Annotated in this window: 89 protein-coding genes, 1 pseudogene and 2 riboswitches; of the genes and pseudogenes, 25 read left to right on the forward strand and 65 right to left on the reverse strand. The window is 47.9% G+C overall.

Annotated elements, in window-relative coordinates:
• The 8 genes from LUCIF_RS05360 to LUCIF_RS05395 form a co-directional block, all read right to left on the reverse strand.
• On the reverse strand, positions 1–746 hold a 746-nt coding region (locus tag LUCIF_RS05360), incomplete at its 3' end, for a reverse transcriptase domain-containing protein (RefSeq protein WP_243638692.1).
• 548 nt (positions 747–1,294) lie between these two features.
• Positions 1,295–1,789 carry a hypothetical protein gene (locus LUCIF_RS05365; RefSeq protein WP_126720577.1) on the reverse strand — a complete coding sequence of 165 codons (495 nt, stop codon included), beginning with the start codon at positions 1,787–1,789 and terminating at the stop codon, positions 1,295–1,297.
• A 296-nt stretch (positions 1,790–2,085) separates the two neighbouring features.
• Positions 2,086–3,072, reverse strand: coding sequence for a Gfo/Idh/MocA family protein (locus LUCIF_RS05370; RefSeq protein ID WP_122626853.1), 987 nt, complete (start codon positions 3,070–3,072; stop codon positions 2,086–2,088).
• Positions 3,073–3,193: 121 nt separating this feature from the next.
• The gene (rsgA, locus tag LUCIF_RS05375) at positions 3,194–4,273 is read right to left on the reverse strand and encodes a ribosome small subunit-dependent GTPase A (RefSeq protein WP_122626854.1); all 1,080 of its coding nucleotides are present in this window, start codon (positions 4,271–4,273) and stop codon (positions 3,194–3,196) included.
• A 248-nt stretch (positions 4,274–4,521) separates the two neighbouring features.
• Positions 4,522–5,085 carry a flavin reductase family protein gene (locus tag LUCIF_RS05380; protein ID WP_122626855.1) on the reverse strand — a complete coding sequence of 188 codons (564 nt, stop codon included), beginning with the start codon at positions 5,083–5,085 and terminating at the stop codon, positions 4,522–4,524.
• A gap of 138 nt (positions 5,086–5,223) precedes the next feature.
• A complete protein-coding gene (locus LUCIF_RS05385; RefSeq protein WP_122626856.1) occupies positions 5,224–6,114 on the reverse strand; it encodes a DMT family transporter in 891 nt (296 codons plus the stop codon).
• A 70-nt stretch (positions 6,115–6,184) separates the two neighbouring features.
• On the reverse strand, positions 6,185–6,946 hold the full coding sequence (locus LUCIF_RS05390) for a helix-turn-helix transcriptional regulator (protein WP_207857043.1): 762 nt from the start codon (positions 6,944–6,946) through the stop codon (positions 6,185–6,187).
• Between the two features lie 290 nt (positions 6,947–7,236).
• Positions 7,237–7,614: a pyridoxamine 5'-phosphate oxidase family protein gene (locus LUCIF_RS05395; protein ID WP_122626857.1), complete on the reverse strand. Its 378-nt coding sequence runs from the start codon at positions 7,612–7,614 to the stop codon at positions 7,237–7,239.
• A 197-nt stretch (positions 7,615–7,811) separates the two neighbouring features.
• Between LUCIF_RS05395 and pdxR the strand changes: the two genes are divergently transcribed.
• Positions 7,812–9,206, forward strand: a complete 1,395-nt coding sequence (gene pdxR, locus LUCIF_RS05400; protein WP_122626858.1) for a MocR-like pyridoxine biosynthesis transcription factor PdxR — start codon at positions 7,812–7,814, stop codon at positions 9,204–9,206.
• 79 nt (positions 9,207–9,285) lie between these two features.
• Here pdxR and LUCIF_RS05405 read toward each other — a convergent pair whose 3' ends face one another.
• On the reverse strand, positions 9,286–10,215 hold the full coding sequence (locus LUCIF_RS05405; RefSeq protein ID WP_122626859.1) for an arginine deiminase family protein: 930 nt from the start codon (positions 10,213–10,215) through the stop codon (positions 9,286–9,288).
• 159 nt (positions 10,216–10,374) lie between these two features.
• On the opposite strand from LUCIF_RS05405, the gene LUCIF_RS05410 reads away from it, so the two are divergent.
• Together LUCIF_RS05410 and LUCIF_RS05415 are read left to right on the forward strand one after the other, a co-directional pair.
• The gene (locus LUCIF_RS05410; RefSeq protein WP_122626860.1) at positions 10,375–11,205 is read left to right on the forward strand and encodes an exosporium glycoprotein BclB-related protein; all 831 of its coding nucleotides are present in this window, start codon (positions 10,375–10,377) and stop codon (positions 11,203–11,205) included.
• Between the two features lie 407 nt (positions 11,206–11,612).
• Positions 11,613–12,233 carry a YukJ family protein gene (locus tag LUCIF_RS05415; protein WP_122626861.1) on the forward strand — a complete coding sequence of 207 codons (621 nt, stop codon included), beginning with the start codon at positions 11,613–11,615 and terminating at the stop codon, positions 12,231–12,233.
• Between the two features lie 247 nt (positions 12,234–12,480).
• Here the strand turns inward: LUCIF_RS05415 and LUCIF_RS05420 are convergent, their stop codons facing one another.
• Entirely contained in the window at positions 12,481–13,623 is a 1,143-nt protein-coding gene (locus LUCIF_RS05420) for an efflux RND transporter periplasmic adaptor subunit (RefSeq protein WP_122626862.1), read from the reverse strand.
• Positions 13,624–14,013: 390 nt separating this feature from the next.
• On the opposite strand from LUCIF_RS05420, the pseudogene LUCIF_RS26730 reads away from it, so the two are divergent.
• The 4 genes and pseudogenes from LUCIF_RS26730 to LUCIF_RS05440 form a co-directional block, all read left to right on the forward strand.
• Positions 14,014–14,391, forward strand: a pseudogene (locus LUCIF_RS26730) (M23 family metallopeptidase); the annotation flags it as partial.
• Between the two features lie 155 nt (positions 14,392–14,546).
• A complete protein-coding gene (locus LUCIF_RS05430; RefSeq protein ID WP_122626863.1) occupies positions 14,547–15,176 on the forward strand; it encodes a LysE family translocator in 630 nt (209 codons plus the stop codon).
• Between the two features lie 172 nt (positions 15,177–15,348).
• Positions 15,349–15,714, forward strand: a complete 366-nt coding sequence (locus LUCIF_RS05435) for a VOC family protein (protein WP_122626864.1) — start codon at positions 15,349–15,351, stop codon at positions 15,712–15,714.
• A gap of 348 nt (positions 15,715–16,062) precedes the next feature.
• A complete protein-coding gene (locus LUCIF_RS05440) occupies positions 16,063–16,977 on the forward strand; it encodes a branched-chain amino acid transaminase (protein ID WP_122626865.1) in 915 nt (304 codons plus the stop codon).
• Positions 16,978–17,085: 108 nt separating this feature from the next.
• On the opposite strand, the gene LUCIF_RS05445 is transcribed toward LUCIF_RS05440, so the two are convergent.
• Positions 17,086–17,676 (reverse strand): DNA-3-methyladenine glycosylase I, encoded by a 591-nt coding sequence (locus tag LUCIF_RS05445; protein ID WP_122626866.1) that lies wholly within the window; start codon positions 17,674–17,676, stop codon positions 17,086–17,088.
• Between the two features lie 274 nt (positions 17,677–17,950).
• Between LUCIF_RS05445 and LUCIF_RS05450 the strand changes: the two genes are divergently transcribed.
• The 3 genes from LUCIF_RS05450 to LUCIF_RS25980 all read left to right on the forward strand — a co-directional run bounded on the left by LUCIF_RS05450 (position 17,951) and on the right by LUCIF_RS25980 (position 21,937).
• Positions 17,951–18,778, forward strand: a complete 828-nt coding sequence (locus LUCIF_RS05450; RefSeq protein WP_122626867.1) for an alpha/beta fold hydrolase — start codon at positions 17,951–17,953, stop codon at positions 18,776–18,778.
• 83 nt (positions 18,779–18,861) lie between these two features.
• Complete coding sequence (locus LUCIF_RS05455; protein ID WP_122626868.1) at positions 18,862–21,519, forward strand: bifunctional YncE family protein/alkaline phosphatase family protein; 2,658 nt, start codon at positions 18,862–18,864, stop codon at positions 21,517–21,519.
• Positions 21,520–21,778: 259 nt separating this feature from the next.
• The gene (locus LUCIF_RS25980) at positions 21,779–21,937 is read left to right on the forward strand and encodes a hypothetical protein (RefSeq protein WP_165865898.1); all 159 of its coding nucleotides are present in this window, start codon (positions 21,779–21,781) and stop codon (positions 21,935–21,937) included.
• Positions 21,938–21,992: 55 nt separating this feature from the next.
• On the opposite strand, the gene LUCIF_RS05460 is transcribed toward LUCIF_RS25980, so the two are convergent.
• The 5 genes from LUCIF_RS05460 to LUCIF_RS05480 all read right to left on the reverse strand — a co-directional run bounded on the left by LUCIF_RS05460 (position 21,993) and on the right by LUCIF_RS05480 (position 29,258).
• Positions 21,993–23,786, reverse strand: a complete 1,794-nt coding sequence (locus LUCIF_RS05460) for a B12-binding domain-containing radical SAM protein (RefSeq protein ID WP_122626869.1) — start codon at positions 23,784–23,786, stop codon at positions 21,993–21,995.
• Complete coding sequence (locus LUCIF_RS05465) at positions 23,779–24,951, reverse strand: N-acyl amino acid synthase FeeM domain-containing protein (RefSeq protein WP_122626870.1); 1,173 nt, start codon at positions 24,949–24,951, stop codon at positions 23,779–23,781. Before LUCIF_RS05465 ends, LUCIF_RS05460 begins: the two co-directional genes overlap by 8 nt.
• Before the next feature lie 174 nt (positions 24,952–25,125).
• Positions 25,126–26,781, reverse strand: a complete 1,656-nt coding sequence (locus LUCIF_RS05470) for an ATP-binding protein (RefSeq protein WP_122626871.1) — start codon at positions 26,779–26,781, stop codon at positions 25,126–25,128.
• A gap of 210 nt (positions 26,782–26,991) precedes the next feature.
• Complete coding sequence (locus LUCIF_RS05475; protein WP_207857051.1) at positions 26,992–28,086, reverse strand: response regulator; 1,095 nt, start codon at positions 28,084–28,086, stop codon at positions 26,992–26,994.
• Between the two features lie 191 nt (positions 28,087–28,277).
• On the reverse strand, positions 28,278–29,258 hold the full coding sequence (locus LUCIF_RS05480) for a 3'-5' exoribonuclease YhaM family protein (RefSeq protein ID WP_122626872.1): 981 nt from the start codon (positions 29,256–29,258) through the stop codon (positions 28,278–28,280).
• Positions 29,259–29,493: 235 nt separating this feature from the next.
• On the opposite strand from LUCIF_RS05480, the gene LUCIF_RS05485 reads away from it, so the two are divergent.
• Complete coding sequence (locus tag LUCIF_RS05485) at positions 29,494–30,570, forward strand: M24 family metallopeptidase (protein WP_122626873.1); 1,077 nt, start codon at positions 29,494–29,496, stop codon at positions 30,568–30,570.
• Positions 30,571–30,583: 13 nt separating this feature from the next.
• Here LUCIF_RS05485 and thiC read toward each other — a convergent pair whose 3' ends face one another.
• The gene (gene thiC, locus LUCIF_RS05490; RefSeq protein WP_122626933.1) at positions 30,584–31,885 is read right to left on the reverse strand and encodes a phosphomethylpyrimidine synthase ThiC; all 1,302 of its coding nucleotides are present in this window, start codon (positions 31,883–31,885) and stop codon (positions 30,584–30,586) included.
• A 59-nt stretch (positions 31,886–31,944) separates the two neighbouring features.
• Positions 31,945–32,044, reverse strand: a riboswitch (TPP riboswitch).
• Positions 32,045–32,122: 78 nt separating this feature from the next.
• Entirely contained in the window at positions 32,123–33,478 is a 1,356-nt protein-coding gene (locus LUCIF_RS05495) for an aminotransferase-like domain-containing protein (protein ID WP_122626874.1), read from the reverse strand.
• Positions 33,479–33,591: 113 nt separating this feature from the next.
• Between LUCIF_RS05495 and LUCIF_RS05500 the strand changes: the two genes are divergently transcribed.
• The 3 genes from LUCIF_RS05500 to LUCIF_RS05505 all read left to right on the forward strand — a co-directional run bounded on the left by LUCIF_RS05500 (position 33,592) and on the right by LUCIF_RS05505 (position 36,398).
• Positions 33,592–34,929 carry a 6-phospho-beta-glucosidase gene (locus LUCIF_RS05500; RefSeq protein WP_122626875.1) on the forward strand — a complete coding sequence of 446 codons (1,338 nt, stop codon included), beginning with the start codon at positions 33,592–33,594 and terminating at the stop codon, positions 34,927–34,929.
• Between the two features lie 220 nt (positions 34,930–35,149).
• On the forward strand, positions 35,150–35,290 hold the full coding sequence (locus tag LUCIF_RS25985) for a hypothetical protein (protein ID WP_165865899.1): 141 nt from the start codon (positions 35,150–35,152) through the stop codon (positions 35,288–35,290).
• On the forward strand, positions 35,283–36,398 hold the full coding sequence (locus LUCIF_RS05505; protein ID WP_165865900.1) for a YeiH family protein: 1,116 nt from the start codon (positions 35,283–35,285) through the stop codon (positions 36,396–36,398). Before LUCIF_RS25985 ends, LUCIF_RS05505 begins: the two co-directional genes overlap by 8 nt.
• 201 nt (positions 36,399–36,599) lie before the next feature.
• Here LUCIF_RS05505 and LUCIF_RS05510 read toward each other — a convergent pair whose 3' ends face one another.
• From LUCIF_RS05510 to LUCIF_RS05550, 9 genes are all read right to left on the reverse strand, one after another.
• On the reverse strand, positions 36,600–38,201 hold the full coding sequence (locus LUCIF_RS05510) for a (Fe-S)-binding protein (protein ID WP_122626877.1): 1,602 nt from the start codon (positions 38,199–38,201) through the stop codon (positions 36,600–36,602).
• Positions 38,188–39,129, reverse strand: coding sequence for a hypothetical protein (locus LUCIF_RS05515; RefSeq protein WP_126720578.1), 942 nt, complete (start codon positions 39,127–39,129; stop codon positions 38,188–38,190). Before LUCIF_RS05515 ends, LUCIF_RS05510 begins: the two co-directional genes overlap by 14 nt.
• 123 nt (positions 39,130–39,252) lie before the next feature.
• Positions 39,253–39,570, reverse strand: a complete 318-nt coding sequence (locus LUCIF_RS05520) for a TusE/DsrC/DsvC family sulfur relay protein (protein WP_122626879.1) — start codon at positions 39,568–39,570, stop codon at positions 39,253–39,255.
• Between the two features lie 40 nt (positions 39,571–39,610).
• Positions 39,611–40,951 carry a sulfate reduction electron transfer complex DsrMKJOP subunit DsrK gene (gene dsrK / locus LUCIF_RS05525; RefSeq protein ID WP_207857053.1) on the reverse strand — a complete coding sequence of 447 codons (1,341 nt, stop codon included), beginning with the start codon at positions 40,949–40,951 and terminating at the stop codon, positions 39,611–39,613.
• Positions 40,917–41,717, reverse strand: coding sequence for a respiratory nitrate reductase subunit gamma (locus LUCIF_RS05530; RefSeq protein WP_165865901.1), 801 nt, complete (start codon positions 41,715–41,717; stop codon positions 40,917–40,919). Before LUCIF_RS05530 ends, dsrK begins: the two co-directional genes overlap by 35 nt.
• A 43-nt stretch (positions 41,718–41,760) precedes the next feature.
• On the reverse strand, positions 41,761–42,822 hold the full coding sequence (dsrB, locus tag LUCIF_RS05535; RefSeq protein ID WP_122626881.1) for a dissimilatory-type sulfite reductase subunit beta: 1,062 nt from the start codon (positions 42,820–42,822) through the stop codon (positions 41,761–41,763).
• Positions 42,815–44,008 (reverse strand): dissimilatory-type sulfite reductase subunit alpha, encoded by a 1,194-nt coding sequence (dsrA, locus tag LUCIF_RS05540; protein ID WP_122626882.1) that lies wholly within the window; start codon positions 44,006–44,008, stop codon positions 42,815–42,817. The genes dsrB and dsrA overlap by 8 nt, the downstream gene beginning before the upstream one ends.
• Before the next feature lie 85 nt (positions 44,009–44,093).
• On the reverse strand, positions 44,094–44,276 hold the full coding sequence (locus tag LUCIF_RS27275) for a ferredoxin family protein (protein WP_122626883.1): 183 nt from the start codon (positions 44,274–44,276) through the stop codon (positions 44,094–44,096).
• Between the two features lie 168 nt (positions 44,277–44,444).
• A complete protein-coding gene (locus LUCIF_RS05550) occupies positions 44,445–45,374 on the reverse strand; it encodes a LysR family transcriptional regulator (protein ID WP_207857055.1) in 930 nt (309 codons plus the stop codon).
• 246 nt (positions 45,375–45,620) lie between these two features.
• On the opposite strand from LUCIF_RS05550, the gene LUCIF_RS05555 reads away from it, so the two are divergent.
• Together LUCIF_RS05555 and LUCIF_RS05560 are read left to right on the forward strand one after the other, a co-directional pair.
• Positions 45,621–46,385 (forward strand): DUF2087 domain-containing protein, encoded by a 765-nt coding sequence (locus LUCIF_RS05555; protein ID WP_122626885.1) that lies wholly within the window; start codon positions 45,621–45,623, stop codon positions 46,383–46,385.
• 35 nt (positions 46,386–46,420) lie between these two features.
• Positions 46,421–46,786 carry a GIY-YIG nuclease family protein gene (locus LUCIF_RS05560; protein WP_122626886.1) on the forward strand — a complete coding sequence of 122 codons (366 nt, stop codon included), beginning with the start codon at positions 46,421–46,423 and terminating at the stop codon, positions 46,784–46,786.
• 184 nt (positions 46,787–46,970) lie between these two features.
• Here the strand turns inward: LUCIF_RS05560 and LUCIF_RS05565 are convergent, their stop codons facing one another.
• The 6 genes from LUCIF_RS05565 to thiS all read right to left on the reverse strand — a co-directional run bounded on the left by LUCIF_RS05565 (position 46,971) and on the right by thiS (position 51,557).
• Entirely contained in the window at positions 46,971–48,017 is a 1,047-nt protein-coding gene (locus LUCIF_RS05565) for a hypothetical protein (protein WP_122626887.1), read from the reverse strand.
• A gap of 138 nt (positions 48,018–48,155) precedes the next feature.
• Positions 48,156–48,809, reverse strand: coding sequence for a thiamine phosphate synthase (thiE, locus tag LUCIF_RS05570; protein ID WP_122626888.1), 654 nt, complete (start codon positions 48,807–48,809; stop codon positions 48,156–48,158).
• Entirely contained in the window at positions 48,806–49,456 is a 651-nt protein-coding gene (gene thiF / locus LUCIF_RS05575) for a sulfur carrier protein ThiS adenylyltransferase ThiF (RefSeq protein WP_207857057.1), read from the reverse strand. Before thiF ends, thiE begins: the two co-directional genes overlap by 4 nt.
• A 7-nt stretch (positions 49,457–49,463) precedes the next feature.
• Positions 49,464–50,570, reverse strand: coding sequence for a 2-iminoacetate synthase ThiH (gene thiH / locus LUCIF_RS05580; RefSeq protein WP_122626890.1), 1,107 nt, complete (start codon positions 50,568–50,570; stop codon positions 49,464–49,466).
• Positions 50,557–51,351: a thiazole synthase gene (locus tag LUCIF_RS05585; protein WP_122626891.1), complete on the reverse strand. Its 795-nt coding sequence runs from the start codon at positions 51,349–51,351 to the stop codon at positions 50,557–50,559. The genes thiH and LUCIF_RS05585 overlap by 14 nt, the downstream gene beginning before the upstream one ends.
• Before the next feature lie 5 nt (positions 51,352–51,356).
• Positions 51,357–51,557, reverse strand: coding sequence for a sulfur carrier protein ThiS (thiS, locus tag LUCIF_RS05590; protein ID WP_122626892.1), 201 nt, complete (start codon positions 51,555–51,557; stop codon positions 51,357–51,359).
• A 116-nt stretch (positions 51,558–51,673) separates the two neighbouring features.
• A riboswitch (TPP riboswitch) is annotated at positions 51,674–51,781 on the reverse strand.
• Positions 51,782–51,997: 216 nt separating this feature from the next.
• On the opposite strand from thiS, the gene LUCIF_RS05595 reads away from it, so the two are divergent.
• The gene (locus LUCIF_RS05595; protein ID WP_122626893.1) at positions 51,998–52,411 is read left to right on the forward strand and encodes an OsmC family protein; all 414 of its coding nucleotides are present in this window, start codon (positions 51,998–52,000) and stop codon (positions 52,409–52,411) included.
• Positions 52,412–52,429: 18 nt separating this feature from the next.
• On the opposite strand, the gene LUCIF_RS05600 is transcribed toward LUCIF_RS05595, so the two are convergent.
• From LUCIF_RS05600 to LUCIF_RS05720, 25 genes are all read right to left on the reverse strand, one after another.
• A complete protein-coding gene (locus LUCIF_RS05600) occupies positions 52,430–53,077 on the reverse strand; it encodes a trimeric intracellular cation channel family protein (RefSeq protein WP_122626894.1) in 648 nt (215 codons plus the stop codon).
• Positions 53,078–53,380: 303 nt separating this feature from the next.
• A complete protein-coding gene (locus LUCIF_RS05605; protein ID WP_122626935.1) occupies positions 53,381–54,424 on the reverse strand; it encodes a threonine aldolase family protein in 1,044 nt (347 codons plus the stop codon).
• A gap of 126 nt (positions 54,425–54,550) precedes the next feature.
• Positions 54,551–55,180: a phosphatase PAP2 family protein gene (locus tag LUCIF_RS05610; protein WP_122626895.1), complete on the reverse strand. Its 630-nt coding sequence runs from the start codon at positions 55,178–55,180 to the stop codon at positions 54,551–54,553.
• A gap of 15 nt (positions 55,181–55,195) precedes the next feature.
• Positions 55,196–56,722 carry an ArnT family glycosyltransferase gene (locus tag LUCIF_RS05615; RefSeq protein WP_122626896.1) on the reverse strand — a complete coding sequence of 509 codons (1,527 nt, stop codon included), beginning with the start codon at positions 56,720–56,722 and terminating at the stop codon, positions 55,196–55,198.
• 25 nt (positions 56,723–56,747) lie between these two features.
• Positions 56,748–57,503: a polyprenol monophosphomannose synthase gene (locus LUCIF_RS05620; protein WP_122626897.1), complete on the reverse strand. Its 756-nt coding sequence runs from the start codon at positions 57,501–57,503 to the stop codon at positions 56,748–56,750.
• On the reverse strand, positions 57,472–57,888 hold the full coding sequence (locus LUCIF_RS05625) for a GtrA family protein (protein ID WP_122626936.1): 417 nt from the start codon (positions 57,886–57,888) through the stop codon (positions 57,472–57,474). The genes LUCIF_RS05620 and LUCIF_RS05625 overlap by 32 nt, the downstream gene beginning before the upstream one ends.
• Positions 57,889–58,114: 226 nt before the next feature.
• Positions 58,115–58,702 carry an acyloxyacyl hydrolase gene (locus LUCIF_RS05630; protein ID WP_207857061.1) on the reverse strand — a complete coding sequence of 196 codons (588 nt, stop codon included), beginning with the start codon at positions 58,700–58,702 and terminating at the stop codon, positions 58,115–58,117.
• 222 nt (positions 58,703–58,924) lie between these two features.
• On the reverse strand, positions 58,925–60,418 hold the full coding sequence (locus tag LUCIF_RS05635; protein WP_122626898.1) for a methyltransferase: 1,494 nt from the start codon (positions 60,416–60,418) through the stop codon (positions 58,925–58,927).
• Between the two features lie 147 nt (positions 60,419–60,565).
• The gene (gene rlmH, locus LUCIF_RS05640; protein WP_122626899.1) at positions 60,566–61,045 is read right to left on the reverse strand and encodes a 23S rRNA (pseudouridine(1915)-N(3))-methyltransferase RlmH; all 480 of its coding nucleotides are present in this window, start codon (positions 61,043–61,045) and stop codon (positions 60,566–60,568) included.
• Positions 61,046–61,048: 3 nt separating this feature from the next.
• Positions 61,049–62,152: a S1C family serine protease gene (locus tag LUCIF_RS05645; protein ID WP_122626900.1), complete on the reverse strand. Its 1,104-nt coding sequence runs from the start codon at positions 62,150–62,152 to the stop codon at positions 61,049–61,051.
• Positions 62,139–62,942 (reverse strand): MBL fold metallo-hydrolase, encoded by an 804-nt coding sequence (locus LUCIF_RS05650; protein ID WP_122626901.1) that lies wholly within the window; start codon positions 62,940–62,942, stop codon positions 62,139–62,141. The genes LUCIF_RS05645 and LUCIF_RS05650 overlap by 14 nt, the downstream gene beginning before the upstream one ends.
• 23 nt (positions 62,943–62,965) lie before the next feature.
• Positions 62,966–64,312, reverse strand: a complete 1,347-nt coding sequence (locus tag LUCIF_RS05655; RefSeq protein WP_122626902.1) for a phosphomannomutase/phosphoglucomutase — start codon at positions 64,310–64,312, stop codon at positions 62,966–62,968.
• A 91-nt stretch (positions 64,313–64,403) separates the two neighbouring features.
• Positions 64,404–65,828, reverse strand: a complete 1,425-nt coding sequence (locus tag LUCIF_RS05660; protein WP_122626903.1) for a nickel-dependent hydrogenase large subunit — start codon at positions 65,826–65,828, stop codon at positions 64,404–64,406.
• A 4-nt stretch (positions 65,829–65,832) separates the two neighbouring features.
• A complete protein-coding gene (locus tag LUCIF_RS05665) occupies positions 65,833–67,068 on the reverse strand; it encodes a hydrogenase small subunit (RefSeq protein ID WP_122626904.1) in 1,236 nt (411 codons plus the stop codon).
• A 5-nt stretch (positions 67,069–67,073) separates the two neighbouring features.
• Complete coding sequence (locus tag LUCIF_RS05670) at positions 67,074–67,583, reverse strand: hypothetical protein (protein ID WP_122626905.1); 510 nt, start codon at positions 67,581–67,583, stop codon at positions 67,074–67,076.
• Between the two features lie 95 nt (positions 67,584–67,678).
• Positions 67,679–68,557 carry a peptidase MA family metallohydrolase gene (locus tag LUCIF_RS05675; RefSeq protein WP_122626906.1) on the reverse strand — a complete coding sequence of 293 codons (879 nt, stop codon included), beginning with the start codon at positions 68,555–68,557 and terminating at the stop codon, positions 67,679–67,681.
• Positions 68,558–68,698: 141 nt separating this feature from the next.
• Positions 68,699–69,340: a deoxyribose-phosphate aldolase gene (gene deoC / locus LUCIF_RS05680; protein ID WP_122626907.1), complete on the reverse strand. Its 642-nt coding sequence runs from the start codon at positions 69,338–69,340 to the stop codon at positions 68,699–68,701.
• 177 nt (positions 69,341–69,517) lie between these two features.
• Positions 69,518–69,940, reverse strand: coding sequence for a transcriptional regulator PerR (perR, locus tag LUCIF_RS05685; protein ID WP_122626908.1), 423 nt, complete (start codon positions 69,938–69,940; stop codon positions 69,518–69,520).
• A 295-nt stretch (positions 69,941–70,235) separates the two neighbouring features.
• Positions 70,236–70,556 carry a spore coat protein gene (locus LUCIF_RS05690; protein ID WP_122626909.1) on the reverse strand — a complete coding sequence of 107 codons (321 nt, stop codon included), beginning with the start codon at positions 70,554–70,556 and terminating at the stop codon, positions 70,236–70,238.
• A gap of 112 nt (positions 70,557–70,668) precedes the next feature.
• On the reverse strand, positions 70,669–70,866 hold the full coding sequence (locus tag LUCIF_RS05695; protein WP_122626910.1) for a ferritin-like domain-containing protein: 198 nt from the start codon (positions 70,864–70,866) through the stop codon (positions 70,669–70,671).
• A gap of 46 nt (positions 70,867–70,912) precedes the next feature.
• Positions 70,913–73,306: an MASE3 domain-containing protein gene (locus LUCIF_RS05700; protein WP_165865902.1), complete on the reverse strand. Its 2,394-nt coding sequence runs from the start codon at positions 73,304–73,306 to the stop codon at positions 70,913–70,915.
• Between the two features lie 179 nt (positions 73,307–73,485).
• On the reverse strand, positions 73,486–75,282 hold the full coding sequence (locus LUCIF_RS05705) for a carbon starvation CstA family protein (RefSeq protein WP_122626912.1): 1,797 nt from the start codon (positions 75,280–75,282) through the stop codon (positions 73,486–73,488).
• A gap of 295 nt (positions 75,283–75,577) precedes the next feature.
• Positions 75,578–76,336 (reverse strand): LytR/AlgR family response regulator transcription factor, encoded by a 759-nt coding sequence (locus LUCIF_RS05710; RefSeq protein WP_122626913.1) that lies wholly within the window; start codon positions 76,334–76,336, stop codon positions 75,578–75,580.
• Entirely contained in the window at positions 76,329–78,026 is a 1,698-nt protein-coding gene (locus tag LUCIF_RS05715) for a sensor histidine kinase (protein WP_122626914.1), read from the reverse strand. The genes LUCIF_RS05710 and LUCIF_RS05715 overlap by 8 nt, the downstream gene beginning before the upstream one ends.
• Before the next feature lie 195 nt (positions 78,027–78,221).
• Entirely contained in the window at positions 78,222–78,575 is a 354-nt protein-coding gene (locus LUCIF_RS05720; RefSeq protein WP_122626915.1) for a hypothetical protein, read from the reverse strand.
• Positions 78,576–78,723: 148 nt separating this feature from the next.
• Here LUCIF_RS05720 and LUCIF_RS05725 point away from each other — a divergent pair, with 148 nt between their 5' ends.
• The 5 genes from LUCIF_RS05725 to LUCIF_RS05745 all read left to right on the forward strand — a co-directional run bounded on the left by LUCIF_RS05725 (position 78,724) and on the right by LUCIF_RS05745 (position 87,529).
• The gene (locus LUCIF_RS05725) at positions 78,724–80,898 is read left to right on the forward strand and encodes a Tex family protein (protein ID WP_122626916.1); all 2,175 of its coding nucleotides are present in this window, start codon (positions 78,724–78,726) and stop codon (positions 80,896–80,898) included.
• Between the two features lie 194 nt (positions 80,899–81,092).
• Entirely contained in the window at positions 81,093–81,575 is a 483-nt protein-coding gene (locus LUCIF_RS05730; RefSeq protein WP_122626917.1) for a MarR family winged helix-turn-helix transcriptional regulator, read from the forward strand.
• Between the two features lie 6 nt (positions 81,576–81,581).
• Entirely contained in the window at positions 81,582–82,853 is a 1,272-nt protein-coding gene (locus tag LUCIF_RS05735) for an efflux RND transporter periplasmic adaptor subunit (protein ID WP_122626918.1), read from the forward strand.
• Positions 82,853–85,993: an efflux RND transporter permease subunit gene (locus LUCIF_RS05740; protein ID WP_122626919.1), complete on the forward strand. Its 3,141-nt coding sequence runs from the start codon at positions 82,853–82,855 to the stop codon at positions 85,991–85,993. Before LUCIF_RS05735 ends, LUCIF_RS05740 begins: the two co-directional genes overlap by 1 nt.
• Positions 85,994–86,101: 108 nt before the next feature.
• Positions 86,102–87,529, forward strand: a complete 1,428-nt coding sequence (locus LUCIF_RS05745) for a hemolysin family protein (protein ID WP_207857063.1) — start codon at positions 86,102–86,104, stop codon at positions 87,527–87,529.
• Here LUCIF_RS05745 and LUCIF_RS05750 read toward each other — a convergent pair.
• Positions 87,502–88,371 (reverse strand): DUF1848 family protein, encoded by an 870-nt coding sequence (locus LUCIF_RS05750; RefSeq protein ID WP_122626938.1) that lies wholly within the window; start codon positions 88,369–88,371, stop codon positions 87,502–87,504. The genes LUCIF_RS05745 and LUCIF_RS05750 overlap by 28 nt on opposite strands.
• Before the next feature lie 125 nt (positions 88,372–88,496).
• Here LUCIF_RS05750 and LUCIF_RS05755 point away from each other — a divergent pair, with 125 nt between their 5' ends.
• Positions 88,497–89,369, forward strand: a complete 873-nt coding sequence (locus tag LUCIF_RS05755; RefSeq protein ID WP_122626921.1) for an SDR family oxidoreductase — start codon at positions 88,497–88,499, stop codon at positions 89,367–89,369.
• Between the two features lie 52 nt (positions 89,370–89,421).
• Here the strand turns inward: LUCIF_RS05755 and LUCIF_RS05760 are convergent, their stop codons facing one another.
• From LUCIF_RS05760 to LUCIF_RS05775, 4 genes are read right to left on the reverse strand one after another with little or no spacing between them, the layout of a single operon-like run.
• The gene (locus LUCIF_RS05760; protein ID WP_122626922.1) at positions 89,422–90,018 is read right to left on the reverse strand and encodes a LysO family transporter; all 597 of its coding nucleotides are present in this window, start codon (positions 90,016–90,018) and stop codon (positions 89,422–89,424) included.
• Between the two features lie 6 nt (positions 90,019–90,024).
• Complete coding sequence (locus tag LUCIF_RS05765) at positions 90,025–90,351, reverse strand: LysO family transporter (RefSeq protein WP_122626923.1); 327 nt, start codon at positions 90,349–90,351, stop codon at positions 90,025–90,027.
• A 13-nt stretch (positions 90,352–90,364) separates the two neighbouring features.
• Positions 90,365–91,969, reverse strand: a complete 1,605-nt coding sequence (locus LUCIF_RS05770) for a DAK2 domain-containing protein (RefSeq protein ID WP_122626924.1) — start codon at positions 91,967–91,969, stop codon at positions 90,365–90,367.
• A 16-nt stretch (positions 91,970–91,985) separates the two neighbouring features.
• A complete protein-coding gene (locus LUCIF_RS05775; RefSeq protein WP_122626925.1) occupies positions 91,986–92,825 on the reverse strand; it encodes a DegV family protein in 840 nt (279 codons plus the stop codon).
• Positions 92,826–93,141: 316 nt separating this feature from the next.
• Here LUCIF_RS05775 and LUCIF_RS05780 point away from each other — a divergent pair, with 316 nt between their 5' ends.
• A complete protein-coding gene (locus LUCIF_RS05780; RefSeq protein WP_122626926.1) occupies positions 93,142–95,274 on the forward strand; it encodes a cell division FtsA domain-containing protein in 2,133 nt (710 codons plus the stop codon).
• 89 nt (positions 95,275–95,363) lie between these two features.
• On the opposite strand, the gene LUCIF_RS05785 is transcribed toward LUCIF_RS05780, so the two are convergent.
• Both LUCIF_RS05785 and LUCIF_RS05790 read right to left on the reverse strand, forming a co-directional pair.
• Positions 95,364–96,401 (reverse strand): GGDEF domain-containing protein, encoded by a 1,038-nt coding sequence (locus LUCIF_RS05785; protein WP_122626927.1) that lies wholly within the window; start codon positions 96,399–96,401, stop codon positions 95,364–95,366.
• Positions 96,402–96,582: 181 nt separating this feature from the next.
• Positions 96,583–97,662 carry a SpoIIE family protein phosphatase gene (locus LUCIF_RS05790; RefSeq protein WP_165865903.1) on the reverse strand — a complete coding sequence of 360 codons (1,080 nt, stop codon included), beginning with the start codon at positions 97,660–97,662 and terminating at the stop codon, positions 96,583–96,585.
• A gap of 163 nt (positions 97,663–97,825) precedes the next feature.
• Here LUCIF_RS05790 and LUCIF_RS05795 point away from each other — a divergent pair, with 163 nt between their 5' ends.
• Positions 97,826–99,277, forward strand: coding sequence for an IS1182 family transposase (locus tag LUCIF_RS05795; RefSeq protein ID WP_122626929.1), 1,452 nt, complete (start codon positions 97,826–97,828; stop codon positions 99,275–99,277).
• Positions 99,278–99,304 lie beyond the last annotated feature (27 nt).

Genomic DNA, 99,304 nt, shown 5'->3' on the forward strand with positions numbered 1-99,304 from the left:
GCGTACCGAATTAGGTAGGCTTCGCCTCTGCATTCCCGCTTTATCTTTACCGTAAACCACAAGTCCAGTACATAGTGTAGATATACATTCGCCAGCGTGGGGGAGATGACTCCTCCCTGCGGCGTTCCTGTGTCTGTCTCGTATTCTACTCCTGCCTCTATGACCCCGGCTTTTAAGAAACGTTGTATCAGTCGCAATAGATTTGGGTCTTGGATTCGCTCTTGCAGAAATTTCATCATCCACTCATGGTCAACATTATCAAAGAATCCTTTGATGTCCGCATCCACTACATAGCTGACTTTCTTGCTTTCCAGGATTTTGGCCACTTCCTTCAAGGCGTCATGACAGCTTCTCCCTGGCCTGAATCCATAGGAGCAGTCGAGGAATTCCGGTTCGTAGATGACTGTCAGGATTTCGTTCAGGATTTTCTGCACCAGCTTGTCCTCATAGGCGGGTATTCCTAGCGGTCGCTTCTTGCCATCAGCTTTGGGGATGTAGACTCTCTTTACGGGTTGCGGCTTGTACGCTTGCCGCTTCATTCTCGCTAGAAGGTCGGTAATATTTTCCTGTAGCTTTTCTCCATAGTCTTCTTTGGTTACATCGTCAGCGCCGTCTGCTTTGTCTGCTGACAGGGCATTATGAGCTGCTTTCAGGCTTTCCTCGTCAATGGCATGGATGAGGGTTTGCAGTTTGACTCTCGGTCTTCGTTTGGCTAACTCGGCTATCCTTTTCAGTTTTGTTTCCAATGGCTTCCTGCCTCCAGTGCAGCATTGTTTCCCTTGCCAAGGGCACTACTATCTTACGTCCTTCCCTCCGCAGGCATTACCCTGCTTCATTGGTACTACTACGTAATCCGACTCCCTGCCACCTATTTGGCTTCCTCGTCTTCAACTTGTCGGCCATACTCCTTCCGGAGAGCAACAGGGTCTCCCAAGTTCTCACGGAGTAACTGTGTGTAGCATGCCAAGACCTTCGATCCCGGGGCGCCAAACTTAACTTGCCTTTATCGCTAAGCCCAGTGTTGTCTTCTGCTCGTCCCATGCATCGACCATTCCCATTAGGAATTTCGGGATTCTACATCTTCAGCTTTCGCTTTCGGCCTACTACCTTTCCTACCTACGCTTAGACCTGGCGTTACCGCTTCAGTCCCAAGGCTGGATACCGGGTGGTTGGCTAGACCTTCCCAGACGGGATTCCCACCCGCTATACTCCGTGCGCTTCTTGGCGCACGGGACGGTTCCTCGACTCAGTTTTACTTCGGGGACATGGAAGTCCCCACTTATCCATAAAACCGTCAAACCCGAATTTCAAAGTTACTTTTGACCTTTGGTGCCGCACTCTGCTGCACTACATCGGCATCGGGTTCATCGTCTAAAATATTATTTTTGCCAAAATTATCAGTGGCGCGTGGTCGCTTTTGGCTATTCCGATATAGTCGGATCCCTAACATTACGGCGGCAACGGCCACCACAACAACCATGAACCAGAGATATCCCGAATAAGGCACTTTATTATCCGGAACTTGATGATTAACTGGGACAGCTGTTGTAGTTGATGTCCTCTCTTGCGTATTTGGAGACACTACAGGTGGCGTTTGGGTATTCGCCGGCATCTGATTTTGGGTTCTGGCAGTAGGAGACTGTTTATTACCGTAGGGAGGCTGTGTTGCCGTCCCTTGAAATGCTTTTGTTACCCCCTCAATTTCTTTGCCAACGGCTGATTTTTCGGGACTAACAGTATTTCCCGGTGTCGAAGCAGCATGGGCAGCCGAATTAGCCGATGTGTTCATAGTCACCGGCGCAACAGTAGGAGCTGTTGGAGGTATTGGGTTAGTAGGAGGAGTAGGGGCTGTTACCAATTAAGACGCTCCTTTACTTTAGTTTTCCGGTTCATTGTCCCACGGGGTTCTTGACATCCCATGCTTTCAGAAGGAACACGTACGGTCTCTATTAATCGCACTTTCCGTTCATCTCAAAATGTCTATAATAATCTTTATTTCCCATAAAAAATAAAAACTCCTGCCGAATTCTACATAATGATGGCCGAGTTTATTGACGATAGAAAATCAAGCACCGAACTCAGCCATCACTTCTTAGTGAAATCTGCCGGAAATGAAATTCCCGTCTGGTTTCGTACTTCATCCATAATGCTAAGCTGCATGAGAGAATATTGATTATGTTCCTGCGCATTTGACTTAGTCTGAATCAATCGAATAAATTCCTCTGCCTCATAGTACATATTGTTGTCATGCTTAGAGATTAAAATATCTTCTTTTTGTCCGTCATTATAAATAATAGTAATTTCTCTTGTGTCCGATATTTCTTTGATAATCATGCAGCCGTTTTCCCCTTGAATTTGACTTGGCAATCTGGAATTCGTAATTTTGGAATAAATTAACTCTCCTAGCATGTCCTCATAATTAACCATAATCGTTCCTGCACCGTCTATTCCATTCTCCAGAATAACGGCACTACTCCAAATCTTTTTAGGCATCCCAAAGAGCTTAAGTAACGGATGAATACAGTATACTCCAATATCCATCAACGCCCCATTTGAAAAAACCGGATTAAATGCATTTTCAATAATGCCTTGCTTAAAATTATCGTATCGGGAAGAGTATTGGCAATATTGAAAGGTAACCCTGCGAATCGTTCCAAGCTTACTCATATTTGCTGCTATTGTTTTAAATCCCGGATCAAATACAGAACGCATTGCTTCTAAAAGAATAACACCATTATCTTTAGCGGCTTTCAACATTGCTTCCAGTTCTTTTTTATTTGAAGCAATGGTCTTTTCACATAGTACATGCTTTTTACCCCTTAGCATTTTAATTGATTGCTCCGCATGTAAACTATTGGGACTGGCCACATAAACAGCATCCACTTCTTTACTTGCTGCTAATTCTTCAAGATCATCATATACCAATACAGCCTTATGTTTACTGGCAAATTGTACTGCCCTTTCTTTTGTTCTGGAATATACTGCTATAAGTTCAAACCCTTTACATAACTTAGCTGCTTCTATAAATTTATCTGTTATTTTATTGGTTCCTATCACTGCAAACCTTAGCATAACAGTATCCCCGCTTTCCGTAATTATCTTTAGAGCAAATTATAAAATAATCCGGCGACCGCAGTTACCGGATTATTTCTTCTCTAAGTGTCATCGGATTTTATTTCCGGCGGACAAAACCTCACCGTCTTTTGCTTTTCGCTTTGATAAACTCTCGCGCATTTTTCATTCCGCCCATTTTCGCAAACATAGCGGTAATCTTTTCATTCTCAATCTGCTTTGAATTTAAGCCCGCATACTTAGTTTCCTTTTTCAGCTTTAAATAATTAGCAAACCGGTCTGCAGACAGCAAGCCGTCGTTTATGGCTTTTTGTACTGCACAGTTTGGCTCACCAGCATGAGTGCAATCGTGAAATTTGCACTTTGTTGATAGTTCCTCAATATCGGCAAAGGCTTTGGTAAGGTCTGCGCTTTCGATCCCGAGTTCCCTCATTCCCGGTGTATCAATAACAACGCCGTCACTCGGAATAACAATTAGCTCTCGCCTGGTCGTAGTATGCCTGCCTTTATCATCGTTCCCTATATCTTGAGTTTGAAGAGCATTTTGGCCGATGAGTTTATTTATCAAGGTCGACTTACCAACACCAGATGATCCGATAAATGCGATGGTTTTGCCACTGCCAAGGTAGCTTTGGACAGATATGCATCCATCCGCAGTCAAACTCGAAGTAACAAGCACATCAACCCCACAGGCAACCGCATCAAGTTCTAACAGCTTTTGGGGAAGATTATCGCATAAGTCAGCTTTAGTAAGAACGATAACTGGGACTGCCCCACTATCCCAGGCAATTCCAAGATACCGTTCTACTCTGCGAAGATTATAATCATTATTAAGCGACATACAGATAAACACCGTGTCAATGTTTGAAGCTACAACCTGTTCATCATTCGATGTTCCCGCCGCCTTTCTAACAAAGGCGCTTTTCCTCGTCAGAACATGATGAATGATTGCATTCCCACCGGTATCCTCATTTCGGTCAAGCATAACAAAGTCGCCTACTGCCGGATAATCCGATAAAGTTTTTGCATCGAAACGAAACTTTCCGGAAATTTCCGCTGTTAACTCGCCATTCTCTGTTACTGCCTTGTATAGGTCTTTGTATTGGGAAATGACACGCCCGATATAAAAACCCGAATATAAAGTAGACTCCGTAATAAACCTTTGGCTGAGTCCTATATTTTCCATATCTATTTTACTCAATTTTATATCCTCCAAAAGTTTTTAAAGGTAACTTTTGGGAGGTATATACATTAATTTATTTTGTATGCACCTCCCGCTTTCTTACAATCTCCACTGTACTATTATTAAACATAAAACAACAACTCCTTCCAAAACCAGATTCTATATTACAGTTTGATGATATCACAAACGTATTGAATCTTAAAGCACTAAGGGATGCGGGGAGAGGTCTCCTTGTCCCGCTGGGTTGTCAAGAGAACGGGGAACGTTTATGTATTTAGAGACTTTTTATAATTCAAACCATCTTGATAAATGGTGCCTATCTTTTGACCTAATTCAAAGTAATAAGGATACATCATCATAACTGGGTTGACTTTTTCAGGATCAATTTGGCCATCTTTTAGACAATCTTCACTTACATATACTGCAACGATCTCCCCGAAAAACATTTCAAAACCAGACATCGGCATGCTTTGAATGACTTTGCAGAGTATGTTTATTGGGCACTCGCTTATCATCGGTGCCTTCCCCTGTTCGTCATAAAATGGGGTAAACAAACCTGACTTATCGACGGTTTTTCCTGACACTACTCCACAGAAATCGGTCTTTTGCACCAAATCCGCAGACGGGATATTAACGCTAAAATACCCGTTCTCCTTGACTCCTCCGGTTGAATGATGGGTGTCTTTGAGCGAGATATAAAGCACCGGTTCCATACTTACTACCCCACACGCGCCAACGGTAGTATAATCGGGCCTGCCGTTGACATCCGCTCCTACAAGTATAGTTGGAAAAGGACCGGATGGCCTGTTTTGCATTTTGATCTTTTTCATATAATCCCTCCTGTTGTAGCGGACTATATTATATTTCTTAGATAACCGTTGCGCAAGCTAGCTTTTCAATTTCGACACTCTATATTCCGCCCAAGCGGCTTTAAATATTTCTCCTGATAATAAGAAGGCCTAACATCTTCAATTAGCTTTAATTTGAGTCGAATTCTTTTCTATAGATAATTTTCTATCCTTAAGCATTTCCCCAATATAGTTTGAACCCAAAATCAAAATCCCGCCAATAATCTGAGCGAATGTTAATGTTTCTCCAATAAAGATCACACTGAATAAAATACCGAATAAAGGCTCTAAGAAACTATAGGACACTATTTCAACAGATTTCATATGTTCATAGAGGGAAAAGAATATGGTATAAGCCACACCTGTATGTAATATACCCAATAGAATGGCATATATAACTGCCATGGCATCCAAGTTTACCACCGTAAATATATTTCCATCAATCAATACAAATGGCAGCAATACAATCATCGCTGTGAGTATTTGCACAAAGGTGGCCGTTTGATTATCCACCCTGACTTTTATGCTGCGGTTAATAAGCACAATGGTTGCATAAAGCATCCCTGAAATAGCACTCAGTACCAGCCCCATGTATCCGTAACCTTCTGATAAATTATGGCCAACAATCAGAAAGAGACCAAGAAATGAGATGAAAATCACTGCAATTTGAATCTTTGAGATAGTCTCTTTCAATACCAGTGGTGCAAATATCATGACATATACCGGGCACATATTGTAGATAATAACAGCAGATGAGATACTCGTATGCTTGAACCCATAGAACAAAGTTAACCAGCCAAAACCCAGTAATACCCCTGAAATAAGATAGGGCATTAAAAGCTGCCATTTCACCTTATCTGCTTTTTTCATTTTCATTACAATAAAAAGAACCGGCAGTGCAATGAATGCCCTCAGAAAAGCCAGGCTTAAAGCGGACAATGGGATGGATCTTGTAAATACGCCCAAGCTCCCCCATATAATCATAACAAGCACTAATTTAATTCTATTCATAGAAAACTCCTTATCTTTGCTAAGTCCAGATTAGCTGAATAATAAGGAGTTGTATTGTATAAAATTGACACTACCTCTTTAATTGCTCTATATATGTCCCTGGCGTAATACCATACATTTTTTTAAATTCCCGAATTAAATGGGCTTGATCATAAAATCTCAATTCCTCACAAATATCAAATACGTCTGCGCCTTTACTTAATAGCCTTTTTGCTTCAGCAACCCGATATTGTAAATGGTATGCAGCAGGTGTGGTTATATATAGCTTCTTAAAATTCCTGATTATCGAAAATTTATTTAACCCGGATATTTGCTGAAGCTTATCTAATGTTATATCATCCTTCGCGTGATTTACTATATAATCATGGATCGTTTGGACGCTATCACTTGTATTTGCAGCAGCAGTTTCTATAGTGCCTTTTTCTCCAAACTCCAGCAATAACTCAATCAGTATATTTTCCAATGTGTCTGGAATCTTTTCTATTAGCAATTGTTCAATGAAGCCAATTAATTGCCGGGCTTGATTGCCTGTTAATTTTTTTGCTTGACTAAAACTTACTACATCGCTGTAGTAACCGGGATCAATAAATAACATAACATATACCCAGTGATTGATATCATTCGGCGCACATCTGTGAGTCATTAATGGTGGTATAATGACACCATCACCTGATTCATAATGGATCGTTCTGTCGTTCATTGTTAAGCCAGTGGATCCTTCTACGATATACCCTAATGAAAGTTCCTTATGGACATGAGGCTTATAAGCATGGGGGTTGTTTCTACATCGCTTGATTTCCACGCCTTCAATAATGCTTCTGCTAAATTCCATATATCTGTCTTGTTCAATACAGCTCATGTAATCTTTGCCTGATATATTCAAGATTCAAACACTTTCCTTTCATTTAGGAAGCACAGGTAAGAAGCAGTATGAATCGCACTTTCTATTTTCCGAAGAACTCTGACCCTTTCCGTTTATCTTAAAACGTCTACAACAACCTTTATTTCCCATAAAAAACAAAACTCCTGCCAAATGCTACATATCTTGGCAGAAGTTTATTATTCATTCTTAAAGACGCAGTGACGGTTCACCGGCCTTGAAACGTAATGACTACCCTGATGTTACAGCATTTGTTTTGCAGACGTTACTGTTACTTCCAGAACTGCACGAATCCATGGGAACTTTTTCTTCATGTGGTCAAACTCTTCACCCGCTTTAATAAAGCGCGTGGTCCCTTTTACTATAAAGCCTGTTCCAGTCCCTTTATACCCCTCGACTTCTCTGTTAGCTATAGATAGAATTGCCTCATTGTTGGCTGAAAGGTTTTTTTCCGTCTTGACAAAGCCAGCAGCTGGAATAAGCAGTTTGTCATCCGCAGTTACTTCAATATAGCTATTCCAGGTATTAACTAAATGAGGACCCTCGACACCGTTAGTAACAATGGATACGCACCCGTCTACAGGATGAGATAGAATGGCAAGCAATTTTTCGTTCAGCACAATAATACTTCCTTTCGTAAAAGTTAAATTTTAATACTGGATATGGCTATTATATATTCAATCTGCCCCTAGCAACAGAGACAGTTACTTAAAATTAAAGGGGGTCAGTTTTGGTGATAACCTTGACAGTATTTATTTTGCCTCGATATAATGACGACAGTTCAACTCTGAAATAATAAGAAGCGCTGGTGTATATAATGCTTATATTAAACAACAATGACCGTCGGCCATTGCATGTTAGACTCTATGATCAGATTAAAAATCAAATCTTATCCGGTAAGCTGCCTCCACATAGCAAACTTCCATCCATTAGACAATTATCCTCAGAGTTATCAATAAGCCGTAATACCGTGGAGTATACTTATGAGCAATTAAATACAGAAGGTTTTATTTATAGCAAGCCGCAAAGTGGATATTATATTTCATCACTAAACCAAGAATTCATCCCTTGTCCTTCTCAAGATCCGTTAACCAGCAAACAGCCTTTTGAAGATGAAAAACCATGTTCATTTGATTTTCACCCGGCAGCTCTCGCACCAGACAGCTTTCCCAGTAAAGTTTGGCGTAAACTATTGAACGAATGCTTACAAAAAAATACGGAACAACTTACTTTATACAGCAACCCTCAAGGAGAGATTGAACTACGCTGTATGATTCAGCAATATTTGGAACGCTTTCGGGGTGTTTCTTGTAATCCTGAGCAAATTGTCGTATGCTGCGGTCTCCAGGATAACTTATCCGTTATAGCTCAAATATTGCGAGGCACCCATTCCGTACTAGCCATCGAAGACCCTGGTCACTGGATTCCAAGATCCGTTTTTCTAAGCTATTCATTTTTCATTAATCCCATTCCGGTAACCTCAGACGGCATTAGCTTAAACAGTTTAACGAAAACCAATAGTATGGCTGTATATGTTACACCCTCCCATCAATTTCCACTAGGAAATGTCATGCCTGTAGAGAATAGGCTAAAGTTGATTCACTGGGCACAAACCGTTGAGGGAGTCATTATTGAAGACGATTATGATAGTGAACTTAGATATCATGGAAAACCAATTCCTGCTTTACAAGGTTTGCATCCCGGCGGAAATATAATATACATAGGCACTTTTTCCAAAGTTCTGTCTCCTGCTCTGCGAATAAGTTATATGGTTTTGCCTTATCGCTTTCTTAGTATATATCACAATCTTTTCCGTAATTACGCATCTACCGTTTCATTATTAGAACAAAAAGTTCTGTATGAATTTATGAAGCAGGGATATTGGGAGAAACATCTTCGTAAGATGCGAACAATGTATAAAAAGAAACACGATGCTCTCATTCGATCTATTGAAAGTCATTTTGGTGACCGGGCGAAGATTCTAGGTCAAGGGGCAGGACTCCATGTTGTTTTAGAGTTAACCAATAGCCGTTTTAACGAGAACGATCTCATTACTCGCGCCAGGGAGAAAGACGTCCGGGTATTGCCTATATCTGATACATATCAATCCAATAATCAGTATCCCCCACGGGTACTTCTGGGTTTTGGCAGCATGAGTCCAGATGAATTGGATAAGGGTATTGAGCTATTATCGCAAGCCTGGGAAATCTAAGAGACTATCCCAAAAACAAACCTCCAAAGGGGAAGCAAGAAGCAGTAAGGTTGGTGGATTATTCACAACTGTTCTAAAATTACCCCGCATTTCCCTCCCTAAATAGTTGCAAAGTCAGACAACGAAGACTTCCCCCGCCTGCCAGAAGGGCGTTAGGGTGAACCTCTATGATTTCAACTCCTTTTGAATGAAGAACTTTGCGGGTTTGCGCAGAAAGAGCAATATCGTAGTGTATGAGCAAATTGGGCTCCAGCGGTACGAAAGAGCATCCCCAGGTTTTTTGTTCCTGATCGGAAAGATTTATTATTTCTATATTTTTTTTAGACATATGTTTTATAAAATCAATAGCCCTAGTTTCTTTAGAAGTAATACTGTATACGTCTAAGAAGGCGGGAAGAAAGGCTAATGCCATAGAATCACTGACCTGCCCGTATACCATGTCCGCATGCATGAACCGTCGGGCTTTAGGACATTCAACGTAAATGACTTCCGTGAACAAAGACACTGCAACCGGCAGAAATTTTTCGATTGATGCACGGCGATGGCGCTCGGTACAGGCAATTAGCAGGATATTCCCCGGTAAAATAAGGCATCCTTCAAAATGGTCGATTGGGGAAAACTCATACGCGACAGGCACACCAAGATTAGTCAGAGCTTCCCGAACGACAACCTCCTCCCCATGCCGGCCCCCTCCCATCTGTGATATAATCGCCCCTCTATTTGATATTACGGAACTATCGTGTAGATAAGGCAAACTGGCTAAGGTATTCATGAGAGACCTGTTATTATGTACGTTATCGCTCAATTCCAAGGTTAAAACTTTTTGCGCCTGCAGCAGTTTACGGTAGTTGTCGTGTTCTTCCAGATAATGATCCGGATTGGGAATGGCATCGAAAAGATAGTACCCCATCGTAACGGAGTTGATCTCTTGTATCGAATGAGTGGGTCTGTGTAACATTACCGTTTTGAGCCTGCCAAAGTGTTCCGTTCCATAAGGCAATGTGTTCATGGGTTGTCTCCGCCTTTTCCTATACCTATATTTGAATTATTAATAGTATAGCCTTAAACCCAGTGACAAAATCGCAGGAGCACATACCGTTATTATCACATATAATATTATGTAATTTCTTCCTTAACAGCTAAACCAATTTAATCAGGGGGTGGTTCCATGAGCAACCTTGATGATGATTTAAAGTCACAAGAAAGCACTTTAGAGGAAGAAGAAGAGCGGCAACATCATCACCATCATCATTGTGACCCTGCCATTATTGTAGGAGTAGGACCGCCTGGGCCTCCCGGACCTGCTGGACCACAGGGACCTGTCGGACCGCAGGGACCTGCCGGAGCAGTTGGAGCTGCCGGGGCTGCTGGCGCTACCGGCGCTGCCGGCGTTGCCGGCGTAACCGGCGCTACTGGCGCTACCGGCGCTGTCGGCGTTGCCGGCGTAACCGGCGCTACTGGCGCTACTGGCGCTGCCGGTAACGGTTCAATTATCCCATTCGCCTCGGGCGATACCGTTGCACTGACTACCATTGCGGGTGGATTAGCTGGCACTGCCGGGTTTGTTGGTTTTGGATCCTCAGCTCCCTCACTTACTGGTCTTGGGTCAATAATAGACCTGACTGGTGCTACAGGAATAATACTTGACTTTGCATTTTCCATGCCCCGCGACGGGACTATCACGTCAATCGCAGCGTACTTTAGTACTACTGCGGCGTTGAGTCTTGTCGGAACAACAGTAACAATTACCGCGCAACTATACAGTTCAACTACACCGGATAATACTTTTTCGCCAATTGCCGGCACTGCTGTAACGTTAAGTCCAGCTCTTACGGGTATAGTAAATCTTGGTACTGTAAGCAATGGCGCGCTTACCGGATTGTCAATTCCCGTAACATCGCAAACCCGCCTTTTGCTTGTGGTTTTCGCTACAGCGGCAGGGCTCTCATTAGTCAATACTGTTGTGGGTTATATAAGCGCAGGTGTTACGATTATTTAAAGGCAAAAATCTACTTTCCGACATTCTTCTTCCTTCAGCATTCGTTATCCAGCCAGTTTTAAAAGACCAAGCCTGTAAGACATCTGCCGGACATCTTTGATGCCAGACAGGTGTCGTTTCTTATTCCCTCCCTATTAATCGTACTTCCTATTTTCTGAAGAACTATGACCATTTCCCGTTTATCTCAAAACGTCTACAACAAACTTTTATTTCCATAAAAAACAAAACACCTGCCAAATCTTACATATTGGTCAGGAACTTGTTATGTCTTCTCATGTTAAAACGATGGAATATTTCGATAAATATTTTACACATCGCCTTTAAATGTAAAATAGTGTAAAATGTAACAAATTCAAGAAAAGGTATTTCCCTTAAAAAATTACCTTATAATATGAGGAGATGATTTTATGCCGATAAAAGAATATGGGGTTCTCAAGTGCCAGCCGCTCAAAGGAATGCATGCAGCTGATACATCTCATTTTGAGGTTCATGTGGTGGATGATAATTATGACTACCGAATTGCAATCAATGTAAAATCACAACAATCTCCCCCAGAATTACTATACTATATAGATGAGAATTTTAAACATGACATTCTATCCAGCTTTTTAAATCTACCTTCAGGATATACAGCTTTAGAAAGCAAGCCAAATAGTTTAGCGCTTGACTATCTACGCGGCAATCTTTTTGATTATCACAAAATGAAGACGGCTCATCATATTATTGGACCGGATAATGAATTAGCTGGGCTGATCGAAAAATACATTGACTTAGCCATTCGGACAAGTGACGCCCTAATCTATGCATTTGGACAAAAGTGGGGCCCAGAACAACGCCGTGACCAATATTTTGGCTTTAAGCCAGGAAATGGAATACATGATATTCATATGAATCAGGGAAACAAAGGAAAATTTGAAAATGATAACGGTCCTTATCAAGATGGTGGACTTTTCATTCAGTTTCCTAGTAAAAATCAATGGATAGCCCTTTTTTTGGCCTTTCAAACCCAGTCATTTGATTTAATCTAACTTCAGAAACAAAGGGATGCATATGATAAATAAGGAACGTCCCTACTCGTCACTAGGAACGTCCCTACTCGTCACTCTAAAAAACATTCCAAGAAGAAAAAGAAACTCCTGAAAATGGCATATTCGCCCATTTTCAGGAGTTTCTTTTTAGAAAAGCATTCTTTATGACGGACGCATGGAGATATTTTTTAAGTAAGAAGATGTTTCATGTTTTCCAACTTGTCCCGTATGGTGCTTTCGGGGGATCCTATTGCATTACTGCGACCGCATCGCCATTTTTTATTTGATTAACATTGCTGGTTATAACCATAGTATTTTGAGGTATATTCGATGTAATTTCCGTAAAATCTCCAATCGTTTCACCAATACTAACCTCTTGCCGGACAGCTATACCATTCACGGCTTCGTATATAAAACTCCGTCCGTTCTTGTCCCGGACTACTGAGATGGTAGGAACTGCGGGAACTGTTGCCGACTGGCCGGTGTCGATACGAACATTTACAGGCATACCGGGTTGCAACATTTCATTTGGATTCTTTGTAAATTTAATATGAGCCAAAAAAGAAGCAATTTGAGTTCCTGCAACTTCCGGATAAATACTGGAGACCTGTCCCATTGTAGACTGGTTTGATATTTCCGCTGCAGCCGTAGTCCCCAAATGGACCAGATACAGATCATTTTGGTCAAGATGAACGACAATCTCTACCCTTTGACCACTTCCCAGCACCATCAACTGTTGCCCGGCCTGTACCGATTTTCCCGGACCGACTGACAGCCCCGTCACGATGCCATTTGCGGGGGCCTTAACCGTGACGGAACCATTAAACGCTGTTTTATTGGCATTGGGAGATATAGTGTTCTGACTCTTATTCAAGCTTTCTTGCGCTTGTTGTAAGCGGGTTTTAGCATTTTCTAATTCCCGTCGTGAAATAGCCCCCAACTTATACAATTGTTGATAACGGTCAAACTCTTTTAAAGCATCGTTATAATGATTCTGCAATTGTTGAACAACACCCGTTTTTTGATCTGCCGCCGCAGCTGGAGTTTCATTGTCCCCAGACGATACAGAAGCCCCCTGAAGCTTGAGCAGCGGCTGTCCCGCTTTGACTGCTTCCCCTTCTGTTGCGTAGACTTCACTGACAAGGCCGGAAAATTCGCTATGTATCGGCAGGGTGGCCGAAGCTTCTACCGAACCGGTCCGTTCAATCCGTATTGGCTTATTCAAGGTACCTACCGGTACGGCAGTGACGTTAACGGGAGCTCGTGAAACGTCCTGGGGCCAATAGGTAAAAGGAAACAGATTATAGCAGGCGGCCAACCCCAGCACAATAATGAGTAGGCGTGCAGTTAGCGTCGTATTCGGGCGATATGGCTGAACCGTTTTCTCCATACATGTCATCTCCGGCATCAAGACTAACAGTTACTATATTCCCACTTTTCACTTTTTACGTCAAGTGTTGACAATAGATAGAATTAGTTGGAAAATGAGAAGGTAAAAAACGCTGCAAAGCTGCAAATTTTGAGGAGAGGTGGCTAAATGCATATTTTATACGAAGCGCGTAATAACCAAAAAATAGAGAACAGCCGCCGGCGGCAAAAGACAATTATTTTTACGCGTTGGATTATCGGGCCGGTGTGTATGCTTATCCTATTGGGGATAGGAATTTTGCCAAACTGCCTCCGGGCTCAAAGTGCGAACGCGGTTACTGCAGTTGAGGTAAAACATAACCAGCCTTTGGAAAATAAACAAGTTGAAGGTCTTGCCAATACTCCTTCCATTTGGCCGGTTAGCGGAGCACTTACTTCCGGCTTTGGCTGGCGTAATTCGCCTTGGGAAGACGGCAGTGAATTCCATCCGGGGATCGATATCGCTGTCAATATGGGCACGCCCGTTGTTGCGACCGCTGATGGGAAGGTTATAAAGAGCGGATGGTCCGGCGGCTATGGCAATATCGTCGAAATTGATCATGGTAACGGTATTGAGACGATTTACGGGCACAATTCGCAAATAGCCGTAAGCGTTGGTCAAAATGTGAAAAAAGGTCAAATTATTTCTTACTCCGGCAGCACCGGGAATAGTACCGGCCCGCATGTCCATTACGAAGTCAGAATAAATGGCACCGCTGTGGATCCTTTTAAATTTTTGATTTTATACTAAGTTAACGCAGCCCAGCCAATCGGGCTGTTTATTATAAAAATAACCCCCAATAGGTAGGTCTTCCCCCTGCTTTAATGTAATATAAAGGATTGTTATTATTTGCTAAAGAATATAATTTTAATAATATATTTCATTAGAGTAAAGGAGTACTTGCTATGTTTGGTATCAACCACTATGAAATGTTTCTTATCGCTGGCATCATTCTTAATATTACTCCTGGATCAGATACCATTTACATTTTAAGCCGAAGCATTTCACAAGGCCGCAGGGCCGGTATTTATTCTGTTTTAGGCATTAGTTCCGGCGGCGCTGTCCATACCTTGCTTGCTGCACTCGGACTCTCTGTCGTTTTATCTCAATCCGCCCTGGCCTTTGGGATTGTCAAAACAGCCGGTGCTCTATACCTTGGCTATTTAGGCATCACAACGCTGTTCTCAAAAAATAATATTTTAGTTTCACAAAATGTGAAGGTAATGTCTAATAAAGATACCTACTTACAAGGATTAATAACAAATGTACTGAATCCTAAGGTGGCTCTTTTCTTTGTTTCCTTTTTGCCGCAGTTTATCGCCTCCCAAAACAGCTATGGAATTATACCCTTTATACTCTTAGGAATAACCTTCTTAACCACGGGTACTCTTTGGTGTCTTTTCCTAGTACTTTTTTCATCAAAAGTAACAGCATTTCTTCATCAGAGCGCCAAGGCAGCTAGTATGATGAACAAAATCTGCGGAAGCATTTATTTACTTTTGGGCGCAAAGCTTCTGACCGCTGAAAAAAGCTAAGATCTTATTTCTTGTCAACTGAAATAAGAAATCGCCTCCCTAATTCAATATTCAGCGATATGACTGTTTCTCGGGCACCGCCACCGTTAGCCTTGAATGCTTTTTTGAGAGACATGAAATGGAATATAACAATTAAATTAAAACTGACAAGAGAGTAAGGAGTGAATTTATTATGAAATTTTGCTGGTGCACAATTACGGTTCAGGATATGGAGGATTCATTAAAATTTTATCAAGAAATTGTAGGGCTTTCGATTAGTAGAAGATTTGCTGCGGGGCCTGGAGTAGAGATTTCTTTTTTAGGTGACGGAGAAACAAAAGTTGAACTTATTTGCAGCTCAAACCATAAAGTAAATAATAATAATATTGAGGGTATTTCTTTAGGATTCGAAGTTGAATCCGTTGATGAAAAAATTAAATTTATAAAAGAAAAAGGACTAGAAGTAGATAGTGGTCCTTATCAACCTAATCCCCATATTAAATTTTTCTATGTTAAAGACCCCAATGGTGTCAGTATACAATTCGTGGAAAATATGTAGCTTTAGATTAGTCTCCCCTACTTTAGACCAGCCTGGCCCTTGACGGTTGTCCCAATTCGTAGTATATTTAAGAGCAAACGTTCATTCACGCAAAACACAACATAGCAAAAGATGATGATGGGGACGAGTAATCACAACATGGTTTACAGAGAGCAAGGCCGGCTGGAAACTTGCAACCCGCTGTCGTGCCGAACGTCACCCCTGAGTTGCCCGCTGAAATCAAGTAAGCCGGGCCGGCCTAGCCGTTATACGAATAAAGAACAAAATGGATGGTACCGCGACAGATTCGCTCCATAAGCGAGTCTGTTTTTATTTTAATTTTAAATCATAGGGGGAGAATGGTTAGCAATGGAAACTATGTACATTTTTTATGACGGAAAAATTGTGCCGGAGAATGAGGTGCATATCAGCGTGCGCTGCAAGGGGTTTAATTACGGGCTGGGCTGCTTTGAAGGTATACGGGCCTATTGGGATGAACCCGGCAAACAGCTTTATGGCTTCCGTATGCAGGAACATTATGAGCGTCTTTTGCAATCCTGCAAAACCCTATATATTCCCATTCCTTATACCGCGGACGAATTATGCCGCGCTACCGCCGAACTGCTCAGGAAAAACCAATGCCGCAGCACGACTTATATCCGCCCGCTTGCCTTCAAAGGGTCCAATCAAATTGCTCCAACCCTTTTGGATGATGACAACCGGCTGGTGATCTATTGCCAGCCCATGGGAAATTTCGCCGGCAAGGATGAGCTCCGCGTTGCGGTCACTTCCTGGGAGCGTTTGAGCGATAATATGCTGCCGCCGCGTACCAAACCAACGGCCGCTTATCTGAACTCCGGTCTGGCTTCCCTGGAAGTAGTGCGCCGCGGCTATGATGAAGCCTTATTCTTAACCCGCAGCGGCCACGTCTGTGAGGGACCGGGGGAGAACGTCTTCATGGTCCGGAAAGGCAAACTGGTCACGCCGCCGCCCTCGGATAATATTCTGGAAGGCATTACCCGGGATACGGTTATGACCCTGGCCCGGGAAGAATTAGGAATGGAAGTTGTGGAACGCAGCATTACCCGGACCGAATTATACGCCGCCGAGGAAGTATTCTTCAGCGGTACGGCCATGGAAGTAGTTGCGGTTGTGGAAGTGGATGACCGGACAATCGGCAGCGGACATCAAGGTCCCGTGTGCCGTCAGCTTAAAGAACTCTTCTTCCAGGTAGCAACGGCCAAGCTAAAAAAATACGCCGGTTTTTGCTATCCTGTATATTAGGAAAGAGCGCTGACGCGGTCTTTTGGTAATTGGAAAACCATCCTTTCCGGTCCCAAAATAAAAACCGGCTCCTGGATTTATGAAACAAATCCGGGAGCCGGTTTGGTTTTAGCGTCGCCCGCTCTGATTCAGGCCGCTTTTTATTTCTTCATAACGGAAGCAATCCACAACATGGTCATTTACCATTCCTACAGCCTGCATAAAAGCATAGCAGATGGTTGAGCCGACAAATTTAAACCCGCGCTTTTTCAGTTCCCGGCTCATCCGGTCCGACTCCGCTGTCTTAGCCGGCACTTCCGGCAGGCTGCGCCAGGCATTCTGTCTCGGTTCGCCGTCGACAAACTGCCAGATAAAACGGCTGAAGCTGCCGTGAGTTTGCTGTATTTCCAAAAAACAGCCCGCATTTTGGATAGCCGCGCGTATTTTAAGCCGGTTACGGATGATCCCGGGATCATTCACTAATTCTTCGATTTTCTTTTCATCATATTGGCTGATTTTTAAGGCGTCAAAACCGTCAAACACCTTGCGGAAGTGGTCCCGTTTCCGTAAAACCGTGATCCAGCTCAGGCCGGCCTGCATGCCCTCCAATATTAACATTTCAAATAACCGGTTATCATCATAAACAGGAATGCCCCATTCCCGGTCATGATAACGGATATATAGCTCATCATCACCTGCCCAGGCACATCGAACCGGCATTAAAATCCCCCCGTTTTTCCTAAACTGTCTTTTATTCCTGCTTAAACATTTACCGCCAAAAGTAAAAAATCCTGCCGGCAAAAATTAATTGCCGCTCTCACCTGCCACAATTGAACCTGCTAAAACGCTACCCGTTCCGGACCATTACAATATCTCAGGCATTATTCAGAAAGTAACATTGATCTGTAAATTTTGTATTTGGTATAATAGAATCACGAACATATGTTCAATTCTATAAAAAAGCAATCCAAATAAAACGGAGGCGGCAAACAAAATGGAATGCAAATTAAAGAATATATCATTGTTCTACGAAATCGAAGGCTCGGGACAGCCGGTGTTGATGCTGCACGGCTTCTATCCGGACCATAGGTTGATGTCCGGCTGCATGGAACCTGTCTTTAAGCATAGAAACGGGTATAAGCGAATCTACCTTGACCTTCCCGGGATGGGAAAATCCAAAGGCGAAGATTGGATTACCACCTCCGATCAAATGCTTGCCGTCATTCTCGAATTTATTGAAACCGTCGTTCCGGCAGAAAATTTTTTACTTGCCGGTGAGTCATACGGTGGATATCTGGCGAGAGGCGTATTACATAAAATGCGAAACCGGATTGACGGCTTACTGTTGCTGTGCCCGGCAATCATCGCGAACTGGAAAAAACGGAATCTCCCCCGTCATGTTGTGTTGAAGCGGGATGAAACCGCATTAAAAATGTTCGGGACCAAAGATGCGGCTGATTTCACAGCGATGGCAGTTGTGCAAGATGAAAGAAACGCACAACGCTACAAGGAAGAAATCCTATTCGGACTCAAACTGGCAGATGACCGGTTTTTAACGAATTTACAAAATAACGGTTATGAATTTTCTTTTGATATCGAGGCCGTTGCTGAACAATTCACCCGGCCGGTTCTCATCTTGACGGGACGGCAGGATGCCACCGCCGGTTACAAGGATGCCTGGAATATTCTTGACAGCTACCCGAGAGCAACGTTTGCCGTTCTGGACCGGGCCGGGCATAATTTACAAATTGAGCAGGAAACCGTCTTTACCGTTTTAGTATCAGAATGGCTGGACCGGGTTGAGGATTTAACCATTTTTTAACAATTCATTGGTAGGTAAACTTTTCATTGCGGCGAAAATTGGATATATGAACAGAAATCCAATCACAAGTCAGGAGGGTTAGCGTGAATTTTTCTCAAAAATCAGTAACACGAACACTGGCCTTGGGCTTACTAATCGGCGGTATCATTGCCGGGCCGGTACAGGCAGCCCCGCACAGTGACTACGACCTCAACTCCCCGGCAACCGTCGGGCAGGTATTGCCCAACGACTGGCACATCAGCCCGGCAGGCACACAGGTGACGTTAGGCAATTTACCTACTAATGGCGTTATTTCCCCGAACGGCCGATTTCTGGCAGTGACCAATAACGGATGCAGTCCTAAAACACAGGAAATATCGATTGTGGATTTAAAAGTAAATAAAAAGATAGACAGCGTGCAGGTGCCATCCAGCTTTCTCGGCATTGCGTTTAGCCGGAACGGAGACAAACTCTATGTCAGTGGCGGAAATGATAATAAAGTATATGTTTTTTCGTTTAACGACGGCAAACTGACGCAGAATGGATCTATATCCGTTCCCAACTACCCGGCAGGCATGGCTCTATTAGCCGACGGGACTCTGGCGGTGGCGGAAAATCTGGGTGATCAGATTGCCTTGATCGACACGGCGACAGCTCAGATCACGAAAGAAATCCCGGTTGGACGGTATCCTTACTGGGTAACTCCCGCTCCGGACGGAACGACGCTTTATGTGAGCAATTGGGGTTCCGACAGTATATCACAGGTGGATCTCTTGTCGGGAACTGCAACCCGTCAAATTAATGTTGGCAAATTGCCGGAAATGATGGCTTTAGCCGCAAATGGCAATACACTCTATGTAGCCAACACCAACAGCGACAGCGTCTCCGTCATTGATACCGCTTCCGCCCAGGTGACCAAAACGTTTGACTTACATTTCAAGGGATTACCGTCCGGTGCGGCTCCTACCGGGTTGGCGCTTACTCCCGATAACAGCCGGCTTTTCGTTTCTTTGGCCGGCGCGAATGCCGACGCCGTAGTGGATACAAACAGCGGCACCGTACAAGGTTATATTCCCACAGGCTGGTATCCCACTCAAGTCTTATACAATGCTGCGCTTAAGCAGGTAGTTACCCTTAACGGCAAGGGCCTGGGGCTGGGCCCCAACCTGGATGGTCCCAAACCGGGCACCAACGCCCCGAATCAAAGTCAATATGATTACAGTATGATCACCGGCACAGCGTCTATCCTGGCCGATCCTGCTCCCGGTCAACTGGCGGCGTTAACCGGACAGGTACTGGGAAATGCTCTGGACAACGCCTCCAAAGATGCCGCCGGACAGTTCGGGGGCAATAACCCGGTTCCCCGTTATGCAGGCGGAGCCAGTCCGATTAAACATATCTTTTTCATTGTCCGGGAAAATCGTACCTACGACCAGATATTGGGCGATCTTTCCCAGGCCAACGGCGATCCCGATCTGGTCCTGTTCGGTCGGGATATTACCCCCAATGCTCATGCACTGGCCGAAAAATTTGTAACCATGGATAATTATTATGCCGATGCCGAAGTCTCCGTTCAAGGCCATGCCTGGACCGCCGGCGCCTATTCCAATGACTATGTGGAAAAAAACACCCCCCTTCTTTACTCCGACCGGTATCCGCATTATGACGGCGGTGTGGTACCCATTAGCTATCCGCCCAATGGTTATATATGGAAAAAGTTAGCAGATAACCATCTTTCTTTCAGGATTTACGGAGAAAACTATTATCTGCATAGTGGCTTATACTACGTATTGACAAACGTATTAGGTCTTAACGATCCTTTAACGGTTGATTATTATCAGTTTTTACGCCGGACTGACGGCCGCAACGGTACCGGAGTTATGGGTAAGTTTTTTGATCTCTTCAAACCGTATAGCGATTTGCAGAGTCCGGAGGCGCTGAAAAAACTGCTTGCCGGCGATGCGAATCTCCGCAATAACCTTTCAACGGTTCTGACCGGAAGCACGGCTTTGGCTGAACGGATGGTGCAAAATCAACAGTTGCTGGATGCGGTAGCCGAATATCTCAGTCATTATCAGTTTAATTACCGGGGATGGGATCTTAAATATTCCGATCTTGACCGGGCTAGCGCCTTTAATCATGAATTGGATAGAGAATTGGCGGCCGGTACGGTCCCTGTTTTCAATTACATTTGGCTGCCGAATGACCATACTGCCGGCTTAAAACCGGGATTTTTGACTCCCAAAGAGTTAGTGGCGCAAAATGACCAGGCTTTAGGTGAAATTGTACAAAAGATTTCTCAAAGTCCCATCTGGAAAGACTCCGCCATTTTTGTTACGGAGGATGATGCGCAAAACGGCAGCGACCATGTGGATGCCCACCGCACGGTAGGTCTGGTAATCAGCCCCTACGTAAAGCACGGCACTGTAAATCATACTCACTATGATCAGGCCAGTATGCTGCGAACGATGGAACTGATCCTCGGCCTCAAGCCCATGAGCATGTATGATGCGGCAGCTTTGCCCATGTATGACATTTTTACCGGAAAACCAGACCGGCAATTCTATGCGGCGGCCCAGGAAAATGCCGGGAACCCGGACCTGAAAAAATATCATAGCTTGCAAAAAATGACCGGCTTATCTGCGAATCTTGACTTTAGCCGGGCAGATGAGGAATCCCAGGATAATATATTGAACAAGATTCTCTGGGAAAGTATTAAAGGTACGCCTTACCAACAAACTACATCAGAGGACGATGATTAATCGGGATTGTAAAAAGAAGTGCTCCTACCCGAGCATTTCTTTTTTAATTAAATTCCTTTTTCACGGTTCATTCATCCAGCGGAATTGCTGGATGGATGCCCTACAATATCACTGGATAAAACCTCCACTTAACATTATGTCAACATACGTGATATAATAATTATAAATCAATATTGAAAACGCAATCCTTTTACTCTCGTTCGCTTGTTTATGCTATTATCTTATCTACTATTTTTAAACAGAGAAAGGACGTGCGTTTATGAGTAAAGCGTGGGGTATCTATGTTCGCTATGGCAGGATCACTATGACCAAAAGGATTGGCTGTCTCCTGAAAACGATGAAAAGATACAATCGACTTACCCGCCGTAAAGCAAAGTCTGATATCTGGATTGCATTGGTGCCGATATCCAATGAATAAAGATTACATAGTAGATTAACAGAAGAAGGCTGCCCTAAGGGCAGCCTTCTTCTGTTTAAGCTTTTACTTGCTGCGGCAAATCCCCCACTCCCGGTTTCGTTGCCGTTCTTTCCGGCCTGCCGGCTGCAGCCGGAAAATTGGCGGCGGCCAGCAGCCGGCTGCAATAATTCATTTTTCCTGTAATTTCTTGAATGAAATTACAGGTCCCGCTGATAATGTCAACAAAGGAAATTCGTTTAAACTCGAACAAATCTGCCTTGGAGCTATAACCGATTGCTTGACTCATCATTAGATAATCATCGGAGATGTTAACCGGAATTCCCAGGTCTGTCACCGCTTTATTCAGTCTGGCCATCTCCCGCATGAGGCCCCGCATATCCAGTTCATTTAACTCATAGTTCAAATGGCGCCAAAACTCAACCGGTTTGTAAATGGAATATTCGTAATTCATCAGTTCATCCAAAAAGTTTTCTCCCAGCTTAAAGCCCAGCTCTTCTTTTTTGTCGAACCAGGCCGTGCCGGGAAATACACCGGGAGGATTTACAATTACTGCATCCGGATTGGCCTCTTGAATCAAACTTATATTTTCCCGGAAGACATCTTCCAGGAATACCCCCGGCACAACCGGACAAGGATAAATCAGGGACAATACGGTCTGGCAGGACAACCCTTCCTTGGCTGCCGCCAATTTAATGCACTGAATGGTATCAATGATATTCTTTTTTGTCACTCCTTTATTCATAATTTTATCATTAATAAGGTCATGCCCGGTTTCTCCCCCCAGAAAAACTGCTCTCAGACCGGACCGGATCATCAGGCGGTAACTTTCGTAGATCTGCTCCGTTACGTTGGCCGGCCGGGCAAATAGGGAGTAATTTATTTTCAGGTTCGCTGCCAAAATCATCCGGGCAATAGCCCGTCCATGGCCGATGGGCGTTTCGGAACTGCTAAAGCGGAAAAAGGCAATCCCCCGGCTGACCATTGCCTCAATCTCGGCCTTTATCTCCTCCACCGGTCTGGCGGTGTAATGAATCTTCTGCCGCGTATGCGAGCAAAAACTGCACTGGTTCCAGGTGCACCCCAACCCGTCTACCAGAGTATGAAACCAGACTTTGTCCTGCATGTCCACCGCCCGGTAACGGGGAACTGTAAAGGAATGAAACAGGTAGTCGCCCTGTTCGCTGTAATGTCCGGTACGGATTAGCGGAGACGGTCCGAACTGCCGCCGCACTTGTTCCAGGAAAGCAGCTTTATTGGCTGCTGTTTGCCGCAGCTTTAGCAGAATCTCCAGCAGTTCTTCCCCGGGCCCCATCACTGCCAAATCAAATTCACCGTGGGCCAGAACATTTTCCCCGTATACTTTGACATGGGGGCCGCCGGCAATTACCGTGGTTTCCGGATTGATCTCCCTGACTTTTTGAGCCAGTTTGACACTCCAGGTATAGGGCGTTCCACCCCAGACTTTGATACCTACTAAGGAAATCCGATCAGTCTTAACCAGGGCCGTGAGATTGTCAATCATCTTGTCCATATGTTTTTTACGGTAATAAAGGGTCAGCGATTGCAACGGCCAGGCCAGCAGCATGGCAATAACGGCCAGCGCCTTAAACCGGCTGTTATAACATTTTAGCTGCCACTGGACCAATCGCCGGAGAAACTGCCGGCACCAGCCGGGAACACCGCTCTCCACGAGAGAAATCCGCTGTTCGTCGGCGACGTAGACGCTAAAACCGCGGTCTTCCAGATAGGTACGGATTACGGCCAGGCCGTTTTCCAGCGCCGCATCGGAAGCGATCCGATGCCGGGGCGCAAAACTGTTTACCAACAGTAAATCAAGCTTTTTATTCATGGTTATAGCCTCCCTGTTCGGTAATTGAATCAGTCCGGTCCAAATTTTGAGTTTCTTTTAGATTCCGCACAAAGACTGCCGCCGCCTCAGGATACAGATGCTGGTACCGTTCGAACGCCTGCCGGGGCAGCACAAATAACTCGACACCGGTTATGGCCGAAACCGCTTCCGTCTGCCTTGATCCGCCCGGCAGCATTAACCCGCCGAAGTGGTCTCCCGGGCGCAAAAGGCGCGCTGCCGGTTTGGATTGAGAAGTCAGGCTGCCCGCAAGCAAAAGATAAAAATCGTTGCATACGCCGCCCTCATATACAATGCAGTCGCCCGGCGAGCAGGAAAATATCGCGCCTGCCCGCAGAAGTTCCATAGCGCTTTTCCCGTCAAGATGCCTAAATACCGGAATTGCCAGCGGAGAGCGGGACAATTGATCTTCTACATACTCCCATAAACTTTCGGCAGTCACTAATTGGGTGTTGAAAACTTGGCCGGCTTCCGGAAATCCCTTCCCAAATGCCTGCGCTGTTGTTAAATCATTAAAATATTTTCTTGCATGCCGATAAAGAGGTGATCTAACCGCCTTCATATGGTCCGTATCTTCCAACAGCAGTACCAAAGGAACTAAAAGACCATATCCGGGATCAGTAAAGTTACGGGTAAATTGTCTGAATCCTACCCGCTCATATAGCGGGACCAAATAAGGATTACCACCAGTAAAGCAGATTGAAGCATTTTGTTCGCGAAGAAGCCGATAAGCCTCTGCCAGAATCAAATAAAAGGCAGGTGAGCTACGATATTGGGGTACAACAGCAAGCTTCGTGCCGAGACCAAAAAGGGAAAAGCGGTTGTGCAACGTCTTAAACTCATGCATTTGAAATACTTCGGCCAGGTCAGCCGGATAATCTTCCGCAGCCTGAATCGTTAAACGCATAGTGGCAATAATAGCACTGCCAGCCTGTACGTAAATTAAGATGCTTCGTTCATCCAGAGGATCATAGATTTGCTTTCTTTTTTTAGCAATGGCACCCAGCGCTTTTCCCATTTCCTCAACATACACTTCATAGCGCAGCCGGTAGATCTCCCGTTTTTCTCCGGCTCGTTCCGCAATCCGAATTTGTAATGACTCATCTGTATTGTCTTTGCAATAAAGTTCCGTCTCTTTATTAATCATTTTTTACTCCCCCCTTTTTTGTCTGAGAACAAATTCTGGAAAATGGCATCAAACAAGCAAATCCACCACCCCCTCTCACGCCCTTTTATTGACAAATTTTTTAATGTCTGTAAAAAACGCCCCAAAAACAAAAAGAGCCCTGTTTAGGACTCCTTAAATTAACCGTTGTTTCAACTATTTCGCTTTAAATACGATACGGAACGTTGTTCCCTGCGGGCCGGAATCCACCTGGACTTTGGCCTGATGGTCACTGGCTATCCGGTAGACGACGGCAAGCCCAAGACCGGTACCGTTTTCTTTGGTAGTCAAAAAGGGCTTGCCCAGATTTTCCATAATATGCGGCGGAATCCCCTTTCCCTGGTCTTGAATCGTCAGGTAAACATCTCCGTCTTGTTCATACGTCCGCAGTGTAATGATCCCGCCGTGTTCCATCGCTTCCAGGCCATTGCGGACTAAATTCAAAATGAGCTGCCGGATTTCCTTTTCGTCCAGATGGATATCCGGAAGGGCTTCCGGAAGATAGCGAACATCCTTGCTCGAGGCATTGGCATCGGCTTTGATCAGAGGATAGAGCTCCTGAATGATTTTGTTTAACTGACAGACCTTCAAATCACGGGCTTTATTTTTGCATAACGACAAATATTCCTTAATAATCAGATTGGCCCGTTCCAGTTCACTGATCAGCAGCGTGAAATGCTCCCGGTAACCGTTGAAGTCAGGTTTCTTGAGGAAAAACTGCAGATATCCCTGTACCGTTGTCAGGGGATTCCGGATTTCATGCGCCACATTGGCCGCCATCTGCCCAACCGTATTTAGCCGATCCAGGCGGGAAACATCCTGTTCCAGTTCTTTCCGGACCGAGATATCGCGGATAATTCCTTCGAAACCGGTACAGGCACCGCTTTCATCCAGAATGGGCACCGTCGTTTGTTCCACCCAGATTAAGGCATGGTCCCGCCGGATGAAACGCATAATCAGGGGGCCGGCGGAAACGGCGACCGGATTACTGACAAGACTGTCCAATAAAAAGGCGTCGCTCGGATGGACCAGGGAAAAGAACAATTCCGGCGACTGATAATAATCTTCGGGCGTATAACCCGTCAGTTTAGTAATGGAAGGGCTGGCATATTCAAAGCTATGCGCTGCTCCCAGGCGGTAAAGATAAATGGTGTCGGCCGCATTTTCGGCCAGTAGCCGGTACTGCTTTTCTTTCATCGCTAAATCGCGAAAATTTTTTTCTACAAATAACATAAGTGTACCGATTGATATAATAAAACGGAGTAGGCCGCTAATTAAAAAGCCCCAGGGCACAAACCAGCTCACAGACATAAGAAATGGCATATCCAGGGCATGCAAACCTATTCCAAAAAAAGAAATTCCAACAATTGTTTTCCCCCATCCCTTGCTTTCAAAATTACGTATAAACATCCATCCGTGCCAAAAGTTTACATAGGCAACGAAAACAATGGAAGGAAATACTTCTAGTATAAACGGAGCATTCAATAAAAAAGAAATATCTGCTGCCAAAATTAGTCCAAAGGTCCAATAATACCAACCCTTATACATTTTTCGTTTTAAAAATTTACTTGTAGCAAATACAAGTAATAGATAATTCATGACTAGCGTAAATTGAATTCCCGCTAATACCGGCGTGGGTATCTGGTGCAGCGGGGTACGGTAAAAAATTTGACTTATAAAATGGACCAGCCAAAAAACAGCCCATAGGCCAATATACGTTTGACGGTAGAGTGAAAAGAGAAAGAAATAAACACATACCACGGCGAAGGTTGCCGCTAACGTTGCGATTATCGAAAGCTCGTAAAAGCTCATTTAAAAGCCTCCCTGGTATCCGTCCGACGATTTGTTTCAGGCTTGGCAGCAAACCATTTTATAACATTTTTTGAATATAAAGGTACATTTCTACATAAACCTCCGAAATCCTGTACTAAGTGATTTATTGTACGAAAAAACGCTAAAATAAAATCCCTCACCGTAGTGAGGGTAAAAAGAAAAAGGGAGATATGCTTGAAGAAATTGGTCTCATTGCTCCGGTATATTAAAACGAACTGTAAAGACCGTTCCCTTACCATATTCGCTTTCTACGAAAATCTCGGCATCGTGGCGCTGCACAATCCGGTAACATATGGCCAGTCCCAAGCCGGAGCCCGTTTCTTTTAACGTAGCAAAAGGGGTTCCCAACTTATCCATAAACTCCGGTGGAATGCCGCTGCCTTCATCTTCAACATACAAGAATACTTTTTCTGCGCAGTGCCGGGTGCCGATCCTGATCTTGCCTCCCTGCGGCATCGCTTCAATCGCATTCCGGGTCATATTCAGAATCAATTGGCGTATGCTTGGTTTATCAAGCATAACTGCAGGAACATCCTCCAGGGGAGTTTCAATACAGCAGTTATTCAATAAAGCATCGGCCTGCAGCATGGGAAAAATCTCCCGTATCAGATCATTTAATTTAAGCAGCTTAAAATCCATGGCCCGGTCTTTGGCCAAAGAAAGAAATTCTTTAATAATATCATTGGCCCGGTCCAGTTCCTCAATCATCAATTCAAAATGGGCCTTATAGTTTTCCAGCTCTTTTTTCCACCCCAAAAATTGCAAAAAGCCTCTAACCGTAGTCATTGGGTTCCGTACTTCATGACCAATACTGGCCGCCATTTCCCCAATCAGGTTTAACCGGTCCAGCCGGTTTAGGTGCTCGGCAATCTTGCGGTTGTTCTCGGCTTCCAATAAGCGTTTTATCCGGTAGCGAAGTACGGCGGGAATGAAACTTTTAATAATATAGTCATCCGCTCCCACCTTAAAAGCCTGATTAATTGTCGCTTCATCTTCCCGTGAGGTAATCATCAGAATCGGTACATGCTTACCGCCTGCCATCTGGCGAATCTTAGCGCAGACTGAACATCCGTCGACTTTGGGCATAATTACATCCAGCAGTACCAGATCGGGCCGATAACGTTGATACTGCGAAACTGTCTCTGTTCCATCACGGGCCTCAACAATTTCATAACCGTCCTGATTCAGAATATCTCTCAAAATAGAGCGCATAAAGCTCTCGTCGTCGGCGATTAAAATTAAAGAAGGACGTTTAGTAACATTCACTGCATAAATTGTTACCATCTCCTCTCCCTGAAACATCGGGGACCGCAGCGAATCAATCGATTTCCAAATCCGCCCAGAAAATCCCCAAATTTTCCAACCAACAACCAATTCGTCACAAACTTACATTATCCTCCAAAAAAACAGTTTTTTTCCGTATCAATTTAGACACAAAAAAATTCGATGCAAAGATTGCATCGAATTTTTTACTCTTAGAAGGGATCTTTGATGTCCTCGTTCCCTTTGAGAGAAGTCTTATACAGTTTCCGGTTCTGCAAGAGCCATACCTTTTCCGAAAATTGCCCTGTCGGTGTTGTTTCCAGTACTTTTTTTATATCGTACATGCGAGCATCAATAATATCGAGATAGTGCAATATTTCGGCCTCCGGGATCATCGGCCGCTTGGGGCTGCCAAACTCCGGTTCGTAATGATGGGAAAGAATCATGTGCTGCAGCAGCAAGGATACTTCTTTATCGGCCCCCACCAGTTCGGCGGCGCGGTCAATCATTTTTATTCCCTGGATAATGTGGCCCAGTAATTCTCCTTCTACGGTATATTCCGAAACAATGCCCAGATCGCCGGCATCCATTTCATCCAGTTTGGCAATATCATGCAGGATAATACCGGCAAATAATAATTCCTTATTTAAACCGGCATAAACCTGGCTTACCTTTTCTCCCATTTGCAGCATTGTCAGAATGTGATACAAAAGGCCGGACCGTACGGCATGATGATTCTGCTTGGCCGCCGGATAAACCAGGAGTTTGTCTTTCTTGTCGTTTACAATATAACTCACGATCTTCTGTAAATCCTGATTATGAATTTCTTCAATATATTGCCGGACCTCATTATACATAGCGTTTCCGTCTTTAGGCGCTACAGGGACAAAATCGGCAATGTTCAGACCGTCTTCCGGGACGGCAAGCCGGATTTTATCAATTTTTATCTGCAGCCGGCTCTGCCATTCACTTACTGTTCCTTTTATTTTAACCAGAGCATGCCGGCCATAATCTTCTTCCTCTTGCTGACTGCAATCCCAAAGCTTGGCGTTCATTTCTCCGGTCTGATCCACGAGGGTAATATCCAAAAACTTTTTGTTATTGCTTGATGTTTTACAGTCCACTGCCCGGATCAAATAAAAGCTCTGGACAACATCTCCCGGCTTCAACAGCCTCAATTCCTGATTATTCATTAGCGCTCTCCCCAGTATATTTTCACTCTTTGCCAATTGGTTAGCAAATGATTGTTTTATTGTATTCGTCATGATTGCACCGAACCCTTTTCTCTTAGCGAGACGCGAAAAACCCGTCTCAGTCGGCCGTTCTTGGGGGTATTCACTCAAAAGAAGCATCCATTAGCGGGCAGGATAAATATGGTATTCAGCTGAACTCTATAAAAGAAAACAACATGAGAATTGGGGTGGGCGTATGAATAAGACACGGCTGAATAAGGTACTGCAGGCAATGGCTGAACAAAACGTACCGCAGATGGTGATTTCTGATCCGGCGGCTATTTTCTATTTAACCGGCAAATGGATTTACCCCGGGGAAAGAATGCTGGTCCTGTATCTCAGCCTTAGCGGAAATCATAAACTGTTCATCAATGAATTATTTCCGTTGCCCGAGGACCTGGGTGTGGAGAAAGTCTGGTTTAACGATATTGAAGACGGCGTGGCCGTGCTTTCCCGTTATATCGGGAAAGCAAAAACAATCGGGATTGATAAAAACTGGCCGGCTCATTTCCTGTTACGGCTGATGGAGCAACAGAAGGACAAAGCCTTTGTGAATGGTTCCGGCATTCTGGACCGGCTGCGAATGTACAAGGATGAGCAAGAAAGAAACCTTATGCGGGAAGCGTCAAGAATAAATGACTTGGCAATAGGGCAACTGATTCAACTCATTTCGCCGCAGCATTCGGAGAAGAAGCTGTCTCACCTTTTAGGAGAAATCTATGAGACTCTCGATGCGGAGGGCTATTCGTTCGAACCGATTATTGCCTACGGAGCGAATGCGGCGGATTCTCACCATATACCGGGAAACAGCCGCCTTAAAGCGGGCGATTGCGTACTTATTGATATCGGCTGCCGCAAAAACTCCTATTGTTCCGATATGACGCGCACCGTCTTTTATAAACACGCCTCAGACCACGCCCGCAAAGTATATAATTTGGTTGTAGAGGCGAATCAGCGGGCGATTGAAATCATAAAACCGGGCGTCCGGTTCTGCGACATTGACGCTGCCGCCAGAAGCTGTATTGAAACCGCCGGCTATGGCAAAGGGTTTGTCAACCGGACAGGCCATTCTATCGGCCTGGAAACCCATGATTTCGGCGATGTCTCCGCCGTTAATACGGCCCCGGTGGAAGCGGGCATGATTTTCTCGATCGAACCGAGTATTAAAATACCGGGCGAACTGGGCATCCGTGTCGAAGACCTGGTTCTGGTCACAGCCGACGGCTGCGAAGTATTGAATCAGTACCCCAGAGAACTAATGATCGTGGAATAAGGCCCGGCGGCAATCAGATAATGCTTAGCTCTTCGCCATTTAAGACTTTTTTCATGTTCTTCATCGGGCACATCTTGCCGCACATGGTACAGGTATCTTCACATTCCGGCTGAGATTCCTGCCGGTATTTTCCCGCTTTTTCCGGGTCCATCGCCAGAGCAATCATGCGGGAGAAATCCACGTCGGCCCGGGCGGCACTCATTTGATTATCCCATTCCCGGGCACCGGGAATTCCCTTCGCGATATCGGCAGCGTGAGCGGCAATCCGGGCGGCAATAATTCCTTCCTTGATATCGTCGAGATTCGGCAGGCGAAGGTGTTCCGCCGGCGTAACATAGCAGAGAAAATCGGCGCCGCTGGCGGCAGCGATTGCTCCGCCAATGGCACTGGTAATATGGTCGTACCCGGGAGCAACGTCGGTTACAACCGGTCCCAGTACATAAAAAGGAGCACCATGGCATAATTTCTTCTCCAGCAGCATGTTAGCCGCAATTTCATTCAGCGCCATATGGCCCGGCCCTTCGATCATTACTTGCACATTGCGCGCCCAGGCCCGTTTGGTCAGTTCGCCGAGAGTAATCAACTCCTCAATTTGCGCCGGGTCGGTTGAATCCTGGATTGAGCCGGGACGGCAGGCATCACCCAGACTAAGTGTTATATCATATTTCTCACAAAGGTCAAGCAATCTGTCATAGTACTCGTAAAACGGATTTTCCCGGTTGTTAAGCTCCATCCAGGCGAATAGCAATGACCCGCCCCGGGAAACAATGTTCGTCAGGCGTTTATTCTTTTTTACCCGTTCGGCCGTTTTCCGGTTCATGCCGCAATGAATTGTCATAAAATCCACGCCATCCTCCGCATGCCGCTCAACTACCGCGAAAAATTCATCCACCGTAATCTCTTTTAAGTCTTTACCCAGCATTCCGACCGCATCATACATCGGCACGGTGCCAATCATGGCCGACGACATGGCAACCAGTTTCCGCCGGAATTCCTGCGTCTTGCCGAAGCAGCTCAGGTCCATAATCGCTTCGGCCTTTAGCTCAATAGCCTTTTTCGCTTTCGTTAATTCCAGGTCAATGTCGCAGCAATCTTTGGAAACACCCAAATTTACATTGATTTTAGTGCGTAATCCCGTCCCGACGCCTTCGGGGCTTAAACTAACGTGATTTTTGTTCGCCGGGACCACAACTTTGCCTTCGGCGATTAGCGCCCGCAGCACCGCCACATCCATTTTTTCCTTGGCTGCCACCGCCTGCATCTGGGGAGTGACAATCCCTTTTTTGGCCGCATCCATTTGAGTCGTGTAAGTCATTTTTTTACCCTCTTTCTTTAATTTAAATAAAAAACAGCTTGCCACCCGGCAAGCTGTTTTGATTTTTAATTGAGCTTCCCTACGGTGGTACTAACCACATCAGGTTAAAGGGTTGGATATTAATCCTCTCAGCTTGTTACAGCACCCCTAGCCTACTTTATTTTTTTGTTTCCAGCTTAATCATACCTTATTTTTCCATGGCTTGTAAAGATGGCAGTACGGAAATAAATTTAAATATCACACCCGGCCCCGCCCCATATTTTCCAAGGTTTCGTTAATAATTGACAGCCCCTTTTTTATCCTGGCGGCATCGGTGCGGGCGATGCTAAGCCGGATTCCCTTTTCGTACGCCGCATCTTCCGCATAATAGAAGCGCCCCGGCGTTACCAGAACGTTTTGCCGTCCTAATTCATGAATCAACTGCTGTTCGTCAAGGTTCCCGGGAAGTTTCAAGTAGGAATAAAAACCGCATTGGCCGCCGACATACCGCACCCCGTTTTTTTGCAGCCGCCGCAGTTCAGGCTGTAAACACTTCAGCCGCCCGTCCAGCTCTTTTTTTATTGAAGCGGCCTGCTTTTTCAGAATGTTACTGCGGATATATATATCCAGCGTCGCCTGAGAAACTAAAGAAGCGGAGAAGTAGGAAGAAAAATAAGAAAACCAGATATGCTCGGCAAAAAGCTCGGTCAGATGAGTCGGCACAACCATTATGCCGATGCGAAACCACGGCATAATTTTGGAAAAACTTTTTAAATAAATATGATGATAATGATCGCCGTACGCATAAATTGGATCATAGCGGACGTCGGTTACGACATCGCCAAAATAATCATCTTCCACAATATAGACGTCGTATCTGGCAGCCAGCCTGGCAATGGCCTTGCGCTGTCCGGCGCTGTAGGCGGTACCCAGGGGATTGTGATTGCGCGGTACGGTATAAAAAAATTTAATATTGGCAGTTTTAAACAACGATTCCAATCGATCCAGGTCGATCCCCTTCTCATCCCGCGCGATGCCAAGAATCCCGGCGCCGTGATATTTTAAAAATTCGATAAAAAAACGGTACGTAGGCTGTTCGACCAAAATCCGGTCCCGGCCATTGGGGAACGGCATCCGGGTCAATATACTCAAGGCTTGCTGCACACCTAAGTTAATAAAAATATTGGGCACCGACGTAAAGACCTGAAAATCAGCCAAATAGTTCGGCAGCAAATTTCGGAGTGATTCAGTCCCATGCAAATGACGGCTTAAAGAATAATTTTGACCGATATCCACAGCCCGGTCGAGGCAATGCTTAAGATCAGGAAGATAAGCATCGCCAATAACCGGATTGCCGGTAGAAAAGTCAATCACCCCGGTGGACTCTTCCATCCGGCGGAGGCAATTTTCAACAAGATAATAGCCGCTCTGCGGCACGGAATATACGATATGTTTGCTTTTTAACGTATCAAACGCCTTGATGACCGTACTTTTGCTGCAGCCGTAACGGGCGCATAATTCCCGTACGGACGGTAATTTTCGCGTGTTTTTGTAATAACCGTCACGAATATTGCATTCCAGTTCGGCGGCGATTTGCTGATAAAACGTTTCCATGCGGTCCCTCCCAACTGTACCGGCACAGTTTGCCTTTCTCGTCCTTGAGGCTGGTGATAACCAACCCTATAATGATTATATAAAAGATTGCCACAATTGAGGAGGGTTATTGCATGAACGGATTAAAAATTGTTACAATCGGCGGCGGCTCCAGCTATACGCCGGAAATTGTGGAAGGGTTTATTAAACGCTATGCCGAACTGCCGGTCCGGGAATTATGGCTGGTAGATATCGAAGCCGGCCGGGAAAAACTTCGTATCGTCGGCGAACTGGCTAAAAGGATGGTTAAAAAAGCCGGCGTTCCTATCGAAATCCATACTTCTCTCAATCGCCGGGAAGCGCTTCCCGGTGCCGATTTCGTAACCACCCAGCTACGTGTGGGCTTTCTGGAAGCCCGCATCCGGGACGAACGCATTCCTTTAAGCCACGGCTATATGGGCCAGGAAACCAATGGCGCCGGCGGCATGATGAAAGCGCTGCGGACGGTACCGGTCATTTTGGCTATCGACAAAGATATGGCCGAATTGTGTCCCGATGCCTGTCTGGTCAACTTTACCAATCCGTCAGGAATTGTTACCGAAGCCTTGCTGAAATACGGCCGGAATAAAAAAGTTATCGGTCTGTGCAATGTCCCCATCGGCATGGAAATGGGCGTCGCCAGGCTCCTGGATGTAGACCCCGGCCGGGTCAGAATTGATTTTGCCGGACTCAATCATATGGTATTCGGCTTAAATGTTTATTTAGATGGGGAACAAGTCACCCGGCAGGTGGTGGATAAAATTGCGGCCGGTCAAATGGACAGTGTCGTAAAGAACATCATCAATATAAAATGGGTGTCCGAATTTGTAAAGGGACTGGGTATTATTCCCTGCCCGTATCACCGCTATTATTTCAAGAAAGACCAAATGCTGGCGGAAGAGCTGAAAGAATTTGCCAAAGGCGAAACCCGCGGCCAGGTAGTAAAAAAACTGGAGGCCGATTTATTCGAACTTTATAAAGACCCGAATCTGGATATCAAACCGCCCCAGTTGGAAAAACGCGGCGGTGCCTATTACAGTGATGCGGCCTGCCGTTTAATCAGCTCCCTTTATAATGACAAAAAGGATATCCAGCCGGTCGTCACGGCGAATCGGGGGGCCATTGACGGCATACCCTCCGGCTCGGCGGTAGAAGTAAGCTGCGTCATTACCAAAAACGGTCCGAAACCGTTGTCCATGGGAGAACTGCCGCCGGCGGTGAACGGCCTGGTGCAGCAGATCAAATCCTTCGAACGAATGGTCGTTGAAGCGGCAGTCACCGGAGACTACAACACGGCGCTGGTGGCTATGACCATCAATCCGCTGGTCGCTTCGGATGAAACGGCTCAAATCCTGCTCGACGAAATGCTGGACGCCAACCGGGAATATCTCCCCCAGTTCGAAGCCTATTTTGCCTCCCGCCAGAGTGTTTAAACCAGTTGCATAACATCACCGGAAGAACCCGCTAATTGGATATATTATTATGACGAAAGTTGCCTTATCCTTATTAAATTCCTGTACTAAATTCCGCCAAACAAAAATATAGATTATATTAGAAATAACGATGTTTTCCATCGTTATTTCTAATTTTACAGCACGAAATAGCTGTAATAAAATGGTAAATAGGAATTATCTGAATTTTACATCCCACTTTGTGAACGAGATAACAAAGGGAGGTGATACGGGCCGCGCAATCCGGAAAATGGGAGGTGATAACAGGAACGCCAGTGAACATCTGCCGCCGGCGGATGGCAAAACTAAAAACAATCATTCGAGGAGGGAAACGTATGGCTGAAGTAAGTACTTCATCAACAGTGGCGAACCCGAAAAAACCCGGCAAGTATTTTCCGGCTGGTTGGGAAATTAGTGAAGCAATGCCGGGACTCTTACTGATTGTCCTGCCAATTTTAGTAGTCGCGGAAATTCTCTGGTGCTGGGAAATAAGCAATAAAACGACTTATTTTGTTGATATTTTTATTGCGGCCGTATTAGCGCTGATTGTCGCCAATGTTTTTAAAATCCCGGATCGTCTAAAAGCCGGCCCGTCATTTGCTCAAAAGTGGTTTCTTCGCTTAGGCATTATTATCTATGGATTAAAATTCAGCTATAGTTACTTAGCCGTAATCGGCTGGCAAGGTCTTGTTGTCGTCCTTGTCGCTATCGCTGCGGCAGTTTTTGTTTCCATGGGCCTGGGAAAGATATTCGGCCTGGAAGATAAAACGGCCTCGCTGATCGGGGTCGGCACCGCCATCTGTGGCATTGCCGCCACGCTGGCCACGGCACCGGGAATCAAGGCCAAGGAAGAACAAATCGGTGTCGCCATCGGCGTTATCCTGCTCTGGGGAACATTGGCCCTGGTTGCTTATCCGGCTATCGCGGTTGCCGTTCATATGCCCACTGCCGTCTATGGGACCTGGTGCGGTGCGGCCATTCATGACCTGCCCCAAATTGTAGCGGCCTCCCTGCAAGGCGGCGGCAACGACGCCTTAAAAGCCGCTCTGATGGTCAAAATGATTCGTATGGCGTTTATTATCGTCCTTGTTTTGGGAATGTGCATGTACTATGCAATTAACGAAAACAAAGAGTCCAACAGTCAATCCAACCTCTCTATTGCTCTTAAATCTGTGCCAGCTTTCGTTATCGGCTTTTTTATTGTTGTTTTAATTAATACTTTTTTTAAAATCCCAGCAGCAATTGCCGGTCCTTTGGCAACCTATCCGGCATCCGTCACCCCGTTCACCCTGGCCTCATTACTGCTCAGCGCCGCTATTACCGGCATTTGCCTCAAGGTTACCCATCAAACCATCCGGGTTGCCGGCTTTAAGTCCATTCTCGTAGGCCTGATTGCCTTTGTGGTTCAATCCGGGCTGGTCCTGTGGCTTTCTTATATGTTCTTTGGCTAAGAAAGACCGCTGCGTGGTCTTTCGGCTCGGAACTCCTAGCGCAGGGCACAGGAAAATCCGTCTGAAAATCATTTGGGGCGGCCACCTTAACAGAAGGAGCGTCTTTTCATAAGCGGTGGTTAAGGGCCCGAATCCTCTGTTTCTATTAAAAAAAATGGCATTGGAAGATCCAGTCCTGTACTGGTTTCCAATGCCATTTTTTTAAAACTCTTCTTCCCAGGATATATAAGGCTGAGGAATATCCTCCATAGCGTTCACCATGAGTTCCACTAAACCGCCGTAGATGATATTATATTTATCCCGGAAGCCATAATGTTCGATCAGCGCGTCCCGGGCCGCCCCCTTGCAATTGGAGCAGGGAGCGCAATAGTATTTTGGAATAGCCGGATCCAGTACATCCTGAAACGCCGCAAGCACTTGCCGTGCCTTCCGGCGGCTTGCCACATTATTGCGCCAGTCAGGAAAATTCTGTGAGCTCATAATAGCAAAGCCGCTGCCGCCGCCACAACAATAGTTGCCCGTGCCCGCGTCCGGCATTTCCCGGAAATAACCTGGCGCCATAATATGGTTTAAGACCGTACGCTGCGGCGTCACAATTCCCATTAACCGTACCATATTACAGGGATCATGCAAGGTTACGGGAAAACTATTCTTTGACGGATCAAAGCGAACGGCACCGCTGGTCACTATACTGGCCAGCAACGGCAGACAAGACTCCCGTGCGATGGCCATATCACCGACAAGGAGCCGGTCGGCAATGGTCAGCATCGCTTTGGTAGCATGGCCGCATTCGCCGACAACAATCTTTTTCACGCCCAGTTTTTTAGCGGCCTGGACTTGCGCCACCGCGATACGGGAAAATTGGATATCATCATACCAGACGCCGTAATTAACTCCTTCATAGCCCATCATCTCGCTGGAAAGGGTCCAATTTAAACCGGCCGCTTCAAAAAGAATGGCAAAAGCCGCCGGATTTTCCGGCCAGGCCAGATATTCCCCCGCATTATGGATCAGCAGGATATCGGCCCCTTTCTTATCCAGTGGAATCGTGATTCTCCGGCCGGTTTTTTCTTCGATAATATCTTCAATAAACTCAATGTTATCCTTAAATGCCAGAGGGGTCATGCCGGTTGACGAGCCGGTTTTCATATGCTGAACAGTACCGGACTTATGCACGCCGTCCGGCGCGAGGCCCATTTCCTGACTGAAAACTTTGCGCAATTCCCGGGAAAGCAGCGCATTATCCACGCCAATGGGACATACGGAGGCGCAGCGGCGGCAGATGCTGCAGCGGTAGACCAATTCCGCCAGGCGATATACCACCCGCCAGTTGAGTTCTAAATCGGCCCCGGCCCATTTGCCAAGCAATTTGCCACAGGGGCTGAAATACCGCTTTATAATGCGGCGTAACACTTCCGGCCGGAAATTAGGCTTGTAAATCTCCTGTCGCCCACTTTCTATGTAGATGGGACAAGCCTCGTTACAAGTATTGCATTGCATGCAGTATTCGTTGCTTAACGTTACCGGCAGCAGAAACCCCCAGTTGTTTTCTTTTTGAAACAGTTTTTCCAATCCCCGTAAAAAGCTGTTTACAATGGCCGCTTCCTCTTCCCGGGTCTGTGGGATGGGTAAACTAAGAGCGGAAAAGCCATCCAGCGAAAAATCGTACTTCTCCCGTATTTCCGGTTTCAGTTGTTTAAACCGGATGGTTTCTTCCGGATATAATGGACTGATATCGGCCGGAACCAGCGGCGAAAATACATCCTCCGACCCGAATTCCCGCAACGGCCTATTCCTTTTCATTCTGATCTTCCTCCCTTGACGCCTCGCCGGCAACCTGGTCAAGCCAGGACTCTCCCTGCCGGACATGGGCTCCCGACCAGGTAACCCGGTAATTCAAGTAAGCGGCAACATCCGTTTCCATGGCACTGCCGCGTTTCATTGAGGCATCGTCCCACATAATATCATGATAAAAGAAATATTTGCCGACAAAATGCATCATCCGGTTAAAAGGCAGATACAGTAAAAAAAGGCCAAAAATCAGCATGCGAAATAGGAGCAGCGGCTCCTTCACCGCTGCCGGCCTGAGCGTAAGCAGCCCGGCCATGTGAGCCCGGTCAACAGCAAAGGATGGATCGGCAAAAAGCAGCGCAGCGAGTCCTGAGCCAAATAAAAGAATCATCAACCCTAAATTAATATAGCTGACATAGTCGGACATATAGCGCATGTCCTCATCCGTCGTGCGCAGCCACAGTAAAACCAGACTCCCGCCCAAGCCGGCCGCAAAACCGATAGAACCGGCGGCAAGGGTCAAATAAAAAAGCAGTCGACCCCATAGCGGCGCAGCCGCCGCTACGGGCAGGCCGTTCAGCTCAAAGACGGCGCCAATTGCAATCAATACGATCCAGGCAAAGCCGAAATAAAAACCCATATGCAGGGGAAAACTGCCTTTCCAGACCCGGGGATTATTGACCCATGCCCGCTTGATAAACAACATTTCCTGCAGCATTTCTTTCAGTTCATCCATAAAAAAAACAGGCGGTTTTAGACCTGTAAAGTCCACTTGTTGATATTTAGAGCCAATTCTTCCCTGGTGGGGAACCGGATAAATATCCCACCGCAGATGCCGCGGCATGGTAATATACCCCCAAACGGTCAGCACCGTTTTATAGAGAAACACGACCACGGCAATATAAAGAAAGGGACCGCCGATAAACCAACTGATTCCCATTATCATCACCCCATGCACAGCTAAAATTTCCCGGGCGGTTTCTTGTCCGGGTAATATAAGCACGGGCCAGGCACCGGCCCGGACCCGTACTTACAAAGCAATGGCAAGGATTATTCTGCTTCGTTACACGCAGCCCGTAGGCTTGGGGAGACCGGCCAATTTACAGGCCCCTTTGGCCGGACCCGATGGAAACATTTCATAAATCTCTTTCAAAGTAAAACCGGTGTCTTTGCATAACTTCCGAATCATAGGAGCGACGCCGAATTTCTGGAAATAATCCCGAAGGTAATGAATGACTTTCCAGTGATTTTCCGTTAATTCGCCAACTTCTTCCTGGGTCGCAAAGAAAGCGACCACATCTTCACTCCAGTTCGCCGGATCCACCAAAAAACCATCCTCATCCAGTTCGACTGCTGCTCCTTTTATTTGGACATTGCTCATATAACAAGACCTCCCTATCTGTTTATGTTTCTTCTAAAAATCATGGACTCAGCACTAGGGCCTGGCCGACTAAATCCATCAATCCTCCCATTTTTAAGTCGGCCATACCGTAATATTCCATGACGGCCGGCATTTGCGCTTTACAAATTGAACAGGGAATTACTAAATAATCCAGTCTTCCTAATGCTTTCACCTGTTCGGCCTTTTTCTTGCCCAGCTGCATGCGGATTTCTTTCATTTCATCCATCAGCAAACCGGAACCGCCGCCGCAACAAAAATTTTCCTCCCGGTTCGGTGTCATTTCCACGAAATCGGTGACAATGGCCCGCAATATTTGGCGCGGTTGTTCTATAATCCCGCCGCCGCGCGCATAATTACAAGGGTCATGCAGGGTAACCCGTAAATTCAGCTTCTTTAACGGTAACCGGGCGAGATGTTCGGCCGTAATTTCATGAATGTGCCTGAGTTCAAACGGTACCGGGCCGCTGGCCCCTTCCGTATACATTTTTGCCGCCCGCCAGCCGTGCCCGCACTCACCCTGGATAACCAGCCCGGCTCCCAGCTTTTGAGCCGCTCTTTTCAGACGCTGATTCTGTTCGCGCATTGTATTCAGATTAAAGAGCAAACCAAAGTTAGCCGCTTCTAAAATTTCGGACGAAATGGTCCAGTTAAAGCCAAGAGAGTAGAATAGCTTCGCCGCGCCGATCATCGTATCTACATTGGTGAAAAAATCGGCGGAAGAGGGAATATAGAGCACATCCGAGTCCGGCTTATCAACGGGAATTTTAATATCAAGCCCCGTTTCTTCCCGCATCTCGTCTTCCATGAATTCAGCCGTATCGGCAATGGCGAGAGGGGGAAGCCCCATATTATTGCCCGTTTTCGCCATATTGGCGCCAATACCTTGCATGAATTTCGGCATAATTCCCAACTGAGACAGGATGTGCCGGGCGGCTATGGTCACTTCGGCCGTATCAATGCCGAAAGGACAAAACAACGAACAGCGGCGGCATTCATTGCATTGATAAAAATAGGTTATCCACCTGGCAATCGTTTCCCCGTCAAAATCGGCCGCTCCGACGAACCGGCCCATAACTTTTCCCGCCAGGGTAAAATAACGTTTATAAACACGCCGCATTAGTTCGGCCCGGGCGGCCGGAACATTATTATAATCCTGCGTTCCCAGATAGCTATGGCACTGTTCCGCACACCGGCCGCACTTAGTGCAGGTTTCCAGCATGACCATCAGCGACCGCAGCGAATTTTTCAGATGCTCCATTTCCTTTAACGCCCGGGATGGCTGTTCCGCTGCGGGAACAGCCGCAAAGCCAATGGCGGCGGCATCTTTATCCTTGGCAATGTTGAGGGGGATTTTCAGCATGACCGGCACCTCCTTTTATAACCCGGACATCACGGACAATCCCGGTCCGCGTCGGATAAACAGGAGCATTCTCCATCAACATGGTCCGGTTGACAAAAAAGCCGGCTGCATGCACCAGTTTGGAAAAAGGGAAATACAGCAGCAATAGATTTACTAAAAAGAAATGGCTGATAAAAATGGGCTCCCAGGGTATAGGCAGCGGATGAAACAGGAACAAACTGCCCAAATAGGCGCGAATCGGCACCAGATTGACTTCCGTGACGGTCCGCATATGCATGCCGGTCACCACAACCGAAAGCAGCAACAGTAAATCGAAAAAATCAGCCGGATCAGACAGACGCTTTACTTCTTCGACCGCCGTTCGCCGGTATAACAGAACCAGCAAGGCTATAAACAGTCCAGTCCCGGACACCGTTCCCAAAAACACGGACAACCGGGTGCTGGCCGCGTCGGACAAGCCAACCATAGTAAACTGGTGGGTCAGGTAGTAAATCCCAACGATATGGCCAACGACAATCAGCGCCAGACAAACATGCAGCAGCCATGCCCAAAACCACAAGCCATTATCACCGCGCCGTAAACTCCGAAAAAGCAGCGTTTCCCTGCCTAGAGCCAGTACCCGGCCAGCCGTAGTCTCCGGCGCCGGAAACAAGGTCAGTTGAAACGGCACCGGTGCTTTCAGCCAGACGATCACCCGCCGGCTCATACCGATAATGAACACGGCAGCCGCTATATAAGGGAACACTTGCCCGATAAAAAACAACATGCCAAAACCCCCTGCCATCTTTCCGGCTCACCAAAGCGGATAATCAAAATTTAAACTGCGTCGTCGACCGGAAGGTAGTCTTCGCATAGGTAAAATCGTCAAGATGCTTATCCGTAAAGGGAATATCGGCTAATTTAAAGAAACGCTCCCAGCCGATACGATTGATCCATTCTCCCATCCGTTCTCCTTCCCGGGCATTGGTTCGCCATACGTCGACGAGATTTCTCACCGCCTCCGTAACCGTAGTCCAGCGTGGCGGCTCATTAGGAATGAAGGGGATAGCCAGGCGCGAGAACATCGGCGCTGTACGGGCATTAGACACCTTGCCGCCGACCCAGATCGATACACCGTCATTCACCGGGTCCATAATTTTAATAGCCGGGCAGACCGCCGTACAGTTGCCGCACATCATACATTTTTCCGGATTGATAATCACACTTTTCACTTTGGGATTGGGCCGAATGGCTCCTGTCGGACAGGCGGCAATTGTATTGGGAATTTCGCAAACCCGGCTGGCCATTTCGTCATTGACCCGGGGAATTGTGCGATGAATACCGACGATAGAAATATCGGAACAGTGGCAGGCGCCGCACATATTGACGCAGCAGGCTACGGCAATCCGCAGGCGGGCTGGTACTTTAACCTTGCCGGTAAAATAATCCGTCATCTGATCCATGATGCTTTTCGTCAGACCGGATGCGTCGGTCACCGCGCTTTTACAGTGAATCCAGCCTTGGGTATGAACAATATTACTTATCGAAACGCCGACCCCGCCGATTAGAAAGTCTTTATCATCCAGCTCCGTAAGCAGCGGCTGCAGCTTGCTTTCATCGGCCACCAAAAACTCCACATTATTCCGGGTTGTAAACCGCAAATAGCCGTCACAGTATTTTTCGGCAATATTGCAAATGTCCCGAACCCAGTCACTGCTCACCAACCGGGGAGAAGCCACCCGGACGGAATGCAGAACAGCGCCGCTATAGCTGACATGCCGCAGCACCCCCGGCCGCGGAACCGTATGGTATTTCCAGTTCCCGTAGTTTTCCTTGATAATGGGCGGTATTAGCTCCTGATAATCGGGAGGGCCAAAATCAGTTCTAGCCATGACTTCCCACCTCCTCTGCCTTCCAGAAAATATAAGGATTGCTGCGGGGGGCATGCACCATCTGCGGCAAGGGCTCCAGCCCGACCGCTTCCAGGAAAGCACTCAACCCCATGCGCTCAATCAGTTCGCCGACGCGCTCCCGGTTTTTGCCGTGATCGGCCCACCAGTCCGTAATTTTGTCAACCAAATCTTTAAATTCGGTATAAGGTGGTTCCATTTTAATAAAAGGAACCAGCACCCAGCCGATCATTGCCCCTTTCACAACCGGCGCCTTGCCGCCGATAAGCAGGGTAGCACCACGCTCACGGCCGATATGAAGCGCTTTGGGCATCATGTTTATGCAGTGCATGCAATGGACACAATCCTCTGCGGTAATTTTGAGCTCCCTTTTTCCCGAATCCCATTCCAGCGCTTCGGTCGGACACTTGCGAATTACGCGGTTAAAAATGTCAAAGCCGCCGTCAACCGCTTCCCGGACCGCATCCTGGTCCATCTCCAGCACATCCCGCCAAGTACCGATTACCGCCAAATCGGAACGGGCCGAAGCGGCGGCGCAATCATTGGGACAGGCCGATACCTTGATCTTGAACTTGTAAGGCCAGGCCGGCCGGTGGATGGCGTCCTGGTAATGAAGCGTTAATTCCCGGATAATATTCATACTGTCGATGCAGGCCTTTTCACAACGCGCCTGTCCGACGCAGCAGGATAATGTCCGCATGGCGCTGCCGCTGCCGCCGAGGTCAAAACCGCATTCCGTCAACGCGTCATAGCAGGGCTGCAGGTTTTCCGTCGTTGTCCCCAGCAGGATGCAATCTCCCGTTGACCCGTGCAAATTAAACAGCCCGCTGCCGTATTGGTCCCAAATGGCAGCGACTTGCCGCAATTTTTCCGCCGTATAAAAGAATCCGGCCGGTTGATTTACCCGGAATGTATGAAATTCCCGCACATGCGGAAACTTTTCCGGCTGGCTCGAATAGCGCCCGACCACTCCGCCGCCATATCCTTTCACACCCACAATCCCGCCATGTTTCCAATAACCTTCTTTATTCTCGTAGGAAGTTTCCAATTGCGCCAGTAAATCCGCGGCACTTGCATTTTTGGCGGCTGCCCGCTTGATCTCAGTCACAAAACTAGGCCAATCACCCTTTTCCAGCTCATCCAACAACGGAGTCTTTTTCTCATCCATTGTGTCTCACTCCTCCGTTTCTTTAAATCCCGCTTTTCGCAATCCTCTGCTATTCGACAATCATTCCTGAGAAAGAAAATGTGAGTTAATACTCGTCTACCGAAATCGCTCCAACAGTACATAAACTCACGCAGCTTTGGCATCCGAGGCATTCATCTTCGCTGACCTGTGCTTTTCCGTTAAGTACAGTAAACATTTGTACCGGGCACCCTTTCGCGCATTCGCCGCATCCCTGGCACAAACCAGAATCGACTGTTACGACAAACATCGTTTCACCTCCTCGCCGTTCTGGTATCCCGGAAAGTAATCAACCAAATGAAAATTTTTTCACAATTCCAATTATTATTGTAGTTTATTGCCCACCCCCTGTAAAATTAGAAATACCGATGAAAATCATCGGTATTTCTAATAGCAAGTTTACAGACCTTGCCGAATATCATGTAATATTTTCCATTACAAAAGAGCTGAACTTTTCCACCGCCCGGGTCTGAAATTTTTCGCGATGATGTAACATAATAAAATTCCGGGTAATCTCGCCTTCACTCAGCGGAACCGTAATCAGTTCCCCCCGCTTTAAATCATCCTCTACGGCCAGGCAGGATATCGCGCCTAAGCCAAGCCCCGCCTTTATAGCGCTTTTGATCGCTTCCGAACTGCTTAATTCCATAACAATCTTAAGCGATGCGGCATTATATCCATGCCGGTTGACAAATTCCTCAAAAACCCGCCGGGTCCCGGAATCAGGTTCCCGCAATACCCAGCGCTCATCCATCAGGCTGGCTAACGGATTCACTTTATTATGCGCTAAAAAATGCTTTGGCGGCGCTACGACCACCACCCGGTCACCGCCACAGCGTCTGTCGGCCAAAACCGGCATGGGTTCATACAACCCTTCGACAAATCCCAGGTCGATACTGCCGTCGAGCACGTTGGCGATTACCTTTTCCGTATTTTCAACGGTCATGGAAATATTGACTAAAGGATAAAGACAGCTAAACTCAACCAAAATCTTTGGCAAAAGATATTCACCAACGGTCAGGCTGGCACCGATAGCCAACCGGCCGCCGGTAATATCCATCAAGCCGCGCATGGTTTTATTCGTCGCTTGATACAAGCGTTCTAATTCAACGGCATAGGGATAAAGCGCTGCGCCCGCTGCCGTAAGGCGAATCCGTCGATAAAGACGGTCAAACAGTTTCACGCCGTAATAACACTCCAGCGCATGAATCTGCTGGCTGACCGAAGACTGAGTCAAATGCAATTCCTGTGCCGCCAGGGAAAAACTCTCCTTCTCTACTACACACTTAAAGATTTGCAATTGAACATCAAGCATACTTTCCTCCATCCAACCGTTTTTGCGTTTCATTACTCATCCGGAGTACGATCCTTCCGCAGTCGCTCATGTCATTTTGTCAGGAGAAAATTCCCACCTCCCGCCAATCACTTATATATGATCTTTTCTTTCCGCAGCCAACGGGTTGATCCCTGCTGTTCTTCCAAAATATACATATTTAAATTTCCGCGGACAAAACCAATGGCAATCTGGACTTTTCGTAGATAATATCATATAATGTCTATAAATATAGTAAACAAATTTAGAGGTGTTTATAGGATGACCACTCTATCCGATCTATTTTGGCAGGCTTCCCTCGCCGAAATTAAGCAGGGCTATGTGTATGACCAGGCCAGCAGCGAATTCATCTGCCTCACCTGCGGCAAACGTTTCGCCGACGGTATCATCTATTCGTGGGATGAACGCTTATACGAAGCCAAACGGTACATCAAAATCCACATCGCCGAGAGCCATCAATCCCCTTTCCACGTTCTCATCCATCTGGATAAAAAGTTAACCGGGCTGACTGACCACCAAAAAAGCATTCTGGAGCTTTTCTACGCCGGCTCTAGCGACAACGAGGCGGCAAAAGTGCTCGGCACGGGCAGTACCTCAACCATTCGCAATCATCGTTTCAGTCTGCGGGAAAAACAAAAGCAGGCTAAAATTTTCCTGGCCATTATGGAACTACTGGGCGAACAGGTGCCGAAAAAGGACGCCTTTATTGAAATTCCGCGCAATTCGAAACAAGTCGACGACCGTTTCGCCATTACGGAAGAAGAAAACGAAAAAATCCTGCAGGCCCATTTTAAACAAGGCCCGGATGGGCCCCTTGATTCGTTTCCCGGCAAAGAGAAAAAACGGGTCGCCATTTTGCGGCATCTCATTAAATATTTTGAGCCAAACCAGAACTACACCGAAAAAGAAGTCAACGGGATTCTAAAAAAGTTTTATGACGATTACGTCCTGCTGCGCCGCAATTTAATAGACTACGGCTTTATGGACCGGACTCAGGACGGCAGTTCCTACTGGGTCAAATTGTAACATTCAAAATTTTAAATAACAAAGGAGTCAATAAAATGGCAGACAGAAAAAAAGAGCTCAAACTAGCCTATAAGCAAAGTCCGCCTCCTATGGGTGTATATCAGATTAAAAATGCGGTTAACGGCAAAATTCTCGTTGGCAGCAGCTTGAATCTGCCGGGAAAAAAGAATAGTTTCCTTTTTCAGCTTAAATTAGGAAGCCCTATCAATAAAGTGATTCAGGCAGACTTGAATTTACACGGTCCCGATGCATTTCATTTCGAAGTTCTGGAAACCATCAAAGCAACCGAAGTGCCGGAGGAAGAGTGGCGCCGGGCCGTCACGGCTCTGGAAAAAAAGTGGCTGGATAAATTGCAGCCTTTTGCTGAAAAAGGATATAACACCCGAAAAAAGACTCTTTAAAAAAATGGAGTCATTAACCCCTACCCAGTACCGAAATACTTTCTTTTGCAAGCACTTTAACAAAAAATAGTAAGAAAACGAGAGAGACAGAATTTTTTTAAAAAATCCTGTCCCTCTCGTCTTATTCAGGCTATTGGCGATATGTTCTTCAAGCCGAGCGGTCTACTTTTGAAAGAGTCCCCGTTCACTGCGGCATAATAATAAGTTTTACCGGCAGATTGGAGGCTCCCGGCGGGCTGAACGTCAGCCAGAGCGAATTGTTGCTGTCAAAAGTGCCAAGCAGAGCATACTCATTGTCTCCAAACGAGATTCTGCCAGGCGGGGTAGCCACCGGTCCCCGGTCTGTATTGCCGTACTTTATCTTTATGGCTCCCGCGTAATCCCCGCCCAGCGGTGTCAAGTAATAGGCAATTTTCCGGCCCTGGGAAGGAAGAAAAATCCGGTAGACCACGCCATAGTTGCCATAATCTACAACCGGACTGCCATCTGTGGCATCAATTCCCTTCAGATATGGGTCGATTAGATTATCGGCCAGCGTCAACCCCATCACTCCATCGAGAACCGTATCGTAGGTCCGGATTGGAACAAGCCGCCGGTTCGCCCCTTCAAAGGTGCCGCGTAAGTGATACTCGTCAGATGGTAAGACTTTGGCCTGCCGGGCAAAATCGACACTGTCCGCAAATAACGGCATCATTATGACTTTGACGGTTACCGGACGGTCGGTCGCAAAGTCAAAAATACCGTTAAGCAGCATATTGGGCAGAACCGCCGTATTACTTATGTCCGCCGACAGTGGCACGCCGCTTCGGGGGGGCACAGCAAGTTGATAAGGAGCACTGCCATGAAGATATGCCGTCATCGCCTCTTTACCCACTTCCATCCATATGTACCCCGGTCCGCCCAAACCGTATTGCCGGACCGTGACATGCGCCGTTTCCGGCCCGCTGTTTTCCAGAACAACCGCCATCCGCTTGGCGGTAGCGGCGGCATTGACGTGATAAAAGAACAAACGGACGTTCCCCTTGACTTCGTCCTGATAGAGAATGCCTTCGTCGGCCGCCATTTCCGGGCTGTCCGACAACAGGAGTTTGCAACTGTCGGAACTCGTTGTCATTCTCCATTCCGGCAGATTATCTATATCCAATGTTTGTGGCCCGTCTGCCGCAACAACCGGCATCCGGATAATAAACCCCATTATGAAAGCTAAAACCAGTCTTACTACATACTTCATTATGTACCCCTAAGTTGACTCGCCCGACACGAAAAACATTTTATGCCTGCAGATTTGTTATTCCGTTCACAAAATTACACTAACCTTCATTTTAAAACTTTTTTCGCCATTATTCAACTACAAAATTTCTTTTATTAGTCAGTTTTTCAATTGCTGCCGCAAGTTCCTGACCATTACCGCAATATCCCCGGCACCGGTAATTTCCGTCACCAGGGCAATCGTCCGGGCACCACGGCTCGCAACCTCCCGGATATTATGCATTTTTATGCCGCCAATCGCCACAAATGGCAGCCGGATATTATGAACCACATAATCCAGATAATCCCATCCTACGGGCTGGCAGACATCCCGCTTAGTCCGGGTTGCAAACAGGGGGCCGACCCCAATATAATCAACGACGTCCTCTTGCTGCGCCTGTTGCGCTTCCACCGGCGCATGGGTGGATAAACCCAGAATCATATCCGGACCAATCAGTTTGCGGACTTCACCGGGAGGGTAATCATCCTGCCCGATATGAACTCCGTCCGCTGCCGTCAATAAAGCCAGGTCCGGATGATCGTTGACGATAAACAGTGCTCCGGCCTGCCGCGTCATATCGCGGAGAATTTGGCATTCTGCAAACTTTTGCCGCTGGCTTTTATCCTTTTCCCGGTACTGGATCACCGTAATTCCCGCCGCCAGCATAGACGCCGCCACTTCCATTGTCGACCTGCCCCGGGAATGCGGCGCATCCGTAATGCCGTACAAATCCGCCTGGATTAGCTTTTGCATTGCCGCGCAACGTAAATTCATCTTCCTCTTCCTTTCTTGTCTTCTAGTCGATCAAGTATATGGGCCAATACAATATCGGCCTGTTTGGCCGCTGCCGCGGTAACTAAAGGAGCCAGCGGCGGCAGCCGGTCAACCCCGCTTGTTTCATCCCCGATAAGATATAAATTGCCGCCCCTGTTCCGCACCCGCAGGCGGTCACTCTCTCCCCAGCCCGCAATTCCCGAAACGGCAACTACTAATTTACCGGTTGGCGCATACTGCTCTACCAGCAATGCTTTCGTTGCGGCAACATCGACACATTCCAAGACCACATCACAGTCCTGAAACCAACCGCCGGCATCTTCAGCCGTAATCTTTTGCCGAATCAGTTCCAATTCGAGGTCCGGTTCAATCCGCCGTAACGTTTGGGCTAAAGCATCCACTTTCGGCATACCGATCTGGTCGGGAAAAAAGAATTGCCGGTTAAGATTGCCGGGTTCCACGCAATCGTAATCAATAATACGGAATCTGCGAAATCCGCTGCGAACCAGGCAAACGGAACAATTTGACCCCAGTCCTCCCGCACCGGCAATCCCGATCTTAACGCTGCCGAGAACTGACAGCTGCTCTGGTGATAAGTACTGCTCAAGGGCCGTCCGGAAAATCATATGTTCACCTTCTCTTTTCACTGCTGCTCTATAACGAGTAATGCCAATTTTGAAAAATGGGCTGGTATCCGTTTTTCTTCAGCATGCTGCTGATTTCCGCCACACTGCGCTCATCGGCCAGCTCAAACTGCCCGTCCCGGCTTTGTTCACTATAGCCCCCCACGGCGGTGGATACCCCCGCCGACATTCTCGTCACCCCAAGTTTAATCATTTGATCCCGCAGTTCACTCCGCTCCCTGGTAGAAATGCATATACCGCTGTGAGGCATAAAAAGGCGGTAAGCCAGAACATACTGCACCAGATCTACGTCCCCGGCCGGAGTCCTTGTTTGATAGCCACCGGTACATGGCCGCAGGCGGGGAATGGCTAACTGAACATCCACCGCCGGATAGCGGCTTTGCAAATAAGCGGCATGAAGACCGGTAAAAAATCCTTCCTGCCGCCAAGGTACAAGTCCCAGGAGAGCACCGACGGTAATGGTGCGAATCCCGGCCCGGCAGGCCCGTTCCGGCGCATTGAGTCTAAACAGGAAATCCCGCTTCGGTCCCGCCGGATGAAGCGGTTTATATTTAGCTTCCTCATAGACCTCCTGAAACATGGTCATTCCGTCAACGCCTGCGTCAACTAACAGTTTATATTGTTCTTCGGTCAAGGCATAGACTTCAATACTGATGGAACTAAAATAATGCTTTAAAATTTTTACGCAATCCACCATATAGGCAACCGTGGATCTCGCCGGATCTTCTCCCGTCAGCAGGAGAATATGGCGGATACCGCCGGCACTGATTGCCGCGGCTTCCCTCTCGACTTCTTCCAGGGTAAGCTGCCGCCTTGTAAAATGGTTTGACCGGTTAAAGCCACAATATACACAGGCATTAATACAATAATCGGATACATAAATCGGGGCAAATAACTGAACGGTACGGCCAAAATATTTGATTGTTTCCGCTTGGGCGCGGCAGGCCATTTCCTCCAGGCGTTCGACGGCCGCCGGCGACAATAAGGTCAGGTAGTCTTCCGGCAACAACCGGTCTTTGGCCAGCACCCGGTCAACGTCCCCTACCGTACAAAGCCGGAAAAATCCGGCAAAGTCCAATTCGTCATATTTTTGCAGCCATTCTTTAACATTGTTCATGATTTGGTTCCCTCCGCAAAAATCCTGTCAGCGGTGAGGAAGCAACCGCTGTTTCCCGCCGGCTGCCCGGTCCGGCCAGGTATGCCAGTCTTCCCGCCGCTACCGCCTTGGCAAATGCCGCCGCCATTTTTACCGGCTCCTTAGCCGAAGCAATGGCCGTATTAACCATAACTGCCGCCGCCCCCATTTCCATTGCCGCCGCTGCTTCCGACGGGCGGCCGATCCCCGCATCAACAATAATGGGCATATCCGGCAATTCCGCCAGTAAAATACGCAGCATTGCCTGCGTTTCTAGGCCACGGTTACTGCCGATAGGCGCTCCCAGTGGCATAATTGCCGTCGCTCCCGCCGCTACCAAGGCCCGGGCGGCGTAAAGGTCCGGATTCATATAAGGAAATACCGTAAACCCTTCCGCCGCTAAAATCCGGGTTGCTTCAATCGTTTCCTGATTGTCCGGCAGTAAATACCGGGCATCACCAATTACCTCAATTTTAATCCAGTCACCATAGCCAGCCGCTTTGGCCAATCTGGCAATCCGCACTGCCTCGGCCGCGTTCCGGGCTCCGGAAGTATTGGGCATCAACACCGCATCCGCTGGAATCGAATCCATAATATTTTCCGGCATACCGGCCAAATTCATTCTTCTGACCGCCACCGTCACAACATCGGTCTCAGCCGCCTGCATGACTTGCGGTAAAATGCTCTGATCCGCATATTTTCCCGTTCCGACAATTAACCGGCTCCGCAAGGTTTTACCGGCGATTTTCCAATTTTCTTCCATTCTAATCAACCTCCCCCGACGAATGTAATAATTTCTAAACAGTCCCCTTGTTGCAGCACTGTTTTTGACCACTCTTCCCGCACCAGAATGCGTTCATTCAGCTCCAACACCATGTGCCGGCCCAAGATGCCTTTTTGCTCCAGCCACTTCTCAATATTAACCCCGGCATCCATACTCTGCCGCTCGCCGTTAACTACAATGTCCATTCACATCACCTCCTCTTTTTTTCAAACTATGCGTTGCCCCTTTCGCCCCCGAAGTTCAGTCTTGCGTCTTTTATAAAATAAAAAGACGCACCCCCCGCTAAGAAGGTACGTCAAAAATTTTTGGCTTTCTACCTTTCCTACGCGGGCATTATCCCGATCAGGTTTGGAGGTCTGTGCTTACAGCACACTCTCAGCCCATAACATGAGCTCCCTCAGTAACAGCGCATCTTAAATTATCTTTATTGTATGGCCTTAATTCCGGGCTGTCAAGAACAGCAGGCGGTTAAAAATTACTTTATCTTCCAATTTGAACTTAAATTTTATAGTTCTTTTTTTAATTATTCCGCTTTTCTCCTCGGGAGGAGAAAATAGGCAAACAGAGAATTTATTGTTTAAATTGAAGCTCTCAGCCAAATTATAGTAAGAAAGGGGTAATTTCTATGGCCACCGTGCAAACGAAATATTTAGGAGGATTACGCACCGAGTCGGTGCATTTACAATCCGGCAGCCAATTAATTACGGATGCTCCCACGGACAATCACGGCCGGGGAGAAGCGTTTTCACCCACCGACCTCTTAGCTACAGCCTATGGCGGCTGCGTACTGACCATTATCGGAATTGCAGCCCAGACTCACGGTTTTACGATTGACGGCGCCGAAATGCATATTACTAAGGTAATGGGCACCAATCCCCGCCGGGTGGTGGAATTAAATGCGGAAATCATTTTGCCTCATAATGAATACAGCGCCAAAGAGCGGAAAATCATCGAGCTGGCACCGAAAGAATGTCCGGTTGGCAACAGCCTTCATCCGGATATAAAAAAAACCGTGACCTTTACCTACCGTGGTGAATAAATACGCTTCTTTCTCTTTTTAGGTTCCGGGACTGCGGCTGCCCGGCGGCACAGCCTTCGAACTATTGCCAAGAACCGGAACGTTGAGTCTGTATTTTATACAAAAAAGCCGCATGCCCGTGGTAATGCCAAAACAAAGATACAAAGGCGTATTGCCGGGTAAATAAAACTGGGAATAATAGAAACTCACAGCGCCGGCAATTGTCGTTATTGCATAGACCTCCTGCCGGAAAACATAAGGAATTTCTTTCACAAATACATCCCTTATAACGCCGCCGCCGATTCCCGTAATAACCGCCACGGTCGTTACGATGAACAGTGTATTCAGGTCATGCTGTATGGCGAGATTGGCACTGGTGGCAGTAAAAGATCCTAAGCCAATGGCATCAAAGATCTGTATGGTATATTGGAATTTATGTATCCAGCGATAGGTAAAGCAAACGCCAATGGTTGAAACGGCGCTAATGACGAAAAAGGTAGGATCCCGGAAAGTTAGCGGGGGCGTATTGCCTATAATCACATCCCGCAGCACGCCGCCGCCAATAGCCGTCGTTACGGCCAATACCAGCACGCCGAAAATATCAAGCTTCTTTTGGATTCCCGTCAGCGCCCCGGAAACAGCAAAAGCAGCCACCCCCGTAATCTCTAATACACTCCAGGCTGTCATGTTCCATGCTCTCCCAACTTAAATTATTACAAATGCTCAAGAAAGACCGCTTCGCGCGGTCTTTCGGAAGCTTTCTTTTGTATACTTTCCATAAAAAACAACGGCGAGAGCCTTTTCCGATCTGCTCTCGCCGTTGCCCGCCTTTAGTCACCCTCCTACCACGGCACCACCCGTGGTAGTCCCCAAAATTAGAATACACTACTTTTATAAAAAAAGCAACTCGTTTAAGACCATTTTTATAGATTTCCTTAAATTTCTTGTCTTCTGGCAATCCAGCGTAGTTAACAATTGAAAAATTATTGATTATCCGCCATTTTTATCCGGAACCCACTTTTTCAAATCCGTAATAAATGCCGTAACCGCACTCTCCGGAGTAGCCCAGGAAGTGACAAGACGGACCGCTGAGCTGTCGTCATCAACTTTCTCCCACACATAAAAGGAATAGTTCTCCTGCAGCTTGGCAATCAGTTCATTGGGCAGGATCGGAAAGATTTGATTGGAAGGAGACCTTGTCAGGAAAGAATAGCCGGCAAGGCTGATTGCCTGCCGCAGCCTGCCTGCCATTCCGTTGGCGTGCTTTGCCAGCTCGAAGTACAGATTGTCCCGGAAAAGTTCCAGAAACTGCAGCCCCAAAAGCTTGCCCTTGGCCAACAGCGCCCCCTTTTGCTTCATATGGAAGCGAAAATCCGCTTGCAGCGAATCCCGGCAGATAACAAGCGCTTCGCCCAAAAGAGCGCCGTTTTTGGTCCCGCCGATATAAAAGGCATCAACGCATGCCGCCAGCTCTGAAAGTTCCATATCATTCTCTTCCGAGCACAAAGCGGAACCTAACCGTGCTCCGTCAACATACAAAAAGAGATTATTTTCCCGGCAAAACCGGCTGATCTCTTCCAGTTCGCTCTTCTTATAAATCGAGCCGATTTCCGTGGGATTCGAAATATAAATTAGTCTGGGTTTTACCATATGTTCGTCAGTATGACTATCAACAACCGTCTTAATCTGTCCGGCAGTCAATTTCCCATCACTGACCGCCACGGAAATAATTTTATGCCCCGTAGCCTCAATCGCTCCGGTCTCGTGCACCAGAATATGACCGGTATTGGCGGCAATAATGGCCTCGTGCGGCCGTAAAAATGCTGAAATCGCGGTGAGATTCGTTTGCGTACCGCCGGCAAAGAGATGAATTTCAATATCCGTGCGGCCGATCCTTTGCTTTAGCAATTCCACTGCTCTTGCCGTATAGGAATCCTCGCCATAGCCTTCCGTCTGCTCCAGGTTGGTGTCCAGCAAAGCCCTTACTATTCTAGGATGGGCTCCTTCACTGTAGTCGTTTTTAAAACTATACATTTTGTACATAAACCCCTTTAGTCTGATCCAAATATCAGATTTATCGTATGCTGCTTTTATTATAACATTTTCCAGCCCTAACAGGACCGCCAAAAAGGGCCGTTTTTTCCCCATTGCTTGCCGGCCTTATTTTGCATCCGGTACCTGAGACGTTGGCACCTTGTCCATATATCCGTCCCCGGTATTTTTTACGATATATGATTCGGGATGCTTAAGCCATTGGCCTACCAATACGCAAACAATAACTACACCAAATAAAATACCTGCCGTAACCTGAAATCCGGAATGCCAGTCCGTTTCCACCCGGGACCAGGATATGGCGGCTGCCAGCCCATACCATACCCAGCTGAACCGCGGAAAAAACAAGGTTAACAGAAAAGCCATCCCGAAGGCATGCGTGGCATGTCCGCTGGGAAACCCGCCGGCTCCGCCGTTAGGCCTTCGTGTCCAGGGACCAAAATGGATCAGCTTCGTTCCCTGAACCACGACCCATACAAAAAAATCCAATTTCAGCGTCAAGCTTATAATGCTGCGAAGGCGTTTGCGCCAGGCCCAACCAATAATTAAAAAATTCGTCAATATCAGAAACAGGTTGTTGCCCGGACCGCCAAGGAAATCCGCGATACGGAACACTGTCAGGTTGTCTGATTTCGGCATCCCATTTACGATGCCGGCAGTGATTGAACCAACAAGCAGCGCCATCGCCATTGCCTTTGACCAGCTGCTCTTATCTCTCATCCATTCCCAAATCGGCATCAAACCATCGCTCCCTTACTGTCCGTATGGAAGTGGAAAATCAGCCCGGAAATTTTGCGCCTGATATAAAACCAGTTCAATTTCCGGTCTTCCGCCCCGCAGAATCTTTACTGTTCCCAACGGCTGAATATGTTGAAAATAGGGGCGGTACCCGGTCACTATCTTCTCCGCCGCTTGTTTACGGCCTATAATCAAGGCCCTTTTTCCCTTAAAATCAGCCTGAGCATGGAGAAACGCAAAATGATGCGGCTCACGGCTAAGACATAATACCGGCAGTTTACCGCCAAGAATATAGTCAATTTTCCCGGCATCAATCCAGTTTCCGGCAACAACAAATGTATTTTCAGCGGTAAGCAGCCCTGTCCGGGCCAGATAGTCCGGCAGTTGCTTCCAATCCAGCGCCTCCACCGTCGGGTCACCGGACCTAAACCAATCCGGTTCCAGGTCGCGCATCCAGCCGGTAGCAGTATGACTGCCTAACAGCAGGATAATAACTAAAAAGATGGCAACCGAACCTTGTAACCACCATCTTACCGCCCGGTAATGTATCCTTTCCGTTACCGCCCTTCCCAGCAAAGGCACGGCGAAAAGATAGCCGGGAGCCTGCCAGTGAAACAAGCCCTGTGCTCCCCACATTGTGGCAATGGTAAAAATCGCAACCGGCCCGACAGCCAGACAACAAAGAAACCAGCAACGGGATTGCAGAAGATTTTCTGACGCCCGGCCGGGACCGGCCAATATATTTTTACCCAAAACCCACACCAAAGGCCCCCATATCCAGGGAAGCAGCCATACTGCCTGTCCGGCCACATTAATAAGCATTTTCTCCGGCTGAAAACCGGTTGCCGCCGCCCGGCCACCCTGGAAGAAAAATGAAATCCAGTGATGTTGCTGATTCCATACAATAACGGGTGAGAAAATCAGCAACGCCGTCAAAAGAGCAAGGTATGGGTCCGGTCGCCTTAACCAGAAACGGTGGCGGCTACTGGTCATCAGAAATAAGAAGGTGCCTAATACCAGGAATACTCCATGGTACTTGCTCAACAGGCTGAAGCCAAGAAAGATACCACTTAGGATCCACCGGCGGGTCTGGCCGGCGGTAGAGAAGAAAAACAGGTCCGTCATTGTCAAAGCTGTCGCCAGCAGGAAAAACAGCAGGGGACCATCCGGCAGAATCCAACTGCCTGTACTTAACCCAAATACGGCTGAAACATTCAGGATCAAAGCTGCATAAACGCCAGTCCATTGTCCGAACAGCTTTGCTCCAAGACGGTACATCAGCCAGGTCGTCCCGGCAAACAGCAGCACAAAGGGCAACCGCAGGATCAATGCGCTTTCACTCTTGGCCAGGTGGCTGGTCAGCCACACAATCCAAAGGTGAAGCGGCGGATGGTCGAAATAACTTAAACTGAAAACACGGGCCACGGCTGCGACATACGATTCATCCACGCCCAACCCTATCGATCCGGCAAGAACCAGCCGGATTGCCGCGCTAATCCCGATTATGAACGCCACACTCTGTTGAGGAGAAATACGTTTCATACTCAGCTCCTTCTATTGGCCTGGATTAAGGCAGCGGGGGAGCCGCTTGTGCTGTATCCGTTCCAGCCTTTAGCCTTTTTCTGTCCAGCCGCAATTTCCAAACCATAACAATTGCTTCGGCAAAAATGCGGTAAGACATCTTGGAATGTCCTGTCAATCGTTCCTCAAAAACAATGGGCACTTCCTTAATACGAAACCCTTTGAGGAAAGCGCGGTACGTCATTTCAATCTGAAAGGAATAGCCATTCGACTTTATTTCGGCCAAATTGATTTGTTCCAGAACTTCCCGCCGGAAACACTTGAAGCCGCCTGTTAAATCCTGAAAAGGCAGTCCAAGGATAAACCGCGAATACAGACTGCCGCCACGGCTGATAAGGCGTCTAAGCAGTGACCAGTTTCTTACTCCGCCGCCGCTCACATACCGGCTGCCAAGTACCAGGTCGCATTCTTTCACGGCCTGCAAAAAAGACGGTAAATGGCGGGGATTGTGGGAGAGATCTCCATCCATTTCAAAGATATATTGATACTTCCGTTCCAAGGCCCATTTAAAACCCGCCAAATAAGCCGTCCCCAGTCCTAGTTTCCCGGTCCTTTCTATAAGAAACAGCGAGCCTTTATAGCGGGTATTCATTAGATAGCTCGCCAATTTGCCGGTACCGTCGGGAGAATTGTCGTCAACGACCAGCACATGCATATCTGCCACGGCCTTATATATACCCTCCAGAAGTTCTCCCAGATTATCCCGTTCGTTATAAGTTGGAACGATAACGAGCTGCATCATAAATTTCCTTTCCGGCCTTTTCCCGAAATGTAATCAGGTAATTCAGCGCAAAGTTACATACGCTGACAGTCCCGATTGCAGAAAGCTGGGCCAATATTTTGTTAAAATTCCCATATCCGACCAGTAAATAAAGAACTATGAGATTAACCCCAAGATTAGCCAGACTTATCGTGAGAAAAGTAATATATTTCCGGCATATACCAATATCCACGGCCCGTCCTTTGAAGGTCCATAGCAGATTCCAGATGAAATTGTTGGTTACTGCCGCCAGAAAGGCGCATACGGCAGCGAAAAGGTAATTGCCGGTCCAGTTTATAATCGGTACATAGAACGCCATATTAACGCCAACACCGGTTAATCCCACCAGCATAAACTTAATTAACATCTTGAACAATTGTTTATCTCCATCAATTCAAACTCATCCTCTGGATTCTCGCCATGGCTTTACTTTAGTTTCATTGTATAAATCCGGTTAATTGGCAACAAGGCAGTTTGTGTTAATTTTTTCTTAATCTTTAGGCAAATAAGCAGAATAAAAAAACGCCATTTGTTAACAACAAATGACGTTTTTCTTATTCACAGCCTCGTTATAACTTGGAATTCCTATCAATTTAAAATTTCGTTACAAAACCCAATGAAACGCCCCGGGCGTTATAGCCAGGATTATGCGATCTAAAACCGTTAGAAACATGCATGAACAGATAGCCGATATTTACGGAAGAGTCTTCGCTAATTTTATAAATTAAGCGAGGCCCGAACCGCCACATAAAATTATAACATCTTCCGCCGGCCGGAAATGCTTTGTCATATACAATAAATCCACCGCTCATATCAAATGCTCCATATAGTTTTCCGGAAAATTGTTTTTCATTGCGAATCATGTAAACAGGTCCGACACCGACAGCGGAACTGTCTTGCGTCTGATGATTATCATCTATTATGTGCCCATGCGGCCGGGTGATTGTAATGCCTCTATATACAGATCTATTATTTTTTTCCGAAATCTTCTCAAGTATATGTAGTGACCCCGTATCAATATAGCGGTCGTTGAAATGAACGTGGGTCAAGTAGTCCCAATCCAGTTCAACAGGATTATCCTGTCCAGTCTTGGAGTCGGCCGCATAACAATAGGACGTTTCCGGCATCCACATCAGTAAGAAACTAATAACAATTCCTATATAAATTAATCTACGCACCATACAATACTCCTCGAATTATTTTTCTATAGTGTTAGCCATATGGCTGGTTATTATGAAAAAATAACCATGGTTTTCTTTTCAAACATGCTTTATATTCTATATAATTGATTATTTTCCCTGCTAAATTATCAGGCATCGAAAAGATTTTGTTACTTTTATGGACATGTGCCGTCACTGACATGTCCTATGGCATGCCGATATCATTCATTTATGACAAATGAGTTATGTTAAGAGAACCAGTCCTCGCCTTAGGAGGGATCTGACTGCCGCCAAGACCGCCTTTTTATTAAGATTAAGTCCGTCGGAAAGTACAAAAAGCTCCGGCAATGACAGCGGTTTCTCTATTAGCGTAAGGACATCCCGCTCAACAGGTTCAAGCAATTGCGAAATAGAAAGAGCTTTCCCCAACAATTTAGCCTGAGTATTTGCGTATAATGGATTGCCTAGCACTCTCGCCTCCATGAGCCCTATTGGTCCTGTTCGGCGCACCTTACTATACTCAAGGATTTCATATAAATCAGGTTTACAAGCCATGCGTTCTGCGAGAAAAGTTGTCTCTACTTCGGCACCGCAGTCGGTATTAGGTGGTTGAGCTTCCTCGCTTCGGGTCCAGGGCAGACCCAGTTTCGGATCGCTCCATTGGAAAGCAAGAAGAACGGAGACGACACGAGAATAACCCTGGGTCCTAAGATTATTTGCCCAAGCGTGTACCGAGCTAAAAAAGGCATCGTAAGTATCATCACCATTAGCATGTCCAATGGCATAACTTGCAGCAGAGTGCTCACGCAGACGCAGAATGTGGATATCCATCGGGGCACCTCCGAGCCATTCACGCAGTCGGTCTGAAAGCGGTTCATCTTCCCGCTCGCCTAACTCGGTAACAATTTGTGCGATCCCTCCCGGCGCTAGATGATTTGGTAACCCAGCAATAATCCGACGTTGAACCTCTTCACCCGAGCACCCGCCATCGCGAAACTGCAGGGCATCAACAGGTGATGGTACAAACGGGGGGTTTGCCGTTATAAGGTCAAAGCGCTCTTGGCCAACTGGTTCATAAAGATCTCCCACAAGAACTCTAACATTTGTTACACCTGAGGCATGGGCATTGAATCGGGTACATCTCGCAGCACGAGGGTTAATGTCAACGGCAAGCACTCGCTGGGAGTGGGTAGCCGCGAGAAGGGCCTGGACACCCGAGCCTGTGCAGAGATCAAGGGTAGAACCGACAGACCTGCGTACTGTAGCACGTGCAAGCCAGCGGCTATCGGTACCAATGAACATCACTTGGTCATACGGAACATCGCTGTATCCCGGATGGGAAAGTTTAGGCCAAGCATGGTCCGAAAAGATCAAGCGATTCCCAATGGGAAAGAGCGAAGCACGTGCCTGCGCGAGGCCCTTCTCGTCAATTGAAAGGATTCCCGTCCGGATTAGGACTTCCTGGTCGTCCTTACCGCATAATCGATTGAGTTCATCCATCGGAATCATGCCTTGCAAAAGAAAAAGATCAATAGCCGAAGCCACTGTGTCACGGACCGCGAGCCGTTCTTCACGGTAAATAGGCAGGGCACGCCACTGGAGATCGGTAATATCTGAAACCCCTAGGCGTTCACAAACCTTTGCTTCGCAGTAGCCAACGCGGGCAATATGTGATACAGCATTGTGGAGGGCTGGGGCATCCGTATCATCTACCAGAAAAGTTGCAGACTCGTTCATCGTTCAAGGTATTCCTCCTTCTACAGAATGGATTTCGGGCTTCTCGGTATTCTTATATCCAAAGCAACAATATAAACGTTTCTTCAACCACCTGATCATCTGTCCCGCTTACCTCCTACACCTTGAATAAAAATTATTTTTGCACCGTTACCAGTGATACGGTTCACCCCGGCTGATTTTAAATGATCGGTAGATTTGTTCCACCAGCAAGAGACGGATCATCTGATGGGTGAAAGTCAGGCGGGAAAAGGACAGCCGCTCGCTGGCGGCTGTCCTTATGTTAGATGCCAAACCGAAGGCGCCGCCGATAACAAAGGTAACGTCGCTTTGTCCGGCAAGTGCCAGAGCATCAAATTTAGCCGATAATTCTTCGGAAGAAACGGGTTTGCCGGCTACATCCAGGACAATGAGATAGCTGTTCTCCCGGATGCTTTTCAGCAGCCGTTCCCCTTCCCGGGTCAATATTTTGTCCTTTTCCGCCGCCGAAGGACGGTCCGGCATTTTTTCCTCGTCCAGTTCGGTGATGTCCAAACGGCAATACGGCCCCAGACGTTTGACGAATTCACCGATCCCGGCACTTAAATATTTTTCTTTAATCTTGCCGACGGCTATGATAGAAATCCGCATAAGCTACTGGGCCGGCATTTCTTCGAGCGTGACACTAACCGTTGTAGTCTGTCCGTTGCGAGAAAAGACTACATTCACGGTACTGCCTACCTGCTGGGCATCAAGTATGGCGCGAAGATCCGGCACACTGTTTGTTTCCGTACCGGCAACATTCAGGATAATATCCCCCTGCCGGATTCCGGCTTTATAAGCCGGTCCGTTTTTTACCACCTTTGCCACATATACGCCCTTGTCAATAGTAAGTTCGTACCCATAGCGAGCGGCGGAATTCTTATCAAGCAGTCCAACGCCGAGATAGGACCGGACAACCTTGCCTTTTTCGATAAGGGACTGTAATATGGGACGGGCACTGTTGATCGGAATGGCAAAGCCGATCCCCTCCACGCCGGAGACGGACACTTTGGCACTGTTAATGCCGACAACCAGACCATCCGCATTAACCAGAGCGCCGCCCGAATTACCGGGATTAATCGCCGCATCGGTTTGTATCAGTTTGAAACGGCGGTCGCCGATTTCAATCGACCGGTTCAAAGCGCTGATCACGCCGGCCGTTACACTGCCCTGAAACTCAAGACCCAGCGGATTCCCGATAGCAATGGCCGGTTCCCCCACCATCAGAGAATCGGAATCGCCAAATTTAGCTACCGGCAAGCCCGTTAGATCCACCTTTACGACGGCCAGGTCAGTGGCCGGATCGGTACCCACTACTTTACCTTTCACCGTGCGTCCGTCCGATAAGGAAACAACCAGTTCCTGGGCGTTTTCCACTACATGGTTGTTGGTGGCTATGTAGCCGTTAGAATCAAAAATCACACCCGAACCGGTGCCTTGTTCCACCAGCACCTTGCGGTTGAAATAGTCCTGGGCATAGGCCTTATTGGTAATGCCTACCACCGCCGGACCGACCATTTGAGCCGCACGGACAATCGGCGTATTGCGGGCTTCGGATAATGGCGCGTTAACAGGCGGTTTTAGCGCTCCTGACCGGGGTGCATCGCCCTTGGGGTCCGGTTTGCCCAAAGCACAGCCGGTCACCAAGCCTCCACCAATCAAAGCGCCGAGAATTGCCACTACGATATAGGGAGCAAAGCGCTTAAAAAAGGCCATTTTCTTTTTTCCTCCTGTCACGGTGAGTATAACTAGCTGTACGGTCTGGATACGTGAGGTAGAGGGAAAAGTCTTTTTCCTCTTCGAGACCTTGTTCCTGCAAAATTGTTTTCACTGTAGACGCCGCCAGTTCAGGACGGTTATTTTCCCGGCTAAGATGGGCCAGCAAAACGTCCGTATGCTGTTTCCGGTCCAGGCGGGCCAATAACCAGCCGGCATCCACATTGGAAAGATGCCCCCGGTTGCTCATGATGCGTTGTTTGAGAAACCAGGGATAGGAGCCGGTTTTTAACATATCAAGGTCGTGGTTGGACTCCAGCACCATCGCATCCGAACAGGACAACGCTTTTTTTACGGTGCCGGTTGCAAACCCCAGGTCGGTAGCCACACTGCATTTGTAGTGACGGTGAAAGAAATTAAATCCTACGGGGTCGGCGGCATCATGCGAAATATTAAAAGCCTCCACCTTTACATCCCCGATATCCAAACCGCAATCCAATGTGCAGCAGCATTCTTCCACTACTTCCACCGGCATTGCCTCCCAGGCAGCCGCCCGGGCGTAAACGGGAAGATGGTACTTCCTGGTGAGAGTCGTTAAGCCGGCCACATGGTCACGATGCTCATGGGTTAAAAGAATACCGTCCAAATCTTCTACCGCCGTACCGATTGCAGACAGGCCTTGCTTAATTCGTCTGGCGCTAATCCCGGCATCTACCAATAGTTTTGTATTTTCAAATTGTAAAAAAATAGCGTTTCCCGTGCTGCCGCTGGCCAGGACATGGATTTCCATAGTACTGCATTTCTCCTCTTTTATCATTGCGGCATGGCTTTCCGTACCGCGCTTTGTATGACTGCCGGCAGCGCATCAAGCAGAATGCCGGCGATTTCCCTTAGCCGTTTCTCCTCTTTGGCTTCAAACCGCAGGGTAAACAGCGGTTCGGTAACTGAAGAACGGATCATACCCCAGCCGTCCGGAAATTCAATGCGAACGCCGTCAATCCGGTTCGGCTGATAAACAGCCAGCGCCCGGGCTGCCGCATCCAGAATTTCGGCCTTGTCACTGCCGTGATACGGCACTCTGATATCCGGTGTCAATATGTACTTAGGTATGGAGTTTACAAGCTCCGCCAGCGAACCGTGAGCTGTAACATATTCACAGACTTTCAGGGCGGCAAACATTCCATCGTCGTTGCCCAGTTCCTGAAAGAAAAAGTGACCGCTGACTTCACCGGCGAATAAAGCTTTTTCCCGCAAAAAAGCCGCCCGGATGAACGTATGCCCGGCCCGGGCCATGACCGGCCGGCCACCGGCCTTTTTGATTTCTTCCGGCACAACCATGGAACATTTGGAATCATAAATAATGGTTCCCGGACCCTGGGCCAAATAATGGCGGGCCAACAAAATGATAATATAATCATTATCGACAGGCCGTCCGAGTTCATCTACAAAAGCCACCCGGTCGCCGTCCCCGTCGAAAGCGATGCCGATGGTCGCCTGCTCCTCCTTCACCGTTTCGCAAAGAGCCGTAAGATTTTCCGCCAGGGAGGGATTGGGCGGACGATTGGGAAAACTGCCGTCGGGTTCACAAAAGAGTTCGATGGTCCGGTACCCCAAGGCGGAAAACAAGCGGAGTACAATGGATGACGTGGCGCCGTTGCCGGCATCCAGCACAGCTTTAAAGTAAAAACTGCCCCGCTGGGACCGGTTGACAACGGAAGAAATATAACGAACAATCATGGGGGCTCTTTCCACCGAACCCGTACCAAATACCCGGGCGTTTTCCGCCACCAGACAGCCGATCTCCGCTACCTCCGCCTCGGTGACCGGCTTGTCCCCCAGAACAAATTTAAAACCATTATACGGGGCGGGATTATGGGACGCCGTCACCATAACGCCGCCTGCAGCTCCTGCAGCTTTCAGGGCGAAATAAAAAACCGGCGTAGGAACGGTCCCAATGTCGACAACCTGGCAACCTGATTCAACCAGGCCGTTTATCATAATCTTTTGCAACGCCGGCGTCGAATGCCTCACATCTCCGCCGACAACTACCTTTTGTCCTGCGAGTTTTGTTCCGACCGCCAAGGCTATTTTTCGGGCCATGACGTCCGAAAGTTCCCTGCCGGCAATACCACGAATATCACATGCCTGGAAAATATTCATAAGCTACTCCTTTGCCTCTTATCAAGCCTATTTTAGCATGATGCAGGCGAATCACACAAGAACCTCCCAGCAGAACAAAAAGTTGTTGCGGTTAAACAGAACGGCTTTCCGGGAAAGCGGCCCTGCCGTTACCGGCGCCCGGCAAAGTCAGGGCATGGACAGCGCAGGAAAAACAAGGATCAAAAGACCGGACTACCCGCCCCACTTCAATCAGGCTGTCGGCATCCGCTACCGGTGTTCCCAGTAAGGCTTCTTCCACCGGTCCGCGTTTCCCTCCGCCATCGCGGGGAGAAAAATTCCAGGTTGAGGGCGGCACAATCTGATAATGTACCACTTTCCCCTCCCGCACACTCAGCCAATGGCCAAGAGCGCCCCGCATGGCGTCCGTCAGGCCCACTCCCTCTCCCTGGGTCTTTGGTGTATAAGGAGTAAACGTAGGTGCGCCGGGAAGCAATTGTTCCAGCCATTCTGCCGCTAGCCGGCATAATTTAGCCGTTTCCCGGGTTCTGGCTACAATACGGTCCATAACCGATATACCACGGCGATAGTCTCCGTTTATCCAGCCCCGTGCCAAAGGTCCGCCCTCAACTGCCTGTCCATGGTAGCGCGGCGCTTTAACCCAGGAATAGGCGCCTTCCTTCTCCCGGTCAGGTACGGTTGTCCCCTGAACCGGAGGGCGGCTGTCCCCATTTTGCCGGTACCAGCTGAACCGGATATCCTCCGCAATCTGAGCAACATCCAGTGCTTCCACCGCACCCCGGTTAATAATCAGCCCCGGAGCAAAATCCCGTACCCCTGTTACCGGCGCGGGAAAAATCCCGTAAGACATCAAATTGCCGTATCCGCTGCCGATGTCGTAATAATCCCGGTAATGATCGGCAATCGTCATGGTATCTTCAAGCATCGTTTGCTCAACCCAGGCCGTGATTTCTTTTAAAATGCCGCTATAAGCCATGATCCGGTCGGTCGATGCCATTTCCGTTACTCCCGTGGGCAGAATCGTCTGCTGATGGGGTGCTTTGGCGCCAAATACAGCCATCATTTCATGAGCCCGCATTGCCATATCGATACCGGTATCGCCATGCGCCAGTAAAGTATCATTTACTTTTTTGGGCAGCCGGTAATCCCCTTTCTGCCGAGGTACAAAAGGCGGCCTATCCGGTCCCATAACATAATCATAAAATGCTAAAAGATAAAAATGCCGCAGGTGATTCTGAATCATATCCGCTGCAAAAATCAGGTTGGTCAGAAGTTGTCCGTTTGAGGGCGCCGCCACACCGAATGCCTCCTGTTGCGCTAAAGTACCGGCAATGGCATGCGCCGAAGAACAGATACCGCAGATGCGCTGGGTAAATAAAGCGGCATCCCGCGGATCCCGCCCATACATCATCGCCTCAAATCCCCGGAACAGAGTAGAACTAACCCAGGCATCGACAACCTTTCCCCCCTGAACGTCAACATCCACCCGAAGCGGCTCGTGCACACGGGTCACGGGAAAAATCGTCTTAACCGTCATACTGTCATTCCTTTCCCTTCTTATCCTCAGTGCGCCAAAAATCACGTATCCGGCGCAGCCAGGATTTGCGGCGCCGGTGGGTATGAGCCTGTTCCAGCTTTTTGTTTTCGGCTAGAAGCGCATTCTGCCGGCGAATCAAATCATCCAGTTCTTGTTTCAGTTGCTCTAAATTTTCCGGGGGTGCCGGACTCGCAGGCTTAACTCCGTCTAAAAAGTGTTTGTGAATGCGCCGGGCGTAAACACTGGCAGCCCAGTGCGTCCCCACGGCCCCTACCGATAATGCTGCCAGCAAGGTTCCCACTTTTTGGATGTTGAACGTTACCCGCCGGGTAGAATAATCGGGTAAATGGTTGAAAAAGGGCATGCTGGCGTCAGGAAAGCGGGGATTGGCGCAGCCGATACAAGGAATGCCCGCTTTTACCGGCCAATTGACACCATGATTCCACTGGCGGGTAGGGCAGTCGGCGTGAGTAACCGGTCCCTTGCAGCCAACTTTATAAAAGCAGCCGTTATCACCGGGAAATGCGGCAAAAATACCGTCCTCAAATTGCTGCCGGCGGGAACAAAGTTCATGAATCGTTTTACCGAAAAACAATTTAGGCCGGTTGTAGGCGTCAAGCTCCGGCAACCCGTAAAACAGAAGATGGGTGAAAGTACCTATCATCCAGTCCGGATGGGACGGACAACCGGGTATATTTATCACTTTCCGGCTTACTGCATCCCACACTCCCTTCGCGCCGCCAGGATTGGGATGGGCCGCCGCCGGTCCGCCGAAACAGGCGCAATCTCCTACGGCAATAATATATTTTGCTTTCGGCGCAAACTCCTGCAAAGCCGCCAGTCCCGTAACCGCCCGTCCATTCCGCAGAAAGATTTCGTTATAGCGTCCGTTATCCGCCGTCATGACCGCCCCTTCTACAATCAACCAGAACCGGCCTGTTTCCTGTTCAACGGTTTCCGACAGGGTCTTGACCGCCAGATCGCCCTGACAGCTATTCATAAGCCAGTTATATCTAAAGTCCAGCATATCGTCCAATACCTGCGTAAAAGTGGGGTTTACCGCGTTACGGAGCGAAATGGACTCCCCGGTGCAGGAACCCAGTTCCAGTGTGATAACCGGCGGCTTGACCAGCTTTTCTTCCGCTAAAGCCTGCCGGATAAAAGGGACCAGTATATCGGTAAGGCTGACCGTCAGGGCCGACGACATGCATAGCTCGATAAACTTCCGTCTTGTCAGCATACAAGTTACCCTCGCTTTTTATCCTCTTGGTTCAGCCAGCCAAATAGTAAAGCATAGGAAAAAAAGCCGAACAAAGCAAATGCCATCCAGGCATATCCGGCCAGTATCACATAATAGCCGGCGGATCGTGGCGACGTTAAGGAAAAATAATCACCCACGGCCAGCAGGCCGCCGCCGGTTACAAGCAAAAGAGCCAGCAACCGTTTTATGCGTTCACTCATGTCCAGTCGCGTTATCAGCCATAAAGGCAGCATCGTGGCGGCACCTGCCATAACCAGATGATAGGAAATCCGGGCCTGAAATATCTGCGTCCGGTCCGCGCTGCCAAAATCCCGGACAAAGGCACTGGCCGTAGTAATATCTCCTTTTGCGGCCATATTAACGGCCATATCGATGTTATACAGCATCGTATTGTAGCGTTCTCCTGCCGCGATTCCGTCATAATATAAACCATAGACCAAACCGGCAAGAAACAGCAGCAGTCCGCCCAGCACCAGTATGCGCTGACTGTTCACGGATACCCCCCCTCAGGCCTCATACTAGCATTACGATACCCAATTTAACCCGATCTATGCAAGAAGAAAAGAGCAGACTCTCGCCGAGTCTGCTCTCAAATCGAACCGAAATCCTTCATATTTATTCTGGCCCAATCTTGCCAGGCTTTGGCATACGCAGAATAATCCATACCCAGCGCCTGGGCGATTGCCGTCTGCATACTCTTGCCGGCAGCCAAATTGTGAATCACGGCCTGCAGCTTTTCTTCACCGTATACATCGGCAATATAACGCACCGCCGCCAGTGACTCCCGGTATGCCAGAGATTGATTGCCCAAATTGTCAAAATCGCTGTCCAGCTCGTTCATAGTATATAAATTACCTTTGAGGCTGTTCTTAGATGTCAGCCATTCATAGCCATTTACCCGGTATTCAACATATTGCGCCAGGCCTTCCGTAAACCAGCGCGGATAATTGCCGTTCGTAATATGGTCGAACACCAGATGGGTAAATTCATGCACCATCGGTCCTGTCCGGATAAATTCACTGATCGAATGGGGATTTCTCAACCAGACTTTAGGCGAAAGAATCTGAATAACACCGCCCCAGTATACCCCCATGGCATTCTCATCACCGGACCAGCCAAACGCTTTCCGGAGTTCGGCTTTATTATTGTACATGACAATAAGCGTCTTCTCTTTCAAAGGATAGTTAAATTCCTTGGTTACCGGTGTATACGCGGCTTCTGCGGCCTCCGCCACCATGGCTACCATGTTGGTTTCCGCCGGTTCAAATTTAATAATAAAATGCGCCGTTTCATAAGACGCCATATTGCGGGTTTCATACTTTATTTTAGCCTGCGCCGCTTCACGGGCCAGCGGATACAGCCACATCTGCGGGTGCACAGGAAACTGCAGCACCAGGATGACAGCCAAAACCAAAGCAAGTAAGCCTGCGACAGCGGCCAGTTCATTAGTTGTCATAATATTACGCATGAGAACCCCTCCTTTCCCAGGCAAATATTATAACACAGCCATCATTATGCATCTACAAGCATTTTATGTAAACAAAAACCGTGCCGTCATTTTGTCTCGAGTAAGACTGACTGGCACGGTTAAATTCCGGTCTCATTCCGTTTAAGATTTGACAATAGCTACCCCGGCACTGGTTCCGAGCCGGTCGGCTCCCGCCGCAATCATACATTCCGCCTGCTGACGATTGCGGATACCGCCGGATGCCTTAACTTTGATTCGGTCACCGGCAATTGCCCTTAAAAGACGTACGTCTTCCTCTGTAGCGCCGCCTCCTGCAAAACCGGTTGATGTTTTCACAAAATGTGCCCCTGAATCCAGAACGGCTTGACAGGCCCGCTTCTTTTCTTCTTCGCTCAGAAGACAGGTTTCAATGATCACCTTCACAATTTTGTCTTCGGCGGCTTTAACCACGGCCCGGATATCATCAGTAACAGCTTCCCAGGCGCCGGCTTTCGCCGCCCCAATATGAATCACCATATCCAGTTCATCCGCTTTCCGCATAACCGCTTCCTGGGTTTCCGACACTTTGACCGAAGTAAGCGTAGCTCCCAGCGGAAACCCAATTACTGTTGCCACTTTAACCTCTGTACCGGCTAACAGATGGGCCGCCAAATCTACATAACCCGGATTGATGCATACCGCTGCAAACCGGTTTTCGGCCGCTTCCCGGCAAAGTCGCATGACATCATTCACGGTGGCTTCCGGTTTCAAAAGGGTATGGTCAATATATTGTGCTAAATCCATGCCGCTCCCTCCTTTGTTCTGAAATTATATTCGGGACACAATCCTGTAATTCCTTTTCCCGGAAAGGCTGGAAGAAAAACCGCTGCGCGTCTTTCGGCTCAAGGCGCAGGGCTCAGGGCGCGGGAAAGCCCACAAAAAAACAATCCGGCTCTACACCGGATTGCAAGATTGGTTAACTTACGACACATTCGCCTGACACTTAGGACAAGTGCCATAAAAATAAAATTGTTGTCCTGTAATGCGATAAGGCGTACTCTTTTCCACATTCTTCACAAACGCCTCGGAATTGATTCCTTCCAAATCCTCCACTTTGCCGCAGCAAAGACAGCGAATATGCGGGTGGCAGCTGGTATTGGCATCATAACGGAAACTATCCTCGCCGGCATTCAGAACTTGAACCAGGCCGATTTCCTCCAGGATTTCCATCGTTTTATAAACGGTGGCGAGACTCATTGTCGGATACACCGGTTGGAGTTCGTTAAAAACCATTTCTGCACTGGGATGCGACTTGGTAGAAGCGAGCATATGATAAATAGCCAAACGCTGCGGTGTTACCTTAAAGCCTTTGTCCCGAAGCATGGCGGTAACATTCAGTTCCATTATTTTACACCTTCCTTACAAAGAATAATCGCAAACGGAAAATTTTTATTGATTGCATTCGATTCTTATTTTACCCTTTCCTTCTACTTTTTGCAAGTCAAAAATTAAAAAAACTTAAAAAATTTTTAACATATCTATACAAGAAAGACCCAAAGGGTCTTTCAGTGGAAGGAAAGTATTTTACTTTTCGGTTCTTAAGAAGAATGTGTTATTTTTAGAAACAACCCGAAAAGTTATACTTTCCGATCTCATAAAAAAGACCCCGTAACCTAAACGGGGCTTCGCGAATCCAAACTTACTGCATTTGTTGATTCTGGCTGCTAAATTTGCTCTGAGCCTGAGAAAGATCCTGCGGGTTGGCATTTTTCGGATTATAGTATCCCTTTTGCTGCATGACGTCAAAAATCTGCTTTTGTTGACTATACAAATCTCCCAGTACAGTCATATAATCACGGCGGAGCTGGTCACTGCCGGCTTCCAGTATATACGTATTTACCGCTTCCGCCAGATGTTTAGATTCATTCAGCGCCAACTGCAGAAGATCACGGTCGGAGATTTGCAGGCCTTGACCGCCATATTGACCGGACGTTTGGTTCTGTTGTCCTGTTTGGGCCATGTTTGTCACCTCAATTTCAAATTGTTTTAGATTGCGATTCTGCCGATTGGTTGAAAAGTTACTTGCTATTTTGCCGGTTCCAATCAGCAGTTACAGCATTACCACCATCCGGCTATTGTAATGTCTGTCCGGCGTTAAGATGTTTATTCATAGTTTGAAAATGTTGTTGATTTTTTTGGGCCATTTGTTGGAAGAGCTGCTTCCCTTGATTGTCCTGAATTGTATTGGCCAGGAAATTCAGTGTTTTGACCGAAGTTTGTTCCATCGTTAGAAAATCTTCCAATTGCAACAATTCTTTTGCTGTCAGCATTGAAATCCCCCCTTTCGGAAAATAGCATTTACCGTTTCCTGGCTCGCTATGCGCTATTTTCCTTCCAGACCATAACCTTATTCCGTCCACTTTGTTTTGCCCGGTACAAAGCCTGGTCGGCCCGCTCCACCATTTCATCCCTGGTTATCGCCGGAACTGCCGGCGTATCGATGGTAGCTACGCCAATACTGACAGTAACTTGAATGACCGTTCCCGCATCAATAACAAAATTGCGTTCCGCTACCTGACGGCGAAAGCTGTCTGCCACCTCAACCGCTGCCGTTACTCCTGTTTCCGGCAAAATAACGGTAAACTCTTCGCCGCCATACCGGGCGCAAATACTGGTACCGGCAAAAAACTCACGAATCATGGCGCCCATTTGCTGCAGCACCGCGTCACCGGCTACATGCCCCCATGTATCATTCACTTTTTTGAAATAATCTATATCCAAGATGAGTAAGCTTAGTTTCCGTCCATGTAGATGCGCCCGGTTCAACTCACGCGTCAGACTGGAGTCAAAATTGCGACGGTTGGGCAATTTGGTCAGCGCATCCGTCAGGGCAATCTTTTGCACGTTCTCATACAGATAGGCTCTTTCTAAACCAACCGCCGTCTGTCCGGCAATGGTCCCCAGGATCATTTCCATGCCGGGTGGAATTTCAAATTTAGGATTGTTCCAGCCGAACACAATCAGACCCTGTAATTTGCCGCTGGAAAGAAGCGGTAGAATGTTCAAGCGCCGTTTCATTAAAACAGACATTGTAATTAAGCCCTGGTCTTCAGTAAGGTCCTGTTCCAGATAACTCAAATCAGCCCAGGGCCAAGCGACCTGTCCGTCGGAAAAGACCCGCTGCAAATGATTGATCTCACCGGTCGAAAACTGCTGCACAAACACCGGTTCCGCATGTACGCCGTCGTCACGGGCGTGCATAATAAAAGCGGCCGCACAATCGGAATAAAACAGTTCGTGCAACTGATGCGTTACTTTCGTCAATAAGGCAACGGGTGATAATTCCGTAGCAATATTTTTTATAATGTCATACAAAAGTTTCAATTCGTTAAAACTTTGCAACGTGTTGGCAAACATCTTGGCGTTTTTTATCGCCACACCGGCATGGTGGGCAAAAACTGTTAAAAACTTGGCATCCTCCTCCGTAAAGCCCGCTGTTTGAGCGGAAAAAAGACCAAGTACGCCGATTACATCCCCGTTATGACGAATCGGTGCTCCCACCATGGATCGTAAACCGGCAATTTCCCACTCCGGCGCAAGTCTTTCCGGATCCTCGCGCAAATCACAAATCACAATCGCCTTTTTTTCCGTCAATACTGTTCCCATGAAACTTTTCGCCGGCAATAAATACTCGGGGGGTTTAAAACTACTTAGATAGGCCGCAATTTTCAATTGGGACGGTGACGTCTCATTTAAGGCCAGATACACATGGCTGCATTGAAAAATCGTTGCTGTTGCCTGTACAACCTGCTGCAGCATCTGGTCTAAATTATGCCCTGACGCCAGTGTGGCACCCAGACTGGTGAAAGTTTGCTTTAATAACTTGTTATTTTCTTTCACGCTTTTATATTGTTTGAAATTTCGCCCCACCAATACCCGGAGTGAGCGGGCTAATTGAGCTACCCGGTTATACGGACGAAGGATGGATGTTTCTACTAAAGATTTTAAGATAAATACATTGGCTGCTAATTTGTACATGTGACCCAGCAAATTATAGGAATCATTAGACTGCTGATAAAGAACGGCAGCTATCTCTACGGCAATGGACAGATACAGGGAAAACCGGAGAAAATAAATTTCCCGTTTTGTCGGATTTCGCCAACCGTACAAAAGAGCCGATACAGCGAATAACGCCATACAGACATACTCCAGACTGACTTTAAGCGGCGTATTGCCTTCCCCGGCCGCGAACATGGCGGGGAATAACTCGGGTACATAGGCTATCAATAAAATTAAAGCTACCGTACTGACAGCCGCCATCCCGGTCAAATGTTCCCGCTGCAGACAGCTGTTCTGAACCCGCCGCCGAATGAACAGCGCCCCAAACAGGCCGCAGGCAACAACCAGCCGGCTAACGATCCAATAAAGTTCGGATTTATTAACGCTGTTTGCAGTAAAAAAGGGCGGCATTCCCGGATACGAAAATGCATGGGCAAAATCCAGCATTCCCGCAGTTAAAAACGTAACCGCCAATACCAGATCCCGTCTGTCTTTAGTATGGCGCCAGCTGCTCCATACCACCCAGAATAACGTGAAACAGATCACCACGCTACTAAACTCCAAGCCCGTATGGATGAGCAAATAACCGTCCCCTGAAAATGTAACATAAAAAAGCCGGGGAAACATACTAATAAGAACTAACGGCAAGAAGATTAATATGATAAAGATAAGACATTTGCTTCTTTCGGGTACGGTAAATCCAGGATACATCTTCTCATCCCTCCTTGTTACATAACATCTGCGTACTACATCATATTCGAAAATAGGAGGTGAGGTGCCAACCTGGTTCCGGGTTATATTGCGTCTAAAATTATCTTTCCGGTCCATAAAAAAAGACTTCCGCACCGGTGTTACAACCGCTGCAGAAGTCTCCGACCGCAATAATCAAATTATTCTTCGCTCATTATTGCCTTTGCAGCATCGACTGCTTGCGCCCGCCGGCCGATGCGCAGCCATACCCGGACGGCATCGGCAATTACAAAGACAACCAGCACAATCATGACTAGGCTGGCACCGGCCAATAAATAATTTCGCTGCGGCAGATAGTTCAGAACAACATTCATATAACCCGCCGCCACCGTAGTTACTGCCAGAAAGCACATAGGAATGATGGTTGTCCAGGTATAACGCCCTTTGCCCATCCGGAAAAGAACGGTTGTGCCCACAGCCAGGGCCATACTTCCTAAAAGTTGATTGGCTACGCCGAACAACGGCCAGATTGTGGATATGGAACCGCCGTAAAGGAGATAACCCCAGGCAAAAGACATAAGAGCGCTGGTTACTATGAGCCCGGGCGTCCAATGTACATCTTTAAGCGGCTTATAGACACGGCCGCCCAGTTCCTGTAACAGATACCGGCCGACCCGGGTGCCGGCGTCAATCGTAGTAAGAATAAACAAGGCTTCGAACATAATGGCAAAATGATACCAGAAGGAAAGCAGCCCCTTTAAACCGGGAATCTTCTCAAAAATATGCGCCATGCCCACGGCAAGCGATACGGCACCGCCAGGCCGGCCGGCCACATTTTCGCCCACCATTTGGGACAAAGCCGGCAATTCATTGATATGCATGTGCAGCTTTGCAAAAATAGGCGGCAACGTATTGATCGCAAAATAATCGGCTGGAAACATACTGGTCGCGGCAATTAAAGCCATGAGGCCGACAAAGGATTCCACCAGCATGCCGCCAAAGCCCACCGCCCGAATTTCCGCTTCATTCGTTAACATTTTCGGTGTTGTGCCGGTAGCAATTAAGGCATGAAACCCGGAAATTGCACCGCAGGCAATGGTAATAAACATAAAGGGCCAGACAGGGCCGGGAATCACCGGACCGCCGCCGTGAATAAAAGGAGTCAGGGCCGGCATATGAATTTGCGGCCGGACGATAAGAATTCCTAAAGCCAGCGCCAAAATGGTGCCAATTTTCATATACGTACTGAGATAATCGCGCGGCGCCAGTAATAACCACACCGGCAAAGCCGCCGCCACAAAACCGTATACCGCAAGCATGACCGACAGTTGGGTCCGGCTGAAGGTAAAGAACGGCGCCAGCCAGGAAGACTGCACTGCCGGGCCGGCAAATACACCCGCCAGGACCAGCGCAACACCGATAAAAGAGGCTTCACCAATGTGGCCGGGACGTAAATAGCGCAAATAAATACCGACAAAAATCGCGGTGGGAATGGTCGCCGCCACCGTAAAGGTACCCCAGGGACTGTCATACAGAGCGTTAACCACTGCAATGGCCAGACCGGCCATAGTGATAATAAGAATAAATAATACCGCAATACTGGTTGCCAAACCGGAAGCTTCACTGATCTCCTTTTTGGCTATTTCCGCCACTGATAATCCGTCATGGCGCACGGAGGCGAAAAGAATGACCATGTCATGAACCGCACCGGCCGCTACGGCCCCAATTAAGAGCCATACCGTCCCCGGCAAATAGCCGAACTGTGACGCCAGCACAGGGCCGACTAAAGGACCGGCGCCGGCAATCGCTGCGAAATGGTGCCCAAACGTTACCCACTTATTGGTAGGGACATAGTCCCTGCCATCATTATGCCGCACTGCGGGAGTAACACGGGAAGGGTCCAGAACCAGTACTTTAGTCGCCATAAACGCACCATAATACCGGTAAGCCAAAATAAGTACCAGCGCTGCTATGATGACCAGGTTAATTGCATTCATCCGCTAGATCCTCCTTTACAAAATTGTTTGAACCCACATTTCGCATCCTGAACTTATAGCGACAATATTTCCCCCAATATATAGCCACTAAGTAACTAATAAGCTTATATTTGGTTAGAATCCACTTAGTTATCTTTTACAGGAGAATTATTGTCGAATGATAGAGGACTGCGAAAAGTGAGATTGAACATATTTAGCATACTCTAAAATGTAACAGGAGGAAACACAAATCGTCCCAATAGTATAAATTGCATGACGATTAGAAATAATCACGCGCTGAATAGAAAACAAGCCGTTACTTAAGACCGAAAATATCTTTCAATTCTTTAATTTGTCCTTTGCTAACCGGAATTTCGGTATCCGGCAAGCCTTCCATTTTAAGCCAGTAGGTTCCCTTAAACCAGGGGATCACTTCCTTGACTTTATTCATATTTACGACATAACTTTTATGTACCCGGATCAAGCCGGTATCCCGGAGGCGCTCCTCCAGTTCCATTAATGTCCCGTTATAAACATACTCCCCGCCGGATGTTACGACGTTGACAACCCCAGCCTGGGTATAAACATAAATAACGTCCTGATAATCCAGCAATACAATTTTGCCGTTCTTTTCCACCGGGAGTTTGCGCACAAAAAAACGGGTTCTCTTCAACGCTTCATCCACCCGGCCTGCCGCCTCCCTCCATTCACCGGGCCGATAGCTTCTAAGCCGTTCCACCGTGGCATGAAGGCGCTGCGCTTCAAATGGTTTCAGCAAATAATCAGTCGCCCCGACTTCAAAAGCCTTCACGGCGTACTCGTCATAGGCGGTGGCAAAAACAATGAGGGTTTGCGGCGCTATCTTGCGAATGATGAGCGCCGCTTCCATACCGGTCATCCCGCGCATCTGAACATCCATGAAAACGATGTCCGGCTTTATCCGGGGAATAAGCTCAATGGCAGCCGGTCCGCTGTCGGCTTCACCGGCCAATTCGATTCCTGCTTCCAGCGATAGCAAGTATTTCAGTTCATCTCTGGCCGGAGTCTCATCATCAACAACTACGGATCTAAGCAATGTCTTCCCCTTCTTCCTGCAGAAGTTTAGGCAGCCGCATAGTTACCGTTGTGCCTTTTCCCCGCTGGCTTTGCAGTGTCAGCCCCCAAGAGGCTCCATACTGACCGCGCAGCCGTTCATGCACATTAACCAGACCGATGCCTTCCCGGTTTCGTCCCGACAAAGGATGGTTTACCGCTAAATCCATTCCTACCCCATTATCCTTCACACTGATTTCAATCTCCCGCTCCCGTTCAACAATCCGTAAAAAAATGCAGCCGCCCTCTTCTTTGGGCTGCAAACCGTGCCGAATAGCGTTCTCCACCAAAGGCTGAACGGTTAACGACGGTATAAGATATTTTTCCACACCGGGACTGATATCTTCCCTAACCGCCAGCTTGTCCCCATACCGCGCCTGCTCAATGGATAAGTAGGCTTCCACCTGAGACAACTCTTCCGCAATGGTAATATTGCGGCCGGTTTTGTGCAGCACATGCCGGAAAATAGCGCTGAACTTAAGCAGCAATTCCCGGGCTAAGTCCGGCTTGGTCCGGATCAGGGAAGAAATCGTATTTAAGGTATTAAATAAAAAGTGGGGATTAATTTGCGCATATAGGGCTTTTAGTTCGGCCCGGGAAGCCAGCTTCGCCTGCCGGTCAATTTCCGCCAGTTCCAATTGAGTGGAAAACAAATGAGCCACTCCGGCGGCAAATTCCCGGTCTACCGCTTTCACCGCATTGGGACGGACATAGTATAGTTTTAGGGTGCCGGTGACCAGTCCCGCCCGTTTCAAAGGCACAATAATTACACTCGCCAGTTTGCAGTCCCAACTGGCGCAGCCGATTTCCTGCGGTATCTGGGCAATCAGCATGTTGCCGCTTTGCAGCACTTTAACCGTGGCATCCGATAGCATATTGCGTTTTTTGGCACAGCACTCTGTAGTATTGCCGATGAATGCCAGAACCTTTTCCGTATCCGTTATGGCCACCGCATCATAACGGTGGGTCGCCAGAATAATCCGGGCGGCGGCCTGTGCCGACTGCGGAGTGAGGCCATGCCGGAGATAAGACAGCGTCTGCGTGGCAATGGCCAGTGCTTTTTGCGACTGCTCGGCCCCAATCTTTTGCTCAGCCTCCATAACCGTTTTAATAATCAGCATAAAGATAGCTATTCCCAACGAATTGGTCACAATCATCGGGACAGCGATTTTTTGCACTAATGCGAGAGCCATATCATAGGGACGGGCTGTCACTAAGATAACTGCCATTTGCAGTGTTTCCCCCGCGATTCCTGCTCCCAGAGCCAGCCACCAGGGAATAGGCCGTCCAGGATACCAGCGCCGCACAAACCCGCCCAGTAATCCTTCCAACACATTGGCCAAGGCACAGGAAAATGCCGTAAACCCTCCCAGCAAAAAGCGATGCCCGCCGGCAATCAGTCCTGCCGCCACCCCCATCATGCGACCGCCAATCAAGCCGGCGGCCATAACTCCCACCACTCGGGAATTGGCCAGGGCATGGTCAACCGGAATACCGGCATAGGTGCCAACGATGCCAATGAACCCGAATAAAACCGCCAAAACGGCCCGGTCGCCAAAAGTAACCTGTCTGTTAACAATACGGCGAAAAACGGCCGTCTGCGATAATACGAAAGCCAGGGTAGCCGCCACACTAAGGCGCTGCATCATCTCGCCCAGCAAGGAAAAGTCCATGAAAATCCCTCCCCTTGTACTATCATAACAATATCATTTTCCAGTTACTTCGGCAACCAATGGGGATTGGGGAGATATTGGATATTGGATATTGGGGGTTAGGGGTTAGGGACTGGAGGTTGGAGGGACTGGGTTGATTTGGGGCGGGTGCCTGGATTAAAGCGTAAAAAAAGCGCCTTGCGATAAGGCGCTTTTTCATTGCAGTTGCCGGGGCCGGCGTACGCTGTCATAAACCAGTTTTTTAGCCGCTACCAGCACACTGGCAAGCAGCCAGAAGGACCAGTACATCGAAACCAGGGGATACGTCAGGGCAAAGGTGACGCCAAACAGAGCAAACGCCGGTTTCATCAGCAAAAACCAGGCGGTCAACCCTGAACCAAGGGCAAACGTAAAAATACACAGAGCTGCCAGACATGGGCTATTACGATTTAAGGATATTTTGCTCCCTTTGTCGCCGATAAACACCAAGGCCGCAATCAGGATAATGGCTCCCAAGAATGGTTTCGCCAGTACCAACCCGTTGCTTATGCTGTCCCATAAGGCATGCACAATGCCACCCCCTTAGAATTTGTACTACTTTTATATATTTACCTGTATTTGGAAATATACCAATTATTTTCTGGAGAATGATTTCCTATCCGGCTGATCTTATACTATAATAGATACGAATATAGTTTTTAAGGTTGGTGACATTTGCTTGCAACTTACAGAAATTACGGCCTTAATCGCCCGGGAACTTGGGATTCGTCCCCAACAGGTGGCCGCGACCGCCAAACTTTTGGACGAAGAGAATACCGTGCCTTTTATCGCCCGCTACCGTAAGGAAGTTACGGGCGAACTCAACGAAGAACAGATCCGTTCCGTCATGGAACGCCTGCAATACTTGCGCAATCTGATCAAACGTCAGGAAGAAATCCTTGCCTCCATTGAAGAGCAAGGCAAGATGACGCCCGAACTTATGGGCGCTATTACCGCGACTACTAAATTACAGGACCTGGAAGATTTGTATCTTCCGTTCCGTCCTAAAAAGCGGACCCGGGCTCAAATTGCCCGGGAAAAAGGTCTGGAACCCTTGGCCGAACTCATTCTGGCCCAGGAAATGATCGACGGCGACCCCCTTGTTCTGGCCGCCGCCTATCTCAACCCGGAAAAAGAAATCAACACGCCGGAAACGGCATTGGCCGGTGCGATGGACGTTATTGCCGAGTCGGTCAGCGAACGGGCGGATATTCGGGCTCAGTTGCGCAAACAGCTCTGGACCAACTCTGAAATAGCAACCAAGTTAGCTGTCCCGGAAGAAGAAGGAAAAGAGTTCCTTAATTATAAAGAGTATCACGAACCGGTCAAACGTATGCCATCCCACCGGATTTTAGCGGTAAACCGGGGCGAGAAAAAAGGCGTTCTGAAAGTTCACTTGCAAACCGACCACGACGCCAACACCGCTCTCATTGTACGGCAAACCAAAAAAGGAGCATCCATTTTCAGCGACCTTCTCCTTACTGCCATCACCGATGGCTATAAACGCTTGCTATTTCCCGCCCTCGAGCGGGAAATCCGCTCCCAGCTTACGGAAAATGCCGAGAAACAGGCGATCCGGGTTTTCGGTCTTAACCTCAGACAGCTTCTGCTGCAGCCGCCTTTAGCGGGACATGTGGCGATAGGCCTTGATCCGGGCTACCGTACGGGCTGCAAAGTGGCCGTCGTCAGTCCGACGGGCCGGGTGTTGGAAACCGGTGCAATTTATATTACCATGAGCGACGCCCAGCGCGAAAAGGCGGCCGAGGTTCTCCTTGCCGCAATCCGACGGCATAACGTTACTTTAATTAGCATCGGCAACGGAACAGCCTCCTATGAAACGGAAGAATTTGTTGCCCGCCTGATTCAGACCCATAACTTAAATGTGCATTACCTGATTGCCAATGAAGCCGGCGCTTCGGTTTACTCGGCGTCCAAACTGGCCAAGGAGGAATTGCCCGACCTTGACGTGTCGCTACGCGGTGCCGTATCCATCGCCCGCCGGATACAGGATCCTCTGGCCGAACTGGTCAAGATCGATCCGAAATCAATCGGTGTAGGCCAATACCAACATGACGTCAATCAAAAAGAATTGGAAAAAACCCTTTCGACGGTAGTAGAATCCGGGGTTAACCATGTAGGGGTTGAACTTAACACCGCCTCGGTGGAGCTACTAAAATATGTTTCCGGCATCAACGCCAGTGTGGCCAAAAACATCGTCTCCTTTCGCGACCAGCACGGTTCCTTTGCCAGCCGGTCACAACTGTTAAAAGTACCCCGCCTGGGACAGGCTTCTTTTACGCAATGCGCCGGCTTTTTGCGCCTGGCCGGCAGTGATCACCCTCTCGACAATACGCCGGTGCATCCCGAATCGTATGCTTTGGCGGAAGCCATTTTGGGTAAATTGGGTTATTCGCTAAAAAACCTGCAAAATAAAGAAACGCTGCGACTCATCCAGGAAAAAGCTGCCGTTGCCGATGTTTCCCGTCTGGCGGCTGAACTGGCAGCAGGCGAACCTACGGTCCGGGATATTCTTGCCGCCTTGGCTAAGCCGGGCCGGGACCCCCGGGAGGACTTGCCGGCTCCGCTGACCCGGAAAAATATTGTGAAGCTTTCCGATCTAATGCCGGGCTCCGTAGTGAAAGGAACCGTGCATAATGTGACCGATTTTGGTGTTTTTGTCGATATCGGCATCAAAACCAACGGCTTGATTCACCGCTCCGAACTAAGTCATAAACCATTCCGTCACCCCTTGGACATTGTTTCCGTCGGCGACATCATTGACTGTATGATCCTCAGCGTCGACGAAGCCCGGGGCCGTATCGCCCTTAGCCTGAAACAGGTACCAAAAGAATAGATCCATCCGGCATACAAGAAAAATTATCTTGTATGCCTTTTTTGTCACGAATTTGACACATTGATTCTTTATGATAAAAAAAGTCAAGCAACCCCGGCAGGGAAAAATACAATTGCTTACATGTCCGAAATTAGTTGCGCAAGCAACAATTTTCTGACTTTTTTTCTAACGCCGGACTAAAGAAAGGTGAGCCTATGGCAAATAATCAAAATGGGCCTTATATCGGCAAATGGATCACTGTCCTTTACCGGCTGAGGCATTCCTTTTACGACCGCTGTTTTGCAGAGTATGGTTTTGGCGGCAGCCAGTTTCTTTTTCTCCTGGCCTTATCCCATCGGGAAGGAGCCACTCAGGATGAAATCAGTAAACATCTGAACGTGGATAAAGCAACTACGGCCCGGGCTCTCGCCGGTTTAGAAAAGCTCGGCTATGTTCGCCGGGAAACCTCGCCCGATGACCTGCGGGCCTATAAAGTATTTTTAACGGAACAAGGCCGGAGTCTTGAACCGAAAATTCAAATTATATTACGGCAATGGGCCGGCCTCATCATGGAAGGATTTACTCCCGACGAACAAAAATCGGCTTATGACTTGCTGGAGCGTATGGCCCAAAACGCCGTTACTTTCCGGTTTAGTCAGCCTGATTACAATGAACCGTCCTGTATAGAGAGGAGCTAGCGGATTATGAAACGCCAATTTTGGCAGAATAAAAGCAGAAAAATACTCATACTTACCGGTATTGTGGCAGTATTGTGCCTAGGAATTATCACGGCTCAGGCCGTACGGAATCATTCGCTGAGTACTTCGAAAAACGCCAATAGAATGCAGACCACCACCGTCGATGCCATGACGGTTTCCCGCAGTGACCTCATAAAGCGCATTTCCCTGACCGGCCAAACCGTGCCGGAAGCACAGGTGGATATTGCCGCCAAATATCAGGGAAAAGTTGTGCAGGTAGCCGTTAACCTTGGACAACGGGTTTCCCCCGGCCAGGTTTTAATCGTACAGGATACGGGAGACGCCGATATCTCCATTTCGGAAAATCAGGCTGCTTATCAGCAGGCTTCCGCCGATGCCGTGACTACTCAGGCTTCCTTTGGGGCCAATTATGATAAGGCCAAGGCCGATTATCAACGCGCTTTGAATACGTACCAGCGCTATAAATCCTTATATGATGTAGGCGGTATATCCAAAGAGGACTTGGCTACCAGCGAACAGGCAATGGCCGATGCCAAAGCCGCTTTAGATACACTGACCAATCAAATGAATGCCAGCGCTGTCCCTGCTGCAGTTGAATCGGCCCGCGCTGCTGCTGACAAAGCGCAGCAAAGCGTCCAGGCCGCCGCCAAACAGCGCGACGATTTGGTGCTGCGCGCGCCTCGCTCTGGAGTTATTGGCTATCGGCAAGTCGAAGTTGGCGATATGGTCTCGGCAGGACAGAAGTTGTTAAGTATTTATGATAACAGCAAAATATATGTTGATTGCCAGGTCTCAGAGCAAGATCTGCCGGCGTTAAGCGTAGGCATGAAGGTAACTGTTGGCATTGAATCGCTGGGAAAAACAATTCCTGGCCAAATTATCTACATTAGCCCGGCAAGTGATTCCTCGAATTTAACATATACATTACGTATTCTTTTGTCCAACCCCGATCAAACGGTTAAAAGCGGTATGTTTACCAGGACCATAATTAATTCCGTATTGCGTCCGGATACGATTGTAGTTCCCAAAGATGCCATACTGGAGAAGAATGGCCAAAACTATGTATTCGTAATTAATACACAGCATGTTATTGAACAACGTACCGTACAGGTAGGAGCACGGGGTGACACTAATGTTGAAATTTTAAGCGGTCTCAAAGAGGGCGAGCAAGTCGCTTTAACCAATTTAGCGCGCCTGCGGTCGGGATTGACCGTTGTTCCAAACCTTGTCACCCCAAAGGACCGAGGTGACAATTAGTGAATATCACTCGTTTTTCCATTAATAAGCCGATCGGTATTTCTATGATTGTCCTGCTGTTTGTCGTATTGGGATTGTTCAGTTTTTACCGTATCGGGGTAGAACTGCTGCCGGCAATCAATATTCCGTATGTCACCATAACGGTGAATTATCCCGGAGCGGGTACGGAACAAGTAGAACAGGATGTCATCAAACCTCTGGAAAATTCATTATCTTCCTTGTCTAATTTGAAACACATGACTTCCGTTGCCCGGCCCGAAAAAGCCCAGATCACTTTGGAGTTTGAATTCTGGGCTGACGTAAACACTTCGGCGGTCGATGCGACTCAGTACGTTAATGCCGCACTCAGCAAGCTGCCAACAGGGGTTCAAACGCCGTCGGTCATAAAACGGGATATCAATGCTTCACCCATCATGGAAATTTCCGTAATTGCCGATAAGCCTTTGTCAGACGTATATACTCTGGCCAACGACGTATTTGTTGAACGGCTGCAGCGCGCCGGCGGAGTATCGGATGTTTCATTGTACGGCGGCCGGGATAAGGAAGTTGCCGTCGAAGTTGACAAGGATAAATTATCGTATTATGACATTTCGCTAAGCTCAATTATTAACCGGATTGAGCAAGAGAACGTTTTAACGCCGGCAGGGTCGGTGTTCAATGACAAAAAAGAAACGAATGTCCGTTTGGTAGCCCAGTATACTTCGCCGGAAGAACTTGCCTCAATTCACGTTACCAACGCGAAGGGGGTAAACATACCCTTAAACAACCTGGCTACGGTAAAAGAACAGGACCAGCGGGTCACCCGTTACGCCCGGACCAACGGCCAGGACGTAATCTCGATGACAATTTATAAGAACAGCGACGCTAACCTTGTTGATACAGCTAAAGCAGTCAAAGAGCAACTTAGCAGTTTGCAAAAAGATTATCCGGATTATCATTTTGTTGTCATTACCGACGCTTCCCAATATGTGCAAGACTCGCTGGATAATACATTAGAAGCATTGATTGAAGGATTGTTTACTACCGGCTTGGTGCTTTACTTGTTTTTGCGGGGCTGGCGCTCTACAGCCGCCGTTTTAATCGCCATCCCTACATCCTTGATTTCCACTTTTTTCGTTATGTATGTAGCCGGCTTTACCTTCAACATGATGTCCCTTTTGGGAATGTCCCTCTGCATCGGCATATTGGTTGACGACTCCATCGTTGTCCTGGAGAATATTCACCGTCATTTGGCAATGGGCAAAGATGCGAAAACGGCGGCGGAAGAGGGACGGACGGAAATCGGCATGGCTGCCATTGCCATAACCCTTTGCGATGTGGTCGTCTTTATGCCTATCGCTTTTATGAATGGAATGACCGGCCAGTATTTCCGCCAGTTTGGTCTTACCATTGTCTTTGCCACCTTGTGTTCCCTGTTTGTTTCGTTTACGTTAACACCCATGCTGGCGTCGAAGTTTTATAAAAATGGCCTGGGGGAACCGAAAGGCAAGATATGGGATTTCATGGCCTGGCTGGAAAAAACGGCAATCCTGAAATATGAAAAGCTGTTGCGCTGGAGTCTGAACAATACAAAAAAAATTATTGCAACCGTTACGCTGTTGTTTATCGGCGCAGTAGCAATGGTCCCCGCCGGCATCATCGGAGCCGAATATATGCCGAAAACCGATGAGGGCAGTTTTCGCCTCTTTGTTCAGTTCCCCGTAGGGCAAAATATTGACCAAACCAATCTGGCAGTAAGAAAAATAGAAGATTATCTCACAACCATACCGGAAGTAAAGAACTATTTATCGAGCGTCGGTCAGCCCGCCGGCAACTACGGCAGTGTCAGCGTTCAGCTGGTAGACAAAAAAGACCGGAGCCGCAGTATATGGCAAATTACCGATCAGGTACGGCAATATCTCCGGAAAAACTTTCCCCAGGCCTCGGCCCAGGTCAGTGAGACGCAGTCTTCTGTCGCCGGTGTATCGGGCGGCACCGGGACAGGCGGCGGCGGACCCAATTCTTCACCTGTACAAATTGAAATCCGGAGCGCCAGCTTGGAAAATATTGTTAAGGCCTCTTACCGGGTCCAGGACATTTTAGCCAAAATTCCCGGCATAAAAGATGTCCGCAGTTCTTATAGCGAAGGAATGCCGGAACTGCGCCTGACTGTCGACCGGGAAAAACTGAGATTCTATAATACGACCGTCAATGAAGTAAATAACGTATTCTCCGGGGCCATAACCGGCACACTGGCCGGATATTTTGCCAATGATCCCAATAATGATAACCAGGATACGGATATTTATGTCCGGCTTAAAGGCAGCGACGGCTTTAAGGCCTCCGATATCCGCTCTATTCCGGTGCAGTCCGGGACCGGATTAATAAGATTGGATGACGTGGCTCAGGTGAAAGATAACGTTGGTCCGGTTATGCTGCGGCGTGTCGATAAACAGGAATCGATCAATATTGCCGCCAATATAACCGACCGTCCCCTGCAGGACGTTTTAAAGGATATTGCCAAAAATATCAAGCCCGAGGATCTGGGTCCCAATGTTACCTACCGCTTTACCGGGCAGGCGGATAATATGAATGAGACCTTTAGCGAAATGGGCCAGGCCTTACTATTATCCCTGTTACTTGTGTATATGTTGCTGGCAACCTTGTATGAATCTGTTGCCACTCCTGTTATCCGGATGTTTTCCCTTCCCTTCGGCTTAATCGGAGCGCTGGCCTTTTTGGCGATTACCCGCAATACCATTAATCTGTATTCCCTGATTGGAATCCTGGTTATGGATGGTGTGGTAGCGAAAAACGGCACCTTGCTCCTGGATTACACCCTGACCCTGATGGACCGGGGCGTGAAAGCAGAAGACGCCATTATTGAAGCAGGTAAAACCAGATTAAAACCTATTTTTATGACCTCATTAACAATGATTGTGGGAATGCTGCCAACCGCACTGGCTATGACAGCGGGGTCGGAAACAAGAGTCAGTATGGCCTGGGTAGTAATTGGCGGATTAATTTCTTCTACCTTCTTTACCCTGATTGCCATCCCAATTATTTTCCTGCACTTTCAAAATCATCCTTTGTCCCGGAGATTAGGAAATTTGCTCAGACGATTAAAGACGAGACTGCATCAGCCATCTCAGAATTCATGATATAACATCGTTTCTATGGACGGTTGCCTTTTTACCGCCGGGTAAAAAAGCAACCGTCCTTTTTCTTTTAGACGACGGTCTGGCAAGCCCCCTATGCCGTACAGATATTTGAGAACTCTTTACGCAATCAAACGCTGCGTAATTATCCGTCCGGCGTTGGGACATACTACTCATACCGGAAACCGCATCTTTTCAAGGAAGTGTATCTGCTTGACCGCTCTCTCCCCACTGACGCAAGCCTTTATATTATTTTTGCTGATTCTTGCCAACGGCCTATTTTCCCTGACGGAAATGTCAATTATCTCTTCCCGCAAATCCCGTCTGGAACAGCTGGCCGAAGCCGGAGACCCGGGAGCGAAAACGGCGTTGGAATTATCCGGGGACCCTACGCAGATGCTCTCTACCATCCAGTCCGGAATCACCTTAATCAGCATACTGACGGGAACCTTTGGCAGCGCCGGTTTTTCCCGTCTGATTGCGGAGCAGTTGCGCGTTTTTCCTTTTTTGGAGCCCTATGCTGATATTCTCAGCCTGGTGATCGTCATTTCTTCGATTACCTATATTTCACTCCTGCTGGGCGAACTTGTGCCAAAGCGTCTTGCTCTTGCGAATCCGGAACCGATTGCCGCTGTTTTATCCCGCCCCATGCAAACCTTTTCCCGTCTTTCTTCTCCGGTTGTCCGGTTCTTAACCTATTCTACCAATCAGGTGCTGCGCCTATTGGCCATCCAGCCGGCGGCCAATGAACCGGTAACGGAAGAAGAGATAAAGATTCTTATCGAACAAGGCACCGAAGCGGGTATGTTTGAAAAAGCCGAGCAGGATATGGTCGAACAGATCTTCCAGTTGAGTGATGCCCGGGCCCATTCCCTGATGATTCCCCGCACGCAAATTGTCTGGTTGGATGTGGAAGACCCCTGGGAAGAAAATTTCCGGGTCATGACGGAAAACTATTATTCGCGCTTTCCCATCGCCAGAAAAAATCTAGATGATTTTATCGGCATCATCCATACCAATCAGATATTAACCGCCTTTTTTCATAACAAACCGGTTCATCTCGAGCAGCAAGCCCGGCCGGCCTTGTTTGTTCCCGAATCTATGAAAGTATTAAAAGTCCTTGAACTCTTCAAACAATCCGGCACTCATGAGGCCATTGTGCTTGATGAATTTGGCGGTGTCGCCGGCATGATAACCCTGCGGGAAATTTTAGAAGAAATTTTTGGCGATGTTTCCCGCAGTGAGGAAGCGGACAATCCCCAAGCCGTTCAGCGGGAGGATAATTCCTGGCTGGTGGACGGATTACTTTCCACTGACGACTTTAAAGAAACCTTTGCCATCGACGCGCTGCCGGAGGAAAAGGCCAATCATTACCAGACACTGGGCGGCTTTGTGACTTGGTATTTGGGCCGTATTCCTACCGCTGCGGAATATTTTGAATGGAACGGTCTGCGGTTTGAAATCGTCGATATGGACCGGGTACGGGTCGACAAGGTGCTGGTTACCCGAATTCAGGACTCGAGCGATTTTTGCCCATAGCAGTAAAGGCATTGGTGACCGCACCGCTGTTCATAACTGCCAATATCAAGGCTTTTGGTGCAGCCGCAGGCTTCCCGCTGCCCCGTATCTCTGGCCTTGGAAGCCCGTCCATCAAATAATGCCGTCAATTGCCCGCCGTCAATACAATGCCCTTTCTGAATTTGCGGAATTTGTTCCAGGAGGAGGCTGGCGCAGGAATAAAGGGGCAGATTATATCGAGCAGCTATTTCAGCCATGCGCCGGAAGAAAGCGATCACTTCCCGGTCCCCGGGCGTAGCAATCTCAACGCCGTTTTGCGTCAAACGTCTCCGTACATGACCATACAACGCAATATAAGAAGTGGTCAACCGGCAGCCATTCATCCCCAGCGTAATTAAATCCCGGCATAACTCCTCAAAGATCTGTAACCGGACAGCAGCCGGCTCTCCCGGCCCCGCTGAAATTTCCCCGGCCGGCGAGAAAATAACCGGGTCAAACCGGATCGTAAATTGCTCCGGCCGGTAACGCCGCAGCAAGCGGTCCAATGTTTTAAGAGTTTGGCCGTAAGGCGGAACTCCCGGTTCAAGGCGGGCGGCATAGTGATTAATAGTGTATTGGAAATAAAGATTGTAATTTTCCAGTTGCCCCGGATTTTCCGCTACGGGTGCAAAATTTTTGCTCCATAACACCAGACTATGGATCGCTTGGGGCCTGACATCAATGGTCGATACCGTATTCTTGTAAACGGGATTACGCACCGACACTGCCCCCTTAGTCAGGACGTTTTGAAGCCAGGCATAATGACAGCCCGGCAGATCGGTTCGTCTTGATGCGGAAATAACCGGCTTCATCCTCTCAGCCATGCCATCTCCCCTTTCCCGAACCTGCTTAAAAAGCGCATGAATGCTCGCCGCGCCTAGTATCTGCATCTTTTTAAGCAGGCTCCTTCCCATAAATTATGATATCTGGAACAAAGGAGGGTAACCCTATGCCAAATAATTCTTCGATCCCAACGAATAATTTCCCCCCACAGCACCAGGACCAGCAGCCCGGTATCGAATCCCGGATGAATCCCCGCCCGGTGGCCGTCAGGAATACCTACCAGGGAAGCGGCAAACTCCAAAACAAAGTTGCCCTGATCACCGGCGGTGACAGCGGCATCGGCCGGGCCGTAGCGATTTCCTTCGCCAAGGAAGGAGCCGATATCGCCATTGTATACCTGAATGAACACGGCGATGCGGCTGAAACCAAAGCTATGATCGAACAGGCGGGGCGAAAGTGCCTAACCCTGGCAGGAGACATCGGGCAGGAACCCTTTTGCCAGGAAGCAGTGAATAAAACCATACAGGAATTCAATAAGCTGGATATCCTGGTAAACAATGCTGCCGAACAGCATGTCCAGGCCAGCATCGAGTCCATCCCTGCCGCCCAGTTGGAACGAACTTTCCGCACCAATCTTTTTTCTTTTTTTTATTTTGTTAAAGCGGCCTTACCTCATCTGAAAAATGGCAGTAGCATCATCAATACCACATCCGTTACGGCCTATGAAGGCCATGACCAGTTAATTGATTATTCCGCCACCAAGGGAGCGATCGTCACCTTCACCCGGTCTCTATCCCAATCACTCGTCGGCCGGGGTATCCGGGTCAACGGCGTTGCCCCCGGCCCCATCTGGACCCCGTTGATTCCGGCTTCCTTTTCGCCGCAGCATGTAACCCAATTTGGTCAGAATACACCGATGAAACGGGCCGGACAACCCTGCGAAGTCGCCCCCTGTTATGTCTTTTTGGCCGCCGAGGATTCTTCCTATATGTCGGGTCAAATCCTGCACGTCAACGGCGGAACCATTGTAGACAGTTGATAAGGAAAAACCGCTTAATGCGGTTTTCCTATAAAAAAAACACTGCGTAGTTTTACCACGATAAAAAGAAAGGCACCAGCAGGGGCACAAGGGCCGTCAAAGTCAGGCCGCTCATAAAAGCCAGCAAGGCTGTTTGCGTATCGGTGACCTTGGAAATAAGGGGCAGCGTGGAGTCCATCGTCGTCGCCCCGCCCGGCGCTACGGCCGTTATCTTGCCTACATAGCCGGCCAATACGGGAATCAGTATAAAAGCGATTAATTCCCGGAAAACATTTGACAGAAAAGCGGTTGTTCCTAACTCCACGCTATAAAGCCGGGCAATCAGCACCCCCGATAAGCTGTACCAGCCAAAACCGGCACTAACGGCCAGTACCTCTTTTAGCGGCATAGACAATATAAACTTGGCCGCTGCGGCGCCGGTCAAACTGCCTACGGCTACTGACAACGGCATAAGAAGCACTTTCCAGCCAAGTTGTTTGATCTTTTTAAGCGAATCCCGATTCCGTCCGATATCCAGACCGACCCCAAAAATCATCAGCACCAGAGCGCAAGTCACTATCCGGTCCAGATAATGAACCCATCCGGGCGGTAAAAAGAACCGTCCCGTTCCAATTCCCGCCAGAACCGTCAATAGAATATAGATTACCATGCCCTGTCACTCCTTATTCGCTTGTATCTGCCGGCAGGAATTACGGTCCTGACCGTGACCGGATCCCGCTAAGTTCCATTTCCGGGCCACAGCCCACAACGCCCCGATGCTGCCTGCAACACTCAACGCAGCAATCAATAAGGCTCTTCCTCCCAAGAGAGTCAGCTTTGCGGCCAACTCCCGGTCAATGCCGATTTGCGCTCCCAACGCCAATAGCATAATGAATAACATTATGGTTGTCATTTTATTGCTGTAATGAAACCAGGCCGCCGGTATTTTCCCGCTGGCTCCCATAGCTATGCCGGCAACCAGACTGACAAAAATTAAACTCATGCCCTCCAACCTTTCACTCAACACTAATCACAAACTGATACAACGGCTGTCCGCCGTAATAAGTCTCTATGGCAAGATCCGGCACTTCCTCCGCCAGTTTTTGCGCCAAACGGGCCGCTTCCGCTTCCTTTAGTTTATCACCATAATACAAGCTGACAATTTCACTCTCAATCCTTACCATCGCTTTCACGGTCTGCAGTAGAACGGACTCAAGATCAGCCGCGTCGGCCACAATTCGGTTATCATCCATGCCGATATAGGTACCGGCCGCCACCGGATGCCCATTGACCACACTATCCCGCACAGCAATTGTGATACTGGCGCTGCGTACTGCCGCAGTCCTTTCGGACATCTTGCGTACATTCTCGGCTAAAGCTGTATTGGGATCATATACCAGGAGCGCCGCCAATCCCTGCGGCACACTACTGGTTGGCACCACAGCCACCCGGTCCCCCAGCAGTTTCCGGGCCTGATTGGCCGCCAATACAATATTCCGGTTATTCGGCAGTATAATGTACTGCTCTGCATGTCCTTTATGGACAGCACTGACAAAATCCTCCACCGGCGGATTCATGGTCTGACCACCGGACAGCACAACATCGGCACCCATCTCCTGCATAATGCGGGTCAAGCCTTCCCCGGAAACAACACTGATCACGGCCAGTCCGGTCTTTTCCCGGACCGGAGTTCCTGCACTGCGATGCTGATCCGCCATATTGTCTATTTTAATATCATGGAGCGTACCCCAGGCTACGGCCCACTCCAGAACTTTCCCAGGGTGAGCCGTGTGAATATGGATCTTTAATAATCCGTCACCTTCCGCCAACACCAAGGACTCGCCCAGTGAAACAAGCTGTTTTTTTACTTCCGCACACGTCACCGAACAATTTTTTATAATAAATTCGGTACAATAGGGATGAACAATCGTCACTTCTCCCGCATGCCCGGCAAGAGTCAGGCTTTTATCAAATCCCGCTTCCGGACCGCTGTACGTTCCCTGTAGTCCATCCAGACAACCCTGTAAAAAAACTATCAATCCCTGTCCTCCGGCATCAACTACCCCGGCTGTTTTTAATACGGGCAGCAGTTCCGGTGTCCGGGCCAGTTCCTTTTTACCGGCCCGGACAGCTTCCGATAGGATATCAGCAAAAGGACGCCTTTCCCGCATGGCCCGCTGGGCCCCTTTGGCAATCCCCTTGGCAACCGTAAGAATCGTCCCTTCGACCGGACGGGCCACGGCCCGGTAGGCATACAACACTCCATATTCGAAGGCCTTGCCGATCTCGGCGGAAACGGCCTCCTCTTTTCCGGCTAACCCCCGGGCAATACCACGAAAAATCTGAGATAAAATTACCCCGGAATTGCCTCTTGCCCCCATGATGGCGCTATCGGCTGCCAACTTGCTCAAAGCGCCGATTCCCGTTCCTTCCGGTGCTTCGGCGGCTACCTTGGCTACGGCAGCCAAAGTCATTAACATATTGGTGCCCGTGTCTCCGTCCGGCACCGGAAAAACATTAAGACGGTTTATCTGTTCGTGCTCTCGCATAAAAGCGCGGTAAGCGGCTGCGATCATGCGCTGAAAATCCCTGCCGGAAATTATTTCTTCCTTGTGCCGCACTGTTCTGCCCCCTTATTTAAATAACTTCCTGAAAAACAATACCGATGATTCCCGGTCCCAAGTGGGCCCCCAGCACGGCTCCGATATTGCCAAGCGAAAGGGGGACACCCGGAAACAGGTTTTCCATCTGGGTTGCCAGTCCTTCGGCCTCCGATGCCCTTTCAATATGTACAATGGCTATGTAAGCCAGATTCCTGTATTGCTTGACTTCTTCCACCATACGCTGCACTGCTTTTGGGCGGGTCCGCACTTTATCCAGCACCGCTACCCGTCCCTTTACTAAATATAATATGGGCTTAATTTGTAAAATAGTACCGACTAAAGCCGCCGCGCCGCCGATCCGGCCGCCCTTATGCAAGTATTCCAGCGTATCGGGAATAAACAAGGTATGGGTAGCGCCGGCCATACGTTCCAAATAAGCAACAATGCTGCCGGCCGGAATTCCGGCCGCCGCTTGCTGCAAAGCAAATTCCGCCATATGAACCATACCGGCCGCCGTGGTCCCGGAATCCACCACATGAATATTATTTTTCCCGGCCAACTGCACGCCCATACGGGCACTTTGCACCGTTCCGCTTAAGGCACCGGCTAACGTTATTACAATGATATCATCCCCCCGCGCCGCCAATGGGGCAAAAGCCGCCGCAAACTCACCCGGCGCGGGCTGGGACGTTTTGGGATAGAACCCAGTAGCCGCCTTTAAATGAAATAACTCGGTATTGTCAATTGCATCCTCCAGCCATTGTTGCTGCCCCAGCATCACTTTTAACGGCACTACATGTAAATTATCATGCTGTTTAAGCATCGCAGACGAAACATGGGCCGTACTGTCCAAAATAATCTGAATGTTCCCCACCGTAAGCTCCTTCCTCGAAAGATTCCTTTATTATAATTTTACCAAAAAACTGCTAAAAAAATAAGACTTGGCTAATGCCAAGTCGGCGGCCTAGCCGGCTTCACTTAGAACATCCCGGGCTTCAATTTCCGCCTCTGCTCCATGGATACCGCATTCCGGACAAAGCCAGGTCTGGACTTTCATACCTTTTCCTGCCGCCAATAAATTTTTTTAATTATTCAAACACGGCGGCAGCGAAAAGGGAAATAGTACGTAGGACGCGAATAAATTAAAATATTGTCATTTGTTCGGAATATTTGACGCTCAGGAGTATGACATGGAAAAAAAACTGTTATTTGCATTGGACATTGGCACCCGGAGTGTAGTGGGCCTGGTAGGCGAACAATCCGCCGGCTTGATTCAACTCCTTGGCTGGGAAAGGCAGGAACATCACACCCGGGCTATGCTGGACGGTCAAATTCATGACGTTCCGGAAGTGGCCGGTGTACTGGAAAACGTAAAAAACCGTCTGGAATCTGCCTACGGACCGCTGAAACAGGTATCTGTGGCGGCTGCCGGCCGGGCGCTATGTACGGTCCGGGCTAACGCCGAACTGGAAACATACAACCGTGGGACCCTTTCACTCCAAGATGAGCATGCCTTGGAGCTGGCGGCAATTCAAAGCGCCCAGCAAAATCTGGCCACATCCAACGCCGTCGCCGATCCCGGCGCTTACTATTGCGTCGGCTATAGCGTAATCGGCTATATCCTGGATGGCACCAGCTTAAAAACCCTGGTCGGTCAGCGGGGAAAATGTGCCAGTATCGAATTAATTGCCACCTTCCTGCCCCGCCAGGTCATTGACTCCCTGCAAGCGGCGATTCAAACGGTTGGGCTTGAAATAGCCACCCTGACATTGGAGCCGATTGCCGCCATTAACGTGCTCATTCCGGAAACTATGCGCCATTTGAACCTGGCCCTGGTCGATGTAGGAGCAGGCACTTCCGACGTTGCCATCACTCGCGACGGCTCCGTAATCGGCTATGGCATGGTTCCCTGCGCCGGGGATGAAATTACCGAAGCCTTGTCGCAAAAATATCTGCTGGATTTTAATGTGGCGGAAATCGTAAAAAGGAAATTAAACGGTAAAAGTAAAAAAGTCTGTTTCACCGATGTACTGGGTATGACCCATAAACTGGCCGGTTCGGAAATTGTGGAAACGATAGCTCCTCAGGTGGCGGAACTGGCCCAGGCTATTGCCATTCAAATTCTGGAGCTTAATTCCTGCCCGCCCCAGGCCGTCCTTTTAGTCGGTGGCGGTTCACTAACCCCCCTTTTGCCGGATGCCCTGGCCCAGGCGCTGGATATTCCCTTGGCAAGAGTAGCCATCCGCCGGCCGGAAAAAATCAACGGACTGACCGAAGTGCCTGCGGAATTGTCTACGCCGGATGCCGTAACACCGCTGGGAATCTTAAAACTATCCGGCAGTCACACCCTTAATTTTATTCACGTTACTCTTAACGAAGAACCGGTCCGTTTGTTTAACTTAGGCCGTTTGACCGTAGCCGACGCTCTTTTAGCCACCGGCCTGAATGTGCGCAGTTTACAGGGCCGTCCCGGACTGGGCCTGACTATAACGGTCAACGGACAAACTAGATTTATTCCCGGCAGCCTTGGTCAACCGGGATGCATTGAAGTAAACGGCAACAAGGCGCAACTGGATACTCCGCTGCAAGAACAAGATGTCATTACTATTATAAAAGGTATTGACGGAGAGCCCCCCCACCCCACAGCAAGCGAAATGATTCCAGCCTCACCACCGCTCACCATCCGCATCAGCGGTAAGTCCCATACACTGGAAGCGTCTCTTACTATTAACAGCAATCCGGCTTCGCCGGATACGCTGCTTCAGGACAGGGATCACGTAGTTGCCTTCCAGCCTTCCAGCCTGGAAGAGGTTCTGGCCGCAGCCGCCATACCGTCCGGTAACGAACGTCTTACCTACGTTTTGAATCAGGTTGAACACACCTTGGAATTGCCTCCACACTATCTGCTCAATGGTTCACCGGTTTCTTTGCAGGTTCCGGTACAATCGCAAGACAACATCGACATTGTGCCGCCGGTTCTACCCACCCTTGCCGATATCCTTGAACTGCCCGCTACGGTCTGCCAGTCTATAACCGTTTTCTTCAACGGAGAGCCGTGTTTATTACCGCTCAAACAATATAGCATCACTTTGGACGGTAACCCGGCCCGGCTTGATAAAACGGTTCTTGACGGCAGTATCATTGAGTACTCTTGCGTAGAATCGCCGCCGCCCATCGTCAGCGAAGTGCTTTTGGCCGGAAATTTCAATGTACAAAGCCTGCGGCCGGGAACCAAAGTGGATATTTTGTTAAACGGGCGGACCACGGAATACACCACTTTAGTCCACGAAGGCGATAAAATTGATCTCATCGTCACTCCATGAGAAATCTTTCGGCCCGTAGCACAGGGCTCATGGAGCGGAAAAGCAGCTCATATCATTGCCGATATGAGCTGCTTTGGTCTTTTTAGGTCTTACCCGTTGGCTACATTGTCAAAATACTGTACATTGTTCCGTCCCATTCGTTTGGCCCGGTACAACGCTTTGTCCGCCTGCTCAAATGCCAACTGTGTTTCCATCCCCGGACCTTTCAACGCCATGCCAATGCTAATTGTGAAAGGAACATAGGTCGTCCCCTGAATAAATTTGGTTTCCGCCACCCGCGCCCGTAGCCGTTCAGCCACTTTATACCCAAGCTGGGCCGTTGCCGCCGGCAAAACAATGACAAATTCCTCCCCGCCGTACCGGAAAGCCAAATCTCCTTTTCGTAAACTGTTCTTAATAATGTTGCCTAATATAACCAGTATCTTATCGCCACACAAATGTCCATACGTATCATTTAGCCGTTTGAAATGATCAATATCCACGACCAGCAAAACACATTGCGGGAGCGCATCTACCTTTTCCCGGTAAGCCCGATAGTTATAAAGACCGGTTAACCCATCGGTCAAGGCCATTAACTGATTCCGGTCCTTTTCCTGTATCAGCTCAGCTTTCTCTTTGTCGGCATTCATTTTTTGCAGCATAATCAACCGAATCTTTAACGCCATAAACGCAAGCAAACTCATGCTTAACAAATGAAACAGCACATTCATCCCGATGGCGGCAAAGGGCAATTCCCGTCCTAGTGCAGAGGCTGCAACAAAAGTCAGTCCTGTCAGCAACACCATCTCGCCGGCTCTTTTCTGCCCCACCCGCAGTACCATGCGGCCCAGCAATAGATAATATAGAATATTACTGTATACGGCTCCCCAATAAGTCATATAAGCACATAAAATTAGATTGACCAACAATTCGGCCGCGTTCGGTACGGCTGCATACCGATAAAGCAGTCCGTTGAAAACCAGATAAAGGCCGGCAGTTACTATTACCGGCACCATGGCCGGCGTCCCCTCAACCATGGCATTGGCAACAACAAATAGGGCAAAGATTAAACCGATACGACCGGTTAGAAACTGAATGGTATCCAAACTGCTCCCATAACGAATTGATGTTTGGTTTTCCCGTTTCATCCTTCACATCCCTGCCTAACTTACATCTTAAAGCGGAAAATCCGTCACAGGCCCCATTTTAAACAAGTTTACACTTGTTTTCTATCCGTAGTCCCTCTCTGTCCATCTACATTCTATAATAATATATACACAATGTATATATTATTGAAAAAATATTTAAATCCTGCCTTAATCCTCTGTATTATTTCATTGCCAACAAAATAGCCGTGGCATCATCACGGCAGTCCGGAGAGCGGATTAATTTCTCGAGCCGGGAGAAAAGGTCCTGCCCCGCCGGCTCAATCATATCGTCTTTACGCGGCAGTAGTTCAAATAAGCCGTCACTTAAAAAACAGATAAGGTCTCCGGGCTCATAAGCATGACTGTGCTGCTCAAAATCCACCTCGTCCAGAATACCAAGGAATGGCCCCGGCACGCGCACTACCCGGGTTGTTTTCCCGGACCGGACCAGAAAAAAATTAATGCCCGCGGAAGTATAAATGAGCTGATTTCGCCGGCAGTCAACTTCAAACAAAATGGCGGCGGCAAAACATTCTTCTGTAAAGTAAGGCATCATCTCCCGGTTCAGCCACTGAAGACGGTCGGTCAAATTCCGCCGTTTTCCCCAGGCTTGCCGGAATAATGCCTTCAAAGCGGCAGTCTGCAGGGCAGTAGCCAGTCCATGTCCCGTCACATCTGCCAGATAACCGGAAAAACATTGCCGTTCCTCATCCCAGCTATAGTCATATAAATCCCCGCTTACATGGTAATAAGGCTCATAAATAGTCCGCATGGCAAGCCGGTCATTGACAAAATCCAGCGGCAATAACCGTTTCTGAATTTTGCCGGCCATCATGACCTCTTCCCGGATTCTTAAATCATCCGTAATATTACGGATCAAAGAGGCCAAAACTTCCGTTCCATGGAACTTTAAACACTTTGAATTGACCTGCACTTTAAATACCGAACCGTCTTTTTTTTGGTGATAAGCAGTATATATATGACCTTCCTCCGCCGCCTTGATGGTTTCTTTCATCATCCGGCCGATCATCAGTTCGGCTTCGCAATATATTTGACCAATAAAAAGTTGTTCCGGTTCCGTTTTCGTATATCCATATAGGCTGCGGGCCTTTTCATTCATAAATAAAACCCGGCCGGTAGCCGCTTCTGTCAGCAGAAGCGGATCATTAATCATATCCAGCAGTTCAAAACGATTGCAATGTTCACAAAATGTTGCAAAAATCTCTGCTGCAGTCACCGTCTGCATATTACCCACTTTCACGTTCATTACCACCTGTTCTAAAATTCAAAACCCTTCCGTGTCAAAACGAGGCCACTGAAAAAGTCCCTATGATGCTAAAAAAGGTATAGTCTCTCAATAAAACTGAAGAGGCTGTACCTTTTTTCCTGTATAATTAAGGTATCAAAGGGAGCAGGTGAGTCAAATGATACAACAACAACAAGCCATGGTTTTAAGTCCCTATATAGAGCTCTATAACTTGATTATTCCCAAGGATAATATGCTGCGACAAATCAGCGAACTTGTTGATTTCTCCTTTGTGTATGAGGAATTGAAAGAGCGCTATTGTCTGGATAATGGCAGAAATGCGATTGACCCGATTCGGATGTTTAAATATTTGCTGCTCAAAACGATCTTCGAACTGTCTGACGTGGACATCGTCGAGCGATCCAAATATGATATGTCGTTTAAGTATTTTCTTCACATGGCGCCGGAAGAACCGGTGATTGATCCAAGTTCCTTAACAAAGTTCCGGAAGCTGCGGTTAAAGGATCTAAATTTGCTCGATATGCTCATAAACAAAACCGTTGAAATCGCAATTGAAAAGGGTATTATCAAAAGTAAATCAATCATTGTTGATGCAACCCATACAAAAGCCCGTTATAATCAGAAATCCCCCATAGAAATCTTGCAGGACCGCTCCCGAAAACTGAGAAAAGCCGTCTACAAGGTCGATGAATCTTTGAAAGCGAAGTTCCCGACGAAAAACACCAGCGGTGTAATCGAAGACGAAATTGCCTATTGCCAAAAACTCATCGATGTGATTGAAGCAGAAGGCGGCGTTTGCGAGCTTCCGAAAATAAAAGAACCTCTCAATCTACTCAAAGAAACGGTAACAGATGACCTTGATCCGTTGCGAATCTCGGAGGACCAGGATGCAAAAGTCGGCCACAAGAGCGCAGATTCCTCATTTTTTGGATATAAAACGCATCTTGCCATGACCGAGGAACGGATTATTACGGCAGCCGTCGTCACGACGGGCGAAAAGAACGACGGCAAGCAACTACAGGAACTGATTGAAAAAAGCAAGGCAGTTGGTGTGGAAGTCAAAACGGTCATAGGGGATACGGCTTACTCTGAAAAAGATAATATAACATATACCAAGGACAATAATATAGAGCTTATTGCTAAGCTCCATCCCCTCATTACGCAAGGGAACCGAAAAAAAGAAGACGAATTCCAATTCAATAAGGATGCAGGTATGTATGTGTGTAAAGCCGGCCACATGGCAATCCGGAAAGCAAGGCAAGGGAAAAAAGGCATTGGGAAAAACCAATCTGATACGTACTATTTCGATATTGAGCTTTGTAAGCGCTGCCCTTTCAAAGAAGGGTGCTACAAAGAGGGAGCAAAAAACAAAACTTATTCGATGAAAATTAAATCTGGTGAGCACACCGAACAAATGGCGTTCCAGGAAAGCGAGTACTTCAAGGAAAAGGCGAAAGAGCGCTACAAGATTGAGGCTAAAAACAGTGAACTCAAACACAGGCACGGGTATGACGTAGCGTCATCTTCGGGTCTTGTTGGCATGGAGTTACAAGGGGCGATGGCGATATTTACTGTTAATATAAAGAGAATATTGAAACTGATAAAATAAGAGACAAGTTATAAAGGTTTTTCCAGA

Origin of the sequence: Allolucifera butyrica, assembly GCF_900476375.1 — a bacterium.
In the GTDB taxonomy this organism is placed as follows: domain Bacteria; phylum Bacillota; class Negativicutes; order Sporomusales; family UPPP01; genus Lucifera; species Lucifera butyrica.

Coding starts and splice junctions, on each gene's coding strand:
- LUCIF_RS05430 (WP_122626863.1), top strand. CDS start 14,547: ATGTTTGGTATCAACCACTATGAAATGTTTCTTATCGCTGGCATCATT.
- LUCIF_RS05655 (WP_122626902.1), bottom strand. CDS start 64,312: ATGAATATTTTCCAGGCATGTGATATTCGTGGTATTGCCGGCAGGGAA.
- LUCIF_RS05510 (WP_122626877.1), bottom strand. CDS start 38,201: ATGAAAAGGAATAGGCCGTTGCGGGAATTCGGGTCGGAGGATGTATTT.
- perR (WP_122626908.1), bottom strand. CDS start 69,940: ATGGAACTGAATGTTACCGCCATGCTTCGGGACAAAGGCTTTAAGGTA.
- dsrA (WP_122626882.1), bottom strand. CDS start 44,008: ATGGATGAGAAAAAGACTCCGTTGTTGGATGAGCTGGAAAAGGGTGAT.
- LUCIF_RS05500 (WP_122626875.1), top strand. CDS start 33,592: ATGAACGGATTAAAAATTGTTACAATCGGCGGCGGCTCCAGCTATACG.
- LUCIF_RS05595 (WP_122626893.1), top strand. CDS start 51,998: ATGGCCACCGTGCAAACGAAATATTTAGGAGGATTACGCACCGAGTCG.
- LUCIF_RS05795 (WP_122626929.1), top strand. CDS start 97,826: ATGATACAACAACAACAAGCCATGGTTTTAAGTCCCTATATAGAGCTC.
- LUCIF_RS05700 (WP_165865902.1), bottom strand. CDS start 73,306: ATGTATCCTGGATTTACCGTACCCGAAAGAAGCAAATGTCTTATCTTT.
- LUCIF_RS05420 (WP_122626862.1), bottom strand. CDS start 13,623: ATGGAGAAAACGGTTCAGCCATATCGCCCGAATACGACGCTAACTGCA.
- LUCIF_RS05565 (WP_122626887.1), bottom strand. CDS start 48,017: ATGAAGTATGTAGTAAGACTGGTTTTAGCTTTCATAATGGGGTTTATT.
- LUCIF_RS05385 (WP_122626856.1), bottom strand. CDS start 6,114: ATGAATAGAATTAAATTAGTGCTTGTTATGATTATATGGGGGAGCTTG.
- LUCIF_RS05650 (WP_122626901.1), bottom strand. CDS start 62,942: ATGGAAATCCATGTCCTGGCCAGCGGCAGCACGGGAAACGCTATTTTT.
- LUCIF_RS05600 (WP_122626894.1), bottom strand. CDS start 53,077: ATGACAGCCTGGAGTGTATTAGAGATTACGGGGGTGGCTGCTTTTGCT.
- LUCIF_RS05365 (WP_126720577.1), bottom strand. CDS start 1,789: ATGAACACATCGGCTAATTCGGCTGCCCATGCTGCTTCGACACCGGGA.
- LUCIF_RS05780 (WP_122626926.1), top strand. CDS start 93,142: ATGGAAAAAAAACTGTTATTTGCATTGGACATTGGCACCCGGAGTGTA.
- LUCIF_RS05415 (WP_122626861.1), top strand. CDS start 11,613: ATGCCGATAAAAGAATATGGGGTTCTCAAGTGCCAGCCGCTCAAAGGA.
- LUCIF_RS05715 (WP_122626914.1), bottom strand. CDS start 78,026: ATGGACTTTTCCTTGCTGGGCGAGATGATGCAGCGCCTTAGTGTGGCG.
- LUCIF_RS05435 (WP_122626864.1), top strand. CDS start 15,349: ATGAAATTTTGCTGGTGCACAATTACGGTTCAGGATATGGAGGATTCA.
- LUCIF_RS05665 (WP_122626904.1), bottom strand. CDS start 67,068: ATGCTGACAAGACGGAAGTTTATCGAGCTATGCATGTCGTCGGCCCTG.
- LUCIF_RS05460 (WP_122626869.1), bottom strand. CDS start 23,786: ATGAATAAAAAGCTTGATTTACTGTTGGTAAACAGTTTTGCGCCCCGG.
- LUCIF_RS05730 (WP_122626917.1), top strand. CDS start 81,093: ATGGCAAATAATCAAAATGGGCCTTATATCGGCAAATGGATCACTGTC.
- LUCIF_RS05405 (WP_122626859.1), bottom strand. CDS start 10,215: ATGAACACATTGCCTTATGGAACGGAACACTTTGGCAGGCTCAAAACG.
- LUCIF_RS05760 (WP_122626922.1), bottom strand. CDS start 90,018: ATGGTAATCTATATTCTATTGACGGTTCTGGCGGGAATTGGAACGGGA.
- LUCIF_RS05485 (WP_122626873.1), top strand. CDS start 29,494: ATGAATAAGACACGGCTGAATAAGGTACTGCAGGCAATGGCTGAACAA.
- LUCIF_RS05370 (WP_122626853.1), bottom strand. CDS start 3,072: ATGCTAAGGTTTGCAGTGATAGGAACCAATAAAATAACAGATAAATTT.
- LUCIF_RS05735 (WP_122626918.1), top strand. CDS start 81,582: ATGAAACGCCAATTTTGGCAGAATAAAAGCAGAAAAATACTCATACTT.
- LUCIF_RS05705 (WP_122626912.1), bottom strand. CDS start 75,282: ATGAATGCAATTAACCTGGTCATCATAGCAGCGCTGGTACTTATTTTG.
- LUCIF_RS05560 (WP_122626886.1), top strand. CDS start 46,421: ATGGCAGACAGAAAAAAAGAGCTCAAACTAGCCTATAAGCAAAGTCCG.
- thiE (WP_122626888.1), bottom strand. CDS start 48,809: ATGAATTTACGTTGCGCGGCAATGCAAAAGCTAATCCAGGCGGATTTG.
- LUCIF_RS05555 (WP_122626885.1), top strand. CDS start 45,621: ATGACCACTCTATCCGATCTATTTTGGCAGGCTTCCCTCGCCGAAATT.
- LUCIF_RS05765 (WP_122626923.1), bottom strand. CDS start 90,351: ATGAGTTTAATTTTTGTCAGTCTGGTTGCCGGCATAGCTATGGGAGCC.
- LUCIF_RS05520 (WP_122626879.1), bottom strand. CDS start 39,570: ATGAGCAATGTCCAAATAAAAGGAGCAGCAGTCGAACTGGATGAGGAT.
- LUCIF_RS05475 (WP_207857051.1), bottom strand. CDS start 28,086: ATGGTAACAATTTATGCAGTGAATGTTACTAAACGTCCTTCTTTAATT.
- thiH (WP_122626890.1), bottom strand. CDS start 50,570: ATGAACAATGTTAAAGAATGGCTGCAAAAATATGACGAATTGGACTTT.
- LUCIF_RS05410 (WP_122626860.1), top strand. CDS start 10,375: ATGAGCAACCTTGATGATGATTTAAAGTCACAAGAAAGCACTTTAGAG.
- LUCIF_RS05470 (WP_122626871.1), bottom strand. CDS start 26,781: ATGAGCTTTTACGAGCTTTCGATAATCGCAACGTTAGCGGCAACCTTC.
- pdxR (WP_122626858.1), top strand. CDS start 7,812: ATGCTTATATTAAACAACAATGACCGTCGGCCATTGCATGTTAGACTC.
- deoC (WP_122626907.1), bottom strand. CDS start 69,340: ATGGATTTAGCACAATATATTGACCATACCCTTTTGAAACCGGAAGCC.
- LUCIF_RS27275 (WP_122626883.1), bottom strand. CDS start 44,276: ATGTTTGTCGTAACAGTCGATTCTGGTTTGTGCCAGGGATGCGGCGAA.
- LUCIF_RS05675 (WP_122626906.1), bottom strand. CDS start 68,557: ATGCGTAATATTATGACAACTAATGAACTGGCCGCTGTCGCAGGCTTA.
- rlmH (WP_122626899.1), bottom strand. CDS start 61,045: ATGCGGATTTCTATCATAGCCGTCGGCAAGATTAAAGAAAAATATTTA.
- dsrK (WP_207857053.1), bottom strand. CDS start 40,951: ATGCTGAAAATCCCCCTCAACATTGCCAAGGATAAAGATGCCGCCGCC.
- LUCIF_RS05390 (WP_207857043.1), bottom strand. CDS start 6,946: ATGGAATTTAGCAGAAGCATTATTGAAGGCGTGGAAATCAAGCGATGT.
- LUCIF_RS05465 (WP_122626870.1), bottom strand. CDS start 24,951: ATGATTAATAAAGAGACGGAACTTTATTGCAAAGACAATACAGATGAG.
- thiC (WP_122626933.1), bottom strand. CDS start 31,885: ATGACTTACACGACTCAAATGGATGCGGCCAAAAAAGGGATTGTCACT.
- LUCIF_RS05625 (WP_122626936.1), bottom strand. CDS start 57,888: ATGTTAATTAAGTTTATGCTGGTGGGATTAACCGGTGTTGGCGTTAAT.
- LUCIF_RS05750 (WP_122626938.1), bottom strand. CDS start 88,371: ATGGCTGAGAGGATGAAGCCGGTTATTTCCGCATCAAGACGAACCGAT.
- LUCIF_RS05630 (WP_207857061.1), bottom strand. CDS start 58,702: ATGGTGCGTAGATTAATTTATATAGGAATTGTTATTAGTTTCTTACTG.
- LUCIF_RS05610 (WP_122626895.1), bottom strand. CDS start 55,180: ATGCCGATTTGGGAATGGATGAGAGATAAGAGCAGCTGGTCAAAGGCA.
- LUCIF_RS05480 (WP_122626872.1), bottom strand. CDS start 29,258: ATGAATAATCAGGAATTGAGGCTGTTGAAGCCGGGAGATGTTGTCCAG.
- LUCIF_RS05635 (WP_122626898.1), bottom strand. CDS start 60,418: ATGAACGAGTCTGCAACTTTTCTGGTAGATGATACGGATGCCCCAGCC.
- LUCIF_RS05660 (WP_122626903.1), bottom strand. CDS start 65,828: ATGACGGTTAAGACGATTTTTCCCGTGACCCGTGTGCACGAGCCGCTT.
- LUCIF_RS05445 (WP_122626866.1), bottom strand. CDS start 17,676: ATGCCGGTTCGATGTGCCTGGGCAGGTGATGATGAGCTATATATCCGT.
- LUCIF_RS05530 (WP_165865901.1), bottom strand. CDS start 41,717: ATGTTGTTTTTTATCGGGCAAGTGTTCCCTTATATAGCGGCTGCCGTG.
- LUCIF_RS05785 (WP_122626927.1), bottom strand. CDS start 96,401: ATGAAACGGGAAAACCAAACATCAATTCGTTATGGGAGCAGTTTGGAT.
- LUCIF_RS25980 (WP_165865898.1), top strand. CDS start 21,779: ATGAGTAAAGCGTGGGGTATCTATGTTCGCTATGGCAGGATCACTATG.
- LUCIF_RS05605 (WP_122626935.1), bottom strand. CDS start 54,424: ATGTATAGTTTTAAAAACGACTACAGTGAAGGAGCCCATCCTAGAATA.
- LUCIF_RS05450 (WP_122626867.1), top strand. CDS start 17,951: ATGGAATGCAAATTAAAGAATATATCATTGTTCTACGAAATCGAAGGC.
- LUCIF_RS05690 (WP_122626909.1), bottom strand. CDS start 70,556: ATGGCCCAAACAGGACAACAGAACCAAACGTCCGGTCAATATGGCGGT.
- LUCIF_RS05695 (WP_122626910.1), bottom strand. CDS start 70,866: ATGCTGACAGCAAAAGAATTGTTGCAATTGGAAGATTTTCTAACGATG.
- LUCIF_RS05495 (WP_122626874.1), bottom strand. CDS start 33,478: ATGGAAACGTTTTATCAGCAAATCGCCGCCGAACTGGAATGCAATATT.
- LUCIF_RS05645 (WP_122626900.1), bottom strand. CDS start 62,152: ATGGCCTTTTTTAAGCGCTTTGCTCCCTATATCGTAGTGGCAATTCTC.
- LUCIF_RS05585 (WP_122626891.1), bottom strand. CDS start 51,351: ATGGAAGAAAATTGGAAAATCGCCGGTAAAACCTTGCGGAGCCGGTTA.
- LUCIF_RS05515 (WP_126720578.1), bottom strand. CDS start 39,129: ATGGGAATCAGTTGGTTTATCGGCGGTCCCTTTCTTTATATTGCCGTG.
- LUCIF_RS05380 (WP_122626855.1), bottom strand. CDS start 5,085: ATGAAAAAGATCAAAATGCAAAACAGGCCATCCGGTCCTTTTCCAACT.
- thiS (WP_122626892.1), bottom strand. CDS start 51,557: ATGGACATTGTAGTTAACGGCGAGCGGCAGAGTATGGATGCCGGGGTT.
- LUCIF_RS05620 (WP_122626897.1), bottom strand. CDS start 57,503: ATGATGCAGCTCGTTATCGTTCCAACTTATAACGAACGGGATAATCTG.
- LUCIF_RS05755 (WP_122626921.1), top strand. CDS start 88,497: ATGCCAAATAATTCTTCGATCCCAACGAATAATTTCCCCCCACAGCAC.
- LUCIF_RS05505 (WP_165865900.1), top strand. CDS start 35,283: ATGGCTGAAGTAAGTACTTCATCAACAGTGGCGAACCCGAAAAAACCC.
- LUCIF_RS05615 (WP_122626896.1), bottom strand. CDS start 56,722: ATGAAACGTATTTCTCCTCAACAGAGTGTGGCGTTCATAATCGGGATT.
- LUCIF_RS05440 (WP_122626865.1), top strand. CDS start 16,063: ATGGAAACTATGTACATTTTTTATGACGGAAAAATTGTGCCGGAGAAT.
- LUCIF_RS05550 (WP_207857055.1), bottom strand. CDS start 45,374: ATGAAACGCAAAAACGGTTGGATGGAGGAAAGTATGCTTGATGTTCAA.
- dsrB (WP_122626881.1), bottom strand. CDS start 42,822: ATGGCTAGAACTGATTTTGGCCCTCCCGATTATCAGGAGCTAATACCG.